Annotated in this window: 112 protein-coding genes, 1 tRNA gene, 1 other RNA gene, 1 pseudogene and 1 other annotated feature (2 of these 116 cut by a window edge); of the genes and pseudogenes, 82 read left to right on the top strand and 33 right to left on the bottom strand. The window is 36.2% G+C overall.

Annotation, left to right across the window (positions count from 1 at the left end):
* The 22 genes from recN to EJN90_RS12895 all read left to right on the top strand — a co-directional run.
* Window positions 1-1,476, top strand: the 3' portion of a protein-coding gene (gene recN / locus EJN90_RS13000; protein ID WP_126111945.1) for a DNA repair protein RecN. It extends 201 nt beyond the left edge of the window; the window shows 1,476 of its 1,677 coding nt (coding positions 202-1,677); its start codon lies off the left edge, out of view; the stop codon is at window positions 1,474-1,476.
* A gap of 3 nt (window positions 1,477-1,479) precedes the next feature.
* Entirely contained in the window at window positions 1,480-2,235 is a 756-nt protein-coding gene (locus EJN90_RS12995; protein ID WP_227872518.1) for a glycerophosphodiester phosphodiesterase, read from the top strand.
* Window positions 2,228-3,172: a tRNA (adenosine(37)-N6)-dimethylallyltransferase MiaA gene (gene miaA / locus EJN90_RS12990; RefSeq protein WP_227872517.1), complete on the top strand. Its 945-nt coding sequence runs from the start codon at window positions 2,228-2,230 to the stop codon at window positions 3,170-3,172. The genes EJN90_RS12995 and miaA overlap by 8 nt, the downstream gene beginning before the upstream one ends.
* Window positions 3,173-4,417, top strand: a complete 1,245-nt coding sequence (gene hflX, locus EJN90_RS12985; RefSeq protein ID WP_126111943.1) for a GTPase HflX — start codon at window positions 3,173-3,175, stop codon at window positions 4,415-4,417.
* 4 nt (window positions 4,418-4,421) lie between these two features.
* Window positions 4,422-5,669, top strand: coding sequence for a methionine gamma-lyase family protein (locus EJN90_RS12980; protein WP_126111941.1), 1,248 nt, complete (start codon window positions 4,422-4,424; stop codon window positions 5,667-5,669).
* A gap of 193 nt (window positions 5,670-5,862) precedes the next feature.
* Window positions 5,863-5,936 (top strand) — tRNA-Arg (locus tag EJN90_RS12975).
* A gap of 173 nt (window positions 5,937-6,109) precedes the next feature.
* Window positions 6,110-6,451 carry a DUF2187 family protein gene (locus EJN90_RS12970; protein ID WP_126111939.1) on the top strand — a complete coding sequence of 114 codons (342 nt, stop codon included), beginning with the start codon at window positions 6,110-6,112 and terminating at the stop codon, window positions 6,449-6,451.
* Window positions 6,452-6,828: 377 nt separating this feature from the next.
* A complete protein-coding gene (locus EJN90_RS12965; protein WP_126111938.1) occupies window positions 6,829-7,287 on the top strand; it encodes a MarR family winged helix-turn-helix transcriptional regulator in 459 nt (152 codons plus the stop codon).
* Window positions 7,288-7,293: 6 nt separating this feature from the next.
* On the top strand, window positions 7,294-8,271 hold the full coding sequence (locus EJN90_RS12960; protein WP_126111936.1) for a beta-ketoacyl-ACP synthase III: 978 nt from the start codon (window positions 7,294-7,296) through the stop codon (window positions 8,269-8,271).
* A gap of 39 nt (window positions 8,272-8,310) precedes the next feature.
* Complete coding sequence (locus tag EJN90_RS12955) at window positions 8,311-8,535, top strand: acyl carrier protein (RefSeq protein WP_126111934.1); 225 nt, start codon at window positions 8,311-8,313, stop codon at window positions 8,533-8,535.
* Between the two features lie 28 nt (window positions 8,536-8,563).
* Complete coding sequence (fabK, locus tag EJN90_RS12950) at window positions 8,564-9,523, top strand: enoyl-[acyl-carrier-protein] reductase FabK (protein ID WP_126111932.1); 960 nt, start codon at window positions 8,564-8,566, stop codon at window positions 9,521-9,523.
* Window positions 9,524-9,539: 16 nt separating this feature from the next.
* Window positions 9,540-10,469, top strand: a complete 930-nt coding sequence (gene fabD / locus EJN90_RS12945; RefSeq protein ID WP_126111930.1) for an ACP S-malonyltransferase — start codon at window positions 9,540-9,542, stop codon at window positions 10,467-10,469.
* Window positions 10,470-10,491: 22 nt separating this feature from the next.
* Complete coding sequence (fabG, locus tag EJN90_RS12940) at window positions 10,492-11,223, top strand: 3-oxoacyl-[acyl-carrier-protein] reductase (RefSeq protein WP_126111928.1); 732 nt, start codon at window positions 10,492-10,494, stop codon at window positions 11,221-11,223.
* 11 nt (window positions 11,224-11,234) lie between these two features.
* The gene (gene fabF, locus EJN90_RS12935) at window positions 11,235-12,476 is read left to right on the top strand and encodes a beta-ketoacyl-ACP synthase II (RefSeq protein ID WP_126111926.1); all 1,242 of its coding nucleotides are present in this window, start codon (window positions 11,235-11,237) and stop codon (window positions 12,474-12,476) included.
* A complete protein-coding gene (gene accB / locus EJN90_RS12930; protein WP_126111924.1) occupies window positions 12,476-12,943 on the top strand; it encodes an acetyl-CoA carboxylase biotin carboxyl carrier protein in 468 nt (155 codons plus the stop codon). The genes fabF and accB overlap by 1 nt, the downstream gene beginning before the upstream one ends.
* A 16-nt stretch (window positions 12,944-12,959) precedes the next feature.
* Window positions 12,960-13,391 carry a 3-hydroxyacyl-ACP dehydratase FabZ gene (fabZ, locus tag EJN90_RS12925; RefSeq protein ID WP_126111922.1) on the top strand — a complete coding sequence of 144 codons (432 nt, stop codon included), beginning with the start codon at window positions 12,960-12,962 and terminating at the stop codon, window positions 13,389-13,391.
* Between the two features lie 3 nt (window positions 13,392-13,394).
* Window positions 13,395-14,768 carry an acetyl-CoA carboxylase biotin carboxylase subunit gene (locus EJN90_RS12920; protein WP_126111920.1) on the top strand — a complete coding sequence of 458 codons (1,374 nt, stop codon included), beginning with the start codon at window positions 13,395-13,397 and terminating at the stop codon, window positions 14,766-14,768.
* A gap of 33 nt (window positions 14,769-14,801) precedes the next feature.
* Window positions 14,802-15,674, top strand: coding sequence for an acetyl-CoA carboxylase, carboxyltransferase subunit beta (gene accD / locus EJN90_RS12915; protein ID WP_126111918.1), 873 nt, complete (start codon window positions 14,802-14,804; stop codon window positions 15,672-15,674).
* Entirely contained in the window at window positions 15,671-16,453 is a 783-nt protein-coding gene (gene accA / locus EJN90_RS12910; protein ID WP_126111916.1) for an acetyl-CoA carboxylase carboxyl transferase subunit alpha, read from the top strand. Before accD ends, accA begins: the two co-directional genes overlap by 4 nt.
* Window positions 16,454-16,534: 81 nt before the next feature.
* Window positions 16,535-17,488, top strand: a complete 954-nt coding sequence (locus tag EJN90_RS12905; protein WP_126111914.1) for a tetratricopeptide repeat protein — start codon at window positions 16,535-16,537, stop codon at window positions 17,486-17,488.
* Window positions 17,489-17,598: 110 nt separating this feature from the next.
* Complete coding sequence (locus tag EJN90_RS12900) at window positions 17,599-17,847, top strand: cold-shock protein (RefSeq protein WP_126111912.1); 249 nt, start codon at window positions 17,599-17,601, stop codon at window positions 17,845-17,847.
* Between the two features lie 14 nt (window positions 17,848-17,861).
* A complete protein-coding gene (locus EJN90_RS12895; protein ID WP_126111910.1) occupies window positions 17,862-18,269 on the top strand; it encodes a ribonuclease HI family protein in 408 nt (135 codons plus the stop codon).
* 85 nt (window positions 18,270-18,354) lie between these two features.
* Here EJN90_RS12895 and EJN90_RS12890 read toward each other — a convergent pair whose 3' ends face one another.
* From EJN90_RS12890 to gpsB, 3 genes are all read right to left on the bottom strand, one after another.
* Window positions 18,355-19,497: a THUMP domain-containing class I SAM-dependent RNA methyltransferase gene (locus EJN90_RS12890; RefSeq protein ID WP_126111907.1), complete on the bottom strand. Its 1,143-nt coding sequence runs from the start codon at window positions 19,495-19,497 to the stop codon at window positions 18,355-18,357.
* A 155-nt stretch (window positions 19,498-19,652) separates the two neighbouring features.
* Window positions 19,653-20,016, bottom strand: an RNA gene (gene rnpB / locus EJN90_RS12885) — RNase P RNA component class B.
* A 59-nt stretch (window positions 20,017-20,075) separates the two neighbouring features.
* Window positions 20,076-20,426 (bottom strand): cell division regulator GpsB, encoded by a 351-nt coding sequence (gene gpsB / locus EJN90_RS12880; protein WP_126111905.1) that lies wholly within the window; start codon window positions 20,424-20,426, stop codon window positions 20,076-20,078.
* Between the two features lie 260 nt (window positions 20,427-20,686).
* Between gpsB and EJN90_RS12875 the strand changes: the two genes are divergently transcribed.
* From EJN90_RS12875 to dtd, 7 genes are all read left to right on the top strand, one after another.
* On the top strand, window positions 20,687-21,301 hold the full coding sequence (locus EJN90_RS12875; RefSeq protein ID WP_126111903.1) for a DNA-3-methyladenine glycosylase: 615 nt from the start codon (window positions 20,687-20,689) through the stop codon (window positions 21,299-21,301).
* 19 nt (window positions 21,302-21,320) lie between these two features.
* Complete coding sequence (locus tag EJN90_RS12870; protein WP_126111901.1) at window positions 21,321-21,845, top strand: DUF3013 family protein; 525 nt, start codon at window positions 21,321-21,323, stop codon at window positions 21,843-21,845.
* Window positions 21,832-22,785 carry a 50S ribosomal protein L11 methyltransferase gene (prmA, locus tag EJN90_RS12865; RefSeq protein ID WP_126111899.1) on the top strand — a complete coding sequence of 318 codons (954 nt, stop codon included), beginning with the start codon at window positions 21,832-21,834 and terminating at the stop codon, window positions 22,783-22,785. Before EJN90_RS12870 ends, prmA begins: the two co-directional genes overlap by 14 nt.
* Window positions 22,785-23,555, top strand: coding sequence for a 16S rRNA (uracil(1498)-N(3))-methyltransferase (locus EJN90_RS12860; RefSeq protein WP_126111897.1), 771 nt, complete (start codon window positions 22,785-22,787; stop codon window positions 23,553-23,555). Before prmA ends, EJN90_RS12860 begins: the two co-directional genes overlap by 1 nt.
* A gap of 4 nt (window positions 23,556-23,559) precedes the next feature.
* Window positions 23,560-24,225, top strand: coding sequence for a deoxyribose-phosphate aldolase (gene deoC / locus EJN90_RS12855; protein ID WP_126111895.1), 666 nt, complete (start codon window positions 23,560-23,562; stop codon window positions 24,223-24,225).
* Window positions 24,226-24,494: 269 nt separating this feature from the next.
* Window positions 24,495-26,711 carry a RelA/SpoT family protein gene (locus EJN90_RS12850; RefSeq protein WP_126111893.1) on the top strand — a complete coding sequence of 739 codons (2,217 nt, stop codon included), beginning with the start codon at window positions 24,495-24,497 and terminating at the stop codon, window positions 26,709-26,711.
* Window positions 26,712-26,731: 20 nt separating this feature from the next.
* Window positions 26,732-27,178, top strand: a complete 447-nt coding sequence (dtd, locus tag EJN90_RS12845) for a D-aminoacyl-tRNA deacylase (RefSeq protein ID WP_126111891.1) — start codon at window positions 26,732-26,734, stop codon at window positions 27,176-27,178.
* Between the two features lie 40 nt (window positions 27,179-27,218).
* Here the strand turns inward: dtd and EJN90_RS12840 are convergent, their stop codons facing one another.
* Window positions 27,219-28,535 (bottom strand): N-acetylmuramoyl-L-alanine amidase, encoded by a 1,317-nt coding sequence (locus tag EJN90_RS12840; RefSeq protein WP_126111889.1) that lies wholly within the window; start codon window positions 28,533-28,535, stop codon window positions 27,219-27,221.
* A gap of 219 nt (window positions 28,536-28,754) precedes the next feature.
* Window positions 28,755-28,959 (top strand) — a binding site (T-box leader).
* A gap of 72 nt (window positions 28,960-29,031) precedes the next feature.
* Between EJN90_RS12840 and hisS the strand changes: the two genes are divergently transcribed.
* The 3 genes from hisS to EJN90_RS12825 all read left to right on the top strand — a co-directional run bounded on the left by hisS (window position 29,032) and on the right by EJN90_RS12825 (window position 33,115).
* Window positions 29,032-30,351, top strand: a complete 1,320-nt coding sequence (hisS, locus tag EJN90_RS12835) for a histidine--tRNA ligase (RefSeq protein ID WP_126111887.1) — start codon at window positions 29,032-29,034, stop codon at window positions 30,349-30,351.
* Window positions 30,352-30,377: 26 nt separating this feature from the next.
* Window positions 30,378-32,144, top strand: coding sequence for an aspartate--tRNA ligase (gene aspS / locus EJN90_RS12830; RefSeq protein ID WP_126111885.1), 1,767 nt, complete (start codon window positions 30,378-30,380; stop codon window positions 32,142-32,144).
* A gap of 80 nt (window positions 32,145-32,224) precedes the next feature.
* The gene (locus EJN90_RS12825) at window positions 32,225-33,115 is read left to right on the top strand and encodes a deoxyribonuclease IV (protein WP_174919306.1); all 891 of its coding nucleotides are present in this window, start codon (window positions 32,225-32,227) and stop codon (window positions 33,113-33,115) included.
* Between the two features lie 101 nt (window positions 33,116-33,216).
* Here EJN90_RS12825 and EJN90_RS12820 read toward each other — a convergent pair whose 3' ends face one another.
* Window positions 33,217-34,026: a pyruvate, water dikinase regulatory protein gene (locus tag EJN90_RS12820; protein ID WP_126111881.1), complete on the bottom strand. Its 810-nt coding sequence runs from the start codon at window positions 34,024-34,026 to the stop codon at window positions 33,217-33,219.
* A gap of 120 nt (window positions 34,027-34,146) precedes the next feature.
* Here EJN90_RS12820 and EJN90_RS12815 point away from each other — a divergent pair, with 120 nt between their 5' ends.
* The 14 genes from EJN90_RS12815 to EJN90_RS12750 all read left to right on the top strand — a co-directional run bounded on the left by EJN90_RS12815 (window position 34,147) and on the right by EJN90_RS12750 (window position 48,027).
* The gene (locus EJN90_RS12815; protein ID WP_407657544.1) at window positions 34,147-34,542 is read left to right on the top strand and encodes a Fur family transcriptional regulator; all 396 of its coding nucleotides are present in this window, start codon (window positions 34,147-34,149) and stop codon (window positions 34,540-34,542) included.
* Window positions 34,543-34,696: 154 nt separating this feature from the next.
* Window positions 34,697-34,870 (top strand): 30S ribosomal protein S21, encoded by a 174-nt coding sequence (gene rpsU / locus EJN90_RS12810; RefSeq protein ID WP_010053707.1) that lies wholly within the window; start codon window positions 34,697-34,699, stop codon window positions 34,868-34,870.
* A 175-nt stretch (window positions 34,871-35,045) separates the two neighbouring features.
* Window positions 35,046-36,029: a PhoH family protein gene (locus EJN90_RS12805; protein ID WP_126111877.1), complete on the top strand. Its 984-nt coding sequence runs from the start codon at window positions 35,046-35,048 to the stop codon at window positions 36,027-36,029.
* Window positions 36,025-36,507: an rRNA maturation RNase YbeY gene (ybeY, locus tag EJN90_RS12800; protein WP_126112480.1), complete on the top strand. Its 483-nt coding sequence runs from the start codon at window positions 36,025-36,027 to the stop codon at window positions 36,505-36,507. Before EJN90_RS12805 ends, ybeY begins: the two co-directional genes overlap by 5 nt.
* Window positions 36,479-36,895, top strand: a complete 417-nt coding sequence (locus EJN90_RS12795; RefSeq protein WP_126111875.1) for a diacylglycerol kinase family protein — start codon at window positions 36,479-36,481, stop codon at window positions 36,893-36,895. Before ybeY ends, EJN90_RS12795 begins: the two co-directional genes overlap by 29 nt.
* 14 nt (window positions 36,896-36,909) lie before the next feature.
* Complete coding sequence (era, locus tag EJN90_RS12790) at window positions 36,910-37,821, top strand: GTPase Era (RefSeq protein WP_126111873.1); 912 nt, start codon at window positions 36,910-36,912, stop codon at window positions 37,819-37,821.
* Complete coding sequence (recO, locus tag EJN90_RS12785; protein WP_164544093.1) at window positions 37,814-38,620, top strand: DNA repair protein RecO; 807 nt, start codon at window positions 37,814-37,816, stop codon at window positions 38,618-38,620. Before era ends, recO begins: the two co-directional genes overlap by 8 nt.
* A 322-nt stretch (window positions 38,621-38,942) precedes the next feature.
* Window positions 38,943-39,860: a glycine--tRNA ligase subunit alpha gene (glyQ, locus tag EJN90_RS12780; protein WP_126111869.1), complete on the top strand. Its 918-nt coding sequence runs from the start codon at window positions 38,943-38,945 to the stop codon at window positions 39,858-39,860.
* The gene (gene glyS / locus EJN90_RS12775; protein WP_126111867.1) at window positions 39,857-41,920 is read left to right on the top strand and encodes a glycine--tRNA ligase subunit beta; all 2,064 of its coding nucleotides are present in this window, start codon (window positions 39,857-39,859) and stop codon (window positions 41,918-41,920) included. Before glyQ ends, glyS begins: the two co-directional genes overlap by 4 nt.
* Window positions 41,921-42,188: 268 nt before the next feature.
* Window positions 42,189-43,496, top strand: a complete 1,308-nt coding sequence (gene obgE / locus EJN90_RS12770; protein WP_126111865.1) for a GTPase ObgE — start codon at window positions 42,189-42,191, stop codon at window positions 43,494-43,496.
* A gap of 38 nt (window positions 43,497-43,534) precedes the next feature.
* Complete coding sequence (gene rnz / locus EJN90_RS12765) at window positions 43,535-44,464, top strand: ribonuclease Z (RefSeq protein WP_126112478.1); 930 nt, start codon at window positions 43,535-43,537, stop codon at window positions 44,462-44,464.
* Between the two features lie 39 nt (window positions 44,465-44,503).
* Window positions 44,504-44,926 (top strand): lipopolysaccharide assembly protein LapA domain-containing protein, encoded by a 423-nt coding sequence (locus tag EJN90_RS12760; RefSeq protein WP_126111863.1) that lies wholly within the window; start codon window positions 44,504-44,506, stop codon window positions 44,924-44,926.
* A 241-nt stretch (window positions 44,927-45,167) separates the two neighbouring features.
* Window positions 45,168-47,492: a single-stranded-DNA-specific exonuclease RecJ gene (recJ, locus tag EJN90_RS12755; protein ID WP_126111861.1), complete on the top strand. Its 2,325-nt coding sequence runs from the start codon at window positions 45,168-45,170 to the stop codon at window positions 47,490-47,492.
* Between the two features lie 22 nt (window positions 47,493-47,514).
* Window positions 47,515-48,027 (top strand): adenine phosphoribosyltransferase, encoded by a 513-nt coding sequence (locus tag EJN90_RS12750; RefSeq protein ID WP_126111859.1) that lies wholly within the window; start codon window positions 47,515-47,517, stop codon window positions 48,025-48,027.
* Window positions 48,028-48,083: 56 nt separating this feature from the next.
* Here the strand turns inward: EJN90_RS12750 and lexA are convergent, their stop codons facing one another.
* Window positions 48,084-48,707, bottom strand: coding sequence for a transcriptional repressor LexA (lexA, locus tag EJN90_RS12745; RefSeq protein ID WP_126111857.1), 624 nt, complete (start codon window positions 48,705-48,707; stop codon window positions 48,084-48,086).
* Window positions 48,708-48,881: 174 nt separating this feature from the next.
* On the opposite strand from lexA, the gene EJN90_RS12740 reads away from it, so the two are divergent.
* The 3 genes from EJN90_RS12740 to EJN90_RS12730 all read left to right on the top strand — a co-directional run bounded on the left by EJN90_RS12740 (window position 48,882) and on the right by EJN90_RS12730 (window position 52,733).
* Window positions 48,882-49,118 carry a YneF family protein gene (locus EJN90_RS12740; RefSeq protein ID WP_126111855.1) on the top strand — a complete coding sequence of 79 codons (237 nt, stop codon included), beginning with the start codon at window positions 48,882-48,884 and terminating at the stop codon, window positions 49,116-49,118.
* Between the two features lie 91 nt (window positions 49,119-49,209).
* The gene (locus EJN90_RS12735; protein WP_126111853.1) at window positions 49,210-50,958 is read left to right on the top strand and encodes an ABC transporter ATP-binding protein; all 1,749 of its coding nucleotides are present in this window, start codon (window positions 49,210-49,212) and stop codon (window positions 50,956-50,958) included.
* Window positions 50,958-52,733, top strand: a complete 1,776-nt coding sequence (locus EJN90_RS12730) for an ABC transporter ATP-binding protein (RefSeq protein WP_126111851.1) — start codon at window positions 50,958-50,960, stop codon at window positions 52,731-52,733. The genes EJN90_RS12735 and EJN90_RS12730 overlap by 1 nt, the downstream gene beginning before the upstream one ends.
* A 62-nt stretch (window positions 52,734-52,795) precedes the next feature.
* On the opposite strand, the gene EJN90_RS12725 is transcribed toward EJN90_RS12730, so the two are convergent.
* Entirely contained in the window at window positions 52,796-53,422 is a 627-nt protein-coding gene (locus EJN90_RS12725) for a lysophospholipid acyltransferase family protein (protein WP_126111849.1), read from the bottom strand.
* Between the two features lie 236 nt (window positions 53,423-53,658).
* Here EJN90_RS12725 and rpsB point away from each other — a divergent pair, with 236 nt between their 5' ends.
* The 16 genes from rpsB to addA all read left to right on the top strand — a co-directional run bounded on the left by rpsB (window position 53,659) and on the right by addA (window position 77,053).
* On the top strand, window positions 53,659-54,438 hold the full coding sequence (gene rpsB, locus EJN90_RS12720; protein ID WP_126111846.1) for a 30S ribosomal protein S2: 780 nt from the start codon (window positions 53,659-53,661) through the stop codon (window positions 54,436-54,438).
* A gap of 131 nt (window positions 54,439-54,569) precedes the next feature.
* Complete coding sequence (tsf, locus tag EJN90_RS12715; protein ID WP_126111843.1) at window positions 54,570-55,448, top strand: translation elongation factor Ts; 879 nt, start codon at window positions 54,570-54,572, stop codon at window positions 55,446-55,448.
* Window positions 55,449-55,568: 120 nt separating this feature from the next.
* Window positions 55,569-56,294, top strand: a complete 726-nt coding sequence (gene pyrH / locus EJN90_RS12710; protein ID WP_126111841.1) for a UMP kinase — start codon at window positions 55,569-55,571, stop codon at window positions 56,292-56,294.
* Window positions 56,294-56,848 carry a ribosome recycling factor gene (gene frr / locus EJN90_RS12705; RefSeq protein ID WP_126111839.1) on the top strand — a complete coding sequence of 185 codons (555 nt, stop codon included), beginning with the start codon at window positions 56,294-56,296 and terminating at the stop codon, window positions 56,846-56,848. The genes pyrH and frr overlap by 1 nt, the downstream gene beginning before the upstream one ends.
* Window positions 56,849-56,981: 133 nt before the next feature.
* The gene (locus EJN90_RS12700) at window positions 56,982-57,740 is read left to right on the top strand and encodes an isoprenyl transferase (RefSeq protein WP_126111837.1); all 759 of its coding nucleotides are present in this window, start codon (window positions 56,982-56,984) and stop codon (window positions 57,738-57,740) included.
* Window positions 57,741-57,748: 8 nt separating this feature from the next.
* Window positions 57,749-58,549, top strand: coding sequence for a phosphatidate cytidylyltransferase (locus EJN90_RS12695; protein ID WP_126111835.1), 801 nt, complete (start codon window positions 57,749-57,751; stop codon window positions 58,547-58,549).
* 37 nt (window positions 58,550-58,586) lie between these two features.
* The gene (gene rseP, locus EJN90_RS12690) at window positions 58,587-59,861 is read left to right on the top strand and encodes an RIP metalloprotease RseP (protein ID WP_126111833.1); all 1,275 of its coding nucleotides are present in this window, start codon (window positions 58,587-58,589) and stop codon (window positions 59,859-59,861) included.
* Between the two features lie 130 nt (window positions 59,862-59,991).
* Window positions 59,992-64,314 (top strand): PolC-type DNA polymerase III, encoded by a 4,323-nt coding sequence (locus EJN90_RS12685; RefSeq protein ID WP_126111831.1) that lies wholly within the window; start codon window positions 59,992-59,994, stop codon window positions 64,312-64,314.
* Window positions 64,315-64,471: 157 nt separating this feature from the next.
* Window positions 64,472-64,945, top strand: a complete 474-nt coding sequence (gene rimP / locus EJN90_RS12680) for a ribosome maturation factor RimP (RefSeq protein ID WP_126111829.1) — start codon at window positions 64,472-64,474, stop codon at window positions 64,943-64,945.
* A gap of 24 nt (window positions 64,946-64,969) precedes the next feature.
* Entirely contained in the window at window positions 64,970-66,271 is a 1,302-nt protein-coding gene (gene nusA / locus EJN90_RS12675) for a transcription termination factor NusA (protein WP_126111827.1), read from the top strand.
* Window positions 66,272-66,284: 13 nt separating this feature from the next.
* Entirely contained in the window at window positions 66,285-66,581 is a 297-nt protein-coding gene (gene rnpM, locus EJN90_RS12670) for an RNase P modulator RnpM (RefSeq protein WP_126111825.1), read from the top strand.
* Entirely contained in the window at window positions 66,568-66,885 is a 318-nt protein-coding gene (locus EJN90_RS12665; RefSeq protein ID WP_126111823.1) for a L7Ae/L30e/S12e/Gadd45 family ribosomal protein, read from the top strand. Before rnpM ends, EJN90_RS12665 begins: the two co-directional genes overlap by 14 nt.
* A 13-nt stretch (window positions 66,886-66,898) precedes the next feature.
* Window positions 66,899-69,139, top strand: a complete 2,241-nt coding sequence (gene infB, locus EJN90_RS12660) for a translation initiation factor IF-2 (protein ID WP_126111821.1) — start codon at window positions 66,899-66,901, stop codon at window positions 69,137-69,139.
* A gap of 43 nt (window positions 69,140-69,182) precedes the next feature.
* The gene (rbfA, locus tag EJN90_RS12655; RefSeq protein WP_126111819.1) at window positions 69,183-69,533 is read left to right on the top strand and encodes a 30S ribosome-binding factor RbfA; all 351 of its coding nucleotides are present in this window, start codon (window positions 69,183-69,185) and stop codon (window positions 69,531-69,533) included.
* Between the two features lie 139 nt (window positions 69,534-69,672).
* Window positions 69,673-73,293 (top strand): PD-(D/E)XK nuclease family protein, encoded by a 3,621-nt coding sequence (locus EJN90_RS12650; protein WP_164544092.1) that lies wholly within the window; start codon window positions 69,673-69,675, stop codon window positions 73,291-73,293.
* Complete coding sequence (addA, locus tag EJN90_RS12645; RefSeq protein WP_126111815.1) at window positions 73,262-77,053, top strand: helicase-exonuclease AddAB subunit AddA; 3,792 nt, start codon at window positions 73,262-73,264, stop codon at window positions 77,051-77,053. The genes EJN90_RS12650 and addA overlap by 32 nt, the downstream gene beginning before the upstream one ends.
* 52 nt (window positions 77,054-77,105) lie before the next feature.
* On the opposite strand, the gene EJN90_RS12640 is transcribed toward addA, so the two are convergent.
* From EJN90_RS12640 to EJN90_RS12630, 3 genes are read right to left on the bottom strand one after another with little or no spacing between them, the layout of a single operon-like run.
* A complete protein-coding gene (locus tag EJN90_RS12640; RefSeq protein ID WP_126111813.1) occupies window positions 77,106-78,311 on the bottom strand; it encodes a putative glycoside hydrolase in 1,206 nt (401 codons plus the stop codon).
* 3 nt (window positions 78,312-78,314) lie between these two features.
* Window positions 78,315-79,175, bottom strand: coding sequence for a polysaccharide deacetylase family protein (locus EJN90_RS12635; protein WP_126111811.1), 861 nt, complete (start codon window positions 79,173-79,175; stop codon window positions 78,315-78,317).
* Between the two features lie 15 nt (window positions 79,176-79,190).
* Window positions 79,191-79,817: a YkyA family protein gene (locus EJN90_RS12630; protein ID WP_164544091.1), complete on the bottom strand. Its 627-nt coding sequence runs from the start codon at window positions 79,815-79,817 to the stop codon at window positions 79,191-79,193.
* A gap of 183 nt (window positions 79,818-80,000) precedes the next feature.
* Here EJN90_RS12630 and lspA point away from each other — a divergent pair, with 183 nt between their 5' ends.
* The 5 genes from lspA (at window position 80,001) to pyrE (ending at window position 83,459) form a co-directional block, all read left to right on the top strand.
* Window positions 80,001-80,456: a signal peptidase II gene (gene lspA, locus EJN90_RS12625; protein WP_126111807.1), complete on the top strand. Its 456-nt coding sequence runs from the start codon at window positions 80,001-80,003 to the stop codon at window positions 80,454-80,456.
* A 19-nt stretch (window positions 80,457-80,475) separates the two neighbouring features.
* Window positions 80,476-81,387: an RluA family pseudouridine synthase gene (locus tag EJN90_RS12620; protein ID WP_126111805.1), complete on the top strand. Its 912-nt coding sequence runs from the start codon at window positions 80,476-80,478 to the stop codon at window positions 81,385-81,387.
* A gap of 165 nt (window positions 81,388-81,552) precedes the next feature.
* The gene (gene pyrR, locus EJN90_RS12615; RefSeq protein ID WP_126111803.1) at window positions 81,553-82,101 is read left to right on the top strand and encodes a bifunctional pyr operon transcriptional regulator/uracil phosphoribosyltransferase PyrR; all 549 of its coding nucleotides are present in this window, start codon (window positions 81,553-81,555) and stop codon (window positions 82,099-82,101) included.
* A gap of 14 nt (window positions 82,102-82,115) precedes the next feature.
* Window positions 82,116-82,826: an orotidine-5'-phosphate decarboxylase gene (gene pyrF / locus EJN90_RS12610; protein ID WP_126111801.1), complete on the top strand. Its 711-nt coding sequence runs from the start codon at window positions 82,116-82,118 to the stop codon at window positions 82,824-82,826.
* A gap of 3 nt (window positions 82,827-82,829) precedes the next feature.
* On the top strand, window positions 82,830-83,459 hold the full coding sequence (pyrE, locus tag EJN90_RS12605; RefSeq protein ID WP_126111799.1) for an orotate phosphoribosyltransferase: 630 nt from the start codon (window positions 82,830-82,832) through the stop codon (window positions 83,457-83,459).
* A gap of 242 nt (window positions 83,460-83,701) precedes the next feature.
* On the opposite strand, the gene EJN90_RS12600 is transcribed toward pyrE, so the two are convergent.
* Window positions 83,702-85,378 carry an NFACT RNA binding domain-containing protein gene (locus EJN90_RS12600; RefSeq protein WP_126111797.1) on the bottom strand — a complete coding sequence of 559 codons (1,677 nt, stop codon included), beginning with the start codon at window positions 85,376-85,378 and terminating at the stop codon, window positions 83,702-83,704.
* A gap of 894 nt (window positions 85,379-86,272) precedes the next feature.
* On the opposite strand from EJN90_RS12600, the gene trpX reads away from it, so the two are divergent.
* The 6 genes from trpX (at window position 86,273) to coaBC (ending at window position 91,521) form a co-directional block, all read left to right on the top strand.
* On the top strand, window positions 86,273-87,286 hold the full coding sequence (gene trpX, locus EJN90_RS12595; protein ID WP_164544090.1) for a tryptophan ABC transporter substrate-binding protein: 1,014 nt from the start codon (window positions 86,273-86,275) through the stop codon (window positions 87,284-87,286).
* Window positions 87,287-87,300: 14 nt separating this feature from the next.
* Window positions 87,301-88,218 (top strand): ABC transporter permease, encoded by a 918-nt coding sequence (locus EJN90_RS12590; RefSeq protein WP_126111793.1) that lies wholly within the window; start codon window positions 87,301-87,303, stop codon window positions 88,216-88,218.
* Between the two features lies 1 nt (window position 88,219).
* On the top strand, window positions 88,220-89,014 hold the full coding sequence (locus EJN90_RS12585) for an ABC transporter ATP-binding protein (RefSeq protein ID WP_126111791.1): 795 nt from the start codon (window positions 88,220-88,222) through the stop codon (window positions 89,012-89,014).
* A 192-nt stretch (window positions 89,015-89,206) separates the two neighbouring features.
* Window positions 89,207-89,800 carry a xanthine phosphoribosyltransferase gene (locus EJN90_RS12580; RefSeq protein ID WP_126111789.1) on the top strand — a complete coding sequence of 198 codons (594 nt, stop codon included), beginning with the start codon at window positions 89,207-89,209 and terminating at the stop codon, window positions 89,798-89,800.
* The gene (locus EJN90_RS12575; RefSeq protein ID WP_126111787.1) at window positions 89,790-90,209 is read left to right on the top strand and encodes an OsmC family protein; all 420 of its coding nucleotides are present in this window, start codon (window positions 89,790-89,792) and stop codon (window positions 90,207-90,209) included. Before EJN90_RS12580 ends, EJN90_RS12575 begins: the two co-directional genes overlap by 11 nt.
* 106 nt (window positions 90,210-90,315) lie before the next feature.
* Window positions 90,316-91,521: a bifunctional phosphopantothenoylcysteine decarboxylase/phosphopantothenate--cysteine ligase CoaBC gene (coaBC, locus tag EJN90_RS12570; protein ID WP_126111785.1), complete on the top strand. Its 1,206-nt coding sequence runs from the start codon at window positions 90,316-90,318 to the stop codon at window positions 91,519-91,521.
* 1,008 nt (window positions 91,522-92,529) lie between these two features.
* On the opposite strand, the gene EJN90_RS12565 is transcribed toward coaBC, so the two are convergent.
* From EJN90_RS12565 to EJN90_RS13935, 3 genes are all read right to left on the bottom strand, one after another.
* Window positions 92,530-92,979: a hypothetical protein gene (locus EJN90_RS12565; protein WP_126111783.1), complete on the bottom strand. Its 450-nt coding sequence runs from the start codon at window positions 92,977-92,979 to the stop codon at window positions 92,530-92,532.
* A 259-nt stretch (window positions 92,980-93,238) separates the two neighbouring features.
* Entirely contained in the window at window positions 93,239-93,718 is a 480-nt protein-coding gene (locus EJN90_RS12560) for a hypothetical protein (RefSeq protein ID WP_126111781.1), read from the bottom strand.
* Window positions 93,719-93,722: 4 nt separating this feature from the next.
* Window positions 93,723-93,872: a hypothetical protein gene (locus EJN90_RS13935; protein ID WP_164544089.1), complete on the bottom strand. Its 150-nt coding sequence runs from the start codon at window positions 93,870-93,872 to the stop codon at window positions 93,723-93,725.
* 231 nt (window positions 93,873-94,103) lie between these two features.
* On the opposite strand from EJN90_RS13935, the gene EJN90_RS12555 reads away from it, so the two are divergent.
* The 3 genes from EJN90_RS12555 (at window position 94,104) to EJN90_RS12545 (ending at window position 95,381) form a co-directional block, all read left to right on the top strand.
* The gene (locus tag EJN90_RS12555; protein WP_126111779.1) at window positions 94,104-94,757 is read left to right on the top strand and encodes a hypothetical protein; all 654 of its coding nucleotides are present in this window, start codon (window positions 94,104-94,106) and stop codon (window positions 94,755-94,757) included.
* Window positions 94,758-94,765: 8 nt separating this feature from the next.
* A complete protein-coding gene (locus EJN90_RS12550) occupies window positions 94,766-95,068 on the top strand; it encodes a transcriptional regulator (protein ID WP_126111774.1) in 303 nt (100 codons plus the stop codon).
* A 67-nt stretch (window positions 95,069-95,135) separates the two neighbouring features.
* Entirely contained in the window at window positions 95,136-95,381 is a 246-nt protein-coding gene (locus EJN90_RS12545) for a P-loop NTPase family protein (protein ID WP_126111768.1), read from the top strand.
* A 127-nt stretch (window positions 95,382-95,508) separates the two neighbouring features.
* On the opposite strand, the gene EJN90_RS12540 is transcribed toward EJN90_RS12545, so the two are convergent.
* Both EJN90_RS12540 and EJN90_RS12535 read right to left on the bottom strand, forming a co-directional pair.
* The gene (locus tag EJN90_RS12540; RefSeq protein ID WP_126111766.1) at window positions 95,509-95,763 is read right to left on the bottom strand and encodes a hypothetical protein; all 255 of its coding nucleotides are present in this window, start codon (window positions 95,761-95,763) and stop codon (window positions 95,509-95,511) included.
* 166 nt (window positions 95,764-95,929) lie between these two features.
* Window positions 95,930-96,889: an IS30 family transposase gene (locus EJN90_RS12535; protein WP_126111764.1), complete on the bottom strand. Its 960-nt coding sequence runs from the start codon at window positions 96,887-96,889 to the stop codon at window positions 95,930-95,932.
* A gap of 596 nt (window positions 96,890-97,485) precedes the next feature.
* Between EJN90_RS12535 and EJN90_RS14190 the strand changes: the two are divergent.
* Window positions 97,486-97,738, top strand: a pseudogene (locus EJN90_RS14190) (transposase); the annotation flags it as partial.
* 118 nt (window positions 97,739-97,856) lie between these two features.
* Here EJN90_RS14190 and EJN90_RS12530 read toward each other — a convergent pair.
* The 7 genes from EJN90_RS12530 to EJN90_RS12505 form a co-directional block, all read right to left on the bottom strand.
* A complete protein-coding gene (locus tag EJN90_RS12530) occupies window positions 97,857-98,219 on the bottom strand; it encodes a type IV toxin-antitoxin system AbiEi family antitoxin domain-containing protein (RefSeq protein WP_126111762.1) in 363 nt (120 codons plus the stop codon).
* Window positions 98,220-98,282: 63 nt separating this feature from the next.
* Window positions 98,283-98,441, bottom strand: a complete 159-nt coding sequence (locus tag EJN90_RS13930) for a type IV toxin-antitoxin system AbiEi family antitoxin domain-containing protein (protein WP_164544088.1) — start codon at window positions 98,439-98,441, stop codon at window positions 98,283-98,285.
* Between the two features lie 334 nt (window positions 98,442-98,775).
* Window positions 98,776-99,522, bottom strand: coding sequence for a hypothetical protein (locus tag EJN90_RS12525; RefSeq protein ID WP_126111760.1), 747 nt, complete (start codon window positions 99,520-99,522; stop codon window positions 98,776-98,778).
* Between the two features lie 78 nt (window positions 99,523-99,600).
* Window positions 99,601-100,155 (bottom strand): tyrosine-type recombinase/integrase, encoded by a 555-nt coding sequence (locus EJN90_RS12520; protein WP_126111758.1) that lies wholly within the window; start codon window positions 100,153-100,155, stop codon window positions 99,601-99,603.
* A 356-nt stretch (window positions 100,156-100,511) separates the two neighbouring features.
* Complete coding sequence (locus EJN90_RS12515; RefSeq protein WP_126111756.1) at window positions 100,512-101,540, bottom strand: M42 family metallopeptidase; 1,029 nt, start codon at window positions 101,538-101,540, stop codon at window positions 100,512-100,514.
* A gap of 189 nt (window positions 101,541-101,729) precedes the next feature.
* Window positions 101,730-102,479: a DUF3307 domain-containing protein gene (locus EJN90_RS12510; protein WP_126111754.1), complete on the bottom strand. Its 750-nt coding sequence runs from the start codon at window positions 102,477-102,479 to the stop codon at window positions 101,730-101,732.
* Window positions 102,480-103,166 carry a SatD family protein gene (locus EJN90_RS12505; RefSeq protein ID WP_126111752.1) on the bottom strand — a complete coding sequence of 229 codons (687 nt, stop codon included), beginning with the start codon at window positions 103,164-103,166 and terminating at the stop codon, window positions 102,480-102,482.
* 174 nt (window positions 103,167-103,340) lie between these two features.
* Between EJN90_RS12505 and nth the strand changes: the two genes are divergently transcribed.
* Window positions 103,341-103,946, top strand: coding sequence for an endonuclease III (gene nth, locus EJN90_RS12500; protein WP_126111750.1), 606 nt, complete (start codon window positions 103,341-103,343; stop codon window positions 103,944-103,946).
* A gap of 87 nt (window positions 103,947-104,033) precedes the next feature.
* Here the strand turns inward: nth and EJN90_RS12495 are convergent, their stop codons facing one another.
* The 8 genes from EJN90_RS12495 to ilvD form a co-directional block, all read right to left on the bottom strand.
* Entirely contained in the window at window positions 104,034-104,513 is a 480-nt protein-coding gene (locus EJN90_RS12495; RefSeq protein ID WP_126111748.1) for a hypothetical protein, read from the bottom strand.
* Between the two features lie 691 nt (window positions 104,514-105,204).
* On the bottom strand, window positions 105,205-105,582 hold the full coding sequence (locus EJN90_RS12490) for a RidA family protein (RefSeq protein ID WP_126111746.1): 378 nt from the start codon (window positions 105,580-105,582) through the stop codon (window positions 105,205-105,207).
* A 26-nt stretch (window positions 105,583-105,608) separates the two neighbouring features.
* Window positions 105,609-106,631 carry a threonine ammonia-lyase gene (gene ilvA / locus EJN90_RS12485; protein ID WP_227872516.1) on the bottom strand — a complete coding sequence of 341 codons (1,023 nt, stop codon included), beginning with the start codon at window positions 106,629-106,631 and terminating at the stop codon, window positions 105,609-105,611.
* Window positions 106,632-107,139: 508 nt separating this feature from the next.
* Entirely contained in the window at window positions 107,140-107,934 is a 795-nt protein-coding gene (locus EJN90_RS12480; RefSeq protein WP_126111744.1) for an ABC transporter ATP-binding protein, read from the bottom strand.
* 40 nt (window positions 107,935-107,974) lie between these two features.
* On the bottom strand, window positions 107,975-108,976 hold the full coding sequence (gene ilvC, locus EJN90_RS12475; protein WP_126111742.1) for a ketol-acid reductoisomerase: 1,002 nt from the start codon (window positions 108,974-108,976) through the stop codon (window positions 107,975-107,977).
* 54 nt (window positions 108,977-109,030) lie between these two features.
* Window positions 109,031-109,516, bottom strand: coding sequence for an acetolactate synthase small subunit (gene ilvN, locus EJN90_RS12470; RefSeq protein WP_126111740.1), 486 nt, complete (start codon window positions 109,514-109,516; stop codon window positions 109,031-109,033).
* Window positions 109,504-111,237, bottom strand: coding sequence for a biosynthetic-type acetolactate synthase large subunit (gene ilvB / locus EJN90_RS12465; RefSeq protein WP_126111738.1), 1,734 nt, complete (start codon window positions 111,235-111,237; stop codon window positions 109,504-109,506). The genes ilvN and ilvB overlap by 13 nt, the downstream gene beginning before the upstream one ends.
* 488 nt (window positions 111,238-111,725) lie before the next feature.
* Window positions 111,726-113,432, bottom strand: a complete 1,707-nt coding sequence (gene ilvD / locus EJN90_RS12460; RefSeq protein WP_126111736.1) for a dihydroxy-acid dehydratase — start codon at window positions 113,430-113,432, stop codon at window positions 111,726-111,728.
* Between the two features lie 196 nt (window positions 113,433-113,628).
* On the opposite strand from ilvD, the gene EJN90_RS12455 reads away from it, so the two are divergent.
* On the top strand, window positions 113,629-113,970 hold the full coding sequence (locus EJN90_RS12455) for a metal-sulfur cluster assembly factor (RefSeq protein WP_126111734.1): 342 nt from the start codon (window positions 113,629-113,631) through the stop codon (window positions 113,968-113,970).
* Between the two features lie 18 nt (window positions 113,971-113,988).
* On the opposite strand, the gene EJN90_RS12450 is transcribed toward EJN90_RS12455, so the two are convergent.
* Both EJN90_RS12450 and EJN90_RS12445 read right to left on the bottom strand, forming a co-directional pair.
* Window positions 113,989-114,912, bottom strand: a complete 924-nt coding sequence (locus EJN90_RS12450) for a DMT family transporter (RefSeq protein ID WP_126111732.1) — start codon at window positions 114,910-114,912, stop codon at window positions 113,989-113,991.
* 19 nt (window positions 114,913-114,931) lie between these two features.
* Window positions 114,932-115,343: the 3' portion of an amino acid ABC transporter ATP-binding protein gene (locus EJN90_RS12445; RefSeq protein ID WP_126111730.1), read on the bottom strand. It continues 332 nt past the right edge of the window; 412 of the gene's 744 nt are visible here — the last part of the coding sequence; its start codon lies off the right edge, out of view; it ends in the stop codon at window positions 114,932-114,934.

Raw genomic sequence — 115,343 nt, 5'->3', positions numbered from 1 at the left:
TTTTCTTTGCCTGACTCGGTACAATTATCTACTTTATTAGAAGAATATGGGATAGAAAATAGTGGAGATCAGATTATTTTACAAAGAGAACTTTCTCGTAATGGAAAGAATGTTGCCCGGGTAAATGGAAGTATTGTGACCGTGGCAATTCTCCGCGAAATTGCCAATTTTCTAATTGATATCCATGGACAAAACGAACACCAGGAATTAATGAATCCACAAAACCATTTATATCTACTTGATCAATTTTCAGACGAAAAAACGAAAAAGCAGTTAGCAGCCTATCGACAAAACTATCATTCTTATCAAGTTGCACAAGAAGAATTAAAAAAATTACAATCAGATGAACAACAAAATATTCAAAGAATTGATCTGCTCAAATTTCAGATAGATGAGATCGAACAGGCAAACCTACAAGATAACGAGGAAGAATTTCTATCAGAAGAGCGCAGTTTATTAGCCAATTACCAAAGGATTCAAGAAGGATTGACAAATGCTTATCGCTCTCTACAAGGAGAAGAGGGGAATGCATTGGATCAAGTGGGAGTCAGTATGGAATCTCTAGAAAAAATACAAGATTTCAGTCCCAACTACTCTGAACTTTTTAAAAACATATCGGAAGCTTATTACCAATTGGAAGACAGCATCGTTTCAATTCGAAGCGAGATTGACGATATGAGTTACGATGAAGGAAGATTGAACGAAATTGAGCTGCGACTTGAAGTTATCCATCAATTAAAACGAAAATATGGGCAATCGATTACTGAAATAAAAAAATATTATGAACAAATTATTGTTGAATTGGACATGATTTCAAATAAAGAGAGCTATATCGCTCGACTTACAAAAACGTTTGAACGAGAAAAAAGCTCGATCGAAAAGACCGGGAAAGCACTTTCTAAAATGAGAAGAGAGATTGCTGAAAAACTAGAAATTGAAATTCAGAAACAGCTGAAAGAATTGTATATGGAGAAAGCGCAGTTTAAAGTAATTTTTAATGAAGAGAAAACAGCCATTCATTCGAATGGTCTTGATGTAATTGAATTTTATATTTCAACCAATGTCGGCGAGCCGCTGAAACCATTAACCAAAATTGCGAGTGGCGGCGAATTATCACGAATGATGTTGGCTTTAAAAGCAATCTTTACTCAAACTCAAGGAATTACAAGTATTATTTTCGATGAGGTCGATACAGGAGTAAGTGGTAGAGTGGCACAAGCAATCGCAAACAAAATCCATTTAGTAGCAGAACATTCTCAAGTTTTATGTATTAGTCATCTACCACAAGTCGCTGCTATGGCTGACCACCACTTTTATATTGAAAAAGAAGTGAGCGGCAACCGAACAAAGACTCACATCACGAATATAGAAGAGAATACTCGTGTAATGGAGATTGCTAGAATGTTGGCAGGAAGTGACATTACAGAGCTCTCCATTGCTCATGCAAGAGAACTGTTAGATTTAGCTAAAAAATAATAATTGATAAAAGGAGCTGTTATTCTGGTTACAAAAGTTATTGCACATAGAGGTAGTAAAGGGACTGCTCCAGAAAATACGCTTATTTCATTTCGAGAAGCTTTAGAAGTTGGCAGTGATGGTATCGAATTAGATGTACATCTATCCAAAGATAATTTTCCAGTGGTTATTCATGATGAAACAATTGATCGAACCACAAATGGTTCTGGATTAGTATGTGATTTCACGGTTGAAGAACTACAACAGTTTGATGCAGGGGGGTGGTTTCACAATCGTTTCAAAGGAGAGAAAATACCAACACTAGAGGAAGTCTTGGTATTTTTAACAGAGAGTAATTTTTCAGGGGTTTTAAATATTGAACTTAAAACCGACAAAAATGAATATAAGGGAATAGAGATGATGGTACTAGAGCTGGTTGCTTCATTAAAGCCGCAGTATCCCATTATCTATTCTAGTTTTAATTATGCGACACTTGAGCGTTTGCTAGAAATAAATCCCGAAGCAGAATACGCTTTATTATTTAATGAAAAAAATCGAAATTTTATGACATTAAATGAAAGCATACCTGTAAAAGGCTGGCACACCGGCTTAAAGACATTGACTTCTGTACTAAAAATGAAAAATAACATTCCCTTGAGAGTGTGGACGGTTAATACTACGATACTATTATCTTATTGTTTTAGAAAAAAAGTAGACAGTGTTATTACGGACTTCCCCAAAAAAGCATTACATGTGAGGAGGCTCGTACAAGGTGGTTAATGCAAAAAATTCAAGTATCATTGTTATAATGGGTCCAACGGCAGTGGGGAAAACGGCTTTAGGTGTTCATTTAGCAAAAAAATATTCAGGAGAAGTGATCAATGGTGATTCCTTGCAGGTTTATAAGGGATTGGATATTGGTACAGCAAAAGTAACAGTGGAGGAGATGGGTGGTATCCCCCACCACTTAATCGATATCGTAGATGTCGCATCTTCATATACAGCAAGTGATTTCAAAGCAGCAGCTGAGCAAGTCATCGATGATATCCAGAGTAGGGGGAAAGTACCCATCCTGGTTGGTGGTTCAGGTTTGTATATTCAAGGGTTATTAAATGATATGAAATTCGGGAAAACAGGAGAAGATATTTCTTTCCGCAAAAACCTTGAAAAAACTTTAGAAGAAACATCATCCCTCTACATTTGGAACCAATTGAATATGGTTGATCCGGAAGCTGCCAAAGAAATTCATCCAAACAATACAAGAAGAGTCATTCGAGCATTAGAATCAATCCACATGTCTGGAGAAAAATTTTCTTCCCAGCAAGAATTTTCACTTTCAGACAGTTACCGTGTCCTATCCATTGCTTTAAATTGTGATCGGACACTTTTATATGAACGAATTAATCATCGGGTTGAAGTAATGGTGGAGCAAGGTGTGTTAGATGAAGCGAAAATGCTGTTTGAATTAGTGAATAAAGAAAATAACCAGGCGCACAAGGGAATTGGCTACAAGGAATGGTTTCCTTACTTTTCAGGGGATGCGACTTTTGATGAAGCAAAAGAAAAAGTAAAGCAAAATTCAAGACGATATGCGAAACGTCAATTAACTTGGTTTCGAAATCGAATGGAAAATGTCCATTGGTTTGATGTAATGAAAGACAATTATTTAGAATCTGTTGAATTGCTTGTCACAGACTTCTTAGAAAGAGGTGAGTAAATGGAAACTGCAAGAGAAAAAGAAAAGGTGATTTTAGTTGGGGTTCAAACGAGACAGTCGGATGAGTTATTTGAATATGAATTACAAGAGTTAGAGAATTTAACGGAGACGGTTGAAGGGGAAGTCGTAGCAGTCCTTACCCAAAAGAAAGATTCAATTGATCCCAGAACGGTTATTGGCAAGGGTAAGTTGGAAGAACTGTTACACCTTGTAGAAGAATTAGGAGCTCACACAGTAATTTTTGAACAAGAACTTTCACCAAGACATCTTCGTAATATACAAGAAGTAATCCAGTGCAAAATAATTGATCGTATTCAATTAATATTAGATATATTTGCCATGCGGGCAAAGAGTAAGGAAGGTAAATTACAAGTTTCTTTAGCTCAATTAAATTACTTGTTGCCAAGGCTAACCGGCCAAGGTATTAATATGTCCAGGCTCGGCGGGGGAATTGGTACAAGAGGACCCGGGGAAACTAAACTGGAAACGGACCGTAGACATATTCACCGACAAATTAATGAAATCAAGAAAGAATTAGAAGAGACAGAGAGACACCGCCAACGTTCGAGAGAAAAAAGACAATCAAGTGGCGTTTTCCAAATTGGTTTAATTGGTTATACAAATGCAGGGAAATCCACTATATTGAATCGATTAACAGATGCTGATACGTTTGAAGAAAACCTATTATTTGCAACTCTGGATCCCTTAACGAGAAAAATGGTTTTCCCTAATCAATTTAAAGCAACGATAACGGACACGGTTGGTTTTGTTCAAAATTTACCTACTCAACTCATCCATGCTTTTCATTCTACTTTAGAAGAAAGCAGAGGAGTGGATTTGTTTCTTCATGTAGTAGATTCCTCGCAGCAATATGTTGAGCAACAAGAAGAGACTGTTTTAGACTTAATCCAAAATCTAAACATGCAAGAAACGCCAATTATCACGGTTTACAATAAAAAAGATAAGATGCATGAAAATTTCCAAGCTCGCTTACACCCACACATTGTCATATCAGCATTAAATGAAGCAGACATTGCAACCTTGCAGGATTTTATGTGGGAAGAGATAAAAAAACACCTTGTTCCTTATGAGCGCGAAGTATCGTTGGCAGAAGATGGAGGAGCACTATTTAATCAACTGCAGCAAGAAACTTTTGTCGAGTCAATGGAATTAATTGGAGAAACAAATCACTATTTATTTAAAGGATATACTAAAAGCAATTCAAAATGGTTAGGAGATCGTTAGGATAATGAGTCAATCAATTCGTAACATAGAATCAATCGTCAATAAGGTAGATGAGCAAATACAAGAAGTATTTAAAGAAGTTCAACAAAAAGTTTTGGAAAATCAAAAGAAGGTATTGGATGGTTTTCGCAAATGCAATGTAAGTGATTATCACTTTACTCCAAGTACGGGGTATGGGTATAACGATATAGGAAGAGACACCTTGGAGGAGCTGTATGCTGAAATTTTCAAAGGAGAAGCAGCTCTTGTTCGTCCTCAAATTATTTCTGGCACGCATGCTATTGCAACTGCCTTACTAGGTGTTTTACGTCCAAATGACGATTTATTATATATTACTGGACAGCCTTATGACACTCTATTGGATATCGTAGGTGTAACAGGAAATGGGATTGGTTCTTTAAAGGAGTACCAAATTGGCTATGATCACGTAGATTTACTTGACGATGGTTCTGTGGACTTTGAAGGAGTAGAAGCGAAGCTAACTGAACAAACAAAAGTAATTGGGATTCAGCGATCACGTGGATATGCAAACAGACCTTCGTTTACCATTGAAGATATCCGAGTAATGATCGAGAAAATCAAACCACTTGCTCCAAATGCCATATTTTTTGTAGATAACTGTTATGGTGAATTTGTTGAGACGATGGAACCAATAGAAGTGGGCGCCGACTTAATTGCAGGATCACTTATTAAAAATCCTGGTGGTGGTATCGTTAAAATGGGTGGTTATATCGTGGGTAACGAGGACTTGATTGAAAAGTGTTCCTACCGTTTAACCACACCAGGAATTGGCCGTGAAGCAGGAGCTACGTTATATAGTTTGCTAGAAATGTATCAGGGGCTGTTTTTAGCGCCTCACGTGGTCGGAGAAGCCGTTAAAGGAGCAATCTTCACTTCAGCACTGCTAGAGGAGTGTGGAGTAGAATCAACGCCCAAATGGAATGATTCGCGTACTGACCTGATTCAAATGGTAGAATTACCTTCTGAAGAACAATTAGTGGAATTCGCACAAGTTATTCAGAAATATTCGCCTGTAGATTCAAACGTTCTACCAATCCCGGCCCCCATGCCTGGTTATGAAAGTAAGGTAATTATGGCTGCAGGAACCTTTATCCAAGGAGCGAGTATTGAATTGTCTGCAGATGGTCCAATAAGACCACCTTATACATTATATATTCAAGGCGGTCTAACATTTGAACACGTAAAATTAGCTGTAACAGCCGCGGTAGAAGAAGTATTTTTTAAAGCATAGGAAATTTGAAAAGGCAGGATATAGTATGTGTTAGATTCGAAAATTCTAATACATACTATATCTTGAAATTTTAAAGCAACAAGGTCTTTTGAAGCGACCATTTTTAAAATAAAAAAAGAAATTGAAAAAACATGTTGACTTTCTTCCAGAAATTTCATACAATTATAAATGTTCTGTTACAGGACACTGTGTTGTCTCAGTAGCTCAGCAGGATAGAGCATTCGCCTTCTAAGCGAACGGTCGGGGGTTCGAATCCCTCCTGAGACGTATTTTATAATCAATCGTATAAATAAAAAATCAAGTGTGTATTTTATATTACATACTTGATTTTTTATTTATGTTTGAAACGTGACTTAATCCCTAAAAAATTAAAACTATGTTATACTATTATTAGAAATTGTGTGGCCGCTCATGCATGGAAAGTGAGGAGATCATTGAATATGGCTAAAAAGATTTCTGAAGAAACAAAAACTATGATTGAAGCTCAACTACGAAAAGGAACCAGTAATTCCCGAATTGCTAGCTTATTGGGGGTTTCTTATGAAGATGCTCTGAAAGTAGTTGATACGATTAAAGAATCAATTCGGCCGGATGTAGGCGATGAGATTCGTTTTACTTTTCGAGACCACAAAATGGTTGGAACAATCCAAAAGTTATTAACAAATAGTGCAGTAGTAGAAATAAACTGGAATCAATCATCTCATATCATGAAAGATATCTGCGAAGACAAAACAATTGTGAATTTCAAAGATATTGATGAATTTGTAAATGTAGGTGAATAAAGAGTCATCAAGGGGAGTACCCCCTTGATAGCTCTTTTTTTTTGGCTTTTTTTTAATCAGTTGAATGCCTTTATTACCTTGAGGCTCAAGCCTGACTTTGGAAATTGGATAAAACATACCTAGAGCAGAGTAGAAACAGAAAACGTAAGATGGTTTTCTACTCTCCGCTAAACAGGCTTTTTATTTATTTGTGAAAGGAATAAAAATTTATTGTTAAAAAGTTTTTAAGAAAAGTTTAAGGTAATATTTTTTTCAGGATGTTTCTTGACAACTATTTGTATTTTATATATAGTTTGGAGGTCAAATGGTTTGATAGTCAAACTATTTGGAATTCAAATTGAATTTGAGCTAAATTATTAAAAGGAGGGAGCCATTCTTTGAGTCATTCTATCGAACAAATCAACTCTTATTTAATTTCCATTTTCGATGAAGTACTGGACATAGAAGAAGATGCTTTGCGCGGTAGTAATTTTTCTGATTTATCAATTAGCGAAATGCATACCTTGGAAGCTATTGGAATGTATTCAGAACATACTTCATCAGAGGTAGCCAAAAAACTAAATATTACTGCCGGCACTTTATCAGTTGCTATTAACACTTTAGTTAAAAAAGATTACGTCGTTCGACAGCGAATGGAAAACGATCGTAGAGTAATTAAGCTTGGTTTAACCAAAAAGGGCAAACTGGTCTATCGGCTTCATGAAAAGTTTCATCGTGAAATGGTAAAACGTACGATTGAAGGTATGGATGACGAAGAAGTGGAAGTACTATTACGAGGTTTAAACAACCTTCACAGTTTCTTATTTGAACTGGTTGAAAGTATTGGGAAAAGGTAATAATAAATGGGAATTAAAATTACAGCAACCGGGCATTATTTACCACCTCAGGTAGTATCGAATGATGACTTGGCAAAGTTTCTAGATACGAGCGATGAATGGATAAAGAAGAGAACGGGCATTTCACAAAGACATATCTCTGCTGGCGAAAATACTTCTGACCTAGCTGCTAAAGCAGCCGAGAATATTTTAAGAAAAAGAGGTATTTCCGGTGAAGAGATTGACTTTATTATTTTGGCAACAATGACGCCCGATGCATCAAGTCCTTCTACAGCCTGTATTGTTCAAGAAAAAATAGGTGCTACCAAAGCTTTCTGTTTTGATATTAATGCAGCTTGTTCAGGATTTGTTTTTGCTCTATCAACGGCATGTCACTTTATGCGAAGTGGGATGTATAAAAAAGGATTGGTCCTTGGTGCAGAAACAATGTCAAAAGTTATTAATTGGGAAGATCGTTCAACTGCTGTATTGTTTGGCGACGGTGCTGGAGGACTACTTTTAGAAGAATCAGATGTAGATTCTTTTGTTGCAGAAGATTTACATTCAGATGGTTCTCGTTTTATGGCTTTAACAGCTGATGAAAAGAAAGTTCAAAATCCTTTTTTATCGAACGAGCAAAATGAAGACAAGCAGTATTTGAAAATGGATGGCAGAGGCATATTTGACTTTGTTATTCGCAGTGTACCAAAAACGATCAATCAATCGATCGAAAACGGCGGTCTAGAAAAGGATGATATATCATGGGTAGTTGCTCATCAAGCAAATATTCGCCTTCTAGAAGCAATCAGTAAAAAAGTAAAGATACCTTTATCGAAATTTGCTACAAACATTGAAAGTACGGGAAATACTTCCGCTGCAAGTATCCCCGTACTGCTCAGCCATATGGTTGATTCAAAGCAAATCGATATTGGCAGCGGAGAAAAACTTCTCTTTACTGGATTTGGTGGAGGCCTGACATGGGGTTCCATTATTATAACAATATAAAAAAATAAAAAACTATTTAAAATTTGGAGGAATATTAAAATGACATTCGAAAAAATTCAAGCAATTATTGTAGACCAATTGGACAAAGATGAAGAAGAAGTGACGTTAACAACAAATTTCCGTGAAGACTTAGATGCAGATAGTTTAGATTTATTCCAAATTATTAATGACATCGAAGACGAATTTGATATCAAGATCGAAAGCGACGAAGGAATCAATACAGTTGAAGATTTAGTGAAATATGTAGATGCTCAACTAGCATAATTTTGATAAAGAGAAAGTGGGCACTTGTATGAAGTCTGTTTTACGTGAAATGTTGGGAATTGATTATCCAATTATTCAAGGTGCAATGGCTTGGGTAGCTGATGCTGATTTAGCGAGTGCAGTTTCTAATGCTGGTGGACTTGGTTTAATTGGGACGGGTCATGATCCAGTAGACGTTGTCAACCATAAGATTGCTGACATGAAAGCAAAAACTGATAAACCATTTGGCGTAAATATTATGTTATTGAATCCGCATGTTGAAGATGTGGTAGAGGCAGTTTGTACGTCAGGTGTAAAAGTAGTAACAACAGGTGCAGGAAGCCCAGGTAAATACATGGATAAATTTAAGGCTGCTGGAATAAAGGTTATTCCAGTAGTCGCTTCTGTTGCACTTGCAAGAAGAATGGAAAAAGACGGTGCAGATGCGATTATCGTGGAAGGTATGGAAGCCGGCGGACACATTGGTAAAGCGACCACAATGGCATTATTGCCACAAGTGGTGGATGCTGTGACTATACCAGTTATCGCTGCTGGCGGTATTGGGGATGGACGTGGAATGGCTGCAGCCTTTATGCTGGGAGCAGTTGGAATCCAGGTTGGAACTCGTTTCGTTGTAGCCCGAGAATCCAATGCCCATCAAAATTTTAAAAATTCCATTTTGAAAGCGAAGGATATTGATACAGTTGTGACTGGTCAAATTACAGGACATCCTGTCCGTGTTTTACGTAACAAACTTACGCGTGAGTACATGCAAATAGAAAAAGAAGAAACAAGTAAAGAAAAACCGGATTTTTCTCGTATGGAAGCGATGGCCGCTGGAGCACTTCGGCGTGCGGTTGTTGAAGGAGATAAAGATTACGGTTCAATGATGGCGGGTCAAATTGCAGGATTAATCAAAAAAGAAGAATCTTGTAAAGAGATAATTGAGGACTATATGGCTGTTTGTAAGGATGTTGTTTTTGAACAAACAAAAATATGGGCTGAATAATAACTGAGGTGAAAATATGTCACTGGCATTTGTATACAGTGGTCAGGGTGCTCAGTATTTTGGTATGGGGAAAGAGCTTTTCGATAACTATGAAGTAGTTCGTACTGTGTTTAAAGAAGCATCAAGAATTCTTGAATATAATATAGAGGAACTATGTTTTGAAGAAAATGAAAAACTAAACTTAACTGAATACACACAACCAGCAATCCTGACCGTTAGTTATGCGATCGATCAACTTCTTACTTCAGAAGGAATCCAGCCTGCACTAGTTGCCGGATTAAGCCTTGGAGAATACACAGCACTGGTGAAAGCCAATGCTTTTTCTTTTAATGAGGGTTTGAAGTTGGTCATGAAACGCGGAAAATATATGAGTGAAGCAGCACCACCTGGCACAGGGAAAATGGTAGCAGTTATGAATGCAGAAAGAGCAGTAATTGAAGCAGCCTGTAAAGAAGCTGCTAAAACAGCTTACGTAGCACCTGCCAATTATAATATGCCATCACAAATTGTTATTGGTGGAGAAATAGAAGGAGTAGATAAGGCTGTTGAACTTCTAGAAGCACAAGGAGTTCGCAGAATGATTTCACTACAAGTAAGTGGACCTTTCCATACAGCATTATTACATCCAGCAGCAATTCAATTGCGAGATGAATTAAAAAAAATAACTTTCCAAGAACCTACGATACCAGTAATTGGGAATACAATGGCTGAAATGATGAAAAAGGACGAAATTCCAACCCTTTTAGAAAAACAAGTTGAATCAGCTGTTAAATGGGAAGATTCTATTCAGAAGATGATTGCAATGGGCGTAGATACATTTGTTGAGGTAGGACCTGGTAAAACCTTGAGTAAGTTTATCAAGAAAATTGATAAAAGTGTGTCTGTCTATAATGTGGAAGATCTATCATCATTAGAAAAAACAATCGCAGGCCTAAAAGCCAACTAGATTGAAGAAATGAGGAGAGCAATTGGAATTAAAAGGAAAAACTGTTATCGTGACAGGTAGTTCCCGTGGGATTGGCGAAGCAATTGCTGAAGGGTTTGCAAAAGAAGGAGCAAATATTGTTCTAAATGCAAGAAAGCCTGTTCCGGAAGAAATGGTTCAAAAACTGACTGCCTATGGTGTAAAAGTAGAAACCATTCTTGGGGATATTAGTGATTTTGAAGTTGCAAAAGAAATTATTTCAAAAACAAAAGAAATTTTTGGTTCGATTGATGTTCTCGTAAACAATGCTGGAATCAACCGAGATAAATTATTAATGCGAATGGATGAAGAAGATTTTGATATTACTTACCAAGTGAATTTAAAAGGTTCCTTCAATACAATTCGTCATGCATTACCTATCATGTTAAAACAACGCGCAGGATCGATTATTAATATTTCAAGTGTTGTAGGTGAGACAGGCAATCCTGGACAAGCGAATTATGCGGCTAGTAAAGCTGGGATCATCGGTTTAACGAAATCTGTTGCTCGAGAAGCAGCACCAAGAGGAATTACGTGTAATACTATTACACCTGGCTTTATTGAAACGGATATGACAGCTGCGCTTTCTGAAAAAAATCAAAAAGCAATGATGGATCAAATCCCATTGAAAAAATTCGGAAAAACAAAAGATATTGCTGAAGCAGCAGTCTTTTTAAGTAAAAGTGATTATATTACTGGACAAACCATTCGTGTAAATGGTGGCATGTACATGTAAGGAGGAAGATTATGAATCGCGTAGTAATTACTGGTATGGGAGCTATTACTCCATTAGGTAACACAGTTGAAGATTTTTGGAATAAACTAAAGAATGGTCAAAATGGGATTAAGCCTATTACGAAATTTGATGCTTCAGAAACAGGAATTACGGTTGCTGCAGAAGTTGAAGATTTTGATCCAAAACTATATATGGACCGCAAAGAATTTAAACGCATGGATCTTTATTCCCAATATGCAGTTGCTGCAGCTGTTCAAGCGGTAGAAGACAGCGGCCTCGAGGTTGATAAAATTGACGCATCTCGCTTCGGAGTTATTATTGGCTCCGGTATTGGCGGATTAAACGAAATGGAATCAGGCATTATTAAAATGCATAACAAAGGTCCAAAACGTGTTCCACCTATGTTTGTGCCAATGACAATTGGAAATATGGCAGCTGGAAACACATCTATCAAAGTAGGAGCAAAAGGAATCAGTTTAGATATCGTAACAGCATGTGCTTCCGCAACCAATTCCATTGGTGAAGCCTATCGAAATATTAAACATGGGTACTCGGATGTTATTCTTGCTGGTGGAGCAGAAGGAACTGTCTGTGAAATTGGTATCGCCGGTTTTGCAGCTTTAACTGCTCTTTCGGAAAGTACTGATCCAGACCGTGCATCCATTCCTTTCGACAAAGAAAGAAATGGTTTTGTCATGGGAGAGGGTGCTGGCGTATTGATGTTAGAAAGTTTAGAACATGCACAGAAACGTGGTGCGACCATTCTTGCCGAAGTTGCTGGATATGGAACGAACTCAGATGCTTATCATATGACTGCCCCAAGTGTGGATGGTAGTGGAGCTGGTACGGCAATGAAAATGGCCATTGAAGATGCTGGTATTACTGCTGCTGACATTGATTACATTAATGCTCACGGAACAAGCACGCCTGCTAATGATTCTTCTGAAACAAAAGCAATAAAATTTGCTCTAGGGGAAGAAGTAGCGAAGAAAGTTGCGATCTCCAGTTCAAAAAGTATGACCGGTCATTTGTTGGGTGCAGCAGGAGGAATCGAGTCGATCGCTTGTGTTCGAGCGATTCAAGAAAACTTCTTGCCACCAACAATCGGTTTGAAAGTACAAGATGAAGATTGTAATTTAGATTATGTAGCAAATGTGGGCCGTCCACAAGAAATTTATTATGCATTAAATAATTCACTAGGATTTGGTGGACATAACGCGGTTCTTTGCTTTAAAAAGTGGGAGGAAGCTTAGTGGAATTTGAGAACATAAAAGAATTGGTTTCTTTAGTTGACCAGTCTTCCTTAAAAGAATTTGAATATGTAAAAGATGGAACATCTTTACGGTTATCAAAAAACACAACCCCTTCTTTTGCAAAAGAGACAATGCCAACAGAGGCAGCTACTGAAACAATTACAATGCAAACAACGCCAGTCGCTGAGCAAGAGACTTCTGAAGTTGTCGAAAGAGCTTCGACTGCTCCAGAAGGAAAAGTGGTTACATCACCAATTGTAGGTGTCGTTTATCTCCAGCCAAATCCAGATTCAGATTATTATGTATCTGAGGGTGAAGAGATTGTAGAAGGGCAAGTTGTTTGTCTAATAGAAGCGATGAAAATCATGAATGAAATAAAATCTGAATACAATGGGAAAATTGTTGAAGTGTTAGTAGAGAACGAAGAAGTTGTCGAATACAATCAACCATTATTCCGTATTGTTTAACTAAAGGAGAATAACTATGAGCTTACTAACTGCACAAGAAGTAATGGATATTATACCAAATCGTTACCCAATCTTTTTTATCGATAAAGTAGAAGAATTAATCCCTGGAGAAAAAGTGGTGGCATACAAAAATGTTACGATCAACGAACAATTTTTCCAAGGGCACTTCCCAGGAGAACCAGTAATGCCGGGTGTCCTGATTGTAGAAGCACTCGCTCAAGCAGGATCGATTCCATTATTAAAAATGGAAGGTTTTGAAGGACAAACTGCTTATCTGGGTGGATTGAATAAAGTTAAGTTCCGTCAAAAAGTTGTTCCTGGAGATGTATTGCGTCTGCAAGTAGACATTGTGAAATTGAAAAAATATGCGGGAATCGGTCTTGGACAAGCTTTTGTAGGCGACAAAAAAGTTTGTGAAGTTGAAATGACATTTATTATTGGGAGATAAAACATGCTGAAAAAAGTATTGATAGCAAATCGAGGGGAAATTGCCGTTCGAATTATTCGAGCGTGTCATGAAATGGGTATCCAGACGGTTGCTGTCTACTCTGAAGCAGATAGCGAGGCTTTGCATACCCAATTAGCGACGGAAGCAATTTGTATTGGTCCAGCACGTGCGAGTGATTCCTACTTAAACATGACGAGCATTCTTAGCGCAGCAGTTGTTACGGGAGCGCAGGCGATTCATCCGGGATTTGGATTTCTATCTGAAAATAGCATCTTCGCCACTATGTGTGAAGAAATGAATATTAAGTTCATTGGTCCAAAAGCAGAAACCATCGATCTAATGGGAAATAAATCAAATGCAAGAAACGCGATGATGGAAGCAGCCGTGCCAGTTATCCCTGGCAGTAAAGATTACATGCACACAACAGAAGAAGTTGCTAAAAAAGCAGATGAACTCGGTTATCCAGTTATTTTAAAAGCAGCAGCTGGTGGTGGTGGTAAAGGGATGAGAAAAGTAATGGCTGAAGGAGAACTGGAAGCATTATTTTCTCAAGCCAAAGCCGAAGCCAAAGCAGCTTTTGGAGATGACCGCATGTACATTGAAAAGATTATCAGCCCAGCGCGCCATATTGAAGTTCAAATATTAGCGGATGAGCAAGGAAATGTTATCCATTTAGGCGAACGCGATTGTTCTTTACAAAGAAATCATCAAAAAGTCTTGGAAGAATCTCCTTCCACTTACATTACTGAAAAAACACGTCAAGAAATGGGCGAGACAGCCGTTCGAGCAGCCAAACATGTTGGCTATAGAAACGCTGGAACGATTGAATTTTTAGTAGACACCGATGAAAAGTTCTATTTCATGGAGATGAATACACGTATTCAAGTAGAACATCCTGTAACTGAAATGGCTACAGGCATTGATATTGTAAAAGAGCAATTACGAATTGCAAGCGGCTTGCCAATGACCATCCAACAAGAAGATATTCAAATAACAGGTCATACAATTGAATGTCGAATCAATGCAGAAAATCCTGCAGAGGGGTTCAGACCCTCATCAGGGGCGATTGATTATTTGTTTTTACCAAGTGGTGGAAATGGATTACGCGTAGAAAGTGCTATGTATGGTGGTTACAAAATTCCTCCATTTTATGATTCTATGATTGCTAAGATTATTACGAAAGGTGAAGATCGTAAAGAAGCAATTGCTAAAATGAGAAGAGCATTGCAAGAATTAGTTATTCATGGTGTTGAAACAAATCAATATTTCCAAGAAGCTATTTTGGAAGATGAAAGATTTGTTTCAGGAGACTTTGATACTGATTATTTACAGAACACCTTTTTACAAACTTGGCAACCTCCTACTAGTGAACAATAATAGGAGATAAATTAAGAGGCAAGAGGTGAGGAAATGAAATTATTTCGAAAACGTCCATATATTTCTTTAGAACCTTCTACTGTAAGCGAAGAGGATGTTCAAAAGCCGGTCGTGCCGGAAGGTCTCTGGAAAAAGTGTCCAAATTGTAAAAAAACAATCTACAGTAAGGACTTAGGGGAAGAGAAAATTTGTCCTCATTGCCAGTATAACTTCAGAATATCTGCTGAAGAAAGGATTCATCTTATTGTCGACTATGGTTCTTTTGAAGAATGGAATCAAACAATGGCCATTGAGAATCCTTTAGATTTTCCTGGTTATGAAGATAAATTGGCAAAAACAAAAGAAAAAGCAAATACCGATGAAGCGGTTGTTACAGGGATTGCTGCTATCAATGGACAAAAGACAGTTCTGTGCGTGATGGATTCCAATTTCTTCATGGGAAGTATGGGAAAAATCGTTGGTGAAAAATTAACACAAGCATTCGAAAGAGCATTAGAGTTAAAACTGCCAGTCGTCGTATTTACAGCGTCAGGTGGCGCTAGAATGCAAGAAGGTATTTTATCCTTGATGCAAATGGCTAAAGTAAGTGCTGCTATAGCAAATCACAGTGCAGCAGGTTTGCTGTATGTAACGGTATTAACGGATCCGACTACAGGAGGCGTTACAGCAAGTTTTGCCATGCAAGGGGATATTATTTTGGCTGAACCAGGTGCAACAGTCGGCTTTGCTGGTAAGCGTGTAATTGAACAGACCATTAAAGCATCTCTGCCAGAAGGTTTTCAAAGTGCGGAACATGTCTTGCAAAAAGGCTTTATTGATCGTATTGTACCCCGAAAAAGATTACGCTCAGCTATCAGTTATCTTCTAGCCATTCATAGCCCAGAAGAAATGGGGCTAGAGTTATGACAGAAGTTAATGAAATTATAAAAAATGCAAGAAGTGTAGAAAGAATCACAACGCAAGAGTTTGCGGAACTTCTATTTGAGAATTTTTTTGAGATGCATGGTGATCGCCGTTTTGGAGATGACCCTGCGATCATTGGAGGAGTAGCAACTTTAAATGGTTCTCCTGTAACGATTATAGGGACTCAAAAAGGACGAGATATAAAAGAGAATGTTTACCGAAATTTTGGCTCTCCGCATCCAGAAGGATACCGCAAATCTATTCGATTAATGAAGCAGGCAGAGAAGTTTAACCGTCCGATTGTAACGTTTATTAATACCTCTGGCGCCTTTTGTGATGTAGAATCTGAAGATCGTGGAATCGGCGAGGCCATTGCAGAGAGTTTGCTAGTAATGTCTCAATTAACGGTCCCTATTCTCTCTATTTTTATAGGGGAAGGCGGAAGTGGGGGAGCATTAGGCTTGGCAATGGGTAATAAAGTATGGATGATGGAGAACACTATGTATTCTGTACTTTCACCAGAAGGATTTGCTTCCATTCTTTGGAAAGATTCTTCTCGCAGCAAAGAAGCAGCGGAGATAATGAAACTCACACCTGATGATCTTTTAGAACTACAAGTCATTGATAAAATCATTCCCGAAAGCAGAAGAAAAGTTAAATTAAAAAGGGAAGAATTAATTTCCAGAATGCGCCAAGATATTGTTGAAGCGTTAGAAGAAATGAAAAGTTGGAATAAAGATAAAATCGTTGAACAAAGACAAGCACGTTTCAGAAATTATTAGAAGTGCTTTAAAAAGTTTACCAGCCCTTGTAGTTGGTAGACTTTTTTTGTTATTCTATAACGGATGTTAGGGGGAGTTATTATGTCAAATTCGATAGAGTTTCCTAAAAATTTTCAGTTTTATTTACAAGCTGCAATGGAGTTGTTTCATTTAGGTGAAATTGATAAAACAATTGAACATTTATTAAAGGCGCTTTCGATTGAAATGGATGATGAAATTTTTAATTTCTGTATGTCACTATTACAAGAACAAAATCGACATACAGAAGCAAGCGATCTTCTAAAAAGGTACAAACCTTATTTATTTGACTCTAATCGGATGGAAGCTGACGATTTACTGTTACTAAACGTATTAATCGAAAGTGATCAGCTAGAAGAGGCTAGGAAACAAATCTTTCAAAGAAATATTGAAATCAATCAATCTGATAAGAACCGACATTTTTATGATATGATTGAACAAAATATTCTGATTATTGAAGCAAAGGAAGAATCAAAGAGACAACAATTCATTCAAGACACCTCTGAAGAAAGTATTCTGATTGCCCAAAAGAGTTATTATCATCAAATTGACTTTATTAAGAAAATGAAAAAGTTACCTGAAAAAAACTTACTTCAGATCTCGAAAAATTTATTAATAGAGACAACAATTCATCCGCTATTTAAAACGGAAATACTTCAGTTATTGATTGAGAAGGAAATGACGGATGAGATAACAATTCAAAAAAGTTGTTATACAAAATCATTTTTAGTTTCTAACTTGCATTTGATGGAAGAATCGCTTTTCTACTTAAAAATAATGGAACAAATGCGACTGGGTACATACTCAGTAGATGATAAAGAACGATTAACTACTAACCTGTTTTTACATATGGCCTATTTTTATCCCTTTGAACAAGAAGCCTTTCCATCAACAGAAGTATGGATTGAGCTAGTCTTAGAAGGGAATCACTCTCAAGGAGATGAAATGGAAAAAATCATCACAAATAGGAGCATTCAAGAGGTAGAAGGAGGATTGGATATTTTAACTGATTTATAAGAAGGGCTACAAAAAATCGTGCTTTGTTGACTCAATACCATTTCAAGACTATAATTAAAATGTAACAGAATTTGCTAAGCATGTTTCTCAACTAAAAAGGGGGATCTACAATGGCTCATGGGATTGTAAAATGGTTTGATAACGAAAAAGGGTACGGTTTTATTGAACTTTCTGACAATCAGGATGATATTTTTGTTCATTTTACAGGAATTAACCAAGAAGGGTTCAAGGCTTTGAAGGAAGGCCAAAATGTAGAATTTACAATTGCTGAAGGTGCAAGAGGTCCGCAAGCAACAAATGTTAACGTAGTAGATTCAATACCTGCTGTAAGAAACGATTCTGAAATTCAAGAAAAGTAAGGTGTTTTGATTAAATGATTCGAGTATTTGTAGATGGAGCATCTAATCCAAATAAAGAAAATTCATCCGTTGGCGTTTTGATAATAGAGGATGGAAAACAAACTCAAATTGGGAAAAAATTAGACGGCTTCCATGAAAATCATCAAACAGAGTATTTTGCTTTTTTATATGCATTAGAATTACTATTGAAGGATCATAAAAATGACCAATTAGTTTTATGTCATTCAGACAGTAAAATGTTAGTAGATGCAGTTAATAAAAGATTTACAAGTAATGATAAATATAAAGAGTTGCTGTCACGGTCTCTAGAGCTAGTCAGTCGTTTTTCTGATTTTCATATAAAATGGGTGCCAGAAAAGAACAATAAAGGCGCTCATCAATTGGCTAAAAATGCTTTGTATTCCAATAAAAAATCACAATAAGTACCTCTTCCTAGAGATATTATTGTGATTTTTTAATTCGTTTAATTTTTGTAGGTGCTTCAAGGTTTATATACAACTGTATTTCTTACTTGTTCTTACGCGGAGGTCTTTTCCCCCAAAATTGGAAATAATCTGTACGCAGACGGCCATTATACAGCTTTCTTTTCTTCGTAGCTCTCTGACCATAGAATTCTTCAAATAACAAATCACTTGTAATGACGTATTTGCTCCAAGTTTCCATAGGGCGGAAAACTTCCCCCATTTGTTTGTATAAATTCTCTACGTAATCTTGATCGTCCATACGCTCTCCATAAGGAGGATTGGATACGATGACTCCATATTCTTTATCGGTATGGAAATCACTTAACTGCATTTGTTTAAATGTAATAAAATCTTCTACGCCGGCTTTTTCCGCGTTTCTTTTCGCAATTTCAATCATTCTTCCGTCAATATCTGTTCCCAATATATCCAATTCTTTCGAATAATCAGCAGCTAACTTTGCTTCATTTCGATATTTGTCCCATTCTTTTTCTTCAAATATATTCCAATCTTCAGAAATAAAACCACGTTGTACTCCAGGAGCAATATTTAAGCCAATTAGAGCTGCTTCAATGACAATTGTACCAGAACCGCACGTAGGATCGTAGAAAGGCTTATCCGGTGTCCAATTTGTCAGCTTGACCAAAGATGCTGCCATATTTTCTTTCATAGGAGCGCCGCCTTTCTCAGTGCGGTATCCTCGCTTGAATAGACTTGATCCAGAAGTATCTACTGTGATTGAAACTTGGTCTTTCAAAATCGCTACTTCAATTGGGTACTCGGCTCCAGTTTCAGGAAGTCGGGCACGGCGATGATAGAAACTTGATAGACGGTCCACAATGGCTTTTTTGACAATTGCTTGACAATCGGGAACACTGTAGAGAGTAGATTTATGTGACTTTCCAGATACTGGAAAAGCTGCATCCATAGGCAATAAATCTTCCCAAGGCAATGCTTTTGTTTTTTCGAATAATTCATCAAACGTTTTGGCTGTGAAAGAACCAAAAACAATTTTAATCCGGTCACCAGTACGTAACCATAAATTTGTTTTAATGATATCCTCTGTGCTTCCTTTAAAAAAAACTTTGCCATTTTCTACTTGTACTTCGTACCCCATATCTCGTAATTCATTACCAGTCAAGGCTTCAATTCCGCTTGCTGCGGTTGCTACTAATTGATATTGTTTCATAGTTACATCCTTTCGATAATTAGTAATTTTAAGCAAAAAGAAAAGGGCAGGACATTCGTCCTGCCCTGAATATTTCCATTGAAATATTTTCTGAACATGATTAAGCGACAATTTAAATGCCTGAATGCAATCAATTCAAACCTGATTCTGTAAATTCCTGTAAGCCATGTTCTGTCTAGCGAAAAAGTCAGGCCTCATTCGCTGAGGTAATCATCTATCTGCATTACTGCCTCTCTTTTTCGTTCGTTTCCTACTAAAGAGAGTGCCCCTACCAATGTTTGGGTTGCTCACTCGAGGGGTTTACCCGTTCCACTATCAAAGTTTCCCTTGATACTTCGTCACTGTGGCACTTTCAAGATTACTCAGGCATAGATAAATCCGTAGCCTTTTTGTCTGCCGTCAATTTTTAAAATTGCCTTAGCTTATTGTTTCGCTAAGCACGAACACTACAAGCATCGCAGCTTGTGTGAGCATGGACTTTCCTCAGTTTTCGTAAGAAAACCGCGATTACCCAGAATTTACAGAGTTTTTAGCTGAAATCTAGCAATTGCTAATTATACTCAATTTTAGAGTATAAATCAATCATTTAATAATTCTTCATCATCTTGACGATCTTCTAATTTAGAGCCAAAGACATGTTTTTCTAGATTAGAAAGACGTTTTAGGATATCGAAATTCGTTACGCCACTGCCAGGGCTAGCACTTGATTGTGTTCGTTTTCCAATTGCAGCTTGTTTTGTTAATTCATCAACACGACTGCGCATGCGTTCATTTTCGCTCTGCAAATAAGCAATATCTTTTTGATAAGATTCATAGTCTCGGATAATCATATCTAAGAATTCATCTACTTCACTCACGTTATATCCTCTCATGGAGTTTTTGAATTCTTTTTGTAAAATATCCTTTGTTGTTAAGTTTTTATCAGCCATCCACCACACCTCGTTCTTTGTTCATTTTCAAGATAATGATATTGTTATATGATTATTTTCATTAAGTTTTGTTCTTATCAATTATATCAAATAAATACGAACATGACAATAGAACCTAGGACCTAGAAAAGCAAAAAAGAAATGAAAAGATAACATTATTATAGTAGGTTTATGATCTATATTTGAATATTAGTTAATAATAGAAAAGTTTGGTAAAATAATTATGATAAAAAGAAATAGACGATAGTAAGGAATGAAATATGATAGATAAGCTTTTTAAAGGAGATTATACGACAAAAGAAATTGCTCAAAATTTACTAGGAAAACTACTTGTACATGAAAAGGATGGAAAGAGAGTTTCGGGTTTCATTGTGGAAACTGAAGCGTACTTGGGAATTGAGGATATGGCTGCTCATAGTTTTGGAGGAAGAAAAACAGAGCGAACGTATGCTATGTTCCAAGAAGCTGGAACGTTATATGTGCATGTCATGCATACACATGTTTTACTGAATATTATTACGCAAGAAAAAGGTATCCCAGAAGGTGTGTTAATCAGAGCAATAGAGCCATTTGAAGGAATTGGAATAATGGAAGAAAATCGAATTAAACATGGATATCAGTTAACAAATGGTCCTGGAAATTTAACAAAAGCTTTAGGAATTACGATGAAATATTATGGGGAATCAATTTTTGGTAAGCAAGTATTTATCGATGAATCATTCAGCCGTAAACCTAAAAAGATTCTTTCATCGCCGCGAATTGGTATAGCGAATAAAGGGATTTGGACAGAAAAAGAGTTGAGATTCTTTGTTGAAGGGAATCCTTATGTATCGAGAAGAAAAGGCAAAATAGCATCTGATTTGGGATGGCTATAAATGGAATGGAGGGGTATATATGCAAAAAAACATCATCAATAAAATTCAGAAAACAATGGAGAGCCTTCACTTTCCTTGTGAATGGAGAATAGAGTGGTTTAAACAGAAACACACCATTGAAATTGTTGTTATGATACCTGTTACACTAGAAAAAGATTCTACAGTGACGGATCAATACGAAAAGGTTAATATTCATGATAATTTTGTTTTCGAAGATGCTGTATTGCTGTATGATACACGGTTATCAGATATTAAAAATAGTAACTATTTAGCTACCATCGAATTTGATAAAGAGGATGGCTTATACGGCGGTACAATTGAATCGATTTGTAAAAATTTAAGAGTCAGCGTAGGACAAGCAATGAATGATTTACATGAATTCTTACAGGACGATGCACAAGTTCGATTTGAAATAAAGTGGAATGATAACAATTATCAGAATACAATTAAAACATTGAAGGATATAGATAGATTTGATTATGCAATCTATTCTTATCCGTCAGAAATTACAGAAGATGTGGTGGACGAGAATGAAGTGGAATGAAGTCGTAATTATAACAACAACAGAAGCAGCAGACGCTACAGCGAATCTTTTAGTTGAGGCTGGAGCTCAAGGTACCGTAATTGAAGATGAGTTAGACTATATTAATCTGCAAGACGATGGATTTGGACAGTTAAAGGATAGTCGTGATATACCTGAATTTGGTCATGATGTATTTGTAAAAGCATATTATCCAGATGAAAAACTATTTAAGGATACATTGAACGTTATTCGGAAAAAAATGAGCGAAATGACTGCAATGGGTTTAACGCTTGGGAAATATGAACTATTAATTAATGATATAAAAGAAGAGGATTGGGAGCATTCGTGGAAGCAATTCTACCATCCAATTCGTGTGACGCGTTACTTAACAATTGTTCCTTTCTGGGAAAAGTACAAACCGGTACAGGTTGATGAAAAAATATTACTAATGGATCCTGGAATGGCATTTGGGACTGGAACACATCCGACTACTCGTCTTTCGTTAGAAGCTCTTGAAACGGTTGTAAGAGGGGGAGAGAAGGTTCTTGATGTGGGGACAGGATCAGGAATCTTGAGTATCGCTTCAAAGGCATTAGGAGCAGGAGAAGTTTTTGCTTATGATATTGATTCTGTTGCAATCAAACAAACAAAGATGAATGTAGAATTGAATGGATATACTTCACAGATTGCGATTGAGAAGAATAGCCTGTTAGAGGGTATTCATGACGCAGGTGCAGATATTATTGTTGCAAATATACTTGCTGAAATATTGCTATTGATGATTGAAGATGCATGGAATAATCTTAAAAATAACGGAGTATTTATTTTATCGGGCATCATTGATTCAAAGAAAGAGGAGCTTTTAGAAGTATTAGTTGAACAAGGTTTTATAATTGAGGAAATAAAAAATTCCAAAGATTGGTACTGCATCATCTGCAAAAAGGAGCTAGAGGGAGAATAATGCAAAGATACATGATTTCAAAAGGTTTAAATGAATTTTCTACAGCATCCTTATTTCTTTCTGGCGATCACTATCACCATATGAAAAATGTGATGCGTTTTAAGCCTGGCACAAAAGTATATGTGACAGACCCAAATTCTTATAGTTGTATTGGAGAAATAATTGAGTATACTTCCGAAAAGCAAGTTATTTTAAAATGGGTGGCAGATGAGGGGAAAAATAATGAGCTGCCTATTGATGTTACTATTGCTTGCGGTCTGCCCAAAGGAGACAAACTGGACCTTATTATTCAAAAAAGCACGGAATTGGGAGTAAATACAATCATCCCTTTTTCTTCTGACTATTCTATTGTAAAATGGGATGAGAGCAAGAAAAAGAAAAAACAGCAACGTTTTCAAAAAATAACTCAAGAAGCTGCTGAACAAGCTCATCGACAAGCTGTGCCAAAAATTGAAATCCTTAAAACTATGGATGAACTTTTAACGTTTTCTAACGATTATCAATTTAAATTAGTTGCTTATGAGGAAGATGCGAAAGCAGGGGAGCAAGGTGCCTTTGCTAAAACACTTCAACAAATGAAGCGAGGAGAACGTCTCTTAATCATTTTTGGTCCAGAAGGTGGGTTATCCCCTGCGGAAATTGATAAATTTAGAGAAAAAGATTTTCTTACTTGTGGTCTTGGGCCGAGGATACTGCGGACGGAAACCGCTCCACTATATGCACTATCCGCAATATCATATCAATTTGAATTATTAAATAGAGGAGATTAGTGAAATGAATCTAAACAAATATATTGACCATACTTTATTGAAGCCAGAAGCGACAGAAACAGATATTCAAAACTTATGTCAAGAGGCAATTGAATACGACTTTATGTCCGTCTGTGTCCAACCGTTTTGGGTGAAGAAAGTGGCTGCTTTTCTGAATGATTCAGATGTAAAAGTATGTACGGTCATCGGTTTTCCACACGGAGCAAACACTGCTGAAGTAAAAACATTTGAAGCAAAACAAGCTGTTCAAAATGGTGCTGAGGAAGTAGATATGGTTATCAACATCGGAGCAATGAAAGAGAGAGCCTATGATGTGGTACAGCATGAAATTTCTTCAATTGTGGAAGCAATTAAAGGCAAAGCAATATTAAAGGTAATTATTGAGACATCCCTGTTGACGGATGAAGAAAAAAAAGCAGCATGTGAGATTGCAAAAGAAGCGGGAGCTGACTTTGTAAAGACATCCACTGGTTTTTCAACTGGCGGAGCAATGTTAGAAGATATCCGGTTAATGCGCGAAACCGTTGGCTCTGATATGGGAGTGAAAGCGAGCGGCGGCGTTCGATCATATGAAGACGCAAAAAACTTCATCGAAGCAGGTGCCACACGTTTAGGAGCGTCAAGCGGAAAAGCCATTGTAGATGAATGGAAAGAAACTTTAAATAAATAATTATGTGACAAATAAAGACTGGACAGTTTAGTGATGGGGCTGGGAAAAACTCCCAGCCCCTTGTCTCTACCCGAATTATACAACGTACAGACATGATATGCGTTAGAAGATCCGGGGCTAAAGGCCTTTTTTCCCACTCTCTCATTAAGTACAGTTCCTTTTTTATGAATACAGACTTACCAAACAAGGTCGTGGCGCTATTTGCTTGATTAGCGTATAATTAAACTTAAAAATAAATTAACAATGATTGGAAGTAAAGAGGTGACAAAATGCCAAAAAACAAAACATATACAAAACAAGAAGTAATTGATTTATGTGCTTCTTACATGAATTCTTCCCACACGGCTTTTGTCCAGAAGGCAGCTGATTTTGCCGAACAAGCGCATAAAGGTCAAATGAGGAAATCTGGTGAAGAATACTTTGTTCATCCTACCCAAGTTGCAGCTATTTTAGCAGAGTTAAAATTAGATCCAGATACAATTGCAACAGGCTTTCTTCATGATGTTGTAGAAGATACCGATTATACTTTAGAAGACATAGAAACTGAATTCTCAAAAACCGTTGCGATTTTGGTAGATGGAGTAACAAAACTAGGTAAAATCAAATACAAATCTCATGAAGAACAATTGGCAGAAAATCATCGGAAAATGCTATTAGCAATGGCGAATGACATTCGAATTATTATGGTAAAACTAGCCGACCGCTTGCACAATATGCGGACTTTAAAATTCCATAAGCCAGAAAAACAAAGAAGTATTTCAAATGAAACATTGGAAATCTATGCACCCTTGGCTCACCGTCTAGGGATCAACCGTGTGAAATGGGAATTAGAAGATACATCTTTACGTTATTTAAATCCTCAACAATATTACCGTATTGTTCATTTGATGAATACAAAACGAGATGAACGAGAACATTATATTTCCGATACGATAAATAAAATCACTGAATCAATTGAAGAATTGAATATTGAAGCGAGTATTTACGGCAGGCCAAAACACATTTATTCTATTTACCAAAAAATGAAAGATCAGAAAAAGCAATTTAATGAAATCTATGATTTATTAGCTGTACGAGTAATCGTGGATTCTATTAAAGATTGCTACGCTGTTTTAGGTGCAATCCATACAAAATGGAAGCCTATGCCAGGACGCTTTAAAGATTATATTGCTATGCCAAAAGCAAATATGTATCAATCTCTGCATACTACTGTGATCGGATTAAAGGGCACCCCCATTGAAATCCAAATAAGAACGGAAGAAATGCATCAGGTAGCTGAGTTTGGGGTTGCGGCTCACTGGGCTTATAAAGAGGGTACTACTAAGAAAGTTGAAGGGGAAGAAAACACCCTTCAAAGACAGTTGAACTGGTTCCGTGATTTGATTGACTTACAAGATGATTCACGTAATGCGAGTGAATTTGTAGAAAGTGTAAAAGAAGATATATTTAAAGACAAGGTGTATGTATTCACTCCGAAAGGTGACGTTATGGAGTTGCCATTTGGTGCCGGACCTTTAGATTTTGCCTATAATGTCCATTCAGAAGTTGGTAATAAAACTGTAGGGGCAAAAGTAAATAGTAAAATTGTTCCTCTGAACTATAAACTTCAAAATGGTGATATTGTAGAAGTTATGACATCCCCAAATTCATTTGGGCCAAGTCGTGACTGGATTAGCTTAGTGACAACCAATAAAGCAAAAAATAAAATCAAGCGCTTCTTTAAGTTGCAGGATCGAGAAGAAAATATTGAAAAAGGACGCATAATGATGGAGAAACAACTCCAAGAAATGGAATTTTCTCCTAAAGAGTTTTTGACAAAGCCAGTGTTAAAAGACGCTTTACAAAGATTCAATATGCAGACTGAAAATGATTTATTTGCGGCAGTTGGTTTTGGAGAACTTTCCCCATTCATTGTTGCAAATAGAATTACAGAAAAAGCTCGTCGGGAAAGAGATCATCAAAAACAAGAGCAAGCGTTGGAAACAATTGAGCAAAAAACGAAAAAAGAGCCCTCTAAAATGAAAATACGTCATGAAGGAGGCATTGTCATCCAGGGTGTTGACAATCTTTTAATACGGATTAGCCACTGTTGTAATCCTGTTCCAGGTGATGAGATCATTGGTTATATTACTCGAGGAAGAGGAATCTCTGTTCATCGAACCGATTGTCCGAACGTCCAACTTTCTGATGAAAATAAAGATCGGTTAATCGAAGTTGAATGGGAAGATTCTGGATCATCGACAATTGATTATGAAACCGAGTTATTGGTAGAAGGATACAATCGTTCCGGTTTATTGAATGAAGTGCTTCATGTTATCAACTCCATGACAAAGAATTTAAATAGTGTAAATGGAAAAATAGATGATAATAAAATCGCGACTATTACGCTTAAGTTGAGTATCCAAAACTTAAGCCAGTTAGATAAAATTGTCGACAAAATTAAAAATATTCCGGATGTATACAGCGTTCGTCGGGTAACATCTTAAGTGTTAGGAGCGTTAGGCAGATGAGGGTGGTAATTCAAAGAGTCTCAAGTGCATCGGTTGAAGTTGAAAATACGTGTGTTGGTTCAATCCAAAAAGGCTTTGTCTTACTTGTAGGAGTTGGAAATGAAGATACAGAAGAGGATGTTCATTACCTTGCCCGTAAAATTGTAAATTTACGAGTGTTTGAGGATGAAGAAGGAAAGATGAATCGTTCCTTAAAAGAAGTGGGCGGGCAAATACTTTCCATATCACAGTTCACACTTTTGGCGAACACGAAAAAAGGAAATAGACCCAGCTTTATAGAAGCAGCTCAACCAGAAGTGGGGGAGACTCTCTATCAGAATTTAAATGAGATCTTGCGTTCTCATGATCTCATTGTTGAAACAGGCATCTTTGGTGCTGATATGCAGGTTCAATTAATAAACGATGGACCCGTCACAATTCTGATTGATAGTAAAAACAAATAAGAGAATGGGACTCACAAGAAGTCCCATTCTCTTATTTTGTTTATTGAAAATATTCTGTTAAAGCTGCGAATATACTGTCTGCAACTAAATCTCGATAATAATTATTATCAAAGGTATAGGCATCATCATCATTGTTCATATATCCTAATTCAAGTAGCAAGGAAGGCTGTGAGTTTTCTCTCAGAACAAGATAATCACCAAATGCCACACCATTATTTTGAAGCGGCAGATTCTGACCTAACTTATCATTCATTAATTCTGCTAAATAAGAATCATTTCCATTATAGTAATAAGTTGTAAATCCAGTACCAAATACTCCTTCTGGGGTGGAATCGTAATGAAGACTGATGAACAGATCTGCTTGGTAGCTATTGCTCATCCAGACGCGTTCTTCTAAAGATACGGATTCATCATCCGTTCTAGTCAGGATGACATTCGCACCAGCTTGTTCTAACTTTTTAGCAACTTGTTCTGCAGTGCTTAAGGTAACTTCTTTTTCGTACACGAATGAACCCAGCGCTCCTGGATCTGTTCCCCCATGACCAGGATCAATGACAATCGTTGCTTCTGATAAAGTAGTCGTGATAAGCGGAGCTTCGTTTTGAGAGATTGTGCTGTCAAGCTCAACCAACCAATTGGCAATAAAACCAGTAGTTCCATCCTCAAACTCAACTTCATAAAAATCTCCTACCTCCCGAATAAATGGGAAAGACTCTCCTAAAGTGGCAGTCATTAGAACTTCATCATTTAGAGATGGACCGGATCGAATATTGACACCCTCATTAATAATCGTTATATTTCCCGCTACTGGGGTTGTTTCAGCAGACATATCTTGTTCTGCTTCTATTTCTGATTCAATCAAGCCTGGTGAAAGCTCTACTAGTTCGGAAAGTACCCAAGCAACACGATCATGGTAATAGATTTGACTCCAGCCATTTTCTTCATACAACAGATTAAATTGTTCGCCTTCGACGGCGGTTCCTACAATCTCGGCCTCCTGACTGTTTTCCTCGCGAACATTTACAGAAGATTCGATAATTGTGGCAACTAGATTTTGGCTTGCTGCCACTTCTGTATTATCAACTAACCAACTAGCAATCCAACCGATTCTCCCATCATCTAGTCTAACTTTGTACCATTCATTTTTCTCAGAAAGAACATTTACGTTCGCTCCTCCCTGGACTTGTGTCATTATTTCATAGGAAAGGCCAGGGCCGAGACGCACATTCACTACACTGGCTTCAACAACTACATTCGTATAGTTTGCTAAGGCCACTGTTCCAATTGAACCAAGCGTCATAAAAAAGACGACAAGCAGAATGAGCATGGCATTTCTACTTAATTGTAATGTTCTCAATTATTGCCCCCCCTTTCTTAAATAATTTACTCTTTGTCTCATATTATAGCAAACCTATGAAAAGATATGCAAAGCCTTTTCATAATAAGTGAGAAGAAATTCTCATAAAAATTTTCAATTCCGCCAAAATCACTATTTATTGATTCTACTTATTATTTCTCATTGTTTTTTCATTTTAAGCTTGACAAATATAGCGGAGTCTTGTATCTTGAATATAATATTTTTCCTGTGAAGATTAAAGTAGAATCAAGTGTATCTGTTTTAGAGAGAATAGTCTAGGTTGAAAACTATTCCAGATGTTTGTTTCGAAAGACGAGTTGGAGGATTGATAGTGAAAAGCTATCACGTTGCAGGCGTTAACTGCTGAGGAGAGTTTTTATACTCTCGAATTAAGGTGGTACCACGTCCTCATCACGTCCTTTCCCAATTTATAGGGATAGGGCTATTTTTTTTGCTAAAGGAAAAGTAATATTGATTTCGAAGGAGAGAAGAATCCATGATTCAAAAGCCAAAAGGTACTTCTGATATATATTTAGATGATATGAAAATATGGCATTATGTTGAAGAAACAGCAAGAATTATCATGCATGATTATCAATATTCTGAAATTCGCACACCGCTTTTTGAAAGCTATGACTTGTTTTCACGTAGCGTAGGGGATACCAGTGATATTGTATCAAAAGAAATGTATGATTTTGAAGACAAAGGCGGGCGAAGACTTGCACTAAAACCAGAAGGGACAGCTCCGATTGTTCGTGCCTACGTTGAAAATAAATTATTCGGTCCAGAATATCCAAAGCCCCTAAAAGTGTACTATTTGAGCCCAATGTTTCGCTATGAAAGACCGCAGGGTGGAAGAAGCCGTCAGTTCCATCAATTAGGTGTAGAGGTATTAGGCAGTACCAATCCAGCTGTTGATGTAGAATCAATTGCTCTAGCATGGGACTTGCTATCTGAAATAGGGATAGAAGATGTACGTCTAGTCATAAATTCTCTAGGGAAAAAAGAGGATCGTTTGAAGTATCGAGAAGCTTTAATCGCATATTTAGAACCGTTCTTTAATGAATTGAGTTCCGACTCTCAAACACGTTTGCACAATAATCCTTTACGTGTATTAGACAGTAAAGATAAACGTGATAAAGAGATTGTGAAAAATGCTCCAAATATTTTGGATTTCTTGTCAAGTGAATCAAAACAACACTTCGAAGATGTTCAGATTATGTTGAAAGAATTAAATATTCCTTATAGCATTGATGCGAACATGGTAAGAGGGCTGGATTATTATCAAGATACGATTTTCGAGATTATGACCACATCAAAAGTATTTGGGTCAGAAACTACGATTTGTGGTGGGGGAAGATACGACGGACTTGTTGAAGAAATCGGTGGGCCGAGTGATCCAGGCTTTGGCTTCGGCTTAGGTCTGGAACGATTGATTCTGCTAATTCAACAACAAAAAATAGAGATTCCTGAAATAGAAGAACTGGATGTATATATTGTAGGCTTGGGTGAAAGCACAAATATTGAAACGCTGAAACTTACTCAAGCAGTTCGACAAGCAGGATATTCTGCAGATCGTGATTATATGAATCGTAAAGCAAAAGCACAATTCCGTACGGCATCCAAGAATCGTGCCAAAGTTGTTTTAACAATAGGCGAGGATGAATTGGCAAATAAAGTTGCGAAATTTAAAGTGATGGAAACAGGACGAGAAGTAGAAGTACCTTTCAATGAAATTTACGCCAACTTTGAACGAGTATTTAATACAAATACGACAGATATGACTGCTTTCAATGAGTTTTTTGGTAAAGAATAAAATAGCTTCTATAGGAGAGATTGAAAATGGAGAAAAGAACCCAATATTGTGGTCTTATAACGGAAGAATTTGTAGGACAAGAAGTTATTGTCAAAGGATGGGTAAACCGTCGCCGAGATTTAGGTGGGTTAATCTTCATTCACTTACGTGATCGAGAAGGAATTTTACAAATTGTATTTAATCACGAAAATAACCCAGAGTTATTTGAATTAGCTGAAAGTGTTCGAAATGAATACATTCTTGAAGTAAAAGGTACGGTTGTAAAAAGAGAAGAAGATCAAATAAACCCCAATATTAAAACTGGAACAGTGGAACTAGAAGTAAGTGATGCGAAAGTATTAGCAAAAGCAAAAACACCACCGTTTTATGTAGACGATGAAAATACTGTGGCAGATGAATTGCGTATGAAATATCGTTTTATCGATCTGCGCAAAGAGAAAATGCTGAACAACCTTAAATTACGCCATCAAACAACAAGATCAATTCGTAATTACTTAGATGAAGAAGGATTTATGGATGTAGAAACACCTTATCTAACAAAATCTACGCCAGAAGGGGCTCGTGACTATGTTGTTCCATCTCGCGTTCATCCAGGAACTTTTTACGCATTGCCTCAATCTCCTCAATTATTCAAGCAATTATTGATGGGTGCCGGAATCGATCGCTATTATCAAATCGTTCGCTGTTTCCGAGATGAAGATTTACGTGGAGATCGTCAGCCTGAATTTACGCAAGTTGACTTAGAAACAAGCTTCTTATCTGCAGAAGAAATCCAAACCTTAACAGAAAACATGCTGAAAAAAGTTACGAAAGATACATTAAATATTGACATTCCAGTACCTTTCCCACGTATGACCTATGCAGAAGCAATGAATCGTTTTGGTTCTGACAAACCTGATACGAGATTTGGCTTGGAATTGATTGACTTGGAAGAATTCGCAAAAGAAACGAGCTTCAATGTATTCAAACAAGCTCTTGCTAATGGCGGACAAGTTAAAGGCTTGAACCTAAAAGGAAGAGCAGACAGCTATTCTCGCAAAGATATGGATGGCCTGACTGATTTCATTAAACAATTTGGTGCAAAAGGATTGGCTTGGGTAAAAGTCACTGAAGACGGTCTGACAGGAGCCGTTGCAAAATTCTTTGCAGATGATGCTGATTCGTTGATTCAAACGATGGATGCAGAAGTTGGTGACTTATTGATGTTTGTTGCTGATAAGAAAGAAGTTGTTGCTCAATCACTTGGAGAGTTGCGTTTGAAATTCGGACGCGAATTTAACATGATTGATGAAAGTAAATTTAATTTCTTATGGGTTGTTGACTGGCCGCTGTTGGAATACGATGAAGATGAAAAACGCTTTGTTGCTCTTCACCATCCATTCACACAGCCAAAAGAAGAAGATGTTCATCTATTATCAGAGGATCCAGCAGCAGTCCATGCACAAGCATATGACATTGTTCTAAATGGATACGAAATTGGTGGCGGATCATTGCGTATCTTCACTCGAGAAGTACAAGAGAAGATGTTTGCTGCATTAGGCTTTACTCCTGAAGAAGCAGAAGCTGAATTTGGATTTTTACTAGAAGCATTTGACTATGGCTTCCCTCCACATGGGGGTATTGCTCTCGGGCTGGATCGTTTAGTAATGTTATTAGCGGGTGAAAATAACATCCGTGAAGTAATTGCATTTCCTAAGAATGGAAAGGCATATGATCCAATGACAAAAGCTCCGGATGAAATTAGTGATAATCAGCTGCAAGAGTTAAATTTACGCTTAACAATAGAAGAATAAAAAGAATCGAGAAAAACTCTATGTTACAATCAAGACTGTAACATAGAGTTTTTATAAGGGTTTTATAGGAGGATGTTATGCTGAAACTTGGATCTCACGTATCAATGTCTGGGAAAAAAATGCTTCTAGGATCAGCAGAAGAAGCTTTTTCATATGGTGCGAATACATTTATGATTTATACAGGAGCACCCCAAAATACGAGGAGAAAAAATATCGACGATATGAATATTCCTGCTGGAATCGAATTCATGTCAACAAATAATATTCTGGAATTGGTTGTTCACGCACCTTACATTATTAATTTAGCCAATACTACCAAACCAGATCATTTTGAGTTTGCTATACAATTCTTGAAAGAAGAAATTGTTCGTGCACAAGCTTTAGGAGCAAGGCAAATCACTATGCACCCCGGTTCACATGTAGGAGCGGGAGCAGATTTAGGGATTGCTCAAATTATAAAAGGCTTGAATGAAGTGTTGGAATCAAACCAAACAGCTCAGATTGCTCTGGAGACAATGGCTGGAAAAGGAACAGAAGTAGGGAGAAACTTTGAAGAAATCGCAAAAATCATTGACGGTGTTACTCATAATGAGAAGTTATCGGTTACTTTTGATACTTGTCATACTCATGATGCAGGATATAATGTCCGCGAGGATTTTGATGGTGTTTTAGAAGAGTTCGATAAAACTATTGGTCTGGATCGTTTGAAAGTGGTTCATGTGAATGATTCAAAAAATGACGTAGGCGCTCATAAAGATCGGCACGCGAATATCGGTGAAGGATTTATTGGCTTCGATGCATTAAACTATATCATTCATCATCCCCAACTAAAAGAACTTCCAAAAATTTTGGAAACTCCTTACGTTGGAGAAGACAAGAAAAATAAAAAGCCCCCTTACAGATTTGAAATCGATATGTTTAAAAAGGGGAAATGGAATCCTCGTTTAATTGAAAATATTATGACTCAATAAGTTAGAGAAGCGGACAATTCCGCCTAGTTCTAAGTAGAAAAGCTGTCCTTTTAGGGACAGCTTTTCTACTTAGACTCTCTATTTTAATGTTGTTAGAACCTTTACTTATTGAGTACATTTCGAATGATGATTTCTGCGGTTTCTTCGATTGACCTTTTTGCGACATTAATAACATAACAGCCTAATTTATTATATAGATTTCCTGCAAAATTAATTTCTTCCTTAATTCGTTCGATATTTGAGTAAATAGTTTCTTCAGAAAGTCCATATGCAATCATACGTTCTTTTCGGAAGTTTACTAATGTTTCAATATCATTCGTTAAACCAACAATTTTTTTAGGGTTTACTTCCCACAGTTCTTCCGGTATCTGAGCTTCTGGTAAAATCGGCAAGTTTGCCACACGAATGTTTTTATTTGCTAAAAACATTGACAGAGGTGTTTTTGAAGTTCTTGAAACTCCTAATAGTACCAAATCTGCCTCTAATAAACCTTTTGGATCTTTTCCATCATCATATTTAACAGCAAATTCAATTGCACTGATCCGGTTAAAATATTCATCATCTAATTGATGTAATGCGCCAGCTCGTTTGATGGGTTTTGTAGCTGTAATTTCTGATAAATCTTCTACCAATTTTTTTAACACATCATAGCAACGAATATTTTCAGTTTGACAATATTTCTCAGTGAAACTGCTTAAGTTGTCAATTACTAAAGTATGAATAATAATGCCGTTTTTTTCTTTTGCATTTATTAAAATGTTTTCTAATTCTTCTTGTTTTCGTACAAAGGGGTACTGATGAATGATTGGTTGTACACCTGGGTATTGAGAAAGAACAGCGTTTAGTACTTTTCGAGCAGTTTCCCCTACTGAATCCGAGATTACAAAAAAGTCTATCTGATTATTTTCCATAGGCCACCTCAACTATTTTTTGTTGCATTCTTTCTTTCAATATACTACAGTATGAATATAAATAACAGTAGGAGGTGGGATATTGTGGGACAAGCATTAGTTGACGAATCGTTAAAACGCATGAAGAAAAATGGTTTGAAGCATACAGAAAAAAGGGAAGAATTACTTAAACTATTTGCAGCGGAAGAACGATACTTAACGGCAAAAGATGTTCAACAAAAGTTAGAAGATTTATATCCTACTTTAAGTTTTGATACGATTTATCGGAACTTATATTCATTTGTTGATATCGGAATTTTAGAAACGACTGAATTGAATAATGAAAAACTTTTTCGAATGACGTGTCTGCAAGAAGGGCATCATCATCATCATTTTATCTGCGAAGAATGCGGACGGACGATTCAATTGGAAATGTGTCCGATGGATTTTTTTAAAGAACAATTACAAAACTGCCTATTAAAATCACACCGCTTTGAAATTTTTGGAATATGCAATCTTTGCACGGCTAAGGCATGATAAAAGATATTTTCTATAATTCCATTTCACTGTTAATTTTGCATTGCAAATGTTAGAAGCTGTGTTATAATATCAAAAGAACAATTTCATTATGATTCAAAAATTAGATTTTAATGAAACGGTTACTTTTAATGCTCGGAGGGAGGGAATATTAATGTCAAAAACAGTTGTTCGTAAAAACGAATCTCTTGACGATGCTCTTCGTCGCTTTAAACGTACTGTTTCCAAGACTGGTACTCTTCAAGAAGCCCGTAAACGTGAATTCTATGAAAAACCAAGTGTTAAACGCAAGAAGAAATCTGAGGCAGCTAGAAAACGTAAATTCTAATTGCTCTCTAAATGAAGATGCAAATATAAAATAAGAGGGTTGGGACAAACGTTCCAATCCTTTTTTATATTTGCAAGAAATACATGAAATGAATCGAAATAGTTCTTCAGCATTTACTTGATATGCTATAATTAGTACAAAATAAATTGATGAGTAACGGAGAGGTGTAACGTATTTGACTGAAAATGAGGAATATCCAGTAACAATTGGTATAAACGTAGAAAATGCTGAGGTTTTACCAATGTTGTTTGGTTCTCAAGATAAAAATCTTCAACTATTAGAAGATCATTTAAATGTTGTTATTAATAGCAGAGGGACTCATATTGACATAAAAGGTTCAGAAAAGAATGTCAAAACAGTTGAGTCTTTAGTATTACAATTAATTGAATTGATAAAAAAAGATATTCAAATTTCTCAAAGTGATATTGTAACAGCAATAAAAATGGCTGAACGAGGAAGCACAGATTTCTTTTCTAATCTTTATGATGAAGTAATTGGAAAAACCTATACTGGTAAATCAATTCGAGCAAAAAATGTTGGACAAAAAAAATACTACGAAGCAGTTCAAAAGAAAGACGTTGTTTTTGGAATTGGTCCAGCCGGTACAGGAAAGACTTTCTTAGCTGTTGTAATGGCAGTTCAAGCATTGAAAGCAGGGCGTGTGCAAAAAATAATTTTAACTCGACCTGCGGTTGAAGCTGGTGAAAATCTAGGTTTTTTACCAGGTGATTTAAAAGAAAAAGTTGATCCGTATTTGCGTCCTGTGTATGACGCTTTATATACGATTTACGGTGTAGAACATACCACACGCTTAATGGAACGTGGGGTAATTGAAATTGCCCCGTTGGCGTATATGCGTGGACGTACATTGGAAGAGGCGTTTGTTATTTTAGATGAAGCTCAAAATACAACCGTTGCTCAAATGAAAATGTTTTTAACCCGTTTAGGTTTCGGATCCAAAATGATAGTCAATGGAGATAAAACCCAAATTGACTTGCCAAAAGGTTCCCATTCGGGGTTAATTGATGCAGAGAATAAATTAAAAGGAATTTCTGACATTTCCTTTGTTTCATTTGATGCTCATGATGTTGTTCGTCATCCAGTTGTAGCGAGAATTATCGAAGCATATGAAGAGAAGGGAACAACGAAAAATGATTGATATTGATATTTTTGATGAAACGGAATCTGTTTTAAAAAAAGATGAACAATTGGTCCATGATATTATTTCCTTTGCAGCGAATCATATCAATTTACCAGAAAATTCAGAACTTTCCATCACCTTTGTAGATAATAATCGTATCCGCGAGATTAACCGCGATTATCGCCATAAAGACCAAGAAACGGATGTAATTAGTTTTGCTTTGAATGATGAAAGTAATGATGATTTTCCAATTAACATGGATTCATTAGGAGAAGATTTTCCGCAAAATCTTGGCGATATTATTATTTCCATTGATAAAACCGCAGAACAAGCAAAATCTTATGGACATAGCTTTGAAAGAGAATTAGGATTTTTAGCATTACATGGTTTCTTACATTTAAATGGATATGACCACATGAATCCTGAAGACGAAAAAGAAATGTTTGATCTGCAGAAAGAGATTTTAGATGCTTATGGACTTAAAAGAGAGAAATAAAAAAGATAAAAGCCAAGTATGGAAAAATACAAAGTTTGTGGTTTCGTTTAACCATGCTTTAGACGGAATTAAAACGATTTTTAAAGAAGAACGAAATATGCGTAATCATACGATGATTGGTATTATTCCAGTTCTGCTTGGTTGGTATTTTAAAATAAGTGCTCTAGAGTGGATTGCTGTTGTGACTTGTATCTTTCTGGTAATGCTTATGGAATTCATCAATACAATTTTCGAGACTGTAGTGGATATGGTTACGGACTATGAATTTCATCCATTAGCTAAAAAAGCAAAAGATATAGCAGCAGGAGCAGTACTGATAGCCGCAATTTTTACAATTATTGTCGCGGCCGTTATTTTTATGCCAAAATTTATTGCACTATATTTTTAAGGAGGAACATTAGTATGCAAGACAATCATGCATATAAGTCAGGATTTATATCGATAATAGGTAGACCAAATGTAGGGAAATCAACCTTGTTAAATCGAATGGTAGGTCAAAAAATTGCCATTATGAGCGATACCCCTCAAACTACCAGAAATAAAATACAAGGCGTTGTCACAACTGATCAAGCACAAATGATTTTTATTGATACTCCTGGAATACACAAACCAAAGCACCGTTTAAACGATTTTATGTTACAAAGTGCTTATAGTACATTCAATGAAGTTGATATTGTTTTGTTTATGGTAAATGCTGAAGAAGAACGCGGCGCAGGGGATAATTTCATTATCGAGCGATTAAAGAATATCCGTACTCCTAAATTTTTAATTATCAATAAAATCGACAAAATAAAACCAGAAGAACTGTTGAAGATTATTACAGATTACACTACGGTACAAGAATTTGACGAAGTGATACCAATCTCAGCGATCAATGGAAATAACATTGACGCTATGTTGGAGACTATTCAAAAATACTTACCGGAAGGTCCACAATACTATCCAGCTGATCAAGTAACGGATCATCCGGAATATTTTATTGTTTCTGAATTTATCCGTGAGAAAGTGCTCCAATTGACAAGGGATGAAATACCTCATTCGGTTGCCGTTGTCGTCGAATCCATGCAACGAAACGAAAACAATAAAATTCACGTGCATGCAACAATTGTGGTAGATCGTGCTAGTCAAAAGGGTATGATTATTGGCAAGGGCGGGAAAATGCTGAAAGAAATCGGAACCCGAGCACGGAGAGATATTGAAATGATGTTAGGTGACAAAATATTTTTGGAGTTATGGGTAAAAGTACAAAGAGACTGGCGCGATAAACAGACCTATTTACAAGAATATGGATATCGTAAGAAAGACTATGAGTAAAACAGGATTTCAAACATTTGAAGGAATTGTCCTTTCTATTCGTAAACACAAGGAAAAAGATGCGCTAGTAAAAATATTTACGCTGGAGTATGGGAAGAGAATGTTTTTTGTCCGAAATTATTTTAAAGCAAATCATGAAATGAAAGCAGCTCTGCTTCCTTTTACTCACGCGTCTTATATTGGTACGATTCATGAAGATGGTTTGTGCTTTTTAAAAGATTATCAAACTGCTGAAAATTTCACTAAAATTCAACAAGACATCCATTTAAATGCTTATGCTACTTATATGGCTAATTTGGTTGATGCAGCAATTGAAGATCGAATGAAAAATGAAAAACTCTTTCTATTATTTCGACAGTCATATGAATCGATACAAGGGGATTTTGATGCACGTATTATCATGAATTTATTTGAAATGAACCTGCTAAAATATTTTGGCGTTCATCCAGAGCTAAACGAGTGTAGAATCTGTGGGAGCCGAAAAGAACCTTTTGATTTTTCAGCAAAACATTCAGGAGTACTATGTTCCAATCATTTTCACGAAGACCAGCATCGATTACACGCTCATCCTGCAGCCATTCATTTTTGTCGGAAGTTCTTACACGTTACTCCTAAACAGGTTCATAATATTTCCTTAAAAGAAGAAACAAAAGTCGCTATACAAGATTTTATTGATTTCTTATATGATGAATACGTCGGGATTCGACTGAAGAGTAAATCATATATCGATCAAATGGATGAATGGGAAAAGAATTTGCAATTTTCCTTAAAGAAGAGAAAAGAAGATAAGGATGATTAGAGCAAGCAAAGAAATATTTCTTGACTTTGTTTTGTTCTCTGTTTACTATTATTGGTATAATTAAATAAGAACGTTGACGATGAGAGTACATACGATAATCTTCTGTAGCGAGTTTGGAATGGTGTAAGCCAAACGTAGAGAATCGATTTTGGAAAGGCACATCTGAGTTTGACAAATGAAGAGCTGGTCATGACCAGAAATAGGGTGGAACCGCGAGTAGGAAACTCGTCCCTATGTTGCTCCTAGTAGCAGCATAGGGACGAGTTTTTATGCTTAAAATAGGTGTTAATGAAAGAAAAGGATAAGGATGAGGAGAATATATATGGAAGAGAAAGTAACAATCCAGAAGATGATTCAAATTCTTCAAAGTTATTGGGCGGAGCAAGGGTGTTTGCTTTTAAATGCTTATGATACTGAAAAGGGAGCAGGTACGATGAGTCCCTATACGTTCTTACGTGCAATTGGACCAGAGCCTTGGAATGCGGCCTATGTTGAGCCATCAAGAAGACCAGCGGATGGTCGTTATGGAAAGAATCCAAACCGATTATATCAACATCATCAATTTCAAGTTGTTATGAAGCCGTCTCCTGAGAATATTCAAGAACTCTATTTAGAAAGCTTGGAGGCTTTAGGAATTAATCCGTTAGAACATGATATTCGATTTGTAGAAGATAACTGGGAAAATCCATCATTAGGATGCGCTGGACTTGGATGGGAAGTTTGGTTAGATGGTATGGAAATCACTCAATTCACTTATTTTCAACAAGTAGGTGGATTGCAATGTAAACCAGTAACGAGCGAATTAACTTATGGAATCGAACGTTTGGCTTCTTATATTCAAGATGTCGACAACGTTTATGACTTAGATTGGGTAGAAGGCGTTAAGTATGGAGAGATATTCTATCAACCAGAATATGAACATTCTAAATATTCTTTTGAGGAAAGTGATCCAGAATTACTCATGAACTTATTTAATTCCTATGGGGAAGAAGCTTTAAAACAAATCGACAATGGACTAATCCATCCTGCATATGATTATGTTTTAAAATGCTCGCATGCATTTAACTTATTAGATGCTAGAGGTGTGGTTTCGGCAACGGATCGCGCAGGATTTTTAGCGAAAATCCGTAATATGGCTCGAAAATTGGCAAAAGCTTTTGTTGAATCAAGAAGAGAGTTAGGATTCCCGCTTTTATCTGAAGAAGAGCGTAATCGTCTATTGAAGGAGGAACAAGCATGAGCGGAACATTACTATTAGAAATTGGTTTAGAAGAAGTTCCTGCACGTTACGTACGCAGTAGCAGCGAACAATTAAAAAAACGAATGGAAAATTTTCTAGACAGCAACCGAATAGAATTTGGCCAAATCGATATTTTTGGAACACCAAGAAGATTAGCGGTAATCGTTCGAAATTTATCTGATAAGCAAGAAGATTTGCATGAAAAAGCCAAAGGACCTGCTAAAAAAATTGCAGTTGATTCAGAAGGAAATTGGACAAAAGCTGCATTAGGTTTTGCAAAAGGGCAAGGAGTTTCTGCAGAAAACCTTTATTTTGAAGAATTAAAAGGTATAGAGTATGTCTATGCGAACAAAGAAATAAAAGGATTAGAAACAAATGAAGTATTAAAACGATTGCCTGAAGTAATTGACTCAATGAGTTTTCCAATTACTATGCATTGGGGAAACCAAACATATGAGTATATCAGACCGATTCACTGGATTGTTTCCCTCTTGGATGACCAAGTAATTCCTTTCTCCTTTTTAACGATTGATTCAGGAAGAGTTTCAAGAGGCCATCGCTTCTTAGGACAAGAAGCAGTTATTGATCATGCTGAAAGCTACTCTGAAAAATTAAAAGAACAATTTGTAATTGCTGATTTGGATGAACGAAAACAAATGATTATCGATCAAATTCATACCATTGAAAAAGAAAATAATTGGATTGTTCCGAACGATGATTGTTTAATGGAAGAAGTTGTTTCATTAGTAGAATTTCCTACTGCTTTCTATGGTACTTTTGATGAAAAATACCTTTCATTACCAGAAGAAGTCTTGATTACCAGTATGAAAGACCATCAAAGGTATTTTGAAGTGACAGATTCATCTGGAAAATTATTACCTTATTTTATTTCTGTACGTAATGGAAATGCGGAGCACATCGACATGGTTAAAAAAGGAAATAGGAAAGTTCTGACTGCTCGTCTAGAAGATGCACTCTTTTTCTTTGAAGAAGATCAAAAACAGTCAATTGATGATTCTTTAAAGAAACTTGAAAATGTTTCATTCCATGCAAAAATTGGGTCCATTGCTCAAAAAACCTATAATACAGGTAGATTAGCAGAATCCATTGCCGATTTTGTAGGATTACCTGACGATGCAAAAGAAACCTTAAGAAGAGCTGCTCGCGTATACAACTTTGATTTAGTTACAAATATGGTTGGAGAGTTCCCAGAATTGCAAGGTATAATGGGAGAAAAATACGCCTTGTTAAAAGGAGAAAATCCAGAAGTAGCCGTTGCAATCAGAGAGCATTTTTTACCACTTTCAAGTGATGGCGCGTTACCTGAAACAAAAGTAGGTGCGATACTAGCAGTCGCAGACAAGTTAGACAGCATTATCAGCTTCTTTAAACAAGATATGATTCCAACTGGTTCAAATGATCCGTATGCTTTGAGACGTCAAATGATTGGAGTCGTTCAAATTATCGAGAAATTTCATTGGACCCTGCCGTTCCGTGAATTCTTAAAGGATGCTTTGCTGGAAGTCTATTCAGTAAAAGAGGATGCCCATTCAGAGCAACTAATAAAAGATTTAATTGATTTTGCAAAAGGACGCGTTCAACAAAAACTTCAAACCTATCATGTGAATCATGATATTCAAGATGCCATCATGGAATCTTCTGAAAATGATTTGTTAGTGCTGATTGAAAATGGTCAAGTGATTTATAAGCATCAAAAAGACGAGAACTATAAAGAGACCATCGAAGCATTAGCGCGTGTTGTAAATATTTCTCATAATGTCACCAAACCGTTTGATGTCAACAGTAATTTATTTGAAACGGATAGTGAAAAAAATCTCCACGTGCAAGTCAACCATCTGAAAACAGTTTGGAAATCTGCAACGGCGGAAGAGAAGTATACGTTACTGCAGGAGATTGCACCGTACATCCATAGTTTCTTTGATGAAAATATGGTGATGGTAGAAAATCTAGATTTACGTGAAAATCGTTTGAATCTGTTGGCGAATTTAACGGAACTAGTTTTAGGATTTGCAGATGTAAGAAAATTAATCACGAAATAAGTAAAAAGAAGGTGGGAGATCCAACAGACTTGCTCCTGCTAGAAAGTACGTGTAGTGAATTTTCATAAAGTTCCTACTTTATACTAAAGGCTAGGAGATTGATCCTAGCCTTTAGTATTGTTTTAATCCAAAGAAGAAAAGGTAAATATTCTTTATGTAATCTCTACAATGTGTTAAATTAGAGTAGAATAGTAAAGATTGTTTGCTAAAATAAATAGAAAAGCTAGGAAATAGCTCTAAAGAATCTATTTCCAAGGAGGACATCAGTATGTCAATGTTTTTAGATCGTGCTCAAATAAATGTTAAGGCCGGTAAAGGTGGAGACGGCATGGTTGCATTTAGACGCGAAAAATATGTTCCAGATGGAGGGCCGGCTGGCGGTGACGGTGGTAATGGGGGCAGCATCATCTTCGAAGTAGATGAAGGTTTGCGTACATTATTGGATTTCCGTTATAATCGTCATTTTCGCGGTATTCCAGGAGAAAATGGAATGAGTAAAAGTAAATACGGAAAATCAGCAAAAGATACTATAGTAAAAGTTCCTCCTGGTACGGTTGTACGCAATGCAGAAACTGATGAATTATATGGTGATTTAACAGAAGCTGGGCAACAACTGGTTATAGCGAAAGGTGGACGTGGCGGCAGAGGGAATATTAAATTTGCTTCTCCAAGAAATCCTGCTCCTGAAATTGCTGAAAACGGTGAACCAGGTGAAGAATTTGTTCTGAATTTAGAATTAAAAGTAATTGCAGATGTCGGACTCGTTGGTTTTCCGTCAGTTGGAAAATCAACTATTCTCTCTGTTGTGTCGAAAGCAAAGCCTAAAATTGCAGCATATCATTTTACAACGATTGTACCAAATCTAGGTATGGTTCAAGCACCAAATGGCGGTCAATTTGCAATGGCGGACCTTCCGGGATTGATTGAAGGAGCTTCTCAAGGAGTAGGGCTTGGAATCCAGTTTCTTCGTCATATTGAGAGAACTCGTGTTATTTTACATGTAATCGATATGGGTGCGACCGAAGGAAGAGATCCCTTTGATGATTATGAAAAAATAAACGCAGAACTTGAAAATTATGAATTAAAGTTATTAGAACGCCCAACAATCATTGTAGCAAATAAAATGGATGTCCCTGGCGCAGAGGGTAATTTAGAAGCATTTCGTAAAAAACTTGAAGAAAAGTTTGCTGGCGAAGAAATACCTCGTATTTTCGAAATTTCTGCCTACCAAAATAAGGGATTAGACCCATTATTAGATTACACATCTGAAGTATTAGAGCACACAGAACCTTTCCCATTGTTCGATGAAGAGGAATTGACTCGTTCGGTTGAATACACCTTAGAGGACCCTGCAGATGAAATTATTATTTCACGCGATCCAGATACTACATGGGTATTAAGCGGAGAAAAACTTGAAAAACTATTCTTGATGACAAACTTCAACCATGATGAAAGTATTATGCGTTTTGCTCGTCAACTTCGTGGTCTAGGAATTGATCAAAAGCTTCGGGAGCGTGGAGCAAAAGATGGCGATTTAGTAAGAATTATGGATTATGAATTTGAGTTCGTTGACTAAATCGACTGTTAAGCAAAAAGGAAACGAGTGTCTGAATGATGAAAATACAATTTTTAGGAACAGGATCCGGTGTACCCTCTACAAATCGTAACTTAAGTTGTGTTGCTTTAAAATTATTAGATGAGAGAAACGAAATTTGGCTATTTGATTGTGGAGAAGGAACACAGCAACGGATATTGAGAACTTCCTTGAAACCCCGTAAAGTGAACAAAATTTTCATTACTCACTTACATGGGGATCATATCTTTGGTTTGCCGGGATTTTTAAGCAGCAGGGCTTTTCAAGGAGGAGATACCCCGTTAACAATTTATGGACCAAAGGGAATTAAAAACTTTGTGTTGACGAGCTTGAGAGTCTCTCAATCACATTTGCGTTATCCTATTTTCTTTCATGAAATTGAAGAAGAAGGACTTATTTTTGAGGATAAACAAATAAAGGTGCATTGTGCCAAACTAGCTCATGGAATTCCATCATATGGTTTCCGAATTGAAGAAGCTGATTATCCAGGAGAATTGCTGGTAGACAAGTTAAAAGCTGATAGAGTTCCAGCAGGGCCTATCTATGGCAAGTTGAAAAATGGGGAGTCCGTTACTTTAGAGGATGGTCGGACCATTAACGGAAATGAATACATTGGCCAGTCTGTAAAAGGTAGAATTATAACAATTCTAGGAGACACAAAACGAACACCCAACAGCACAAAGTTAGCAATGGATGCCGATGTGCTTGTTCACGAATCTACTTTTTCAAAAGAGAATCAACAAATTGCAAGAGAGTACTTTCATTCAACCTGTATGGATGCAGCGAAAGTTGCAAAAGAATCGAACAGTAAACAATTATACTTAACACATATTAGTTCGCGGTATGTTGGAAAAGACCAGTTGCAGTTACAAAAAGATGCGCAGTCAATTTTCCCTAATGCCACGTTAGTTAATGATTATGATGAATTTGATATTCCATTGAATAAATAAAAAGAAAATTAAGTAAATTGATGATTGGAAGTGTTTATTATGAAAAATCAATGGAGATTAATCCTTGTTATCATTTTAATGATTATCATAAGTATATTTGCGATTTTGAATGTTGATAACGTTCCTGTAAACTTTGGATTTGCTAATGTTGCTGCCCCTCTTATTATTATTATATTCGTTTCTTTGTTGCTTGGATCGCTATTAACTTTGTTAGTGTCGACCATAACGAATGTACACAATAAAAAGGAATTAAAAACACTTCGTTCCGAAATAGAAAAATTAGAAACAAAATCTGATTATGCTAAACAAGAAGTTATGGCAGAATATAATGAAAAAATTACTCAATTAGAGGAAACGATCATTAGCAAGGAAAACAAAATAAAGAGTCTTGAGAATGAACTAGTAAATCAATATACACAAGATCGTACAACATTTATTCAATCAGATGAATCTATGGAATAAACAATTAGATACATTGATTACTTAATCAGGGGCTGGGAAAAAACTCCCGGCCCCTCTAGTATTAACGAATAATAGTGGTGTAAACGTGCTCAAAAAGGCAGATCCGACATCCACTTCACGAATAATGCGCGGATGGTCTTCGTCCATCCTGTGCTTATTCGTTCCAGTGATTCGGATCTAAACGCCTTTTTTCCCACTCTCGTTTCTTTTGAACGATCAACGAAAATAAGGAGATAATAATTTGTTAAATGCGAAAATGAATTGGAAATTAAAAGAATATCCATTTGATAATAGTGATGTAGGAACGCTGGCAAGTGAAACAAAGTTTAGCGAAGCGTTTTTGAAACTATGTATACAAAGAGGATTAAACTCACTTGATGCGATTGAGGCTTTTATTCTTCAAGATGAATCAATATTTCATGATCCATTTTCATTGTTCGACATGGATCGGGCGGTATCAAGAATCATTGAAGCAATCGAAAAAGAACAAGCCATACTTGTTTATGGAGATTATGACGCGGACGGAATTACGAGTACAGCTATTTTAGTGGAAGTAATTGAAGAAATGGGCGGGAATGTTTCTTATTATTTGCCTAATCGGTTCACTGATGGTTATGGACCAAATAAATCCGTATTTCAAAGACAGATTTCCAACGGAATTGAATTAATCATTACCTGTGATAATGGTGTAACGGGACATGAATCAATTAATTTAGCAAATCAAAATAAGGTAGATGTCATCGTAACCGACCATCATGAGTTGCCCGAAATATTACCAGATGCGTATGCGATCATTCACCCTAAAAATCCAAACGGGAAGTATCCTTTCTCCGATTTATCGGGAGCAGGTGTTGCGCTGAAAGTTGCCTCTGCTCTGTTAGGAAGAATTCCCTATGAGTTTTTTGACATTGCTTCAATTGGTACCATAGCAGACTTAGTTAGTCTAACTGACGAAAATCGTTGGATTGTCAAAAAAGGACTAGAACTTTTGCAACATACTGAGCGATTAGGCCTTCATATTTTGTTAGAAAAAGCAGGAATTGCTCCCGAAGCAATCGATGAGGAAACGATTGGTTTTACGGTCGGACCGCGTTTGAATGCCCTTGGAAGATTAGGCGATGCAATGCCAGGCGTTGAATTGTTGTTATCATTTGACGAGGACAGATTGGAACAGCTCGTAGAAGAGATTCAGTCAGTTAATTCAAAAAGACAAGAAATTGTAAATGATATTTATCAATCGGCGTTAAAAAAGGTTGCTGAATTTAACACAATGCCCAATATTATTCTTTTAAGTGATGAAGATTGGCATGAAGGGGTATTAGGGATTGTGGCAAGCAGAATTGTGGAAGAAACGGGCAGGCCAACTATTTTACTTTCTCGTAATATAGAAAGTGGAATTGCAAAAGGGTCAGGCCGCAGCACGGATGCGATTCATCTTTATCATGCCTTATCTGACTGTTCAGATTTGTTAGTTAAATTCGGAGGTCACAAAATGGCTGCAGGTCTTAGCGTTGAAATTAACCAGCTTGAAATCTTGGATGCACGAATTAACGAGTATGCACAAGCATTTAGTGAAGAGATCAAACAAGGAACATCGATTGAAATAGATGAAATACTTGAAGTCGAAGAAGTAACAGTAGAATTTTTAAAAGAAATAAATCAGTTACGACCATTCGGAACGGATAATCCAAAGCCTATTTTTGCTTTTGAAAATGTTTCAATTCAAAACGTTAAAAAAATCGGTTTGGATCAAAAACATTTGAAGTTATTATTTGAATCTAATGAAAAGACGCTCGATGTGATTGGCTTTAATAAAGGAAAACTTGCAGATTATATGTCTGAAAGAGAACCGGTATCAGCTGTTGGTGAATTAAGTATTAATACGTGGCGAGATGTCTCAAAACCTCAATTGCAGTTAAAGGATGTAAAAATTGATTCTGTTCAGTTTTTTGATTATCGTAGTTCAAATGTACAAAAGGATGCCTTCGCTGTTCAAAACAGCGTTTATCTTTTTTTCAATAAAAATTTCTTTGAAAAAATGTCTAATCAAATAATGGAAGATTCTGTGTCAGTTTTATTGGAAAGTACCGATTCAATTCCTCCATTTGATGAAGAATTGACAAATCTCGTTTTAATAGACTGTCCAACTAATCTTCTTTATTTAGAAAAATTTATCAGTGAACATCCTTTTCAAAATTATTATATCTACGCGTATCCGATTCAATCCATAACAGCAGAAGGCGTTCCTTCTCAAAATCAGTTTGCTCATGTGTACCGTTATATCCGTACCCATCAAAATATGGATGTTCGTTCAAAATTAGACGAGCTTGCTAAATACTTAAAAATTGATAAGAATTTATTGATTTTTATCATATCAGTGTTTTTAGAGGCAAAATTTGTTACAATTGATAACGGTATAATGAATCCAAATGCAAAACCAGAGAAAATAAATTTGGAAGAAACGAATACTTATCAAAAAAGATTAAATAAAATAAATGCTGAAAAACTATTTATATATCATTCTTTCCAAGAGTTATCACATTGGATGGAGGAACGATTAAAGTAAATAGTTACGGGAGGAACCTGAAATGGATTTCAAAAACTATATTGCTGATGTAAAAGATTTTCCAGAAGAAGGAATTGTTTTTCGTGATATTTCCCCATTAATGCAAGATGGCGAAGCATATGCAGCGGCAATCCAAAAAATTGTTGAGTTTGCAAAAGATAAAGGTGTAGACAAAGTAGTAGGGCCGGAAGCAAGAGGGTTTATGGTCGGCTGTCCAGTTGCTGTAGAATTAAAGTGTGGATTTGCGATGGCTCGCAAAAAGGGGAAACTGCCGCGTGAAACAGTCGAAGTTGCATATGGCTTAGAGTATGGAGAAGCGGTACTTCAACTTCATCAAGACGCAGTAAGACCAGGAGAAAAAGTTCTCGTATGTGATGATTTACTTGCAACTGGTGGAACTACTCTAGCAACTGTTGAACTAATCGAGAAATTAGGCGGAGAAGTTGTCGGTTTAGCTTTCTTGATTGAATTACTAGATCTCAAAGGTAGAGATAAAATTTCTGAGTATGATATTTTTAATTTGATGGAATACTGATAAGTCCATGATAATAAAGAGGCCGAAACTTATTACTAAGCTCCGGCCTCTTTATTTTAATTAATATGGGTACGATACAGGCCGATGACTTTGCCTAAAATCTGTACATAATCTAATATAATGGGACTCATCGTATCATTTTCAGGTTGTAATCGATAATAGCCTTCTTCTTTAAAGAATCGTTTGCATGTCGCTTCATCCTCGTCAGTGATCGCAATGACAATATCACCATTTTGCGCAGAAGTTTGTTTGCGTACAATTACTGAATCATTGTTATAAATTCCAGCGTTCATCATACTATCTCCACGGATGCTTAACATAAATAAGTCTTCGGAAATATTTTTTAAGTTTGGTGGAATAGGAAAGAAGTCAGTTGCCTCTTCCACAGCCAGAATCGGCTCACCCGCAGTTACTACACCAAGTAGCGGCATAAAGTCACTTTTGATGCCTAACTTTTGTAAACCTGTTTCAGTTACCTCGATAGCTCTTGGCTTGGTTGGATCTCGATAAATATATCCGGCCTTTTCTAATCTAGCTAAGTGACCATGAACAGTTGAGGTAGAGGATAAATTAACTGCATTTCCAATTTCTCGAACGGTAGGCGGGTAACCTTTTTCTTGAACTTCCGTATAGATAAAACGTAAAACATTCATTTGTCTCGTATCTCTACCTTTAGTCATAAGAGCATCATCTCCATTTGTACTTTTTATAGATTTATTGTAGCATATCGTTTCTTAATAATCAAACAGACGTTCGGTCTTTGGGAAACTTAGAAGAAATATTCTTTTCTATTTCTTTTTTCTCTGTTTTCTTGTAATATATTTAGATGAGGACTTTTGGAAGGAGGATACAGATTGAGTACAGGTGCATGGATTTTTATTGTTATTTTAGGTGTGCTTTTAGGTGCTGTTGGAGGTTTCTTCTTAGCTCGTCGTTATATGATGAACTACTTTGCTGAAAACCCACCAATTTCAGAAGAAATGTTACGCAACATGATGATGCAGATGGGACAAAAACCTTCTGAGCGTAAAGTGAAGCAAATTATGGCTTCAATGAAAGTGCAGAACAAAAAAGATAAGAAAAAGAAATAAGAATGAATGAATAATAAAATTGTGGATGCTTTTTGAATCCACTTTTTTATTTTTACTTCACTCTATTAAAAAGGAGAGAGGTGCAAACAAGGTGAAGATTTTTAAAAAGCTGAAATGGTTTTTCAGACAAGAATGGAAATCTTATATGATAGGCGTCTTTTTCTTAATTATCGTAGCTATTATACAAGTGATTTCACCACGTGTGGTTGGAAATATTATTGATGACATCAACGATCAAGTATTAACTTCACGAACGTTATTCATTCAAGTTGGAATTGTTCTTTTGTGTGGGATTTCTCAATATATTTTTCGTTATATCTGGCGAATGAAGATTTGGGGAACATCTGCCAAACTGGAAAAAATTCTACGTACTCGTTTGTTTAACCACTTCACGAAGATGGATGCTGAATTTTTCCAAAAATATCGTACCGGCGATTTAATGGCACATGCTACAAATGATTTAAATGCCATTAGGATGGTTGCTGGCGCTGGAATATTAACATTAGCGGATTCCATATCCTCTGGAGGAATTACCTTATTAACCATGTTTTTTACTGTTAACTGGAAATTAACACTAATTGCTATGGTTCCCATTCCAGCATTAACGCTTGTTTCTAGAATTTTAGGAAAAAGGATTCATCGAACATTCCGAAAAGCTCAAGCTGCTTTTTCTAATTTAAATGACAAGACTCAAGAAAGTGTCACTGGGGTAAAAGTTATTAAAACTTTTGGTGAAGAAAAAGAAGATATTCTGGATTTTGAGGAAAAAACAAGAGATGTCGTTCAAAAAAATCGCGATGTATATGTGATAGACTCATTGTTTCGTCCCGTAATTATTTTTATCACTGGTCTTTCTTATGCGCTTTCATTAATATTTGGGGCGTTATTTATTCAAAATGGTGAGATGACCATTGGTAATTTAGTCACCTTCTTTAGTTATATTGGATTGATGCGCTGGCCAATGTTAGCTGTTGGTCGTTTATTAAATGTGTTGGAACGAGGAAGCGCAAGTTACAACCGAATTGAAGAATTGCTGCAAGAAAAATCAACAATTGTTGAAAAACAAGGTGCAATCAGCAGCCCTTTAACTGGTGATTTGACTGTAGCGATTGATCGTTTTCAATATCGAAATTCTGATCGAGCAGCGCTTCATAATATCCACTTTACTCTTTCAAAAGGACATACGCTTGGAATTGTAGGCCGAACCGGTTCTGGGAAAAGCAGTTTATTCAGTTTACTACTAAGAGAATACGATCAATATGAAGGGAAGATTACCTATAACGGAATCGACATTCGAGATTATGGTTTAGATAGTTTACTATCAGATATTGGGTATGTTCCTCAAGAAAACTTCCTTTTCTCAACCGATGTTCGTGAAAATATTCGTTTCGCAAATCCCGATTTTTCAGAAGAGCAAGTTTTTGAAGCTGCACGTATTACTGCCATCCATCAAGATGTTATCAGCTTTCCAAATGGATACGATACTCTGGTAGGCGAAAGAGGCGTGTCTCTCTCTGGGGGTCAAAAACAACGGATTGCAATTGCTCGAGCAGTTATTACTGATCCAGAATTATTAATTTTGGATGATTCTTTATCTGCAGTTGATGCAAAAACAGAAGAACAAATTTTGAATGGTCTAAAAGAAAAGCGTGCAAATCGTACAACAATTATTTCCGCACACAGAATTAGCAGTGTGATGCATGCAGACATGATTATCGTATTGGATGAAGGCACGATTTCTGAAAGTGGAAACCACGAAGAACTTATGGCAAATGATGGCTGGTATAGAAAAATGTATGAGAAGCAACAACTTGAAAGTAAGTTAGAAGGTGAGAAGTAATGGAACAATCAGTTTGGTCAAAATCAATTCCAGTAAAAGAACAACTGCACGTAGTCAAGAGGATTTTTAAGTATGCCTTGCCCTATAAAAATAAATTTATTTTAGCTTTTGTTTTTGGTGTTGCTTTGGCAATCACCGATGTTATTTCTCCACGTATCATACAAGTCTTTCTCGATAATTATGTTACAGAAGGAATTGCTACATTTCCACTGGCTGTAAAGTTTGCATTCCTTTATATGATATCCATTGTATTTAATATGGTAAACATGTATTTGCAAAATTATTTATTTAGTTTAGCTTCTGAACAAACCGTAGAAAATATCCGAAATCAGCTATTTAGAAAAGTAAATCAACTGGGTATGCGTTATTTTGATCAGACTCCTGCCGGTTCGATTGTATCCCGTGTAACAAATGATACAGAAACGATTAAAGAGTTCTGGGCAGTGTTTTTAGCCTTAGCTGAAGGAATATTAGGTATTATAACTGTATTTATTGCTATGTGGGTTCTAGATGTATCGATAACTTTAACGTTTCTTTACTTTTTACCTTTGATGGGATTGATGGTGTGGTTTTATCAAAAAATAAGTACCCGAGTTTATCGTACGATGAGAGAGAAACTAAGTGAATTAAATACCAAGTTGAATGAGAATATCTTAGGCATGGCAATCATTCAGCAGTTTCGTCAAGAAAAAAGATTACAAAAAGAGTTTGCAGAAGTAAACGATGAATATGCGCAGGGACGTATTTCCATGGTAAAGATGAATGCTTTGCTTTTGAATCCGTTTATCAGCCTCTTACAAGCAATTGCTTTGACACTAGTTTTGTATTTATTTGGAAGACAGTCTTTTGACAGTTTTGTTGAAGTAGGGGTCGTATATTCCTTTACAACTTATATAGGCAATTTTTTCCGTCCTTTAGGGATGATGATGGATAATCTGAGTGTTTTCCAAGATGGTATTGTATCCAGTTATCGAGTGATCCGAGTACTTGATAACGATGAACTTACTCCTCAGCAAGTGAGTGAGGAGCCTTTACAAATTTCAAATGGCAAGATCGAATTTCGAAACGTTTCTTTTGCTTATGATAATGAGAATAAAGTTTTGAAAAATATCAGTTTTACTGCAAATCCCGGAGAAACCGTTGCACTGATTGGACATACCGGAAGTGGTAAAAGTTCGATTATTAATGTTTTAATGAGGTTCTATGAATTTCATGAAGGGGATGTATTAATTGATGGAAAATCGATTAAAGAATATCCAATTGAAGAAATCAGAAAGAATATCGGACTGGTATTGCAAGACTCCTTCCTTTTCTACGGAGATATTAGCAGAAATATTCGTTTAATGAATGATGAGCTAGATGATATTGCTATTGAGAAAGCTGCAGAGTTTGTTCATGCTGATAGCTTTATTGAAAGATTACCAGATCAGTATCATGCCAAAGTTATCGAAAGAGGAGCAAGTTATTCAAGTGGGGAACGCCAGTTGATTTCTTTTGCAAGGACTATCATTCGTGATCCAAAAATATTAGTTCTGGATGAAGCCACTGCTAATATTGATACGGAAACAGAATTATTAATCCAAGAAAGTATGAATCGAATGAGAGAAGGGCGTACAACTATTGCGATTGCGCATCGTCTTTCAACTATTCGTGATGCGGACTTAATATTAGTTCTGGATAAAGGTAAAATTATCGAACGCGGCAATCATGATGAACTTATTGCAAAAGAAGGCGTATATTATGACATGTATCAATTGCAATCGATGAATGATTGACGAGTATAAAGGTTAGATAAACACATTAATCTTAAAAAACAGAGCCCTGCGGCTCTGTTTTTTTAAGATTTCTTTTGGTATTCATATACAAAATCAGGGTTGATCTCTTTATCAAGCTGATCAAATGATTCAAGTAGTTTTCTATCAATTTCAGCAAGCTCTTCTTTATTTAATCGAACACCTTTTGGCAATTCGATCGGATCACCAAATCGTACGATTCCTTTTTCTCTTTTTAACAAACGACCGAAAGTAAACGGACCTTGAAAAACAACAGGTACAATAGGAACCTTAGCTAGACGAGCCATTGCAGATGTTCCACCTTTGATCCCTGAATCATAGCGTGAGCCGGTAGAAAAAATAAGAACATTTCTTTTTCCTTCTTTTAGAATTGTTACCGGTTGTTTTAATGCACTTGGACCAGGTTTCTCTCTGTTTACTGGAAAAGCATGTAACTTCCTTAATAACCAACCTATTATTTTACTACCAAATAATTCTTGCTTGGCCATTGTTGAATAAACATGTGGAAAGGCAGCAATTGCGATATAGACAGGATCGAGCCAACTCCGGTGAGGCGCAGCCAATATGTACGGCTGATCAACTGGTAATTTTTCTTTATTTTGTACTGTTATTTTTCCATTTAATATAAAAATTAATGCTCTTACAATTCGTACAACATTATTATAGAACATTCAAAAACCTCCTTAAGATGTTCGGTCATTTAAGTATGCGACAATCTCCCATTTTTTTCAAGAAAATTTTCTTGTCTTTTTTCTTGCATTTTTTTCAAATAACAGTATAATGTAATACGGTGCTAAAACACTACATTTCACACTTCAGTGGATACAAGCATGGGTGCTTCGTAGAAGTCATACTTGTAAGAGAAACTGGGGGAGGAAAATAAAAAAACCAAATGGAGGAATACAAAATGGCAGTAATTTCAATGAAACAATTGCTAGAAGCAGGTGTTCACTTCGGTCATCAAACACGCCGTTGGAACCCAAAAATGAAACAATATATTTTTACAGAAAGAAATGGTATCTACATTATTGACTTACAAAAAACAGTTAAATTGGTAGACCAAGCATATAACTATATGCGCGATATCGCTGAAGATGGCGGAGTAGCTCTTTTTGTAGGAACTAAAAAGCAAGCACAAGAATCTATTAAAGAAGAAGCGATTCGTTCAGGACAATATTTCGTTAACCACCGTTGGTTAGGTGGAACATTAACTAACTGGGATACAATCCAAAAACGTATCAAACGTCTAAAAGATATTGAAAAAATGGCTGAAGACGGAACATTCGATCTTTTACCTAAAAAAGAAGTTGGTTTACTACGTAAAGAACAAGATCGCCTTGAAAAATTCTTAGGTGGAATTAAAGATATGCCTAGAGTTCCAGATGTAATGTTTATCGTAGATCCTAGAAAAGAAAGAATCGCAGTTCAAGAAGCACACAAATTGAATATTCCAATCGTAGCTATGGTTGATACAAACTGCGATCCAGATGAAATTGATGTTGTAATCCCATCTAACGATGATGCTATCCGCGCAGTTAAATTAATTACTGGTAAAATGGCTGATGCTTTCATTGAAGGAAACCAAGGTACTGATCAAGAAGTAGAAGAAGCTTTCACAAACGATGATGAAGCAACTTCATTGGAAGAAATCGTGGAAGTTGTTGAAGGTAACAACGAAAACGCATAATCATTTTAAATGAATGTATTGATTGAAAATGGCTGTTTCAAAATAAGAATGATATAGCAGGACAAAGCCAGCATATTTTCTATTTTGAGACAGTTTTTATATGAATGAAAATAAATAGGAGGTTTTTTAACATGGCACAAGTTACCGCAAAAATGGTAAAAGAATTACGTGATATGACTGGCGTTGGTATGATGGACGCTAAAAAAGCTTTAGTAGCTGTTGATGGAGATATGGATAACGCAGTTGACTACCTAAGAGAAAATGGTATGGCTAAAGCAGCTAAGAAAGCTGACCGTATCGCAGCAGAAGGTTTAGCAAATGTATATGTATCTGGTAATACAGCAGTTGTTGTAGAAATTAATGCTGAAACCGACTTTGTTGCTAAAAATGATAAATTCCAAAAGTTAGTTCAAGATATTACTGCATTTATTGCCAGCAACAAGCCAGCCAATGTGGAAGAAGCTTTAGCAATTGAAACAGAAGAGGGAACTTTAAATGATACAATCGCTTCTGCAACATCCGTAATTGGAGAGAAAATTTCTCTACGTCGTTTCGAGATTGTTGACAAAACTGATTCAGAATCATTTGGAGCATATTCACATCAAGGCGGACGTATCGTTGTACTTTCAGTCCTTGAAGGTGCTGACGCTGAAACAGCTAAAGACGTTGCAATGCACGTAGCTGCTATTAACCCTAAATATGTTTCTCGCGATGAAGTTTCAAGTGAAGAACTAGAACGTGAGAAAAAAGTACTTACAGAACAAGCTTTAAACGAAGGTAAGCCAGCGAATATTGTAGAAAAAATGATTCAAGGCCGTTTAAATAAATTCTTAAGTGAAATTTCATTGAATGATCAACCATTCGTAAAAAATCCAGATGTAACTGTTTCAAAATTTGCTGAAACAAATGGTGGAGTTGTTAAATCATTTATCCGCTATGAAGTAGGCGAAGGTATTGAGAAACGCCAAGAAAACTTCGCTGATGAAGTTATGAGTCAAATTAAAAAATAGTCAAATATAAATAGAGCCTGGGGCAGTTGTCTCAGGCTTTCTCACTATACTTAACTATATCTAAAAGTTATTTAACAATAATTTTTTAGAATTTTCAGATGAAAAAATGGAGGATTTATAATGGTTGAACCTAAATATAAACGAGTTATATTAAAGTTGAGCGGTGAAGCTCTTGCCGGTAAAGTTGGATTTGGAATAAATCCTCTTGTTATTAAAGAAGTAGTTCAAGAAATTAAAGAAATACATGCCTTAGGTGTCGAAATTGCGATTATTGTTGGCGGAGGAAACATTTGGCGTGGAACAACCGGTGCTGAAATGGGAATGGAACGCGCTCAAGCTGATTATATGGGTATGTTAGCAACTGTTATGAACTCATTAGCTTTGCAAGATGTGCTAGAAAATGAAGGGGTACCTACTCGTGTTCAAACGTCGATTGAAATGCGTCAAGTAGCAGAACCTTATATTCGCAGAAAAGCGATTCGTCATTTAGAAAAAGGTCGAATTGTTATTTTTGCTGGTGGGACTGGTAATCCTTACTTCTCTACAGATACAACAGCGGCACTAAGAGCAGCTGAAATTGAAGCAGATGTAATTTTGATGGCGAAAAATAATGTAGATGGCGTATATTCCGCAGATCCGCAGAAAGATACAACAGCTATTAAATTTACTGAATTAACACATCTTGACGTTATTTCAAAAGGGTTGCAAGTAATGGACTCTACTGCAAGTTCTTTAAGTATGGATAATGATATTCCATTAGTTGTTTTTAATTTAAATACTCCAGGTAATATCCGTCGTGTTATAATGGGAGAAGATATTGGTACAACTGTAAGGGGGAATAAATAATGAAAGACATTTTAAAAAATACAGAAGATCGTATGAAAAAAGCGGAAGAAGCATTAGAAAGAGAATTAGGTTCTATTCGGGCTGGAGTAGCAAATGCTAGTCTGCTAGATCGTATTGAAGTTGAATATTATGGTGTTCCAACACCAGTTAATCAGCTGGCTTCAATCGGTGTTCCAGAGGCAAGAATGCTGACAATCACTCCATATGATAAAACGAGTCTTGGGGACATTGAACGTGCGATTCATCAAAGTGACCTTGGAATCAGCCCAACAAATGATGGTACTCTTATTCGTCTCATTATTCCAGCGTTGACTGAAGAACGAAGAAGAGAATTAGCAAAATTAGTTGGAAAAGATACTGAAAATGCTAAGATTGCTGTTCGGAATATTCGTCGTGATGCTATGGACGCTTTGAAAAAAGCTGAAAAAAATAGTGAGATTACAGAAGATGAATTACGTGCCAATGAAAAGAAAGTCCAAGACTTGACTGACAACAGCACAAAACGCATCGATGTAATTGCAACAAATAAAGAAAAAGAATTGTTAGATGTATAATGTTTATGCCCAGAGTCATTCTGGGTTTTTTTTATTTAACTCTGTATAAGTTTTTTGTAATTTTGTATTCAGTGTTGGTATTGATGTAAATGTTTGATAAAATGAAATGAGTTAATTACTAAAAGGTAGGTACATGAGCATGGCTTTTTTTGAAAAATCAAATAATTCTCATTTCGATGAGAACGGTAAGATTCCAAATCATATAGCAATTATTATGGATGGAAACGGAAGATGGGCAAAGAAACGCATGATGCCCCGTGTATACGGACATAAAGAAGGCATGAATACAGTTAAGAAAATTGCCATTCATGCAAATAAATTAGGCGTTAAAGTACTGACTCTTTATGCGTTCTCAACAGAAAACTGGAAAAGACCTACAGAAGAGGTATCTTTTTTAATGAATTTGCCAATTGATTTCTTTGATGTCTTTATGCCGGAATTGATTGAGAATAACATCAGAGTGACTGCAATTGGATGGATCGAGTATTTACCGGACAAAACAAAAGCAGTTGTACAAAGAGCAATAGAAGAAACAAAAAACAATGATGGAATGATTTTAAATTTTGCGTTCAATTATGGTTCTCGTCAAGAAATCATGGAAGTAGTGAAAGATACGGCAGAAAAAGTAAAACAAGGAAAAATTGCTTCTGAAGATATCACCGAAGAGTATATCTCCAATCAACTGTTTACTGGATTCTTGCGAGATTATCAAGACCCTGAATTAGTTATTCGAACAAGCGGAGAAATTAGGATCAGTAATTTTTTACTTTGGCAGATTGCTTACAGTGAATTGTATTTCACGGACGTATTCTGGCCAGATTTCTCCACCAATTCCCTAAACGAAGCGATTGCTGAGTACCAGCATAGAAATCGTCGCTTTGGCGGTTTGTGAGGTGAAGTATGAAAACTAGAACAATTACAGGTATAGTTGCTTTATTGGTCTTATTACCCATTGTTTGGTATGGTTCGTGGCCTTTAGTGGTTGGGACTTGTGGAATGGGTGTTATTGGTGTTTCAGAAATATTTTCCATGAAAAATAAAAACTTCTTTAGTATGACAGGTTTCTTAACATCCATAGCAACAATTTTAATTATTTTACCGAAAAAATATTTATCCTTTCTTCCAGAAAATTTAGATATTTGGAATGTCTTTTTTCTTTTCGCTATGACTTTATTAGTCATGACTGTATTATCTAAAAACGAATTTACTTTTGATGATGCCGGAGTATTTTTACTGGCTTCCATTTATATCGGTAATGGTTTTCATTATTTTTTAAAAACCGCATCCTATAGTTTCTTGATGGTTTTGTTTGTGTTGATGATTGTCTGGGCAACTGATATTGGTGCTTATTTAGTTGGAAAACAATTTGGAAAAACAAAATTAGCTCCCATCATCAGCCCTAATAAGACAATTGAAGGTTCTCTTGGTGGAATGATTTTATCGATAATAATTGCGATTCTCTTTGTTCAGCTTTATAACCCTTTAAATCTTTCAATATTAATGGTAGTACTTTTAGCGGTATTAATATCCATTGTTGGACAATTAGGTGATTTAACTGAATCAGCTTATAAACGTTATTTTGGCGTAAAGGATTCAGGTAAAATATTACCGGGACACGGCGGAATCTTAGATCGATTTGATAGTATGCTGTTCGTTATGCCGTTATTTCAACTAACGCTGAGTGTTCTTAATTTAATTTAACCTATGAAAGCAAACTATAAGTTAGGAAGTGCTTTGTTTGATACAAACTATATTTACGTTTATCATAATTTTTAGTATTCTCGTAATTATTCATGAATTTGGTCATTTTTATTTTGCCAAACGAGCGGGTATACTCGTTAGAGAATTCGCTATCGGTATGGGACCTAAAATCTTTTCTTATCGAAAAAATAATACTACCTATACGATACGGCTTTTTCCGCTTGGCGGCTATGTTAGAATGGCTGGATATGGAGATGACGAAACTGAGCTAAAAGCCGGTATGTCTCTATCTGTTGTACTGGATCATGAAAATAATATTACTCATATTAACTTGAGTGAAAAACAGCAAATAAATTCTATTCCTTTGGAACTTACTTCGTATGATTTAGATAATGAATTATTCATAGAAGGAATCGTTCCCGGAAAAGAAGCCCCGATTCGTTATAATGTACAACGAGATGCTTTAATTATTGAGTCTGACGGTACAGAAGTACAAGTCGCACCTATTGATGTTCAGTTCCAGTCAGCGAGTCTGGTTAACAGAATGCTGACGAACTTTGCAGGACCGATGAACAACTTCATTTTAGGGATCGTTGTATTTTCATTACTAGCCTTTCTGCAAGGCGGGGTAGCAGTTGATAAGAGTCAGATAGGAGATGTCGTTGCTGGCAGTCCGGCTGATCTTGCAGGACTAGAGAAGGGTGACATGATAACTGCAGTTGACGGAGAAAAAACTTCCACTTGGTTAGAATTGCTTGAGATTATTCAGAGCCATCCGGATGAATCCGTTACTTTATCAGTCTTAAAAGGGAATGATTCATCCCCAATCGACATTCAATTGATTCCCAATGCTCAAACAGATCAAAATGGAAATGAGTATGGACAAATTGGCGTTCAGCAACCGATTGATACATCATTCACCGGAAAATTACTATTTGGTTTTTCGCAAACTTGGTTGATTATCAGTTCCATTTTTAGTTTAATCGTCTCTATGTTTACAAAAGGATTCGATATAAATGCATTCGGGGGACCAGTAGCGATTTATGCTGCAACTGAAGAAGTTGTTAGTTATGGCTTTTATAGTATATTAAGTTTCCTAGGTTTTTTAAGTGTGAATTTAGGAACGGTTAACTTGTTACCAATACCAGCTTTAGATGGCGGGAAAATTCTACTAAACATTGTAGAAGGAGTAAGAGGCAAACCATTGGAAGCAGAAAAAGAAGGAATCATTACTGTAATCGGGGTCGGCTTATTATTTATTTTGATGATTCTAGTTACATGGAATGATATTCAAAGGTTTTTCTTTGGATAATAGATGAAAAATAATTAAAAGAAAAAGTTCAAGGATATCAGTTGATTTCTTTGGATTTTTTTCGTAAGAAAGTATTTTTAACGCTTAAATATGTGTATAAGCATATATTATTTGAAAGTAGGGTAAAAGGATGAATAAAAAAGAACTTTTCCAACAGCTTTTAGAACAAATACAACTTCATAATGAACCTGAATATTCTTCTTATTTAAAGGAAGGTAATGTTGAGCAGGTATTCGTTTATAAAAAATCAAAGCTTTGGAATTTTGTGCTTCAATTTCCAGATATTCTTCCTTATGAAGTATTTCAAGCTTTATCAACAAGATTGAACAGTGCCTTTGCTACTATCGCTAGGATCGATTTACAAATAAAAACGGAAGAACCTAAAATAACAGATGAAAAAATATTGGACTACTGGGATGTTGTTGTAAATCGAAGTGGTATATCATCACCGATTGTGCAAGATATTCTAAAAAATCATGCACCTAGTGTAAAAGATGGAATAGTCACTCTTCAATTAGCGAATGAAATTACAAAAAATCATTTGAAGGATAATTATCTTTCTGTCATTCAACAAAATTTTCTGGTTCTGGGGTTTCCAGAATTTAAGATACAAGTCGAGTTAAATGAAAAAGCTTCTGAAGAGATGCGGAATCGTTATTTAGAAAGAAAAGAAGAGCAAGAAGCAATCATGATTCAACAGGCGGAAAAAAATTTAAAGATGTATGAAGCAGAGCAGAGTAAACGAAACGATAATGGGGTCGGTGAAGGTCCGCTACAGATTGGTTCGATTATTCCAGAAAAAGAGGAAACTAGACAAATGGCGAGCATCACAGAAGAAGAACGTTCCGTGATTGTACAGGGGAATGTTTTTGATAGTGAAATTCGTGAGCTACGTTCTGGCAGGAAAATACTAGTTTTTAAAATTACTGATTATTCTTCTTCTTTTAGTGTCAAAATGTTTTCGAATAACGAAAAAGATGAATTGAATTTTGAGAAAGTTAAAAAAGGAATTTGGGTTCGTGTTAGGGGAAATGTTCAAGAAGACACCTATATGCGCGATCTAGTAATCAATGCACGAGACGTGAATGAAGTAAGAGTTCCGGAGAGAAAGGATCACTCTCCAGAAGACGAAAAAAGGGTAGAGCTGCATTTACATTCGAATATGAGCCTGATGGACGCTACAAATTCAATTGGCGACTATGTATCCCAAGCATCAAAATGGGGACATAAAGCAATAGCTATTACCGACCATGCCACTGCTCAGTCATTTCCAGATGCACATGCTGCTGGAAAAAAACATGGTGTGAAGATTTTGTATGGAATTGAAGCAAATATTGTAGACGATGGTGTCCCTGTTGCATATAACCTTTTACATCAAGAACTATCGGAAAGTACGTATGTAGTATTTGACGTTGAGACAACGGGGCTTTCAGCAGTATATGATACGATTATTGAGATTGCGGCAGTTAAAATGTATAAAGGAAACGTGATTGATACCTTTGAAGCATTTATTAATCCAAATGTTCCTTTATCACAATTGATTATTCAACTAACGGGAATTACCGACTCTATGCTAAAAGATGCGCCAAGCGAAGAAAAAGTTATGCCAGAGTTTAGAGAATTTTGCCAGAACAGTATCCTTGTAGCACACAACGCTTCTTTTGATATGGGCTTTATTAATAAGAGCTATGAAAGAATTGGTCTAGCGGAAGCTGATAACCCAGTTATTGATACGTTAGAGTTGTCCCGTTTTTTACATCCTCAATTAAAATCTCATCGCTTAAATACACTTGCAAAGCGTTACAATGTAAGTCTGGAGCAGCATCACCGAGCTGTATATGATGCTGAAACTACCGGACATTTATGTTGGATCTTTTTGAAGGAAGCAGAGGAAGATCACGATATTCATTATCATGATGAACTGAATAACGGAGTTGGAAAAGGGGATTCATATAAACAAGCCAGACCTTTTCACGCGACCATATTAGCAAAGAATCAAGCTGGATTGAAAGATCTTTTCGAGTTAATTAGTCTTTCTCATGTGCAGTACTATTATCGTGAACCGAGGATCCCAAGAAGTCTTTTAATTGAAAAACGCGAAAATCTTTTAATTGGATCGGCATGCAGCAATGGTGAAATCTTTGAAGCTATGATGCAAAAAGGGAAAGAAGAAGCTTCCAACCGAGCAAAATTCTATGATTACATTGAAGTCATGCCAAAAGGAATCTATAAACCTTTAATCGAAAGAGAATTAGTAAAAAATGAATCAGATTTGGAAGAAATTATCAGCCAAATTGTTGCAATTGGGAAAGAATTGGACAAGCCTGTCGTAGCGACAGGAAATACGCATTATTTAAACAAAGAAGATGCCATTTATCGAGAAATCCTGATTGGATCTTTGAAGATGAATCAAGGTAAGAAATTAAACCTGCCAGACGCACACTTCCGTTCCACAGATGAAATGTTGAATGATTTCCAATTTTTAGGAAAAGAAACAGCAAAAGAAATCGTTGTTTATAATACTCACAAAGTTTCCGATATGATTGAAGAAGTAACACCTATTAAAGATAAGCTTTATACACCGAACATTGAAGGTGCAAATGATGAGATTAAAGAGCTGTCATACAACGAAGCGAAGCGCTTATATGGGGAAGAATTACCGGAAATCGTTGAAAAACGACTGGAAAAAGAATTGAAAAGTATCATTGGAAATGGTTTTGCCGTTATCTATTTAATTTCACAGAAACTTGTTCATAAAAGTAATGAAGACGGCTATTTAGTAGGTTCAAGGGGATCGGTGGGCTCCAGTTTTGTCGCAACCATGACAGGTATTACGGAAGTCAATCCACTACCGCCTCACTATCGTTGTCCAGGTTGCCATTACAGTCATTTTATCAATGATGGTTCAATCGGTTCTGGCTTCGACTTAGATGAAAAAGCTTGTCCGAAATGCGGCACAATGATGGACCGCGATGGGCATGATATACCTTTTGAGACTTTTCTTGGTTTCTACGGAGATAAAGTTCCCGATATCGATTTAAATTTTTCGGGAGAGTATCAAGCACAGGCACATGCGTATACAAAGGTGTTATTTGGGGAAGATTATGTTTATCGTGCAGGAACAATCGGTACAGTTGCAGACAAGACAGCCTATGGATATGTGAAAGGATATGAAAGGGATCATGGTCATCATTTTTCCGGGGCTGAGATTGATCGTCTGGCAAAAGGTTGTACTGGGGTAAAGAGGACAACAGGCCAGCATCCAGGTGGTATTATCGTTATTCCGGACTATATGGACGTATATGACTTTACACCTATCCAATTCCCAGCCGATGATCAAACATCTGAATGGAAAACGACTCATTTTGATTTCCATTCCATTCACGATAATGTATTAAAACTTGATATACTTGGCCATGATGATCCTACAATGATTCGTATGCTTCAAGATTTATCGGGAATTGATCCTGAGACCATCCCGCCGAATGATCCGGATGTTATGAAGATTTTTAGTGGAACAGAAATTTTAGGGGTATCTCCAGAACAAATATACAGTAAAACCGGCACACTTGGAGTACCAGAATTTGGTACGCGTTTTGTTCGTGGCATGTTGGAACAAACAAAACCTGCTACATTCGCTGAATTACTTCAAATATCTGGCCTTTCACATGGTACGGATGTTTACTTAGGAAACGCTGAAACATTAATCCGTGAGAACAACATTCCATTGGCAGACGTAATTGGATGTCGGGATGACATTATGGTTTATTTAATTTATCATGGATTAGAAGACGGACTTGCATTCAAGATTATGGAAAGTGTTCGTAAAGGAAAAGGAATTCCAGATGAGTGGCAAGTTGAGATGCGAGAGAAAAATATACCAGAATGGTATATTCAATCGTGTTTAAAAATCAAATATATGTTCCCGAAAGCCCATGCGGCTGCTTATGTATTAATGGCTTTACGTGTTGCCTACTTTAAAGTTCATGATCCTTTATTGTATTACTGCGCTTATTTCTCCGTTCGGGCATATGATTTTGATCTTGTTGCCATGTCGCAAGGGAAAGAAGTTATTAAGACCAGAATGAAAGAAATTATGGACAAGGGACTGGAAGCTTCTGTCAAAGAGAAAAATTTATTAACAGTCTTGGAATTAGCGAATGAAATGGTTGAACGCGGCTTCGAGTTTAAAATGGTAGATATTGAAAAGTCGGATGCCTCTCATTTTATTATTGAAGGCAACAGTCTGATTGCTCCTTTTCGAGCTGTACCAAGTTTGGGAGAAAACGTTGCTAAGCAAATTGTTGCTGCTAGAGAAGACCAGCCGTTTTTATCCAAACAAGACTTACAAACAAGAGGAAAAGTTTCAAAAACAATTATCGATTATATGACTGAAAATGGCGTTTTAGATGGGATGCCGGACGAAAATCAGTTATCATTATTTGATTTTTAATTCTTTAGGAGAGTAAAAGGGGCTTTTCTTGCATTTTATTGGCCAATAGTGTATGATTTGGAGAGAATAAAGTTGCTGAGGGAGTGAGCGGAGACGCTCGCTCTTTTTAACGCATTGGGCACTAAAAAGATTGATATATATTAAAGGGAGGGTTTTTGTGAGCCGAGTAGTTGATGTTGTAAAGGAAGCAGTTTTACCTGTAGTCGAAGAGCGTAACTTTGAATTGGTTGACGTAGAATTTCTGAAAGAAGGTAAAAGCTGGTTTTTGCGAATTTACATTGATAAACCAGGTGGAATTGATATAGAAGAGTGCGCGTGGGTAAGTGAGCGTGTAAGTGACATATTGGATGCAATGGATCCAGACCCAATTCCTCAGGCTTATTTCTTAGAAGTTTCCTCTCCGGGTGCAGAAAGACCATTAAAAACTGATAAAGATTTACAAAACGCAATTGGAAGCTATGTACATCTATCCTACTATCAAGCAATTGAAGGAGAAAAGTTTCATGAAGGTACTCTTCTTGCTGTCACGGAAGATTTTGTTCAATTGGAGATTAAAGTAAAAACTAGAACAAAAACAGTCGAGATTCCACGCGATAAAATCGCAAAAGCAAGACTGGCAATCCAATTTTAAAGTTTAGTAGGGAGTGAATGAGAAATGAACAAAGACATGCTTAGTGCTCTTGATATATTAGAAAAAGATAAGGGCATTTCAAAGGAAATCGTAGTAAGTGCGCTTGAAGCGGCCTTAGTTTCTGCTTATAAAAGAAATTATGGACAGGCGCAAAACGTTGAAGTTGAGTTTAACGATAAAACAGGGGATATCCATGTTTATTCAGTAAAAGAAGTTGTTGACATGGTCTTTGACTCAACATTAGAAGTCAGCATTGAAGAAGCTTTGGAAATTAATAAAGGGTACGAAATAGGTGATAAAATCCGTTTTGAAGTAACACCGCGTGATTTTGGACGTATTGCGGCTCAAACGGCAAAACAAGTAATTATGCAGCGTATTCGTGAAGCAGAGCGCAGTATTATTTATGATGAATTTATTGCTTATGAGAATGATATTTTAAATGGTGTGGTAGAACGTCAAGATTCTCGTTATATCTATGTAAATCTAGGTAAAATCGAAGCTGTTCTTTCAAAACAAGAACAAATTCCTGGCGAAGAATTCCAACCGCATGACCGTATTAAAGTATATGTTACAAAAGTTGAGAATACTTCAAAAGGACCACAAATTTTTGTAAGCCGGAGCCATCCTGACTTATTAAAACGCCTATTCGAGCAAGAAGTACCGGAGATATATGATGGCGTCGTTGAAATTGTGTCAATTGCTCGTGAAGCAGGAGATCGTTCGAAGATTGCAGTTCGTTCACGCGATATAAATGTTGATCCAGTTGGAACTTGTGTGGGCCCACGCGGACAACGTGTTCAGGCAATTGTAAATGAATTAAAAGGCGAAAACATGGACATTGTAAAGTGGGATGAAGATCCTTCACAATACATCGCAAATGCTTTAAACCCAGCGCAAGTAATCCAAGTAGACTTTGAACCAGAACACGGCAGCTGTACGGTTGTTGTTCCCGATTATCAGCTTTCTCTTGCTATAGGTAAGAGAGGCCAGAATGCTCGCTTAGCAGCGAAATTGACTGGCTATAAGATTGATATTAAATCTGAAACTGACTATAGTGAATTGATGCAAAAAAATGAGCAAGTAGATGAAATATACGAAGTAGCAGCAACAGACGAATTTGCTGATGATGATGCACAAATCACAGAAGAATTTGTGCAGGATATCGAAGATCTTGATCCAATCGATGATTCAGAGCAAATTCAACTTCAAGATGAAATCGATGAAGATATTTTGGATCCTGATGAAGCCGAGAATCGCATTGCGGAAGTAGAATTAGATCCAGAAGAAGATTATGAAGAGTTATTAGATAATTCCATAGATGAATAAGGAGTGACACCTTGTGAAAAAGAAAAAAATTCCTATGCGTCGCTGTATTGTCTCAAATGAGATGAAACCAAAAAAAGAAATGATTCGGATTGTCCGTACTCCAGAAGGAGCGTTGGAAATAGATCCTTCTGGCAAAAAAAATGGCAGAGGAGCCTATGTTTCTCTGGAACCCCTTTTAGTTGAAAAAGCTAAAAAAAATAAGCTGCTTGAACGTCAATTTGAGGTAGAAGTATCTGAAGAATTCTATCAAGAATTATATGAATACGTCGATCATCAAAAAGCTAGGAGCCAAATAAATGGATCAGTATAAAAAACAACTGAACTTACTTGGCTTAGCAACGAGAGCTAGAAAGTTAATTACGGGTGAAGAGCTCACTATTAAAGCGGTTCAGCGCAATGAAGCAAAGTTGGTTCTTGTTGCAGCAGACTGTAGTGAGAATACGAAAGAAAAAATGGTAAATAAATGCACCTATTACAATGTTCCACTCGAAATCATTTTTTCTTCTGAAGAAATTAGTCAAGCAATTGGAAAGAGCCGCTCTATTTGTGCTTTTACTGATAAAGGTTTTGCAGACAGTTATTTTAAACTGAAAGGAACGAACAACATGAGATAAGGAAGGTGAAGACATGGTTAAAAAAAGAGTCTATGAATATGCGCAAGAACACAAAATGTCGAGTAAAGATGTTCTTGAAAAAGCAAAAAAAGCCGGACTAAATTTTCAAAGCCACATGTCAATAATGGAAGATGAGGATGTTAAAAAAATGGATAAAACAATGAAGAATAGAAATGAAGCACCTGTATCTTCCCAAAATAAGAAAAATACAAATGTTTCACAAAATGAAAATAAAAATACCCAAAGAAAAAGCAATACACCGCCTAAGCAAGTGAATAATAAAAATACAAATAAGCCTGCTGAGAGCAAAGAAACGCCTAAAAAGACAGAGGCTCCGAAAGCAGCTGCTAGTCAAGGAAACCGTGGTCCCAAAGCTGGGAATGCTAACAGGAACTTTAATAATAGAGGAAAAGGCGGATTCAATAAGCGCAATCGTAAAAACAAACGCGATAATCGTGCTCCTAAACCACCAGTTCCACAAAGAAAGTTCCGTGAATTGCCAGAAACATTTATTTATACAGAAGGTATGAATATTCAAGATGTTGCTAAAAAGCTGCATCGTGAACCAGCGGAAATCATCAAAAAATTGTTCTTGATGGGGATTGTTGCTACTCAAAATCAACCACTTGATTCGGATACATTAGAATTAATTGCTACTGATTATGGTATTAATGCAGAGCAAAAAGTGGAAGTAGATGTGTCCGATTTAGAAGTTTATTTTGATGCAGAAGAAAATGAAGACGAATTAGTAACACGTCCGCCAGTTGTGACAATTATGGGGCACGTTGACCATGGTAAAACCACTTTGCTCGATTCGCTTCGTAATACAAAAGTGAGTCTGAGTGAAGCAGGTGGAATCACGCAACATATTGGTGCTTACCAAGTCGAAATCGATGATAAGCCAATTACGTTCTTGGATACACCAGGGCATGCGGCATTTACAACTATGCGTGCACGGGGAGCAGATGTTACTGATATCACGATTATCGTTGTAGCTGCGGATGATGGTGTCATGCCACAAACCGTTGAAGCAATAAACCATGCAAAAGCTGCTGATGTTCCTATTATTGTTGCTGTAAACAAAATTGATAAACCAACCGCAAATCCGGAACGAGTAATGCAAGAACTGACAGAATACGAATTAATCCCAGAAGATTGGGGCGGAGACACAATTTTCGTAAATATTTCTGCAAAATTTGGTCAAGGAATTGATGACTTATTAGAAATGATTCTTTTAGTTGCTGAAGTTCAAGAGTTGAAAGCAAATCCAAATCGTTTAGCAATCGGAAGTGTTATTGAAGCTCGCTTAGATAAATCAAAAGGGCCAATTTCAACTTTACTAGTACAAGGCGGAACATTAAAAGTTGGAGACCCAATTGTTGTTGGTAACACACATGGTAGAGTTCGTGCAATGACGAACGACCAAGGACGTCGTGTAAAAACAGCTGGTCCATCTATGCCGGTCGAAATAACTGGATTGAACGAAGCTCCGCAAGCAGGAGATCGTTTCGTAGTATTCGAAGATGAAAAAACAGCGCGTTCAGTGGGCGAAGAGCGGACAAAACGTGCTCAAATGGAATCACGTTCTGGTCAAAATAGAGTAACACTCGACAACTTATTCTCTAGCCTGAAAGAAGGAGAATTAAAAGAAGTTGGCGTTATTATTAAAGCTGACGTACAAGGTTCTGTTGAAGCATTGGCAGGCAGCTTGAAGAAAATCGAAGTAGAGGGTGTTCGTGTACGCATTATTCACTCTGCAGTGGGCGCTATCAACGAAAGTGATATTACTTTAGCTGCTGCAAGTAATGCAATCATTATTGGCTTTAATGTTCGTGCGACACCACAAGCAAAAATTCAAGCAGAACAAGAAAGTGTAGATATTCGTCTGCACCGCGTTATTTATAACGCAATTGATGAAATTGAAACAGCTATGAAAGGGATGCTTGATCCTGAATACGAAGAAAAAATCACTGGTCAGGCTTTAATTCGTGAAACTTTCAAAGTATCTAAAGTTGGTACAATCGGTGGTGCATTTGTCACAGACGGAGTCATCAAAAGAAGTAGTGGTGTTCGTGTAATTCGTGATAACATTGTTATCTTCGAAGGCGAATTAGCTTCTCTAAAACGTTTCAAGGACGATGTTCGTGAAGTGAAAAATGGCTTTGAGTGTGGAATCATGATTGAAAACTACAATGACATTCGTGAAGATGATGTCATTGAAGCATTCGAAATGGTTGAAATTACTAGAAAATAAGTATATTCTTATTATTAATAGTAGTTATAAAGGAGAGATTCCCATGGCAAACTATCGAGCTGGTAGGGTAAAGCAAGAAATTCAACGTGAAGTCAATGACATCTTGTCTAAACGAATCAAAGACCCGAGAGTCCAAAATGTTACAATCACCGATGTGGACTTAACAGGCGATTTACAAAACGCAACAATTTACTATAGTACGCTACAAGAACTAGCAAGTGAACGAGAGAACATTCAGTTAGGTTTAGAAAAAGCAACTGGATTAATCCGCAAAGAGTTAGGTTCTCGTTTAACTTTATATCGTACACCTGAATTAGTATTTAAGCGTGATGAATCAATTGATTATGGAAATAAGATTGAAGAATTAATTCGACAAATTCACGACGAAGATTAAACAAAATAATATCGGATGAATATTATAATAGAGGAGCTGAGTTTGATACTCAGTTCCTCTATTTTTTATGAAGTATGATAAAATAGTGAATGATATCATCATTAGGAAATACTCTCAGTTAAGAAAAGAGGATGGTTGTATGACTCTTCAATTTATAATCGGCCAAGGAACGGCTGATAAGCGAACAGAATATATTCAAGATATTAAACAAATAATGAATGAGCAACCAGATGCAAAGTTTTTCATTATTGTCCCTGAACATGCAAAATTTGAAGGTGAAATGAAAATTCTAGAAAAACTATGGAAATCGGATGAAGAGGAAGATAGTCCTTTTATCGGTTCCATCAATTTGCAAATATTTAGTTTTAGTCGTTTAGCATGGTTTTTTCTAAAAGATAAAGAGGTTTTTCAAAAGAAACGATTAAGCGATTCTGGAATCAGCATGTTATTACGAAAACTTTTACTCGATTCAAAAGAGGAATTCATTTTATTCAGAAGAGAAATAGAAAAAGAAGGATTCATTCAACAGCTGACAGATCTATTTAAAGAATTTAAAGCAGGGAATATTTCAGTTGAAGATTTAGAAGCATCTATTAGCTATCAAAGCGATTCGCCCAGGTTACTGGATCAACAGCAAAAAATAAGGGAAATCCTTTCAATCTATAAAAAATATTGTACGGTTGTTGATGAGAATTATATCCAGTACGAATTTTTATTAGAAAGCTTGGCAAATTGTATTTATGAAACAAATGCAGAGAATACTTATCTCTATATTGATGGTTATTATTATTTCAGTGCACAAGAACTGCAAATCATTCAAGCGTTTCTTCATCAAGCAGCTAGAGTAAGTGTTATATTGGATTTAGACAAGGCTTACGTTGAAGGTCCGCCTGAATTAACAAATCTCTTTCATGCTGCTGGGAGTACATACTTTCAATTGTATCAATTTGCAAGAAGTAAAAACATTCCTATTCTTCATGATAAAAAAATTGTTTCTCAAACAGATGGTTATCAAGAAGGAATTATTCAACTGGATAATTATTGGATTCAATCTACTTCTGGAAGTAAACAAAGTCCCACTCTGCAATTGGAGAATAAACATTTTGAAAAAGAAATCGAAATTTGGTCGTGCGATACAAAACAGGCAGAAATCTTTCATATTGCTAATAGTATTAATCGGCTGGTAGTTGAGAAAGGATATCGTTATAAAGATTTTATTATTTTAGCTCGACGCGTAGAGGATTACGAAACAATTCTGAAACCGTTGTTCCAAAAAGCGAATTTGGAAGTTTTCTACGATAAAGCAGAAGAAATGAGGCATCATCCCTTTACAGACTTTATTGATAGTTTATTCCGTGTGCGCTTTAATTATTGGCGATACCCTGATATTATGCGACTGCTGCGGACAGAGTTACTGATACCTACAGTAGAAAATAATGAAGATCTTTCAATTAAACAGAAAAAAGAACTTTTAAAAGAATACCGTGATACGATTGATAAAACCGAAAATATACTGTTGGCATATGGTTACGAAGGAAATGCTTGGTTTCAAAAGAATGAATGGTCTGCCTATCGTTTCAGTGAAGTAGATGAAGAGTTACAATCAGAGAATCAACCACTTGGAATGGCGGAGGCCAATAAAATCAAAGTCTTTTTACAATCTCGCTTATTACCATTTTATAAAAAATTACAAGCCGTAAAAACTGGCAGGGAAGCTGCTACAGTAATTTACCAATTTCTGGAAAAGAATCGAATCGATGAACAAATCATTTTTTGGCGTGATGCCGCTATCGAAGATAATGATCTAGAAAAAGCGCGGCAGCATGAACAGCTATGGAAAACATTTATATTACTGTTAGATGAGTACGTTGAGACGTTGGGTGATACTCCTTTTGATGCGAGAACATTCCATGAGATTTTAATGACTGGTTTTGAAACAGCAACTTATAGTATTGTACCGCCTGCATTAGATGAAGTGGTTTTTTCAAGTATAGAAGGCGCTCGGTTTCAACCTGCGAAAGTTGCTTTTATCATTGGCGCAACACAAGAAAATTTACCAAAAGTCCATGAAAATCGCTCTTTATTAACAGAAGAAGAACGAGAAACATTACAAAGTACTTTACAAGCTGAAAATAAATATTTGTCTCTCTCGATTTCAGAGTCTACTGCATCCGAACCTTTTATCGCTTACCAAGCTTTTTTAGCGGCTACAAAAAAATTATATATTACTTATCCATTAAGCGTGGATGGCAGTACACGAATTCAAAAAATATCCCCTTATATCGCCCGCATTTCCAAAGATTTGAATTTATCTATTCAACATAAAGCGGCAGATATTACCGATTCAAGTCAACCAGAAGATTTTATTGGCAGCAAGGTTCAGAATATTAGTCAACTGGTGAAGTTAATAAGAAATCAATTCACTACTGAGGATAAAATGCCATTCATCTGGAGAAATATCCTTTCGTTCTTGTATCGAGATAAAGAGTCTGTGAAAGTAATGGAACGTATTTTTAGAAGCTTGAAATATAAAAATATCCCTGAACAATTAACACCGGAAATTGCAGAAAAACTTTATGGTAAGAATCTTTTTCTTTCTGTTTCTCAACTGGAAAGTTACTACTTGGATTCCTATAGCCATTTCTTGCAATATGGTCTGCGATTAAAAGAAAGGCAGAAATATGAGCTTTCTCCAGCTGGTGCCGGTGAGTTCTATCATGAAGCATTAGAGCATATAGTAAGACGCATGGCCCAAGCAGATCAGTTATCAGTTGATACAGTCCAAAAAATTGCACAAGAAATTCTGGTCCATCTCTTCGGGATGGATAAATATGCGATTTTATCGAGTTCGAACCGCATGAAGTTTATTCAAGAGCAATTGAATGAAACAATTGAGCATCTCTCCACTATTATTTATGGTCAGCGTTCGCTCACTACTTTTCAAAATGTAAGAACGGAAGCAATCTTTGGTCCTCCAGGTATGGAAAATGAATTAGAAGGAATGGTTTTTTCATTAAAGAACGACCGAAAACTATATTTAAGAGGGAAAATCGACCGAATTGATAAAATTGAAAAAGATGGAAAGCAGTATTTATCTGTGCTGGATTACAAATCAAGCCAACATTCTTTTGATTTTATTGATGCTTATTATGGATTGGCAATGCAAATGATTACTTATTTAGATATTGCGATGTTAAATGCCGATCGATTATTAGCTTCTAATGCAGAACCTGCAGGTGCTTTTTATCTTCATGTAAAGAACCCTTTATTAAAGGCACTTATTAAGCCCGAAGAGGGAGAGTTCAAAAAGCAGCTTCTTTCCGAACATAAATTAAAGGGGCTGCTAATTGCAGAAACAGAACTAACGAAAATAATGGAACCGGATGTAGAGCTTGGAGAGTCTGCTTTGGTATTACCATTCCGTTATAAAAAGTCTGGCTCGTTTTATTCAAATGTCAACGATTTAGTAACTAGAGAAGAATTGGACTTATTAATAAAAAACAATCGTCGAAGAATTCAAGAGGCCGGTAATCAAATTTTATCCGGTGAATTGAAGATGAATCCAGTGAAAGATAAGCTCTACATTCCATCCATTCAAGGACCCTATCGGGCAATCTCTCAATTTGATAGTACATTAGCTGAAAATCGATATCGACGATTAGAAAAATTAGATAAATCAAAAGTATTACAAAAGCTTCAAGAAGAATTGGAAGAAGGGAGCGAAAGAGATGGCAATGATTCCTCCAAAAACAAAGAATGAACGCTTCACAGATGAACAGTGGCAAGCTATTTATCAAACCGGAAATAATATCCTTGTAGCTGCTTCTGCCGGATCAGGAAAAACTACTGTATTAGTTCAAAGAATCATCGAAAAGATAAAAAACGGTGTAAACGTTGATGAATTGCTCGTGGTCACCTTTACTGAATCAGCAGCTGTTGAAATGAAAGAAAGAATTCGAATTGCCATTCAAGATGCGATTAACGCGGCAACAACAGATGAACAATATCATCATTTATTACGGCAGACTACACTGTTACCTCAGGCGTACATCAGTACCATTCATGCTTTTTGTTTACGTGTTATTCAACGTTTTTTCTACTTGATCGATATTGATCCAGTCTTTCGAATTGTTGCAGACACAATTGAAGTAGAGATGTTAAAAGAAGATGTTTGGGAAGAGTTGAAAGAAGAACAATACGGAGAATCTGGAACGTTTTTTAAGCAATTAGCAAAAGCCTATTCCAACGATAGAAACGATGAAGGATTAAAAGAATTGATTTTTTCTTTATATAACTTTTCTAGAGCAAATCCTAATCCCAGAAAATGGCTGTCAAATTTGTCAAATTTTTATGATATGAGTAATGGGCTAGAAAAGAGTGATCTCTATCAAAATTTACTGAAGCCTCAAATCAAAAGAGAGCTGGAAGGAACTATTTATACACTTGAACGAGCTGTTCACTTGGCAGGGGATTCAGAAACAACTGATAAACATCGTGAGTTGATAGCAGTAGAAAGAGCTAGGCTCATTGAGATTCAAGAAGCGATTATTGCTGATGAATATCAAAAAGCCTATGAATTATTAAAAGAATTTCGTTTTCCAAGATGGCCTAGTACCAAAAAAGACAATCCTGATAAAGAAATCATTCAACAAATGAAGCAGTTGCGTGATCAAAGTAAAAAAGAGATTGGAAAACTTCAAGAAAATTTCTTTACACGCTCTTTAGAAGAACAAGAAGAAATCATTGAGCAGACCAAACCATTTATCGATGAAATGATTCGAGTAACCACTCTTTTTACAGAGGAATATTGGCAACAAAAGCTATCAGACAACGCATTGGATTTTAATGATTTAGAACATTTGACACTAGAAATATTACTGCCTCTGAGAAATGGAAAAAGGGCACCCAGCGAAGCCTGCTTTTATTATCGAGGCAAGTTTCAAGAAGTGCTGATTGATGAATACCAAGACGTGAATCAGCTTCAAGAGAGTATACTCTTTGGCGTGACGAGGCACCAGCCTGAGACGGAAAATTTATTTATGGTTGGCGATGTCAAACAATCCATTTATGCTTTTCGCTTGGCTGATCCTGGGCTATTTTTACAAAAATATGAAAAATTTGCTAAAAATGAGAATGGTGAACGAATTATTTTAGCCGAAAATTTTCGTTCTCGTGGAGAAGTTATTTCTTTTACAAATTTTATTTTCACTCAATTAATGAATAAAGATGTGGGTCAGATGGAGTATGACGAACTTGCCGAATTAAAGCAAGGAAACAAAAACTTTCCAAATGATTCAAACGCTAAAACAGAGCTCTTAATCTATTTAAAAAACAGTAATAAAGAAGAAGAAATTCCTGTTACTGATGAATACACTATGCAGGAAGACAGTGAGCTTGAGACCTATATTGATGATAAAGCAACTGGTGAAGTAACCATGGTTGCTCAAAAAATACGCGATTTAATTAATAAAAACACGACAATCTATGATAAAAAGAAAAAAACAGATCGTATGGTTCAATACAAAGATATTGTATTGCTAACTCCAACAAAAAAGAATAACTTGTTGATTTTGGAAACTTTCAAGGAATATGGAATTCCTCTTATATTAAATGATTCTCAAAGTTTCTTTCAGCGTACAGAAATAACGGTAATTTTATCACTATTGAAAACCATTGATAATCCACGACAAGATATTCCTTTGGCTGCAGTATTACGTTCGCCGATTGTTGGTTTAAATGAGCGGCAATTAGCAGCCATTCGACTTGCTCAGCAAAGCGGCGATTATTATGATTCCGTTCAATCATTCATCAAGCTCTATAACGAAGAAGAAGTTGATTCTTCGAAAGAAAATGAAGATTGTTATCAAAAACTTACTCGATTTATGAATCAATTAAATGGATGGCGTGAATACACAAAACAAAATAATTTGGTGCAATTAATTTGGCGAATTTATGAAGAAACAAATTTTATTGACTATGTTGGTGGAATGTCTTCCGGTAAGCAACGAGTAGCGAATCTTCATGCTTTGTATGAACGTGCAAAAAAATATGAAGCTACGAACTATAAAGGATTATTTCAGTTTGTTCGCTTTATTGAAAGAATCCAAGAACGAGACCAAGATTTAGCTGAGCCAACCACTTTTAGCGAAGATGAAGATGCCGTTAGAATTATGACGATTCATGCAAGCAAGGGATTAGAATTTCCAATTGTATTTATCATGGATATGTCAAAACAGTTTAACATGCAGGACTTAAGAAAAAGCTATATATTCTCTGATAAATATGGCATTGGCACGGATTACGTTGATGTTGAAAACAGAATCAAATATCCCTCCTTAGTTACCTATGCTTTTGCGAATGATAAGAAAAAAAATCTACTTGCAGAAGAAATGAGAAAATTGTATGTAGCTTTAACTCGGGCAGAACAAAAAATATTTTTAGTAGGTTCGTATGAATCAAAAGAAAAAATGTGGCAAGAGTGGGGGATGGCCGACGAATCGTTCAATCGTATTCTTCCAGACCATCTTCGTTTATCCGCTAATAACTTCATGCAGTGGATTGGTCTGGCACTTTACCGGCATCAAATAATCGACCCAGATTCACAAATCAAAAATTACCGTGGAGAATTATCAAATTATCCAGTCGATTTTTCAATTTCATTTATGAACTCTGAAGATTTATTGGGTAATATTGTAACTGTGAACTTAGAAAATGAAGTTGATTGGGATAAAAAAATTCTTTCTTTGGTAGAGGATAAAGCAGAAAAAAATCGAATATCAATTGACTTTGAAACGGCTGTGAAACTGATGGAAGCAGAGTACCCTCACGAAGCGGCTACGCAAACAACCAGCTATCAATCGGTATCAGAAATTAAACGTCTCTTTGAAGATCCTGACAATGCGCAACTGCTCCAGTTGGAAGTCGGTCAACAAGGAGATGCAGGTCGATTTGTAGAGCCTAGGCTTTCTCGTCCAAAATTTCTTCAAGAGGAAACTATTCCTACAAACGCTGAGATTGGAACTGCTGTACATTATGTTCTACAAAATCTTACTTTAGGAAAGCCAATTACTGAAGCACATATTAAACAACTTACTAATGACTTAGTTGAAAAGGGCACGATAAAGGAAAATGTCGCAAAACGAATCGATCATTCGCTTATTCTTGATTTCTTTGAAACTGATTTAGGAAAGAAAGTTCAGGAAGATGCATCAATGGTTCATCAAGAAGTTCCTTTTACCATGTTAATGAAAGCAGGGAATATTTTTGAAGGTATTTCGCCTAGCTCTGATGATCATTTATTGATCCATGGGATTATTGATGGTTTCATTGAGTATTCAGATGAAATCATTCTTTTTGACTTTAAAACTGATTACGTCGGGGAGAACATAGAAGGAGTTGTTTCCAAATACAAAGGGCAAATGATTGTTTACCGACAAGCGTTGGAACAAATTAAAAAGAAAAAAGTTACGCAAACTTATCTGTGTTTGCTATCTACAAACCAAAACATTCTTATCGATTAAATAAGAAAGATCAACAAAAAAAATCTGAGAAAGTTCTCAGATTTTTTTTGTTTTAATAAGTATACTCATTTCCGGCATTCCATAATAGGAATTCATGTACGTCATGATCCTTTAAGGCTTGTACTTGAGCCATTACTTCTGCATTACCATATTCCTTATAGTAACCAGCTCCTAAATAAGAGGCCGTAAAGTCTTGAAGCCATGGACGAGTAATTGGAGTGCTTTCTAATGACTCTAATAGTGGTAATTCAACCTTCATGTATTCATCAACAACCTCATATGGATACAAATCTGGTGTATCAATTCCAAAGTAAGATACTCCCCAATGACTTGGATAGATCATAGAAGAAATAACATCAACATTTGAAGCAATATTACCAAAATTTTGACCGATACCAGGTGCTTCTGGAACGGTTGCTGCATATCCAAAGATGTCTACAGAAACGTCAACACCATAAGGCAATAGCTTCTCATGAGCATAAGCAACAAAATCAGAGACTGCTTGAACACGTTTTTGTGTGTCATCCATATCTAGATTTGCGTATTCCCCCATATCATAGCTCAATTCATCTCCCCAAACTTCAAAACCTTCTGGGAAACGGACATAATCAAATTGAATTTCTTTAAAACCGACTTTTGCGGCTTCGATTCCAACATTTACTGCATAATCCCATGTTTCTTTCAGGAAAGGATTGATGAAGGCTTCACCATTTCCTGCAGTCCATACAGTCCCGTCACCATGACGGAAAGACATTTCCGGTTGTTTTTCTGCTAGCAGCGTATCTTTAAATGCAACAATACGAGCAATTGGATAAATTTGTTTTTCTTCGAATTTCTTAAGTAGTCCTTTAATATCCTCAATCGTATTAATTGTATTGCTTATCATATGATCGTCTTCTGTATCAAATTCAGCTGTCACGTAACCATGATCATCTTTAATATCGATTACCATCGCGTTCAAATCATTGCTATCTAAATAAGTGATCATTTCATCCATTTTATCAGGATTACCTGCAGAATTGGCAGTCAGGTAAATTCCTTTTACTCCGTCTTCTGGATAAGAAATAGAAATACCACTGTCATAATAAAACTTTTGCGGTAAATTATTCATTTCAGGTGCTGTTAAAAATGAATTCTCACGTAAAGATAAAGAAGTAGGCGCTTGTTCTTCTGTTTCACTTGCTTTAACCTCATTCATGGAAGGAAGGGTAAAAGTAAGCAGAGCGAAAGCTGTCGTTAATTTTAATAATTTCTTCATTTCTTATTCTTCCTCCCGTTCAGGTGATGCAATTAGTTTTGGATCTACCATTTCATAGCCTTTTTCTCGCAGGCCATCGATAATATCACCAATGGCTTCAGAAGTCCATGGACGGTCGTGCATCAATAAGTTCGCTCCGCTACCCAAGAATTCAGTATTCACCATTATATCAGCGAGAGCAGGACCATTCATATATGCTTCTTCCCAATCGTAGCCATAAGTCCAATTCATCATTGTCATACCTTCTTCTTCAATAATCGCTAAAGTATTTTCATCAAATTGGCCATAAGGAAGACGAAGGAAGCGAGGTTTTTCACCGGTAATATCTTCAATTAACTGATTTGTTTTGGTAATTTCCTCTTGTTGTTCTTCGTAAGTAAGGGTGTAAAAATCAGGGTGAGAATAGGAATGATTACCAATTTCAAAGCCCATATCGTATATTTCTTTTACAATTTGTTTTGCTTCCTCATCTTCTAAAAATTGGCCAATTAAAAAGAAAATGGCATTTGCACCTTTATCTTTAACTGTATTAGCAATTTCAATAGCATGGCTATCAGGTGGTTGAGGAGCATCGTCAAATGTTAACAATGCGACTTCTGGAGAAGCTTCATTGATCGGTTCAACCGTAAAAATACCAGGATTTATTTCATACTCATATGCAACTGGTTCATCAGGAAGTTCACTTTCGCCAGAAGTTTCTTCTGAAGAATTTTCGCTGGAAGCTTCTCCTTCACTCGAAGTATCCACATTTTCAGTTGTTTCATTTGAAGATTCTGCTTGGGAAGCGTCATTTTCATCAGCTTCTCCACTGCTACATCCTGCTAAAGCAGTTAAAGATAAAAGCAATAATAGTGATTTTTTCATAGTGATTAATCCTCCTTATTGTTCTTGCAATGCCGTTAATTCCGAAACTAGCTCCGTTTCTTGTGTATCAAAAGCAGCTAATAAATCTATCAGAGGTTGAATCTGACTTAAATTTGCATCACTTGTTCCATTCAGGGTTTCTACTCCATCGTAAAGAGTATCAAAATCTGCCTCTTCAGAACCAAAAGATTCAAAAATTTGTTTCTCTTGTTCGAGTTGTTCTTCATAGGAAGCAGCATAATCAGTTACAATGGAATTGATTTCATTTATTGTCGCTGCAAATGCATGAATTGCCTCGATCGGTAATGTTTCCTCTTCAAATCCTTGTAGCTTTTCTGCTTCTTCTTGTAAACTAGTTACAGCAGACTGGACACTCTCCAATGCCTCCTCGCGGCTTTCAATATTCGCGAATACTGAAGCTGAACCGTCTTTGAAGTTTACTAATTCTTCATCTGCAGCAATTGCTTCATCAAAATCTGCTTGGATCTGAGCTTCTTTTGTTTGAATCTCATTTAATGAGACAACCAATTCTTCCTTAGTAGCATAGGCAGATTGAACTTCGCTTTGAACGCTTTCTGCTTCGCTTGAACATGCGGTTAAGAAGAGGGTGCTTGCCAATAATAACCAACTAATCTTTTTCAAGATAGCATCTCCTTTATAGTTAAATTAAATCATACCTACACATTATAACGAAACCCCCTCCAAAAATTCAACCAAGATCCCTATTCTCATTAGATTCTTTTAAATAATTTAGCTTTAGCTTTATCACATTTTCGTTTACAATAGGAGGAGTAGTCTGAATAAAAAAGTAAGTGAGGAAATTAAATGGTCTTTTATTATGTTTTTGCAATAATTCTTATTGTGATCGATCAGCTTTCAAAATGGTTTATTGTTCAAAACTTCGAATTATACGGCGAAAAAGTTCTTATACCAGGTGTTTTTTCTTTATTTTATATCCAAAATAAAGGAGCAGCATGGGGAATTTTTGAAGGAAGAATGGTTTTCTTTTATATTATTACGATTCTTGTAGTGGGTTATCTGATTTATACATTCCATAAATACGAGATTAAAAGTAAACTTGTCGGATGCAGTTTTTCATTGATTCTCGCTGGAGCGATAGGTAATTTTATCGATCGTCTCTTAAATGGCTATGTAGTTGACATGTTTCGATTAGATTTTATCAACTTTCCAATCTTCAATGTCGCAGATGTCTGTTTAACCGTTGGTGTCATTTTGATGATTATTCAAGTATTATTTTTTGAAGAGAAAGAAGAAAAATAGAAAGATAAAGGAAATGATTATGACAAAAGCAGAGCATTTTTTAAAAGTTAACAATGAAGAAGGCCGGATTGACAAAGTATTAACGGAAAAGTATCCAGAATTTACCCGAACCCAGATTCAAAGTATGTTAAAAAAAAAATTTATTTTGGTAAACAATAAACCGAAAAAAGCCAATTATAAAGTTCAAGCTGGAGATGAAATCGCCATAATCGTTCCAAAAGAAGAAGTGATAGAGGTTAAACCGGAGAACATCCCGCTAACAGTAGTTTATGAAGATGATGCCATTGCTGTTATTTACAAAGAAGCTGGTATGGTTGTCCATCCATCTAAGGGACATCTTTCCGGAACGTTAGTGAATGCATTACTCTATCATATGGATAACTTATCGGATGGTTCTGACGAATTAAGGCCTGGCATTGTTCATCGTATCGATAAAGATACATCTGGTTTGCTCGTGATTGCCAAAAATAACGAAGCATATGAAAAATTGACCCAGCAGTTTCTAGACCATTCCATCGAACGAGAATACATTGCATTGGTTCATGGTGAAGTAGAACATGAAGAAGGCACTATAGACGCTCCCATCGCTCGAATGACCAATAATCGGATGAAGCGGATTGTTGCCAAAGAAGGAAGACATGCAGTTACTCATTTTAAGCGTATAGAACTATTTGAAGGATATTCTTTACTTACGCTAAACCTTGAAACAGGTCGAACCCATCAAATCCGTGTCCATATGAAATACATTAACCATCCAGTTGTAGGAGATCCGATGTATGGACCAACCGACAGTGTCGATATACATGGTCAATTTTTGCATGCTGGTGTGCTCGGCTTTAAACATCCAGAAACAGAGGAATGGGTCCGATTCACCCAACCATTACCTGATTATTTTACAAAAAAATTAGAAAAGTTACGTAACAACAATTGACAGATGCTCTTGTTTTGCTTATGCTTATTCTGAATTTAACTACATAACAACCTTTAAAGAAGTCCAGAGAGGCTGAAAGGAAGTCTATTGAATACGAATTTAGACGTAATGGAACCCTTATGCTTCTTTGCATAGGGGTATTTTTTTATTAAAGGAGAGAACAGGATGAAAAAAGAAGTCAGTATTATGGATGCTGCTACAATAAAGCGTGCTATTACTCGAATCACTCATGAAATTCTAGAACGCAATGGCGGAACGGAAGATTTAATATTAGTAGGAATTCGAACAAGAGGGATTTACCTGGCAAAGAGAATTGCCGCACGTATGAAAGAATTTGAGGGAGTAGACATTCCAGTTGGCGAATTGGATATTACTCTATACCGGGATGACCAACATTTTGCAAAAGGACAGGATCCGGTTTTGAATGATACAACTATACCTTTTTCAATTGAAGGCAAGCATGTTGTTTTAGTAGATGATGTATTGTTTACTGCTCGGACAATCCGGGCCGGGATGGATGCCGTTATGGATCTAGGAAGAGCAGACCGAATCACTGTAGCCATCTTAATTGACCGAGGGCACCGCGAGTTACCGATTAAAGCGGATTATATTGGAAAAAACATTCCAACTGCTATTACCGAGCAAATCTCTGTTAAATTACAGGAATATGACGGGGATGAAAAAGTTACTTTAATTAAGAATGGCGAAGAATAACAGGAGGAAACGCAATGAACACCAAACCGATGATTGCACTAGATTTTTCTACTGCTGAAGAAACAAAGACATTTCTAACTCTGTTCAAAGACGAAGAATTATATGTGAAACTGGGAATGGAATTATATTATCAAAATGGACCCGAAATTGTGAAATGGGTGAAAAACTTGGGGCATGAAATCTTTTTAGACTTGAAACTACATGATATCCCTAATACAGTTTATCGTGCAATGAAAGGTTTGGCTGCTTTGGATATTGATATGATCAACGTTCATGCTTCAGGCGGCTCTCAGATGATGAAGGCTGCAAAAGAAGGAATTATGGAAGGTACACCAAATAAATCAAACCTGCCAAAGTTAATAGCTGTCACGCAATTAACTTCTACTACAGAAGAGGCAATGAGAAATGAACAGTTGATTCAAGCTTCCTTGATGGATAGTGTCTTGCATTATGCCAAGAATACTTGTGAAGCTGGTTTGGATGGTGTTGTTTGTTCCGCATGGGAAGCAGCAAAAATTAAAGAAATCACTTCTAGCGATTTTCTCTGTGTTACGCCGGGTATTCGACCTGCTGGAGCAAGCATAGGCGACCAGCAAAGGGTAGCAACCCCTCAAAAAGCACATGAAATGGGTTCCTCTTATATCGTTGTAGGAAGACCCATCACGCAAGCAAGTAATCCGGTAGAAGTCTACCAATCAATCAAAAGACAATGGAATGGAGAATAAAAAATGACAGTAGCAGAAAATATTGCCAAATCACTTCTTGATATTAAGGCAGTAAGTTTAAGCCCTCAAGATCCGTTTACTTGGGCTTCAGGAATGAAAAGCCCTATTTATTGCGATAATCGCATTACAATCAGTGTTCCCAAAGTAAGAACTGAAATCGCAAATGGACTGGCAGATTTGATTAAAGAGAAATATCCTGAGGCGGAAGTAATTGCAGGAACTGCTACGGCTGGTATCCCTCATGCGGCTTTTATCTCACAAATTATGGACTTGCCAATGATTTATATTCGTGGAAAAGCAAAAGATCATGGAAAAGGAAACCAGATTGAAGGAAGAATTCAACCTGGTCAAAAAATTGTTTTAGTAGAAGATCTAATATCAACTGGAGGAAGTGTTATTGAAGCAGCTAAAGCTGCTGAAAACGAAGGTGCTGTCGTACTCGGATGTGTGGCAATCTTTACTTATGAACTCCAAAAAGGAAAAGAAAACTTCGAGAAGAGTGGCTATGCAATTGATACTTTATCAAATTACAGTACCTTATTAGAAGTTGCTCAAGATACAAAATATATTACTTCTGAAGATTTCGATTTATTGAAAACATGGAGCAGTGATCCCGAGAACTGGCTATCTTAAATCGATATTCCTCCAGAAAATGCGAATAAGTAAGAAAAGCGGACAAGTCCGCCTTGGCCTATGAAAAAATAGGAAATTTGACCCTGAATGAGCAGCGAAGCGCGCAATGGGGCAAATTTATCTTTTTTTCACTAGGTCAGGACTTGGGAGCTAGACATTGATGGCTGAACTTATAATCCCCTAGTCTATAAAAAAAGCTTGAAGAGAAACGTCTAAGACAAAAGACGCTTTCCTCAAGCTTTTTATTTTACTCGTAATGAGTCGACAAATTCTTTCCTTGGAGTGACAAAAAGAGTTGTTTGGTTTGTATAAATAACAAATCCAGGTTTCGCGCCGTTCGGTTTCTTCACATATTTTACTTCTACATAATCAACTGGAACATTGGCAGATTGTTGATATTTTGAATAATAAGCAGCGATGGTGGCCGCCTCAATCAATGTTTCGTCAGAAGGGTTTGCGTCTTCCACAATCACGTGAGAGCCAGGAATATCCTTCGCATGAAGCCAAATATGGTTGTTTCGTGCTTTTTTTAACGTTAATTCATCATTTTGTGTATTATTTTTACCGACACGTATCGTTGTACCGTCAGATGAAACAAATTGATGCGGTTTGCTTTGTTTTCTTTTTTTCGTTTTATTTGATCGCCTGGATTTTATATATCCTGAACTTTTTAATTCCTCTCGAATATCATCTAAATCTTGTGGATCAGATAAAATGATTTGTGTTTCGATAGAATCTAAATAGGCGTTCTCTTCTTTTGTTTTTGCAAGTTGATCTTTTACATACTTAACAGAATTCATCAGTTTGTGATACCTTGTAAAATACTTTTGCGCATTTTGGGAAGCAGAGAGAGAGGGATCCAAATCAATCATCATCTCTGAATTTTCCTCATAGAAATTCGGCAAACTAACTTGCTTGCTGCCTTTGTCAACCATATGCAAATAAGCGGTGAGCACTTCTCCTTTTATTCGATATTCGTCTGCGCTCTCACTTTTCTTCAACGTATCCTCTAGTTTAATGATTTTATTTTTATTCTTTTGTATTTCATTTTGGATAATCCTCAATAAATCAGAAGCGACCTGCTGGATGCGGTCTTTTGTTGCTTTATCTTGATAATATCGGTCAAGCAAATAACTCGGGCTGTCGAATTCTTCCGCTTCGCCATCCATTGTAGAGTAAGAGTAGGGTGCGAAAGTCTGTTTTCCTTTCTCTGTTGTAAAAAGGGTTGGCTTTCTATCTTGTACTCGTTTGATAAAGACTTGCATCGTTGAATTGAGTTCCCCATCCTGTTCATCTAACAATGATAATATTTCCAGCGCTGTATCACGACCAATTCCTTGAAAGATACCTTGAATATCTTTTGCTGATTCGACCACTTGAGAATCATTTATTGAATCAAAGGGATTCAGTTTATCTTGATGGGGCGGTAGTACATATTCTGCTCCTGGGTAGGTTGAACGATAAGAATTTTGATAAGCAGGAACGTGCTTCAATGAATCCATGATGATATTTGTTTCTCCATCCACAAGGAAAATATTACTGTGTCTGCCCATCATCTCGGCAATTAAGGATACATGTTTTCGATCACCAAGATCATCAAATTTCAAAATTTTAAATATGACAATCCGGTCATTGTGGTGTTGTTGAATATCCTCAATAACGGCTCCTTCGATGTTCTTTCTTAAAAACATACAGAAGTTCGGTGCTTGATCAGGGTTGGAAAGTGCTTCTTCTGTTAACTGGATTCTTGCGTAAGAAGGGTGAGCTGACAGTAATAACTTATGATTTTTTCGATTTGCTCGGATTGTGAGCAGTAGTTCATGCGGGAATGGTTGATATATTTTACTAATTCGACCATTATTTATCGTGTTTAACAATTCATTTACGATAATATGAGTGTAAATTCCATCGTAGGACATCAATATTACCTCCATTTCTAACTTATTTATTATACCATAAAGTCTATTTTCCTCTCGTTTTTTCTAATCAGAAAAAATATCTTTTGTCAACTTGCCAAATATCGGGAATTTGATGACAAAATTTCTGCGTTTTTCATTTTTTTTCCATTGACCAATTACAAATCTGTATTATAATTGGTATTAGCTGGTGAATGAAAACGCAAACATCTGCTTTTACGTTAAGAAATTAAAAGTGAAATCAAAAATTTTTTTAGCAGCTGTTAAAATCTTAGGGGGGATTTATTAATTTCTTAACAGTAAATGTTTGGGGGGTTTATGTTTTCTTGATCTCAACTTGAGAAACTGCCTGTTCATACTTTAAAGTTATCGGGAAAATTGTTTTGGGGGAATTTTCTCGGATTTCTTAATCGTTAACTTTGAGGCTTGGGGGGAATTTATGATATGGGCTGCGAAAGAAATTTGGGGGGATTTTTAGATGTTGAGCTAATAATCATTTACCAGCTGAGAAGTTATACGGAGCAGATTCCGTATAACTTCTCATTTTTTTCTCATTTCACTATTGACTTTTAATGGAACGAACGATAGTATGAAGTTATCAAATTTGAAAAGGAGCAGTTAATATGTCTAACACTATGCAAGCAACAAACTTTATGAACTTTTACTGGCACAGCCACATGGAGTAGGTTGTTTTCTTTTGCGACACGTTAACTGTCCATAGATACAACCTCAGAGCTATCTGAATGTATCTATGTGGAATACTGAATTTAATTATTCGCCACGTAGACCAACACCATAGTCTATGTGGCGGTTTGTTTTATAAGGCTGCCCTGATGTCATTCAGATGGCAGCTTTCTTTCTTTATAATCAAATAATAATTATATGGAGGTATTTCTCATGATAAAAAATTCTAATACATTCAAAACGATGGTTGCGCTTCTTTGTAGTTTCGGATTGGCAGCTTGTTCAACAGTTGATACAGGTGAAGAGTCATCTGCCGCTAGTACTTCAGCTAATGATGATCTTCCTTATATCGGAATTTTACAGTTGACTTCTCATCCGGCACTTGATGCTATTTCAGAAGGGGTAATTGATCAGTTAGAAAAAGCTGGATACATTGATGGGGAAACAGCAGTCATTGATTTGCAAAATGGGCAAGGCGATCAATCCAATTTACAATCCATGACCGAGCGTTTTCTAGCAAATGAAGCAGATATTTTAGTAGGGATTGCAACACCTGCTGCCCAAACGTTGGCAAATGCCACTCAGGAAATTCCTATTATCCTTGGTGCTGTGACAGATCCAATTGCAGCTAATCTTGTTGATTCCCTTGAAACACCAGGGAAAAATATCACAGGAGTCAGTGACAAAATCCCAGTTGAAGCACAGTTTGATTTAATTAAGGAACTACTGCCTGATATTAAGACAATTGGCTTCTTGTATTCATCTAGTGAAGATAACTCCTTAAGTTCTGCTATTGAAGCAGAAAAAGTGGCAAATAGTCTAGGGATTGAAGTGATTACCAAAACCATTACTTCTGCTAATGACGTTACTCAAACAGCTGAATCATTAGCAAAAGAAGTGGATGCAATCTGGGTTCCACTAGATAACACAGTCGCAACAAGTACTGCAACATTGATTTCTATTGCGGATGCTCATTCTATTCCAGTCTTTCCTTCTGTTGATACAATGGTAGAAGAAGGTGGTTTGGCTACGGTTGGGTTAAACCAATATAATATTGGTATACAAACCGGTGAAGTAACAGTTGCGGTTCTTGAAGGCGAAGATCCAAGTCAATATGCAATCCAATCTCCTAACGAAACAGAAACCATTTTGAATTTAGAAAAAGCTTTACAATTAAATATTGAGGTGCCAGACTCCATTAAGGATACGGCCATTATAATGGAGTAGAAAGAGGGAACAATATGAACATGTTAATTTCTGCTATTGCACAAGGATTAATATGGAGTTTATTGGCATTAGGGCTTTATATTAGTTTTCGTATCTTAAATATAGCGGATATGTCAACAGAAGGAACGTTTACCTTAGGCGGTGCTGTAGGCGTTCAATGTATTACTTTAGGAGTAAACCCATTTTTGGCAGTTACCATCGCAATTTTGGCGGGGGCAATTGCTGGAGGAATTACTGGTTTTTTAATCACAAAGTTGAATATACCTAGTCTGTTAGCAGGTATTTTAACGATGACTGGTATTTACTCCATCAATTTACGCGTAATGGGAAAAGCCAATCTAAATATTCTCGGATTGGATACGATTTACACGAGATTGGCTAATTTAGAATTACCCAGACATATGGATACTATCTTAATTGGACTTCTATTCGTAGCAGTTATTGTTGCAATTTATACCTTATTTTTCAAAACCGAGTTTGGACAAGCATTAATTGCAACGGGCGATAATGAGGCAATGGCCCGTTCACTAGGTATCTCAACCAATACCATGAAAACAATTGGTTTAATGATGTCAAACGGCATTATTGCTCTGGCAGGAGCAGTTATCTCTCAAAGTAATGGCTATGCGGATATTCAAATGGGTATCGGAGCAATTGTAATCGGACTAGCTTCGATTATCATCGGTGAAGTGCTTTTTTCAAATGTGACTTTCACCGTCCGTCTCATTTGTCTTGTTGTCGGCTCAATCTTGTATCGTTTAATTATGGTTCTTGTTCTAGAGGCTGGTTTAAATCCAAATGACTTCAAATTGATTTCAGCAACTATGTTAGCGATCTTCTTAGCTCTGCCAAAAATCAAAGAAAAGTATTATTTATGGAATTACAGCAAAAAGAATGGACGCACAACCATGAAAGAAAGGGGCGTGAAATAATATGGCTCAATCAGATACAATCTTGGATTTAAAAAACGTATCGAAAACTTTCTATCCTGGTTCAATTAATCAAGTGGAAGCTCTGAAAGACATCAATTTAACTGTAAAACGTGGCGAATTTATCACATTAGTCGGTGGAAACGGCGCAGGTAAGTCAACCTTATTAAATGCTATCTCAGGATATTTTTTCCCAGACAGCGGCAGCATATCCATTAACGGATATGAAATTACTTTTTTAAAAGAAGAAAGACGCGCTCCCTATATTAGTCGTGTATTCCAAGATCCTAAAATGGGTACTGCTCCAAGGATGACCGTTCTTGAAAATTTATCACTTGCTTATCGAAGGGGAGAACGTAGAGGGTTGCGATTGGGAAGTTCACCTGACGAGAGAGAGTTTTATCATCAGCAATTACAAACGCTTGGGTTAGGTCTTGAAAAGCGTATGGACGCTGAAATTGGCCTTCTATCGGGTGGTCAACGTCAATCTATCGCTCTATTGATGGCGACTTTAAAACGTCCAGACATTTTACTTTTAGACGAGCATACTGCTGCTCTTGATCCCAAAACAGCTAAATTAGTTTTAGAATTAACTGATCATAAGGTGAAGGAAATGGATTTAACAAGTATTATGATTACCCATAATCTCCAAGACGCTTTAACTTACGGAAATCGTATGTTGGTGCTCCATCACGGACAAATCGTTAAAGATTACTCTCAAGAAGAGAAGAACCAGTTGACTACTGAATCGCTTTTCTCAGAACTCCAATCACTTGCGATGAGTGATACTCTTATTTAAATTTCCAAGAAACATCTCAAGTATATTATAGAGATGTTTCTTTTTTATTATTCGGATTTAAGACGTTATCTCTCTTAATCGACCTCTTTATTCTTCTGAATCATAAACGACGTTAAGAAATTACAATATACATTCCATATTTCTTTGAATAATGTTAAGATATATCCATAATATTCGAAGGAGAATCAGTAAATGGAGTTATTGGAAAATGAAATCCGTAAGAATGGCCAAGTATTGGATGGTGGAGTACTAAAAGTAGACAACTTTTTAAATCATCAGATTGATCCAAAACTTATGCAAGAATTAGGAAATGAATTTGCTCGATTATTTCAAAATACAGGAGTCACTAAAATTCTAACGGTTGAAACATCAGGAATCGCACCCGCAGTTTTCGCTGGTTTAGAATTAGGAGTGCCGGTTGTTTTTGGACGAAAGAATAAAAGTTTAACTCTACAAGATAATATGTATACAACGAATGTATATTCCTATACAAAACAAGTCTCCAATGAAATTTCTATCTCTAAAGATTATTTATCGACAGACGACAAAGTTTTATTGATTGATGACTTCTTAGCAAATGGCCAGGCAATTGCAGGATTGTTATCCTTATGCAAAAGCGCAGGAGCAAATGTAGTGGGCATTGGTATTGTAATTGAGAAATCATTCCAAAAAGGTCGCCGATGGATCGAAGAAACCGGTATTCCAATTGAGTCTCTTGCAAGAATTGCTAGTTTAGAAAATAATGAAGTTGTTTTTGTTGGCGAGGATACAAAGAATGTCGAATGATTCCTTATTTCATACTGAAATTGTGAATGAAGATGGTATTTCAGGAGAAGCCTATGTCAAAAATGGTTTACATGTAACTGTCAGTGATCCAACACAAACTGGTGAAGGAACCAATCCGGAAGAATTACTAGGCTTATCTTGGGCAACTTGTTTAAATGCTACCTTACAAGCAATTTTGAAAGGGCGCGGTTCAAAGTCTCGAAGTAAAGTTGAGGTTGCAGTGGATTATAAACGTGAAGAGACTGGGTTTGGTTTTTACTTTGAATTAACTGCAATTATTTCTATTGAAAATACATCTTTAGAAGATTCCGAAAGATTTATGAAAATTGCACATCGAAAATGTCCTGTTTCTAAAATTATCGGAGAATACCCACACATAAGCATGAAAGTAGTACCGTACATTTCGTAACGGTGCTTTTTTTCGTATTGGTACGTAAAAACTATGTTAAAATTAATTTGAGAACATGAAAATAATCTGATTCAAGTAAAGAAGTGTCTATACAGGAGATGATGAAGTGTTAAACGGAAAAAGAGTTACAGTGTTTGTTACCGGAGGAATAGCTGCCTATAAATCAGCGGATCTGGTAAGAAGATTTATTAAAGCGGGTGCAGAAGTACGAGTAGCAATGACCAAGAGTGCTTGTGAGTTCATTCAACCCTTAACGTTTCAAGTTTTATCAAAACACAATGTACTGGTTGATACATTTGACGAGAAAGATGCGGAGGTTGTATCCCACATAAACCTTGCAGACTGGACTGAATTGGCTGTCATTGCTCCTGCAACAGCTAACATTATAGCAAAGATGGCTAATGGAATAGCTGATGATGTTGTTTCTACCACTTTATTAGCCATTACAGCGCCTCGATTGATTGTACCAGCAATGAACCAACATATGTTGGAAAATCCTGCTACCCAAGCTAACATAAGCAAATTAGAAAACTTTGGATATACAGTGCTCGAACCAGATACTGGTTTCCTTGCTGAAGGATACGAAGGGAAAGGGCGTATGCCTGAACCTGAATCAATTGTAAACTCTGCTCAGTTATTATTGATTGAAAAGACAACAAACTTACCATTGAAAGGAAAAAAAGTTCTCGTTTCAGCAGGTGGAACGAGAGAACGAATTGATCCAGTTCGTTATTTGACAAATGAATCTTCCGGAAAAATGGGACATAGCATCGCAGAAGCAGCGCGAGATTTAGGAGCAAAGGTCACACTAGTGACTGCGTCTAAATTAGAATATCCGTTCGGAGTTGAAACAATTCCAGTATCGAGTGCACGCGAAATGCAAGAAATCATTATGAAAGATTTTGATACAACAGATATTGTAGTCATGGCTGCAGCAGTATCAGATTATCGACCAAAGCATCAAGCTGATCATAAAATCAAAAAGACAGAAGATGATTTGCAAATATTATTAGAAGAAAACCCAGATATCTTAGCAACGATGGGCAATCAAAAGAACAAGCAATTTCTAATCGGTTTTGCTGCAGAAACTGATCGCGTTGAAGAATATGCAAAAGGAAAACTTATCCGTAAAAAAGCAGATATGATTGTAGCAAATGATGTATCCAAAGAACACGCTGGATTTAATAAAGATACAAATGAAGTAATTATTTTCCAAACAAATAAAAATCCAATTCATATTGAAACGAAATCAAAAAAAGAAGTTGCCAAAGACATTTTATTAGAAGCAATAAAATCAATTCAACAAATATAATTATTTTTTTATAAAATAAAGTGATAGAAAAATCGAAAAAACCGTAATTTTATCAAAGCAGTGCGAACGAGCGCTAAAAATGTCAAAATTATCGGTTTTTTTGTATTTGCTAGTTTGATTAATGCTTATTAATAACTTGGCATAATATATATTATGTAAACTAGAATCTAATTTTAAAAAAGAGATTTGCTAAATGTAACTAATAAGCCTCTTTCCTCTCTATTATAACCATTCAAATGCTTTTCTATCGTTTGACTTTAGATAGTTCATCATCTCAATTAAACTCATTTAAACAGTCCATAAAAGTTATGTGATTGTCTTGATACACTATCTGGCAGTAACCACAATATAGTTTGGACACTTACAGCAATCATCAACAAAGATTGCATGACCAGATAGTTGTTATTTAGATTCTCTAAATATTAAAAGAAAGCTCGCAAAGCATTAAAAACAATGGTCGACATAAACATCGAATGATTGTATTTTTGTACAAATACACTGTAAAAAATCAAGATTATGAGATGAATTGACCCAGCAATCCATAATGTATTTGGCGCGAAAGAATTTTATCTGCAAAGCAATTCCTACTACAAATGTTGCTAGATGAATCTTAAAAGTCTTTTCTAAACTCATTCTATATGCAATTCCTTTCATTTTCAACGAACAAACTCCTGGATAACATCGATTATTGTTTCAGTAAAGAATATAGCCAGCCAAAAATAATATGTTGAGAAATTTTTTTGCTAAAGATAATGGCAGGTATCAAAATCATTACCGGATGTAGTTTAAAATAATACAACCCCAGATATATCAACATCAAATATACAATAGTTATAAGAACTTTTTTGAACCACATCATGATAGTCCCCCTTCTTTTCTATCTGTTTACTCTAGTAATAACAAAGTTACTTATTCAAGCTAAAGGATATCCATTTCATTTGCTCTTCCCACTTTATCAAAATCTGAGGAGTATTTTGAAATTGCCCGTCAAAAAGTTCTTTCTATACATTAGAACCAATCAAATTCTCTTTTGCTTTTTAATTCCAACTCGATACCCTTCTCCTTTTTTTCCTGTCTAAATTCCTTTAAAGAGGAATATGTTGTAACTTCACGTGTTTCTTTTTCAACAATAAGGTATTCTAGCTCTTTGGAATTTAATTCAACCAGATAACTGCCAATGATATATCGATCATCCCAATTCACTTTAACTAGTCTGTCTGTAAACACAATATAGTTACCGGCATCATCGTCATACACAATTTGCGAAAATTTAGCAGACATTGTTTCAACACGATAGTATTCATCTATTTTTATTTGATGAGCAGCTGGAGAAGTATTTGGTGCACGATAACTATTATTTGGATTTTCTCTATGAATAAGCCACACACTAATACCTACTAAAAAAAATACAATTAATGAAAAAGTTCCTATTGTTTTTCTCATTTTTCTTCCGATCAAATTCTATCCCTCACTCTAAAATTTCATTTTTTTGCGATAATACTTTAGTTATAGTTATTCTTAACCCGCTATGTAATTATTCAGATGTTTCCGTCTTTTGAATTAAGTTTTTCATTTTCTGTTTATTTAACAATGGGCAAAATTCTTTCCAGGTTGTTCGCCATCTTTGCAGTAAGAATCCTATTGTATTTTATTTTTTAAGTATCTACTTCAGGAGGGTTTTATAGTCATGGTTATTTTCTACATAAATAATACATTTTTAGTGAATTTGGTTCCTGAATTTTAAGAATCCATATATGCATGTTAAGACTAACAATTGAAATGGTATAACAAGTAACTGCGTTAGATTTCCTTGAGGAGCTTCAAAAATTGCTGCCAAGCTTATATTTAATAGGAATAGTATTGAAAAAAAACCGAAAGTCATCATTATCAGACCGGTAAAAAAAGGACGAACTCTTTTTGTGAGCAAAAATATCATACATAACAGTGAAATGATTATAAAAGCACTCTCGAATTGCAGTGAATAATTAGAAACTGCCGATAATCTTTCAATTTCTGCCTTGCTTACTTGAAACACTGAAGATTCGGTAATGTCATATCCCATAGACTTTAGAACATTTGGTTTGTTTATTTCAGCGGTAACATAAAAGATATTTATGATTGCAAGTAGTAAAAAGCTAAAATAAACTGGGTAGTTTGATTTTGCAAAAATCTGTTTGTTAATTTTACTCCTTATCAAGATATTACCTCCATTCAATTATTGTTTTTTCTAAGTTGGTCACTCTTAACGGACTACCATCCCAATTATTCAATTCAGCAACATATTCTTCATCTAACTCTTTACTAGATAGATAGCAAGGCTTGATGCTCTGCTGTTCAGCAGAAACTAGCATGTTATTCACCTCATAATCATTATAACATCATTCATGCTTCATACGACGATAATACTTTTTAATCTGCTTTCAAAAAAACTTACTAAGGTGTTCGGGTTTGATGATATCGTTCGAAGTTATACCAATCATCTACCCCACTCTTGATATAAGTTTTAAATAACTTGACTATTTGATTAATAACTTTATAATATGAAGTGACTTTAAATTATAAAGTAAACAGGAGTGATGAACATGGAAAACAAACAAAAAGCGATTAACGATATCAATTTTATTAAAGAAGCGATTGATAAAACCAAAAAGAATAATCATTCAATCAAAAAGATTTTTCTTTTATATGGATCAGTGAATATATTGTTGCTTATAGTGAGCTTTTTTGTGAGTTTAGTAATCTCAGACTTATCAAAGGTAGCTATTCTCTCTCTTATCAGCAATCTTTTAGGGTATGTGATTATTACAGCTTCTCTTTTTTATATCTCCACTAGAGAAAAGAACCATACAAATATCTTTTTCCGTGTATTTATTTCAATGTTTTTCTTTGTTGCAGTGTTAATACCATTAATACTACTCTTGATGAGAGCTTTTGTCGCGTTTATTGATATTGGATCCCCTGAAACACTCTTTATTCTTAATCAAATGAGTGAATTTTTGATGATTTTTATTTTTTCCATCTCACTTATGATTGTTGGAAAAACCAATGAAAGTCGTATTTTTAACATTTTAAGCATTTTAAATGTCATTACTTATTTACTACTGTTTTTACTTAATACTAGTTTGGGGTCTAATCAATTTATAAGTGCGCAGTATAGTAGTCTATACTATGGCATAGTAACTTCTATAGGCTATATACTCTTAACAATTTTTCTATCAAAAAATAAAGGTGATTAAATAATAAAATGAATATAAATGAAATTTCGGAAGCTTTTAGTTCTAAATTAAGACTCGCTATAATTAGCAGCCTTGTAAATCAAAATATGGTCTTCTCAGATTTAAAGGAAGCTACTGGAGCAACAGATGGCAATTTAAGTGTACAGTTAAAGAAACTTAATAACTGGGGTTTTATTAATACGAAAAAAGTTCGCTACATGGATAAACTTTTAACATCATATAGTCTGACAAAAAATGGAAAAACAGAATTTGAAAATTATGTATTACTACTGGAGTCAATTCTAAAAAAGGAAGGAGAAGAAAAGGAATAAACATTTTAAACCGTTCTTGAATGCATTCTGTTTTTCTTTTTTAATATATTAATTTGGAAGAATTTTGATGAAAAAGGGAATTGTTTTCTTTAGTATTTTAACAATGTTTTTGGGCTCGATGTCACTAGTTTCTGCGGATCAAATTAACACAGAAAATGAATATATTCAAATTTGGGAAGATATAAATGATGAGTATAATTTGAATATGCCACTACATTATGTTCATGAAAATAAAATATCGATAGAAGAGTTTGAATCTAAAGCTAGAGAAATTATAAAAACAGAAAGAGAGCTTAAGGTTGTCTGTTTCTAAACCCACCTACAACAGAGATATTCAATTTTATTTATAATTTTGATCTAAAAATGTTAGTAAAAAATACTCCCTTCAAACTAATGATAGGGAGTATGTTCCAATTTGAAATCCTATTTTAATAAAGTGATTAACTGTGCTTATGATAAATAAAATTGTGGCCTAACCATCTGGAGCACCAATCTCTATGATATGTCTCTGAATCTAAATTCCAACCAATATCTCTTAAAGTTTGAATTTGCTCTTCCGTACCTGTGCTTAAATCTAAATCCGGCGCCAAATAAATTATGTTACCATTTTCACCTACATCTTCAATCGGTATCTCGGTATCGTTGAAGCCAAACAACGTAACCGCAGCAATCGTAGTCAATAAAAAATTAAACATACTTTCACTCTCCTTTTTTAATACGTTCACATGATAACGTTTTCACAAAGGTTGCTCAAGTATTATAAAAAAATTAAAGGTTATATGGTATTATACTGGAAAAGGAGAGATGGAAAATGTATATTAATAATCTATTAGTAAGCTTTTTTTTAACAATATTTATTTGTCAAATTAAGCGAGACAACTGCTCTTCATTTACATAACTCAAAAAGACTTCCAATGGTGTCTGGTAGTTCAGTGATTTTCTGGGTATATGATTTCTTTTTGAAGCCACAGAGGAGATGAAATCCTGATTGACTTGATTGAAATCCATTTCTTTCGGTAGGCCATCTTTTCGAAGGAGACCATTTGAGTGTTCGTTTAAACCTCGTTGTGATGGTGTTCCTGGGTCTGCGAAATAAATAGCTATATCATTCGTATTACTGATATTTTTCCAATTTGAGAACTCTTTACCACAATCGAAAGTAATCGATTTAAAGAGATTTTTAGGAACCGATTGAAACCAAGTATTCGTTGCTTTTTCAATATCGATTGCTTTACGACCTTCAGGTTTCAAAGCAATAATGACTTTTGAAAGGCGTTCAACGAGGGTGATGACGGCACTTTTATGATTGACACCGACAATCGTGTCGCCTTCTAGATGCCCGAACTCTGTTTCAAAAGAAGCATAATCCGTTTCTCGCTCAGCGATATTTCGTTTGAATGCTTGTTTTCCACGACGTTCTTGATGACCGTTTGGTTTTCGTTTCCCTTGCATGGGTAACTTACTTTGATCAAACTCACCATTTTTAAAACGACGATATAAGGTACGGACAGAACATGAAATTGAAAACTCACCTCGTCCAACAATCACATCCGGGGTCCAGCCTTGAGTTGTCTTGTCTTCGATGTATTCTTTTTCTGCTTTGGGTATTTCAATCGGCTTTCTTCCACAACGTTTTTTATTTTTCTTATACTGTTCGAGGTATTCGAGAGCCGTTTTTCCTTGTTTAAGAAAATGATAAACATTGTAAATGGCCTGTCTACCACGCTTAAGTTTCTTGGCAACGAAAGCAACGGGTGTTTCTTGATGAAAATATGCCTCTATAATTACGAGTTCATTTGGTGTAAGATGGGTATAGGTCATTTATGTTCACTCTCCCTGTATTCTTTCGACGGAATTACAATTTGAGTGTAACATAAATGATTTTTTTATTTGTCTCGCTTAATTTTACAATCGGCGAATTATAATATTGTATGTTTTTTGTATCTTTTATCGTCAATCTAAAAAAAAGAAATTAAATAATGGATTTATAGTAGTTCTTCATATGGTTGTATTGGCACTATATTTTACTAACAGTTTTTCTCTGCCATATGTGTTTTTTGATACAATATGGTGGACAATGACAGGAGCTGGCATCATCTGTTGTATTAATCTTTTCAAAGAAAAATCGAAATGGTTATTTTTGTTAGTTCCCTCCACATTTATTTTCATTCAAATTTTACCTATAACCCTGTTGTTAAACGATATGTAAGAAATACTATAATTTTCAACTGAGAAGAAAACTAATAGGAGCCCGTTATTTTGTAACCTGAATAATTCATAATTTTTCTGAAAACTTTCAAAAACCTTACAATAGAGCCTCTGTTTCATGGACTTTTCCACACCTTTGGGGTGTAAAAAAGAACCCCAATCTGTTATGGTTAAGGCGACTAAACTAAACCAAGAAAGGGGTTCTCTCAATGGCTACATTACATGAAAAACGCGTAAATTTCAACTTAAAAATGGTGGTAACTAATACTAGTGGAAATCTCTCTACGGATTCTAGTTTGTATAGTAGTAAAAGAATTTATGGACTCGATTGGCTTCTCAAATTTAGCCAAATAGTTTCTTACTTTTAGAGATAGCCGAAGCTGCGGGGTTCATGACAACATTTCCTTGCTGGATCAACTCTTGTTCCAACTGATTGCCGAATATCCTGCCGATTCTTCTGCTAAATGATCTGAATACTTCGTTTTATTCAAATGAGAAACGAAGTGTTCCATGGCAAATAGACCATAAAGTTGTTGAGCGGGCAATCCACTTTCCTTGAATTAAGTTTTTCATTTTTTGCTTACTGAACAGCAGACAAAATCCTCTCTTCAACTAATTTCTCGATTTTAAATCTTTTTGCATACGTTTCTAAACGTTCAAGATTCCTATCCTCCCTATCTAAGTAATCATCTACCATTTCATCGACTAGTCCAGGTGTCACATTTTCATATCGGAGCATATCAATCATTGTTTTTTCTAAGTTGGTTACTCTTAATGGATTACTATCCCAACTATTCAATTCAACAACATATTCTTCATCTAACTCTTTACTAGATAGATAGTAAGGCTTGATGCTCTGCTGTTCAGCAGAAACCAGGTGGTAACCTCTTGGAAATGACATGTGATAAAGAAATGGATAATTGGTAGTTAACCAGTGCAGCATGACAGCTGTTTCATGAGAATAAACACTTTTAGGATATTTCAATTGAAGGATATAAAGATCATCTTAATGTGATTCATCTAACAAATAAATACCTCTAGAGTGCTTTTTAATATCGTCACGTTCTACTGCTTTCCTTAAAGTAGAATCATCGAAACCCGTTTGTTTCGCCATCAAGATACCATTGTTATCAATAAATAATTGTGTAAGTTTGGATTGAATCATATCGTTCACCTCATAATCATTATAACATCATTCACGCTTCATACAACAATAATGTTATGTCACTAAAAATGAATTTGAATCACCATACTTTTACATTCCAATTTTGTGCCACCCTATTGTGCTTTTTAATCCCATGATATAACTGCTTTCAGAAAAAACTAATAGGGTATACCCTATTGGGTTTTTCTGAAAAATATTAACTCTATTCTAACTTTTCGATTTACTGATTTTACTTTCTAAGGCTGTTTCAATCGATGTTAATATTATTAGGAAACCCTTATTAAGGGTCTGCGATAAATCTGCCTTCTTTTTAACTAAAAATTTTTTTCTACATTCAATCAAAACGTCGTAAGATGAATTTAATAAAGATAGGAAGTAACACTAGAATGATTATTCCAATCAATAACATTTGCAGACCAGAAAGGTTGAAATAGATACTAGAATCACTTACATAATTTATTTGAAATTCAGGAAGAATATTGTCTGTAGCTTCAGGGTTAACATAAGCTGGGATATCAATCAAAACACGTGAATAGGAATCAGAATTAGCGAGTTCGTCACCTTCTAAAGTAAAACTTTGTAGAGAATTCATAACTGGGGTCGGTTTCTTAACAATTTCCCAATCTTCATCCACATTTGACTTAGTAAGCATGATACTACTTATGGGAGTGATTGGTCGGAGGTAGCCCCCTATTTTAACACTTAAAGAGTCGTTGTACTTGACCTTCATCGGCTCTTTAAAAGAATAATCAATAATAGTATGAGAATTAATATCAGTACCATCATCATGCATATAAGTATACACTGAGAACTCCATTTTATCGTTTATAGCTTTAGTTTTTTTGCTTATTGGGCTCACGATTTTTTCTGCATGGGTTACTGCTCTAACCTCTACAAGTTCACTGTCTAAAAGGTTTCCCTCTAAGTAATCAAACAGGAATGCGTATTGATCTTGGTTGGAAACGTGAGTGGTTGATAAAGCTGATGTATCACAAATTATAAAAATAAATAGAGTAAGGAGGAACGATATCTTAATAAAATTCGTTAATTTATCAATATAAGATTTATTTATTTTGTTCACATCGTTTCCTCCTTATTCTTGTGTTCAAAAATCAATGGCTGGGTTTTTGTAATTCTTAAACTAGTAGGTCTATAAAGTTTAGAATCCCATGTCAACTGTTTCGTAAACCTTATTAATGCTTTCCTGGGTAATACCAATATATCGTAATGTGACAGCTTGAGATGAATGCTGAAAAATGGTTTGCAATAAACTGATGTCTATCCCCTGCTTATAAGACCAGTATCCGAAGGTCTTTCTCAGGGAGTGGGCGCTTAATGGCGTAATCCCAATCATATCACCGGCATAAGAGATGATGCGGTGAGCTTGCATACGTTGGATGGGCTTTGATGGATTTTTCTCCGAATAAAACAAATAATCATTCGAGCTTAGTTTTTCTGTTTTAGCATATAATTTAATGGATTGCCTCAACTTGGGATGTAAATAAATCATTTTCTTCTTTTTCGTTTTCTTTTCTTGTACCCATACATATTCTCGCTTGTGTACATCCCCGACTTTGAAACTCAGAATGTCGCTGATACGTAAACCGGTACGCAAACCGAATTCTAAGAGTAGCCGATTTTTCGAATTGGACGGATATACTTCCATTAGATTTTTAAGTTGCTTTTTTTGCTTGATTGGATATGTAAAATTCATGGATATCGATTCCTTTATATTCTTATCTTGTGATTTATTGAACTTTCATTATTAATCTAGCTGTAGACTCTTATCATGCTAATTTTTATGCTTAGAAAGCGTTTTTTTGACAAAGAATCACTTTTTGCATCTATAATGTACCATATTTTCCATTGTTATAGCAATATTTCCTAGGATACACAATTGGAATTGTGTATCATGTATTCATCGATTATTCGAGACGACATTTTAAGAGATTCTAAGACGATTTCAAACTTGTTAATGAGTAAGCGTCTACTAAACATCGTTAAAACAGCTTATTTAGAAAACGTAAAAAAGACCTCGCTTAAGAGGCCTTTAGGATATCTTATATACAATTAATTTTGAATATATTCTTGAATCAACTTAAATGTGTTTTCAATCGCATCCACATGAGTTCGTTCCATACCATGGCTGCTTGCAACCCCTGGTCCAATAAGCGCTGCTCTGATATTTGCGCCACCACTCAGCGCTGCGGATGCATCACTTCCATACATTGGGTAAATATCAACAGCGAAATCTAACTCTTTGTCCTTAGCAAAGTTAATTAAACGCGTTGTCATTTCATAATCATAAGGACCAGATGAATCTTTGGCACAAATGGAAACGTCATATTCCGTACAGTCTAAATCAAGTCCGATACATCCCATATCAACAGCTAAGAGTTCGGTAATATCTTCAGGAATCCAAGCAGCTCCATGACCCACTTCTTCATATGTTGAAAAAATGAACTTCAAATTTGTAGTTGGCACTATGCCTTCTTCTTTCAGCATTTTTAAAATACTCACCAGAATGGCTACAGAAGCTTTATCATCTAAAAATCGTGACTTAATAAAACCAGAATCAGTCACCATCACTTTAGGGTCATAGGCAATGATATCGCCATTTTGGATACCAAGTTTTTGTACATCCTCTTCTTCCTTTACACGTTCATCGATTTTAACAACCAGATTGTCTACATCACGTTCCTTTGTAGATGCATCTTTGAATACGTGAATAGAAGGTGAATTGGATAAGATTGTTCCCGTATAAACTTTCCCATCTCGTGTAATGATTTCACAGTATTCACCATCTAGTGTTGGTGTTAATGGACCACCTAATTTAGTCAAAGCTAATGTTCCATCACTGTTAATGGAACGGACCATTAATCCTAAAGTATCAACGTGTGCGCTTAAACCACGAGTTTGATGACGATCCTTTCCATCTACATGAACAATCAAGTTTCCTTTAGGGGTATCCATTGTTTCATAACCAATTGATTCGATTGTTTCCCTTAAAAAATCAATCGCATTTTTTGTAAAGCCTGATGGGCTGTTAATGGAAAGTAATTCTTCTAAAAATGAAATCGTTGCTTCTTTTTTAAACATAAATGTGTGACACTCCTTTGCGATATGAAAGAAAAAACATTCTACACCGTTTCTTCTTTCTCTTTCACTTATATTATACCTTTACTCGTCATACATGTGCCACACTGATTTCTTGATTTATCTTTCTTCTAGCGTCTCCAATGATTCGTTTCAAAATGAATCTAATGTCATCATTGCCTCTAAGATGAATCATAAGAAAATTAGGAAGTAACTTATAATAATCAGTAAGGTGCTCATGAGTGTTCCTAATAGATAATACTCTGCAAATTGTGGATTTTCTGAAATTTTATTGTATCTCGCAATAGATTTGGCTGTTAGAACAAATCCAATAGCAGTAAATTGGTTCACATACAGCATTAGCAAGATAAATAAACGCTCCAGAATGCCAATCAAGGCTCCGGCATTTGGCACACCTTCATCCAATTGTTCTTCATTCATTGGACGATAGCGATTCAATACTTTTTTTATAACGATGCTGCATGGCTGGACCAGTACTAGCAGAATCAGTATCCAAGATAAAAGATGCTCCATATCCAAGTCAAACATATTTATTAAGAATTCTAATCCTGTAACATAGTCTATTTCTATCGAATGTATCTTGATATAGCCAGCTGCTAGAAGTAAGACAAGAATATGTAATCCTTGATCTGCTAGAAAAATCGTAGCATTTTTATCTTTTTTAATAGAAACATATTTTGTAAGTAAGAATTTTAGACCGTCAATCACGAAGTGCAGGACTGAGACGACTATAGCCACACTAAATAAGGACCAATTAAAAACAGCTAACGTTACTCCCACCATAGCAACCAAATAGAGAAGACAATGGAGTCGTAATTTCTTAACAGATGTTTCTTTTGCTTTCGCTAATGAGGAAGATTGAAAATAAAAGTCACCTAAGACATGCCCAATAAACAGTAACAACCATACTTCTTTATCCACTTAATCACCCTCCTTAAAATTCAGAGCTAAAAAGTCACTAGCATTTAGTAATGCCGTTTTATAAGTATAGTACTTCGCTATATTTAAGGCTTTATTCACGCTCGATTGCCCAATTCCCAAATTTTCTGCTGTTTTATACTGGTTTTCTCCATGGGTGAAATAAACATAAATGATTTCTTTTTGTCGATCAGACCACTTGGACTTCAAGGCTGTTGCCAAAGACAAAATAGTATTCAATAGCTGATCTGTTTGCTGATCGCCTTCTCCGGAAAGAATCATCGTATTGGTCTCACTTTGTGTATATTTTTTCTCGTTTTCCTCAATGGTTTCAATCATTTTTCTTGCACGGTGGTAGGCAGCACCATCCATTTCCATCGAATTATCTCGCTGAATATCCGTACTGATAGCACCTAAGCCAATACCAAACCGGAAGGAGACGGGAGCCATAGCCAATTCGATTTCAAAAATAATGGTTAAAATCACTTGCTTGTTTTTTAGCAACCCTTGGAAACTGTCTCCTAAAGTGATCATGAATTCAGAAGCGATATCCTCTGCATATTTTTCATTTATTTTTTGTAAAACGGAACGAAATTTCTCCTGTACTTTTTTCCTGTCAGAAATTTTACGAGAATCTTTGATATCCCCTATAATGGCTGCATACAGAATTTCTTCCTGTTTCTTTGTCATTTTCCCACTCCTTTAAAAAATGATTCGCTATATAGTGAATCATAGCATATAATTCACTATATAGCGAATCATAGCATATGTTCCGATTCTAGATTATTCTTTCCCCCAAAAAAGAAGTTCCTCATGTTATAATCGAATTAGTTCTACTATAATTTTAACTAAGGTGATTCAAACATGCTATCTAAAAAAAGAGCTCGGGATATTCTCGAACAAATCATTGCATTATATCCTGATGCGAAAACGATATTAAAATATACAAATAACTTTGAATTAATGATCGCGGTCATGCTCAGCGCTCAGACTACAGACCTTGCTGTAAACAAGGTTACAGGTGCTCTGTTCGAACGCTTCCCGAATCCGGAAGCATTTGCTGCGTCTTCACCAGAGGAGATCGAACCTTATATCCGGTCCATCGGCTTATACCGTAACAAAGCCAAACATATCTATCAATGTAGTAATCAACTGATTGCAAATTTTAATGGAGAAGTTCCAAACAACCGGAAAGATTTGGAGTCATTAGCTGGCGTTGGACGTAAGACTGCCAATGTGATACTAAGCGTTGGATTTGATATCCCGGCATTCCCAGTGGATACTCATGTATCACGAGTATGTAAACATCATGACATTGTACCTCAAAATGCAACACCACTTCAAATTGAAAAAATTGTCACAGATATTCTTCCAAAAGAACTTTGGAATCAAGCACATCATGCCCTTATTTTCTTTGGTCGAAATATTTGCTCCCCGAGAAATCCAAAATGCGATGAGTATATCCATTAAAAATATAGAAAGCCAGAACATCAACCGTAAATTGATGTTCTGGCTTCCGATCATTTATTTCGTCAATAGTACTCTCCTGTAAAACAATTACTCAATCTGCTCTTCTGCTGCTCTTTCATCCAATTCTTTAAAGAGGTTTTCGCTATCATAAATGCTCATTTTCTCTCTCACATCTTTCGGAAACATTCTTTTTACGTCCTTATTATAAAAGATACCTTCTCTAGGTGCTTTATGTCCTTTTATTACCAAGGCTTCTTCTTTTATAACTTTTAGCAACAGAGGCATGCTTACTCCTGAAGTGGATTCTAGCGGCTGATCTTCATCTTTTCTGAAGTACTCTTGGCTTGCAATCCAAAGATAGAGCTCTCCCTTTTCATCGTTTTTTCCTAACAACTCAAAAGCACTATTCATCTCACCGCCCATTCCAGGATTGTTTAATGTATTGATATATTCTTCGATTTCTTTTTCATCTGAACGTGATAACTCTAATTTGTTTGGCTCATTTTTTGTATATCGGAAACCCGAAAAAAGGAGTATCAGTAATAAAACCACTACCGTTTTTTTCATGAAGATGCCCTCCTATCGTGTGCTATAATTGAAGTACTATAACCCTAATTGTAATATATTGGAAGGGTAACCAATAGGCTTAATTATTCAGAAAAAAAGTTATTGCTGCTTCACATGACCCTAATATTATTGAATTAGCAGAACAACGAATCGATCTTGATAAAACAACTTCCTAATTTTTCTGGGAAGTTGTTTTTAAAGTAGAGCCATCTGTTCCAAGGAGGTGAGAACTGTTTATCAAGGCAAATGGAGAATTTAACTATTCAGTCTGAGGCCCCCATATCAAGAATCATAGAGCCGATATTTCCAGGTCCCCATCCTCATTTAACAAAGAATCGTCTTAAGTTCATTGCTTCATAAATACTTAATTTTTATATGGTATAGTGAGAATAAAAGGAGATGTTGGCATGAAAAAGTTAGAAGTTTTAAATATTGCATCTATTTTACTGCTGTCATTTAGTTTCTTCAAAATGATCAAAATTGATAACGATTCACGTCTGCCGGAAAACGTAAACAAAGATTACTATATGAATTCATTACCGTATATCTATGTGATAATCATTTGTATTCTACTACTTACTCTTGTCACATGTATAAGAATGATTAAAAGTAGAAGAAACTGAATAAAAACCAGCGTTTTATAACTGAATAAAACGCTGGTTTTGTTAAATTTGAGTTTTTTTAATGATTCTTATTTCGATTTACTCGCAATGACTTCAATCTCCACAAGTCCACCTGCAGGAATATCTTTAACCGCAAAGGCGCTTCTTGCTGGATAAGGTTCATTGAACTGTGTGGCATATACTTCGTTTACTTTCGCAAAATCATTAATATCACTTAATAATACAGTGACTTTCACAACATTATCCAACGTTAGCTTTTCCTCTGCCAAAACTGCACCAATATTTTTAAATGCTTGTTTTGTTTGAGCTTCCACGCCCTCTTCCAATGCGCCTTTTTCTTTATTCATTCCCAATTGTCCCGATAAAAATACGAGGTCTCCTGTAACAATTGCTTGTGAGTATGGACCTAATGCATCCGGTGCATCTTTTGCTTCTAATTTATACATCTTACAAAACTCCTCTTATAAATTTTTTATGCTTCACTTGAACGACTCTTTACTTGAACAGCCTTCTTCAATCCACGAGCAACCCCTTGAATCATTGGCATGGAACCTAAGTCGATGTTACCACCTGATACAATTAAACCAACTTTTGCTCCTTTTGGCAATGTATCATTATGTGCTAATAAGGCTGCTAATGAAGCAGCTCCTGCGCCTTCCACTAATGTTTTGTTCCGTTCCAGCATCCATAAAATAGCATCGGCAATCTCTTCTTCTGTCACGGTAACAATATCATCCACGTATTCCTTGACGACTGCATAGGTCTTTTCTCCTGGTTCTTTAACCGCAATCCCTTCTGCGATTGTATCAACCGTTTCTAGCCGTTTAATTTCTCCTGTTTTGAAAGCATGATGCATGGACGCAGCTTCTGCAGCTTCTACTCCAATCACTTTAATATCTGGTTTAATGGATTTAGCTGCCAGTGATACGCCACTGATTAAACCGCCGCCTCCAACAGGGCAAATAATGATATCTAGATCGGGCTCTTGTTCTAACATTTCTAAGGCGATTGTTCCTTGGCCAGCCATGATGTAATAATCATCGTATGGATGCACATAAGTAACATCATTCTCTTCATAGTATTTTTGAGCAGCGTCTCCTGCTTCTTGGTAACTATCTCCTACTAACACAACTTCAGCGCCATATCCCGTTGCAGCGTTAATTTTGGCTTCTGGAGTCGTTTTTGGCATAAAGATAGATGCTCGCACGCCCAAACGGTAAGCTGCCATTGCAACGCCTTGAGCATGGTTTCCAGCACTTGAACTGATTACTCCTCGATCCAACTCTTCTTGGGACAACATATGAATTTTATAGCTGGCGCCTCTTAGCTTGAACGATCCTGTCTTTTGTTGATTTTCCATCTTAAAGTACACGTGTCGATCGACTCGATCATCAGTCATAGATGAAGTAACCATCGGTGTGTTATGGGTGACATATTCTTTTTTTAGATAATCCCATGCATCTTGAACCATCTCTAATGTTAATTGATTTTCCATATGATGACTTCTCCTTTTTTTCAAAAATATTAGAAAAGCGAACAAGTCCGCCTTGGCCTATGAAAAAATAGGAAATTTGACCCTGAATTGTCAGGAGACTTCACGCTTCAGCGGGTTAGTCGAATGATATGCGTTAGCGAGCAGCGAAGCGCGCAATGGGGCAAATTTATCTTTTTTTCAGTAGGCCAGGACTTGGGAGCTAGACATTGATGGCTGAACTCCTAATATCCTACTCTATCATAAAACCTTACTTTATAAAAAAGACCTATTTAGATTCTGTACAAAATCTAAATAGGCCTTTTTAGCTGTTCACAAAATAAGCGAGCATACCCAATTAGATTTCAGCATCTACTTGGGCATAACAATGATTAGCACCTCATAGATACAAACTTTCGTTTTAACGTGTTTGTATCTAACGTTCAGACACAAACACTATCTAATTATGCTAATAATATTTACTGTTTGAGTTGTTGTTAAGAGTTGCTTTTTCATTTTAATTTCCTCACTTCTATTTTTTTCGATTAATAGTAATCCATGGTCGTTTCTCTTCCCAGCGAACGCTGACAGGAATCTTGTATGTCTCACTTAATCGATCATCCGTTAAAATTTTCTCTTTTTCTCCTTGTGCAACAATACTTCCGTCTTTCACAAGCAGTACATGTGTAATCGCTTCTGTTATTTCTTCAATATAATGGGTCACGTATACTAAATGACAATGGTTAACCGTAATAGCATCCATGATATCCAATACTTCTTCACGAGATAAAATGTCGAGTCCTGAACAGGGTTCGTCCATGATTAATAAATCTGGCTGATTCATCAAGGCTCTTCCAATCAATACCCGACGTTTTTCTCCCTGAGATAAATATCGGTAGGTCTTTTCTCTCAAGTACTCGATTCGCAAGTTCCTCAATATCTCATCCGCTCGCTCATGGTCTTCTGGTAAAATTTCCTGATTACTATAAACCCCAACAGAAGAAAATTTCCCGCTCAATACAATATTCTTAACCGGCTGCTTATTAAAAGTAGCACCAAATTTCTCTAATGAACTGCTCATAAAACCGATTCGTTCACGCATTTTTGGAATGCTTGCTTCTCCAAAGGTTGTATCAAGCACCTTGACATTACCAGAAGTTGGGAAATGGTAACCCGTCACAATATTTAGAATGGACGTTTTACCAGAACCGTTCAAACCAAGTACCGCCCAATGCTCGCCTTGATTCACTTCCCAATTGATGTTTTTGAGTATCTCTTGTCCTTGTCTGGTCCAAGATACTTGCTCTAACGAAATTAGTTTATCCATTTTGATTCCTTTCTTAGCTGTAGCTTCTGCCAAGTAAGAATTAATCTACTAATGAATCTCCAATAAATGGCATCAATCCGCGCAGCTCGTTACCAACTGCAGTAATTGGATGTTCCAACTCATTACGTTTGATTGCATTGAATTTAGGTCGTCCAGCTTGATTTTCTAGAATCCAATCTTTTGCAAATTCACCGGTTTGAATATCTTTCAATACCGCACGCATATTATCTTTTGTTTCGGATGTAATGATACGCGGAGCAGTTACATAGTCTCCCCATTCTGCTGTATCAGAAATAGAATAACGCATATTTTCTAATCCACCTTCATAAATCAAGTCTACGATTAGCTTCATTTCATGTAATACTTCAAAATACGCGCTTTCTGGTGCATAACCCGCTTCCGTCAACACTTCAAAACCAGCTTTGATCAGTCCAGATACTCCTCCACAAAGAACAGCTTGTTCACCGAATAGGTCCGTTTCTGTTTCTTCACGGAAAGTTGTTTCCAAAATACCTGCACGGCCTCCGCCAATGCCACCTGCATAAGCCATTCCGATTTCTTTCGCATTTCCACTAGCATCTTGGTATACCCCTACCAATGATGGAACTCCTGCTCCTTCTTCATAAGTACGGCGAACAAGATGTCCAGGTCCTTTTGGAGCAACTAAGAATACATCAACATCTGCTGGAGGAACAATTTGTCCATAATGGATGTTGAACCCATGAGCAAACACAAGTGCATTTCCAGCTTCTAAATTATCTCTGATTTCTGCTTCGTAAACTGCTTTTTGATTTTCATCAGGTAGCAAGATCATTACTAAATCTGCTTCTTTTGTAGCTTCAGCAACTGATTTTACATCAAATCCATCTTCTTTCGCACGATCGAATGACTTTCCTGCGCGAAGGCCCACTACCACTTTATGACCACTGTCTCGTAGGTTTTGTGCGTGAGCATGACCTTGAGATCCATAGCCGATGATTGCAACGGTCTTTCCTTCTAGTAGTGATTGATTAACATCTTTGTCGTAAAATACTTTTGCCATAATGTATATTCCCCTTTTCCTATTGTCTATATGTTTAATATATCTTGCTAACAGTTATTTATTTTTCCCACGCGGGAAGGCAGTGATGCCTGTTCTTGCTAATTCTTTAATTCCATAACTCGATAAGAGATCAATAATTGCATCTACTTTATCGGTCTTACCTGTTACTTCTATGGTAAGAGAATCTTTGGCAACATCGAGTACACGTGCGCGGAATGGATTAATCACTCCGTATATTTCGTGTCTGGTTGTAGGTGTTGTCGTGACTTTTATAAGAGCCAGTTCCCGAGCAACAATCTGCTGATCAGTAATGTCCATTACTTTAATAACATCAATCTGTTTATTCAATTGTTTGATTACCTGTTCAGATTGGCTGGGAGAGGTGATGTTCACTTCAAAGGTCATCTTTGAGATACCCGCTGTTTCTGTCCCACCAACGGTAATACTATTAATATTGAATCCTCGCTTAGAGAGGAGTCCGGTCACCCGATTCAAAACACCACTAGAATCCTTAACGGTTGCGGTTATTATTCTTCGCATGGAGGTTTCACTCCTATCATTTCATCGTTTCCTTTTCCTGCAGGTACCATTGGAAATACTTTTTCTTTATGTGTTACACGGGCATCGATCAGCACAGGACCATCGAAGTCAAAAGCTTCCTTCAAAATTTCTTTTACTTTTGATTCATCAGACACTCGAAGACCTTTTACACCGTAGCTTTCTGCTAATTTTACAAAATCTGGGTTTCTTCCTTCTGTTAGCAGAGATTCGGAGTACCGTTCTTCATAGATAATCTCTTGCCACTGGCGAACCATACCGAGTGATTCGTTATTGATTACTACGATTTTTACAGGTAAGTTGTAATCTTTGATGGTTGCCAGCTCTTGACTGGTCATTTGGATACCACCATCGCCGAGGATAGCCACGACTGTTTCGTTTGGCCGACCAATCTGAGCTCCCAATGCAGCAGGAAGTCCAAATCCCATCGTACCTAACCCTCCGGATGTAACAAAATTATGCGGTTGATCGTATTTATAAAATTGACCGGCCCACATTTGATGCTGTCCTACATCCGTTACAACAACGGCTTCTCCCTTGGTTGCGTAATAAATTTCTTCAATCAACCATTGTGGAGACACGGAGTCTTCTTTGCGTTGGTACCAGAATGGGAAATTATTCTTATTCGATTGGGTCAATTCAACCCATTCACTGATATCCGTTTGTTCCATTTCACCATCCAAAAGTTTCAAAAGAGCTTCTTTTGCATCGGAAACAATCGGGTACTTGGTTTCAATATTCTTGCCAATTTCTGCTGAATCTACGTCAATGTGAGCAATCACAGCATTTGGAGCAAACTTCGCTAGGTTGCCAGTAAGACGGTCATCAAAACGTGAGCCGATATTAATTAAAAAGTCACAAGCTTGAATCGCTTTATTCGCTGCATAGCTGCCGTGCATGCCGCCCATCCCTAAAGCTTGTTTATGTGTTTCAGGAAATGCGCCTAATCCTTGCAAAGTTGTTACAACTGGTAGCTGATACTTCTCTGCAAAAGCAATCAATTCTTTACTTGCATCCGCAAACTTTACTCCTGCTCCAGCAAGCAACAACGGTCGTTTGGAAATTTGTAATTCCTTTAGCAACCTTTGAATTTGCAACTGGTTTGGATAAATAGTTGGTTGATAGCCAGGTAAATAAAAATCTGTTTCAAAGCTATCTTTTTCAAGAAATTCTTCTGCAATGTTTTTTGGTAAATCGATTACTACAGGTCCTTTTCGGCCTGTTGTTGCAATATGGAAAGCTTCCTTAATAATTCTTGGCAAGTCATTTACGTCCTGCACTTGATAATTATGCTTTGTAATTGGAGTAGTCAATCCAATAATATCTGCTTCTTGGAAAGCATCTGATCCAATAAAAGCTGAGGATACCTGTCCTGTAAAAACAACAATGGGTAGTGAGTCAATCATTGCATCCGCAATCCCGGTAATTAAATTCGTTCCTCCTGGACCAGATGTTGCAATAACCACTCCGGGTTTCCCTGTCACACGTGCGTATCCTTCTGCTCCATGAATCAAACCTTGTTCGTGACGGCACATAATATGCTTGAAGTTTGGTTTTGCACGGTACAAAGCATCGTAGATTGGTAATACGGCTCCACCCGGGTATCCAAAAACGACTTCTACATCCGCTTCAATAAGTGATTGGACAAATAAATCTGCTCCATTTCGCTGTCGTTCTATTTTGGGCATTTCTTCTGTACTCATGTTCCAGCCTCCTTGTTTCACATCTTTGGTTATTACTTTTTAATCATTTATTCATTTTATTTTAATGATTGTATTATAACTTTAAATACTATCATTTCAAGTGTTTTCTGAAAAAGTTCTGAAAACTTAGTAAATCAATATAGAAAAAAGCCTAATTAGATTCATTATAAAATCTAATTAGGCCTTTAAAAATGTTCACTTAGAAAAGGAAGCTCACCTGATTAGATTTTATCATCTATACAGGCGTCAAAAACTAATTAGCACCTCATAGATACAAACTTTCGTTCCACGTGTTTGTATCTAAAATGAGTAGATACAAACACTATCTAATGACGCTAATTAATAAATTTTGAGTTGGCATATTAAATTTCTGCATGAAAACCGCTCCCTTAATCTAATTTTCTTCTAATGTGAATATAATGATAATGCAATTGTTCCCAAGTGTCAATGTATTTTTGCTTATTTATTTAAAAAAGTCACTCTATGGGTTATTGTTCATCTTTTTTCCAGAAATCTGTGATCGCGCCTTTCGAAGAGCTCGATACAATATGAGCGTATTTTCCAAGGACTCCTCGCGTATGCAGGGGCGGAATAACAACTTTCTCGCGACGGTTTGTTAGTTCTTCATCTGATACGTTCATCGTAAGTTCTTTTGTATCTTGGTCGATGACAACTGTATCTCCTGTTTCTAATAAGGAGATTGGTCCTCCGACTTGTGCTTCTGGAGCAATATGTCCTACAACAAGACCGTAAGTACCGCCTGAGAAACGACCATCTGTAATCAATGCGACGGTTTCGCCTTGTCCTTTTCCTACAATCATACTGGATAGGGACAACATTTCTGGCATCCCGGGGCCGCCTTTTGGACCTACGTACCGTACAACAACGACATCTCCATCTACAATCTCATCTGCTAATACAGCATTGATTGCTTCTTCTTCTGTATTGAACACTTTTGCAGGTCCTTCGTGACGACGAACTTTTACTCCTGATACTTTTGCTACTGCACCCTCTGGAGCTAAGTTACCATGAAGAACGATTAATGGGCCATCTTTCCGTTTTGGATTTTCCAATGGCATAATAACTTGTTGCCCTTCTTTCAATGAAGCTACTTCCGCTAAGTTTTCTGCAATTGTTTTTCCAGTAACAGTTAAACAATCTCCATGGATATAACCATTTTCATAGAGATACTTCATTACTGCCGGTACACCACCGACCTCATACAAATCTTGAAAAACATATTGTCCACTTGGCTTTAAGTCGGCCAAATGCGGTACTTTCTTCTGGAAATCATTAAAATCATCCAACGTTAGTTCGACGTTCGCTGCATGAGCCATTGCCATTAAATGCAGGATGGCATTAGTAGAACCACCCAAAGCCATTACAACCGTGATAGCATTTTCAAATGCTTTTCGGGTCATGATGTCTTTTGGATAAATTCCCTTTTCCAATAAGTTTAAAACAGCTTCTCCTGCTTCTTCCACATCACGTAATTTCGCTTCTGTAGTTGCCGGGTGTGAAGAAGAGCCTGGTAAGCTCATTCCCATCGCTTCGATTGCCGAAGCCATTGTATTAGCGGTATACATACCGCCACAGCCCCCTGGACCCGGGCAAGCGTTGCATTCAATTCTACGTACTTCTTCTTCTGACATATCATTGTGATTCCATTTTCCAATTGCCTCAAAAACGGAAACGAGATCAATATCTTTTCCATCCAATTTTCCAGGTGCGATGGTTCCACCGTATACGAAAATAGAAGGGATTTCTGTATTCGCAATAGCAATCATACATCCCGGCATGTTTTTGTCACAACCGCCAATTGCAACAAAAGCATCACAATTGTGTCCTCCCACTGCCGCTTCTACTGAATCAGCGATAATATCACGAGAAGGCAGTGAATAACGCATGCCAGGTGTACCCATTGCAATTCCATCTGCAACAGTAATCGTGCCAAATTGAACAGGCCAGCCTCCTGCAGTAGTAATTCCTTTCTTCGCAATTTTCCCTAGATCATGTAAGTGGATATTACAAGGAGTATTTTCCGCCCAAGTGCTAATAACTCCTACAATCGGTTGTCTAAACTCCTCGTCTCCCATTCCGGTTGCTCGTAACATAGCGCGGTTTGGTGATTTAACCATGCTGTCGTAAACATTACTTCTAATTCTGATATCTTTCTTTGGTTGATCATTAGTCACTTCGAAACGCTCCTTTCAAAACGGCATTCATTATTTTAGTAGTATTTTCATGCTATTTTAATTACATTCTAACAGAAATATAAAATTCTTCCAGAGAGAACATGAAAAAAAGATTAAATAATTTACTTGCCAAAATAGGCTTTTCATGAAAAAATGAACAAAGCATATATTTTCAACGTTGAAAGGAATCGATAGAATGCAAGATAATATCAAAATAAATGACCAAGCAGCGCCTATCAGTGACCAAATAATCGAAAAACTTCAAACCATCTATGATCCTGAAATCGGGTTGGATATTTATAATCTTGGTTTAATTTATGAAATTAATCTAGATGAGGAAGGTCACTGTGAGATTGTTACTACCTTTACTGGCATTGGATGCGAATGTATTGAAACCGTGCCAGGCGAAATCAAGCAAGCATTAATGAATATTGAAGAAATTAAACAGGTATCGGTTAAAATTGTATGGACTCCTGCATGGAAAATGACTCGCATTAGTCGCTTTGGAAGAATTTCACTTGGTATTAACCCAAGGTAAAAAAAGAAGTCAGTACCATCACTTTTGATGGACTGACTTTTTTTGTTTTAGAGTTATTTTCCGGTCATTGGCTAAAATTAACACAGCCACCAGCACAATAATAATTCCTGTTATTTCAAAAATACCAAATTGTTGTTGAAAAACAAAGATCGATAACACTGCCGCTAAAAGTGGCTCTAAAGCAGTCATAATACTTGCTAGAGAAGCTTCAATATAATGGAGACTTGCTAAGTAAGAAATAAAAGCCAAAGCAGTCCCAAAAACAATAATGATTCCTAATAAAAAAATACTGTTTTTAGTCATTGCAAAACCTGGTATCCAAAATGGATGAATGAATTGGAAGAAAATCCCTCCAATCAGCATTCCCCAGCCTACGATCAAAGGAGAGCCGTATTTAGCTAATAAACGCCTTGGTTGGATACTATAAAACGCAACAGCAAGTGCAGACCCAATCCCTAATGAAAAACCAAAAAGAGAAACGTTCATTTGAGTAAAGTTTCCATTGCTAACAATAAGTAACACACCGAAAAAAGTTAAAAAGACTAGCGATAACTCTATAAAGTTAAGTTGCTTCTCTTTTTTAAATAATAAGTAGAAGTAAACAAAAATTGGCGCAGTAAATTGTAAAATTGTCGCTAACGATGCGCTACTTCCTTCAATTGCTTTAAAAAACAAGTACTGTACGCCTACCATTCCAAAAATAGAAAAAAGCAACAAGCTAACAAAATCCTTCCTGTTCCTTAAGATTGAAAAGATAGCTTCTCTCTTAATAACACCATTGTAGAATAACAATAACATTCCAGAAAAAAGTAATCGGATACTAACCAACCATTCGGAGGATGCTTGATACTGGTTGAATAGTATTTGGGCAAGTATGCCTGACACTCCCCACATACTTCCTCCGAAGGCCGCTAGTAAAATCCCTATTAATTTTTTATCCATATGCTTATTCTCACCTACCTTAAAACGGCGAATCGAGAATTCTACTTAAAAATTCTTTTGTACGTGCTTCTTTTGGATTGTTAAATATTTCTTCAGGCGTTCCTTCTTCTGCGATTACCCCTTGATCCATAAATACAACTTGATCGGCTACTTCACGAGCGAATTGCATCTCATGCGTAACTACAACCATGGTTAATCCCTTGTCTGCTAATTGTTTCATTACACGCAGTACCTCACCAACCGTTTGCGGGTCAAGCGCTGAAGTTGGTTCGTCAAACAGTAATAAATCCGGCTCCATCGCCAAAGCGCGGGCAATCGCTACACGTTGCTTCTGACCGCCTGACAGCTGGCTTGGACGAGCATGAATAAATTGCGCCATTCCTACTTCCTCTAAGAAGCGAAGAGCTCTTTTTTCGGCTTCTTCTTTGCTT

The organism is Jeotgalibaca ciconiae (assembly GCF_003955755.1).
Taxonomy (GTDB): Bacteria; Bacillota; Bacilli; order Lactobacillales; family Aerococcaceae; genus Jeotgalibaca; species Jeotgalibaca ciconiae.
The sequence above is the reverse complement of the archived record's forward strand: the minus strand, read 5'-3'. Positions and strand labels throughout refer to the sequence as shown.

What these genes read in the sequence shown, in the direction of transcription:
- hflX (WP_126111943.1), top strand. Translation starts at nt 3,173, where the DNA reads ATGGAAACTGCAAGAGAAAAAGAAAAGGTGATTTTAGTTGGGGTTCAA.
- EJN90_RS12980 (WP_126111941.1), top strand. Translation starts at nt 4,422, where the DNA reads ATGAGTCAATCAATTCGTAACATAGAATCAATCGTCAATAAGGTAGAT.
- EJN90_RS12970 (WP_126111939.1), top strand. Translation starts at nt 6,110, where the DNA reads ATGGCTAAAAAGATTTCTGAAGAAACAAAAACTATGATTGAAGCTCAA.
- EJN90_RS12960 (WP_126111936.1), top strand. Translation starts at nt 7,294, where the DNA reads ATGGGAATTAAAATTACAGCAACCGGGCATTATTTACCACCTCAGGTA.
- EJN90_RS12955 (WP_126111934.1), top strand. Translation starts at nt 8,311, where the DNA reads ATGACATTCGAAAAAATTCAAGCAATTATTGTAGACCAATTGGACAAA.
- fabK (WP_126111932.1), top strand. Translation starts at nt 8,564, where the DNA reads ATGAAGTCTGTTTTACGTGAAATGTTGGGAATTGATTATCCAATTATT.
- fabD (WP_126111930.1), top strand. Translation starts at nt 9,540, where the DNA reads ATGTCACTGGCATTTGTATACAGTGGTCAGGGTGCTCAGTATTTTGGT.
- fabF (WP_126111926.1), top strand. Translation starts at nt 11,235, where the DNA reads ATGAATCGCGTAGTAATTACTGGTATGGGAGCTATTACTCCATTAGGT.
- fabZ (WP_126111922.1), top strand. Translation starts at nt 12,960, where the DNA reads ATGAGCTTACTAACTGCACAAGAAGTAATGGATATTATACCAAATCGT.
- EJN90_RS12920 (WP_126111920.1), top strand. Translation starts at nt 13,395, where the DNA reads ATGCTGAAAAAAGTATTGATAGCAAATCGAGGGGAAATTGCCGTTCGA.
- accD (WP_126111918.1), top strand. Translation starts at nt 14,802, where the DNA reads ATGAAATTATTTCGAAAACGTCCATATATTTCTTTAGAACCTTCTACT.
- accA (WP_126111916.1), top strand. Translation starts at nt 15,671, where the DNA reads ATGACAGAAGTTAATGAAATTATAAAAAATGCAAGAAGTGTAGAAAGA.
- EJN90_RS12905 (WP_126111914.1), top strand. Translation starts at nt 16,535, where the DNA reads ATGTCAAATTCGATAGAGTTTCCTAAAAATTTTCAGTTTTATTTACAA.
- EJN90_RS12900 (WP_126111912.1), top strand. Translation starts at nt 17,599, where the DNA reads ATGGCTCATGGGATTGTAAAATGGTTTGATAACGAAAAAGGGTACGGT.
- EJN90_RS12895 (WP_126111910.1), top strand. Translation starts at nt 17,862, where the DNA reads ATGATTCGAGTATTTGTAGATGGAGCATCTAATCCAAATAAAGAAAAT.
- EJN90_RS12890 (WP_126111907.1), bottom strand. Translation starts at nt 19,497, where the DNA reads ATGAAACAATATCAATTAGTAGCAACCGCAGCAAGCGGAATTGAAGCC.
- gpsB (WP_126111905.1), bottom strand. Translation starts at nt 20,426, where the DNA reads ATGGCTGATAAAAACTTAACAACAAAGGATATTTTACAAAAAGAATTC.
- EJN90_RS12875 (WP_126111903.1), top strand. Translation starts at nt 20,687, where the DNA reads ATGATAGATAAGCTTTTTAAAGGAGATTATACGACAAAAGAAATTGCT.
- EJN90_RS12870 (WP_126111901.1), top strand. Translation starts at nt 21,321, where the DNA reads ATGCAAAAAAACATCATCAATAAAATTCAGAAAACAATGGAGAGCCTT.
- prmA (WP_126111899.1), top strand. Translation starts at nt 21,832, where the DNA reads ATGAAGTGGAATGAAGTCGTAATTATAACAACAACAGAAGCAGCAGAC.
- EJN90_RS12860 (WP_126111897.1), top strand. Translation starts at nt 22,785, where the DNA reads ATGCAAAGATACATGATTTCAAAAGGTTTAAATGAATTTTCTACAGCA.
- deoC (WP_126111895.1), top strand. Translation starts at nt 23,560, where the DNA reads ATGAATCTAAACAAATATATTGACCATACTTTATTGAAGCCAGAAGCG.
- EJN90_RS12850 (WP_126111893.1), top strand. Translation starts at nt 24,495, where the DNA reads ATGCCAAAAAACAAAACATATACAAAACAAGAAGTAATTGATTTATGT.
- dtd (WP_126111891.1), top strand. Translation starts at nt 26,732, where the DNA reads ATGAGGGTGGTAATTCAAAGAGTCTCAAGTGCATCGGTTGAAGTTGAA.
- hisS (WP_126111887.1), top strand. Translation starts at nt 29,032, where the DNA reads ATGATTCAAAAGCCAAAAGGTACTTCTGATATATATTTAGATGATATG.
- aspS (WP_126111885.1), top strand. Translation starts at nt 30,378, where the DNA reads ATGGAGAAAAGAACCCAATATTGTGGTCTTATAACGGAAGAATTTGTA.
- EJN90_RS12820 (WP_126111881.1), bottom strand. Translation starts at nt 34,026, where the DNA reads ATGGAAAATAATCAGATAGACTTTTTTGTAATCTCGGATTCAGTAGGG.
- EJN90_RS12815 (WP_407657544.1), top strand. Translation starts at nt 34,147, where the DNA reads ATGAAGAAAAATGGTTTGAAGCATACAGAAAAAAGGGAAGAATTACTT.
- rpsU (WP_010053707.1), top strand. Translation starts at nt 34,697, where the DNA reads ATGTCAAAAACAGTTGTTCGTAAAAACGAATCTCTTGACGATGCTCTT.
- EJN90_RS12795 (WP_126111875.1), top strand. Translation starts at nt 36,479, where the DNA reads ATGCTTATGGACTTAAAAGAGAGAAATAAAAAAGATAAAAGCCAAGTA.
- era (WP_126111873.1), top strand. Translation starts at nt 36,910, where the DNA reads ATGCAAGACAATCATGCATATAAGTCAGGATTTATATCGATAATAGGT.
- recO (WP_164544093.1), top strand. Translation starts at nt 37,814, where the DNA reads ATGAGTAAAACAGGATTTCAAACATTTGAAGGAATTGTCCTTTCTATT.
- glyQ (WP_126111869.1), top strand. Translation starts at nt 38,943, where the DNA reads ATGGAAGAGAAAGTAACAATCCAGAAGATGATTCAAATTCTTCAAAGT.
- glyS (WP_126111867.1), top strand. Translation starts at nt 39,857, where the DNA reads ATGAGCGGAACATTACTATTAGAAATTGGTTTAGAAGAAGTTCCTGCA.
- obgE (WP_126111865.1), top strand. Translation starts at nt 42,189, where the DNA reads ATGTCAATGTTTTTAGATCGTGCTCAAATAAATGTTAAGGCCGGTAAA.
- rnz (WP_126112478.1), top strand. Translation starts at nt 43,535, where the DNA reads ATGAAAATACAATTTTTAGGAACAGGATCCGGTGTACCCTCTACAAAT.
- EJN90_RS12760 (WP_126111863.1), top strand. Translation starts at nt 44,504, where the DNA reads ATGAAAAATCAATGGAGATTAATCCTTGTTATCATTTTAATGATTATC.
- EJN90_RS12750 (WP_126111859.1), top strand. Translation starts at nt 47,515, where the DNA reads ATGGATTTCAAAAACTATATTGCTGATGTAAAAGATTTTCCAGAAGAA.
- lexA (WP_126111857.1), bottom strand. Translation starts at nt 48,707, where the DNA reads ATGACTAAAGGTAGAGATACGAGACAAATGAATGTTTTACGTTTTATC.
- EJN90_RS12730 (WP_126111851.1), top strand. Translation starts at nt 50,958, where the DNA reads ATGGAACAATCAGTTTGGTCAAAATCAATTCCAGTAAAAGAACAACTG.
- EJN90_RS12725 (WP_126111849.1), bottom strand. Translation starts at nt 53,422, where the DNA reads ATGTTCTATAATAATGTTGTACGAATTGTAAGAGCATTAATTTTTATA.
- rpsB (WP_126111846.1), top strand. Translation starts at nt 53,659, where the DNA reads ATGGCAGTAATTTCAATGAAACAATTGCTAGAAGCAGGTGTTCACTTC.
- tsf (WP_126111843.1), top strand. Translation starts at nt 54,570, where the DNA reads ATGGCACAAGTTACCGCAAAAATGGTAAAAGAATTACGTGATATGACT.
- pyrH (WP_126111841.1), top strand. Translation starts at nt 55,569, where the DNA reads ATGGTTGAACCTAAATATAAACGAGTTATATTAAAGTTGAGCGGTGAA.
- frr (WP_126111839.1), top strand. Translation starts at nt 56,294, where the DNA reads ATGAAAGACATTTTAAAAAATACAGAAGATCGTATGAAAAAAGCGGAA.
- EJN90_RS12700 (WP_126111837.1), top strand. Translation starts at nt 56,982, where the DNA reads ATGAGCATGGCTTTTTTTGAAAAATCAAATAATTCTCATTTCGATGAG.
- EJN90_RS12695 (WP_126111835.1), top strand. Translation starts at nt 57,749, where the DNA reads ATGAAAACTAGAACAATTACAGGTATAGTTGCTTTATTGGTCTTATTA.
- EJN90_RS12685 (WP_126111831.1), top strand. Translation starts at nt 59,992, where the DNA reads ATGAATAAAAAAGAACTTTTCCAACAGCTTTTAGAACAAATACAACTT.
- nusA (WP_126111827.1), top strand. Translation starts at nt 64,970, where the DNA reads ATGAACAAAGACATGCTTAGTGCTCTTGATATATTAGAAAAAGATAAG.
- EJN90_RS12665 (WP_126111823.1), top strand. Translation starts at nt 66,568, where the DNA reads ATGGATCAGTATAAAAAACAACTGAACTTACTTGGCTTAGCAACGAGA.
- infB (WP_126111821.1), top strand. Translation starts at nt 66,899, where the DNA reads ATGGTTAAAAAAAGAGTCTATGAATATGCGCAAGAACACAAAATGTCG.
- rbfA (WP_126111819.1), top strand. Translation starts at nt 69,183, where the DNA reads ATGGCAAACTATCGAGCTGGTAGGGTAAAGCAAGAAATTCAACGTGAA.
- EJN90_RS12650 (WP_164544092.1), top strand. Translation starts at nt 69,673, where the DNA reads ATGACTCTTCAATTTATAATCGGCCAAGGAACGGCTGATAAGCGAACA.
- addA (WP_126111815.1), top strand. Translation starts at nt 73,262, where the DNA reads ATGGCAATGATTCCTCCAAAAACAAAGAATGAACGCTTCACAGATGAA.
- EJN90_RS12640 (WP_126111813.1), bottom strand. Translation starts at nt 78,311, where the DNA reads ATGAAGAAATTATTAAAATTAACGACAGCTTTCGCTCTGCTTACTTTT.
- EJN90_RS12635 (WP_126111811.1), bottom strand. Translation starts at nt 79,175, where the DNA reads ATGAAAAAATCACTATTATTGCTTTTATCTTTAACTGCTTTAGCAGGA.
- lspA (WP_126111807.1), top strand. Translation starts at nt 80,001, where the DNA reads ATGGTCTTTTATTATGTTTTTGCAATAATTCTTATTGTGATCGATCAG.
- EJN90_RS12620 (WP_126111805.1), top strand. Translation starts at nt 80,476, where the DNA reads ATGACAAAAGCAGAGCATTTTTTAAAAGTTAACAATGAAGAAGGCCGG.
- pyrR (WP_126111803.1), top strand. Translation starts at nt 81,553, where the DNA reads ATGAAAAAAGAAGTCAGTATTATGGATGCTGCTACAATAAAGCGTGCT.
- pyrF (WP_126111801.1), top strand. Translation starts at nt 82,116, where the DNA reads ATGAACACCAAACCGATGATTGCACTAGATTTTTCTACTGCTGAAGAA.
- pyrE (WP_126111799.1), top strand. Translation starts at nt 82,830, where the DNA reads ATGACAGTAGCAGAAAATATTGCCAAATCACTTCTTGATATTAAGGCA.
- EJN90_RS12600 (WP_126111797.1), bottom strand. Translation starts at nt 85,378, where the DNA reads ATGTCCTACGATGGAATTTACACTCATATTATCGTAAATGAATTGTTA.
- trpX (WP_164544090.1), top strand. Translation starts at nt 86,273, where the DNA reads ATGATAAAAAATTCTAATACATTCAAAACGATGGTTGCGCTTCTTTGT.
- EJN90_RS12590 (WP_126111793.1), top strand. Translation starts at nt 87,301, where the DNA reads ATGAACATGTTAATTTCTGCTATTGCACAAGGATTAATATGGAGTTTA.
- EJN90_RS12585 (WP_126111791.1), top strand. Translation starts at nt 88,220, where the DNA reads ATGGCTCAATCAGATACAATCTTGGATTTAAAAAACGTATCGAAAACT.
- EJN90_RS12580 (WP_126111789.1), top strand. Translation starts at nt 89,207, where the DNA reads ATGGAGTTATTGGAAAATGAAATCCGTAAGAATGGCCAAGTATTGGAT.
- EJN90_RS12575 (WP_126111787.1), top strand. Translation starts at nt 89,790, where the DNA reads ATGTCGAATGATTCCTTATTTCATACTGAAATTGTGAATGAAGATGGT.
- EJN90_RS13935 (WP_164544089.1), bottom strand. Translation starts at nt 93,872, where the DNA reads ATGCTAGTTTCTGCTGAACAGCAGAGCATCAAGCCTTGCTATCTATCT.
- EJN90_RS12555 (WP_126111779.1), top strand. Translation starts at nt 94,104, where the DNA reads ATGGAAAACAAACAAAAAGCGATTAACGATATCAATTTTATTAAAGAA.
- EJN90_RS12550 (WP_126111774.1), top strand. Translation starts at nt 94,766, where the DNA reads ATGAATATAAATGAAATTTCGGAAGCTTTTAGTTCTAAATTAAGACTC.
- EJN90_RS12545 (WP_126111768.1), top strand. Translation starts at nt 95,136, where the DNA reads ATGAAAAAGGGAATTGTTTTCTTTAGTATTTTAACAATGTTTTTGGGC.
- EJN90_RS12540 (WP_126111766.1), bottom strand. Translation starts at nt 95,763, where the DNA reads ATGTTTAATTTTTTATTGACTACGATTGCTGCGGTTACGTTGTTTGGC.
- EJN90_RS12535 (WP_126111764.1), bottom strand. Translation starts at nt 96,889, where the DNA reads ATGACCTATACCCATCTTACACCAAATGAACTCGTAATTATAGAGGCA.
- EJN90_RS12530 (WP_126111762.1), bottom strand. Translation starts at nt 98,219, where the DNA reads ATGCTGCACTGGTTAACTACCAATTATCCATTTCTTTATCACATGTCA.
- EJN90_RS13930 (WP_164544088.1), bottom strand. Translation starts at nt 98,441, where the DNA reads ATGATTCAATCCAAACTTACACAATTATTTATTGATAACAATGGTATC.
- EJN90_RS12520 (WP_126111758.1), bottom strand. Translation starts at nt 100,155, where the DNA reads ATGAATTTTACATATCCAATCAAGCAAAAAAAGCAACTTAAAAATCTA.
- EJN90_RS12515 (WP_126111756.1), bottom strand. Translation starts at nt 101,540, where the DNA reads ATGTTTAAAAAAGAAGCAACGATTTCATTTTTAGAAGAATTACTTTCC.
- EJN90_RS12505 (WP_126111752.1), bottom strand. Translation starts at nt 103,166, where the DNA reads ATGACAAAGAAACAGGAAGAAATTCTGTATGCAGCCATTATAGGGGAT.
- nth (WP_126111750.1), top strand. Translation starts at nt 103,341, where the DNA reads ATGCTATCTAAAAAAAGAGCTCGGGATATTCTCGAACAAATCATTGCA.
- EJN90_RS12495 (WP_126111748.1), bottom strand. Translation starts at nt 104,513, where the DNA reads ATGAAAAAAACGGTAGTGGTTTTATTACTGATACTCCTTTTTTCGGGT.
- EJN90_RS12490 (WP_126111746.1), bottom strand. Translation starts at nt 105,582, where the DNA reads ATGTATAAATTAGAAGCAAAAGATGCACCGGATGCATTAGGTCCATAC.
- ilvA (WP_227872516.1), bottom strand. Translation starts at nt 106,631, where the DNA reads ATGGAAAATCAATTAACATTAGAGATGGTTCAAGATGCATGGGATTAT.
- EJN90_RS12480 (WP_126111744.1), bottom strand. Translation starts at nt 107,934, where the DNA reads ATGGATAAACTAATTTCGTTAGAGCAAGTATCTTGGACCAGACAAGGA.
- ilvC (WP_126111742.1), bottom strand. Translation starts at nt 108,976, where the DNA reads ATGGCAAAAGTATTTTACGACAAAGATGTTAATCAATCACTACTAGAA.
- ilvN (WP_126111740.1), bottom strand. Translation starts at nt 109,516, where the DNA reads ATGCGAAGAATAATAACCGCAACCGTTAAGGATTCTAGTGGTGTTTTG.
- ilvB (WP_126111738.1), bottom strand. Translation starts at nt 111,237, where the DNA reads ATGAGTACAGAAGAAATGCCCAAAATAGAACGACAGCGAAATGGAGCA.
- EJN90_RS12455 (WP_126111734.1), top strand. Translation starts at nt 113,629, where the DNA reads ATGCAAGATAATATCAAAATAAATGACCAAGCAGCGCCTATCAGTGAC.
- EJN90_RS12450 (WP_126111732.1), bottom strand. Translation starts at nt 114,912, where the DNA reads ATGGATAAAAAATTAATAGGGATTTTACTAGCGGCCTTCGGAGGAAGT.